General features: G+C 64.7%; 125 protein-coding genes, 3 tRNA genes and 2 pseudogenes (2 of these 130 only partly in view). 72 read left to right on the top strand and 58 right to left on the bottom strand.

Features of this window, described 5'->3' with window-relative positions:
* Positions 1-275 (top strand): annotated as a pseudogene (locus DM868_RS00930) (TIGR04024 family LLM class F420-dependent oxidoreductase) (it extends 727 nt beyond the left edge of the window).
* A 216-nt stretch (positions 276-491) separates the two neighbouring features.
* Here DM868_RS00930 and DM868_RS00925 read toward each other — a convergent pair.
* Positions 492-968 carry a redoxin domain-containing protein gene (locus DM868_RS00925; protein WP_137274986.1) on the bottom strand — a complete coding sequence of 159 codons (477 nt, stop codon included), beginning with the start codon at positions 966-968 and terminating at the stop codon, positions 492-494.
* A gap of 80 nt (positions 969-1048) precedes the next feature.
* Positions 1049-1327 (bottom strand): annotated as a pseudogene (locus DM868_RS00920) (hypothetical protein); the annotation flags it as partial.
* 101 nt (positions 1328-1428) lie between these two features.
* On the opposite strand from DM868_RS00920, the gene DM868_RS00915 reads away from it, so the two are divergent.
* Positions 1429-1704 carry a glutaredoxin family protein gene (locus DM868_RS00915; protein WP_137274984.1) on the top strand — a complete coding sequence of 92 codons (276 nt, stop codon included), beginning with the start codon at positions 1429-1431 and terminating at the stop codon, positions 1702-1704.
* 7 nt (positions 1705-1711) lie between these two features.
* On the opposite strand, the gene DM868_RS00910 is transcribed toward DM868_RS00915, so the two are convergent.
* Positions 1712-2113, bottom strand: a complete 402-nt coding sequence (locus DM868_RS00910) for a cupin domain-containing protein (protein ID WP_137274983.1) — start codon at positions 2111-2113, stop codon at positions 1712-1714.
* 129 nt (positions 2114-2242) lie between these two features.
* On the opposite strand from DM868_RS00910, the gene DM868_RS00905 reads away from it, so the two are divergent.
* The gene (locus DM868_RS00905; RefSeq protein ID WP_137274982.1) at positions 2243-2992 is read left to right on the top strand and encodes an SIR2 family NAD-dependent protein deacylase; all 750 of its coding nucleotides are present in this window, start codon (positions 2243-2245) and stop codon (positions 2990-2992) included.
* Positions 2993-3026: 34 nt separating this feature from the next.
* Here the strand turns inward: DM868_RS00905 and DM868_RS00900 are convergent, their stop codons facing one another.
* A complete protein-coding gene (locus DM868_RS00900; RefSeq protein WP_137274981.1) occupies positions 3027-4448 on the bottom strand; it encodes an FAD-binding oxidoreductase in 1422 nt (473 codons plus the stop codon).
* A gap of 155 nt (positions 4449-4603) precedes the next feature.
* Here DM868_RS00900 and DM868_RS00895 point away from each other — a divergent pair, with 155 nt between their 5' ends.
* The 3 genes from DM868_RS00895 (at position 4604) to DM868_RS00885 (ending at position 6733) form a co-directional block, all read left to right on the top strand.
* A complete protein-coding gene (locus tag DM868_RS00895) occupies positions 4604-5575 on the top strand; it encodes a quinone oxidoreductase family protein (protein ID WP_137274980.1) in 972 nt (323 codons plus the stop codon).
* Positions 5576-5632: 57 nt separating this feature from the next.
* A complete protein-coding gene (locus DM868_RS00890) occupies positions 5633-5962 on the top strand; it encodes a CHY zinc finger protein (protein ID WP_310675684.1) in 330 nt (109 codons plus the stop codon).
* A 207-nt stretch (positions 5963-6169) separates the two neighbouring features.
* The gene (locus tag DM868_RS00885; protein ID WP_137274979.1) at positions 6170-6733 is read left to right on the top strand and encodes an NUDIX hydrolase; all 564 of its coding nucleotides are present in this window, start codon (positions 6170-6172) and stop codon (positions 6731-6733) included.
* Here the strand turns inward: DM868_RS00885 and DM868_RS00880 are convergent.
* Positions 6727-7302 carry a peptidylprolyl isomerase gene (locus DM868_RS00880; RefSeq protein ID WP_137274978.1) on the bottom strand — a complete coding sequence of 192 codons (576 nt, stop codon included), beginning with the start codon at positions 7300-7302 and terminating at the stop codon, positions 6727-6729. The genes DM868_RS00885 and DM868_RS00880 overlap by 7 nt on opposite strands.
* Before the next feature lie 246 nt (positions 7303-7548).
* On the opposite strand from DM868_RS00880, the gene DM868_RS00875 reads away from it, so the two are divergent.
* Entirely contained in the window at positions 7549-7926 is a 378-nt protein-coding gene (locus tag DM868_RS00875; protein WP_137274977.1) for a winged helix-turn-helix domain-containing protein, read from the top strand.
* A gap of 2 nt (positions 7927-7928) precedes the next feature.
* Positions 7929-8222 carry a DUF7521 family protein gene (locus DM868_RS00870; protein ID WP_137274976.1) on the top strand — a complete coding sequence of 98 codons (294 nt, stop codon included), beginning with the start codon at positions 7929-7931 and terminating at the stop codon, positions 8220-8222.
* Between the two features lie 53 nt (positions 8223-8275).
* Here the strand turns inward: DM868_RS00870 and DM868_RS00865 are convergent, their stop codons facing one another.
* The gene (locus DM868_RS00865) at positions 8276-9340 is read right to left on the bottom strand and encodes an anthranilate phosphoribosyltransferase (protein WP_137274975.1); all 1065 of its coding nucleotides are present in this window, start codon (positions 9338-9340) and stop codon (positions 8276-8278) included.
* A 103-nt stretch (positions 9341-9443) separates the two neighbouring features.
* On the opposite strand from DM868_RS00865, the gene ahbB reads away from it, so the two are divergent.
* Positions 9444-10511, top strand: a complete 1068-nt coding sequence (ahbB, locus tag DM868_RS00860; RefSeq protein WP_137274974.1) for a siroheme decarboxylase subunit beta — start codon at positions 9444-9446, stop codon at positions 10509-10511.
* A gap of 94 nt (positions 10512-10605) precedes the next feature.
* Here ahbB and DM868_RS00855 read toward each other — a convergent pair whose 3' ends face one another.
* Both DM868_RS00855 and DM868_RS00850 read right to left on the bottom strand, forming a co-directional pair.
* Complete coding sequence (locus DM868_RS00855; protein ID WP_137274973.1) at positions 10606-10899, bottom strand: hypothetical protein; 294 nt, start codon at positions 10897-10899, stop codon at positions 10606-10608.
* Between the two features lie 52 nt (positions 10900-10951).
* On the bottom strand, positions 10952-11548 hold the full coding sequence (locus DM868_RS00850) for a GNAT family N-acetyltransferase (RefSeq protein WP_137274972.1): 597 nt from the start codon (positions 11546-11548) through the stop codon (positions 10952-10954).
* Positions 11549-11665: 117 nt separating this feature from the next.
* Between DM868_RS00850 and DM868_RS00845 the strand changes: the two genes are divergently transcribed.
* Complete coding sequence (locus DM868_RS00845; RefSeq protein WP_137274971.1) at positions 11666-13888, top strand: CDC48 family AAA ATPase; 2223 nt, start codon at positions 11666-11668, stop codon at positions 13886-13888.
* A gap of 48 nt (positions 13889-13936) precedes the next feature.
* Here DM868_RS00845 and DM868_RS00840 read toward each other — a convergent pair whose 3' ends face one another.
* A complete protein-coding gene (locus DM868_RS00840; RefSeq protein ID WP_137274970.1) occupies positions 13937-14842 on the bottom strand; it encodes a DMT family transporter in 906 nt (301 codons plus the stop codon).
* Between the two features lie 199 nt (positions 14843-15041).
* Here DM868_RS00840 and DM868_RS00835 point away from each other — a divergent pair, with 199 nt between their 5' ends.
* The gene (locus tag DM868_RS00835; protein ID WP_137274969.1) at positions 15042-15416 is read left to right on the top strand and encodes a VOC family protein; all 375 of its coding nucleotides are present in this window, start codon (positions 15042-15044) and stop codon (positions 15414-15416) included.
* An 8-nt stretch (positions 15417-15424) separates the two neighbouring features.
* Here DM868_RS00835 and DM868_RS00830 read toward each other — a convergent pair whose 3' ends face one another.
* Together DM868_RS00830 and DM868_RS00825 are read right to left on the bottom strand one after the other, a co-directional pair.
* Positions 15425-16378 (bottom strand): D-2-hydroxyacid dehydrogenase, encoded by a 954-nt coding sequence (locus DM868_RS00830; RefSeq protein ID WP_137274968.1) that lies wholly within the window; start codon positions 16376-16378, stop codon positions 15425-15427.
* A gap of 54 nt (positions 16379-16432) precedes the next feature.
* Entirely contained in the window at positions 16433-16807 is a 375-nt protein-coding gene (locus DM868_RS00825; RefSeq protein WP_137274967.1) for a universal stress protein, read from the bottom strand.
* A 110-nt stretch (positions 16808-16917) separates the two neighbouring features.
* Between DM868_RS00825 and DM868_RS00820 the strand changes: the two genes are divergently transcribed.
* On the top strand, positions 16918-18162 hold the full coding sequence (locus tag DM868_RS00820; RefSeq protein WP_137274966.1) for an MFS transporter: 1245 nt from the start codon (positions 16918-16920) through the stop codon (positions 18160-18162).
* A gap of 9 nt (positions 18163-18171) precedes the next feature.
* On the opposite strand, the gene DM868_RS00815 is transcribed toward DM868_RS00820, so the two are convergent.
* Together DM868_RS00815 and hisD are read right to left on the bottom strand one after the other, a co-directional pair.
* Positions 18172-18957 (bottom strand): enoyl-CoA hydratase/isomerase family protein, encoded by a 786-nt coding sequence (locus tag DM868_RS00815; protein ID WP_137274965.1) that lies wholly within the window; start codon positions 18955-18957, stop codon positions 18172-18174.
* A 48-nt stretch (positions 18958-19005) separates the two neighbouring features.
* Entirely contained in the window at positions 19006-20274 is a 1269-nt protein-coding gene (gene hisD, locus DM868_RS00810; RefSeq protein WP_137274964.1) for a histidinol dehydrogenase, read from the bottom strand.
* 106 nt (positions 20275-20380) lie between these two features.
* Between hisD and DM868_RS00805 the strand changes: the two genes are divergently transcribed.
* Positions 20381-21052 carry a metal-dependent transcriptional regulator gene (locus tag DM868_RS00805; RefSeq protein WP_137274963.1) on the top strand — a complete coding sequence of 224 codons (672 nt, stop codon included), beginning with the start codon at positions 20381-20383 and terminating at the stop codon, positions 21050-21052.
* Between the two features lie 4 nt (positions 21053-21056).
* Here DM868_RS00805 and DM868_RS00800 read toward each other — a convergent pair whose 3' ends face one another.
* Positions 21057-21266 carry a hypothetical protein gene (locus tag DM868_RS00800; protein ID WP_137274962.1) on the bottom strand — a complete coding sequence of 70 codons (210 nt, stop codon included), beginning with the start codon at positions 21264-21266 and terminating at the stop codon, positions 21057-21059.
* A gap of 67 nt (positions 21267-21333) precedes the next feature.
* Positions 21334-21588, bottom strand: a complete 255-nt coding sequence (locus DM868_RS00795) for an MTH865 family protein (RefSeq protein WP_137274961.1) — start codon at positions 21586-21588, stop codon at positions 21334-21336.
* Between the two features lie 128 nt (positions 21589-21716).
* On the opposite strand from DM868_RS00795, the gene DM868_RS00790 reads away from it, so the two are divergent.
* Together DM868_RS00790 and DM868_RS00785 are read left to right on the top strand one after the other, a co-directional pair.
* The gene (locus DM868_RS00790; RefSeq protein WP_170964401.1) at positions 21717-22400 is read left to right on the top strand and encodes a hypothetical protein; all 684 of its coding nucleotides are present in this window, start codon (positions 21717-21719) and stop codon (positions 22398-22400) included.
* On the top strand, positions 22397-23038 hold the full coding sequence (locus DM868_RS00785; RefSeq protein ID WP_170964427.1) for a hypothetical protein: 642 nt from the start codon (positions 22397-22399) through the stop codon (positions 23036-23038). The genes DM868_RS00790 and DM868_RS00785 overlap by 4 nt, the downstream gene beginning before the upstream one ends.
* Positions 23039-23075: 37 nt before the next feature.
* On the opposite strand, the gene DM868_RS00780 is transcribed toward DM868_RS00785, so the two are convergent.
* Entirely contained in the window at positions 23076-23720 is a 645-nt protein-coding gene (locus DM868_RS00780) for a DUF6517 family protein (RefSeq protein ID WP_137274960.1), read from the bottom strand.
* Between the two features lie 103 nt (positions 23721-23823).
* On the opposite strand from DM868_RS00780, the gene DM868_RS00775 reads away from it, so the two are divergent.
* The 7 genes from DM868_RS00775 to DM868_RS00745 all read left to right on the top strand — a co-directional run bounded on the left by DM868_RS00775 (position 23824) and on the right by DM868_RS00745 (position 31278).
* On the top strand, positions 23824-24510 hold the full coding sequence (locus DM868_RS00775; protein ID WP_137274959.1) for an MBL fold metallo-hydrolase: 687 nt from the start codon (positions 23824-23826) through the stop codon (positions 24508-24510).
* Positions 24511-24556: 46 nt separating this feature from the next.
* Entirely contained in the window at positions 24557-25033 is a 477-nt protein-coding gene (locus DM868_RS00770; protein WP_137274958.1) for a YbaK/EbsC family protein, read from the top strand.
* 138 nt (positions 25034-25171) lie between these two features.
* Entirely contained in the window at positions 25172-26284 is a 1113-nt protein-coding gene (locus DM868_RS00765; protein WP_137274957.1) for a metal ABC transporter substrate-binding protein, read from the top strand.
* The gene (locus DM868_RS00760) at positions 26284-27021 is read left to right on the top strand and encodes a metal ABC transporter ATP-binding protein (protein ID WP_137274956.1); all 738 of its coding nucleotides are present in this window, start codon (positions 26284-26286) and stop codon (positions 27019-27021) included. The genes DM868_RS00765 and DM868_RS00760 overlap by 1 nt, the downstream gene beginning before the upstream one ends.
* Positions 27021-28049 (top strand): metal ABC transporter permease, encoded by a 1029-nt coding sequence (locus tag DM868_RS00755; RefSeq protein ID WP_137274955.1) that lies wholly within the window; start codon positions 27021-27023, stop codon positions 28047-28049. The genes DM868_RS00760 and DM868_RS00755 overlap by 1 nt, the downstream gene beginning before the upstream one ends.
* Before the next feature lie 80 nt (positions 28050-28129).
* A complete protein-coding gene (locus DM868_RS00750) occupies positions 28130-30223 on the top strand; it encodes an acetate--CoA ligase family protein (protein ID WP_137274954.1) in 2094 nt (697 codons plus the stop codon).
* A complete protein-coding gene (locus DM868_RS00745) occupies positions 30220-31278 on the top strand; it encodes a phosphotransacetylase family protein (protein WP_137274953.1) in 1059 nt (352 codons plus the stop codon). Before DM868_RS00750 ends, DM868_RS00745 begins: the two co-directional genes overlap by 4 nt.
* 27 nt (positions 31279-31305) lie before the next feature.
* On the opposite strand, the gene trxA is transcribed toward DM868_RS00745, so the two are convergent.
* A complete protein-coding gene (gene trxA, locus DM868_RS00740; protein WP_137274952.1) occupies positions 31306-31695 on the bottom strand; it encodes a thioredoxin in 390 nt (129 codons plus the stop codon).
* Positions 31696-31799: 104 nt separating this feature from the next.
* On the opposite strand from trxA, the gene DM868_RS00735 reads away from it, so the two are divergent.
* Entirely contained in the window at positions 31800-32093 is a 294-nt protein-coding gene (locus tag DM868_RS00735) for a PRC-barrel domain-containing protein (RefSeq protein ID WP_137274951.1), read from the top strand.
* On the opposite strand, the gene DM868_RS00730 is transcribed toward DM868_RS00735, so the two are convergent.
* A complete protein-coding gene (locus DM868_RS00730; RefSeq protein ID WP_137274950.1) occupies positions 32090-33547 on the bottom strand; it encodes a DHH family phosphoesterase in 1458 nt (485 codons plus the stop codon). The genes DM868_RS00735 and DM868_RS00730 overlap by 4 nt on opposite strands.
* 123 nt (positions 33548-33670) lie before the next feature.
* Between DM868_RS00730 and DM868_RS00725 the strand changes: the two genes are divergently transcribed.
* Positions 33671-33744, top strand: a tRNA-Lys gene (locus DM868_RS00725).
* Between the two features lie 60 nt (positions 33745-33804).
* Here DM868_RS00725 and DM868_RS00720 read toward each other — a convergent pair.
* The 5 genes from DM868_RS00720 to DM868_RS00700 form a co-directional block, all read right to left on the bottom strand.
* Positions 33805-33996 (bottom strand): hypothetical protein, encoded by a 192-nt coding sequence (locus DM868_RS00720; protein ID WP_137274949.1) that lies wholly within the window; start codon positions 33994-33996, stop codon positions 33805-33807.
* 117 nt (positions 33997-34113) lie between these two features.
* Entirely contained in the window at positions 34114-34833 is a 720-nt protein-coding gene (locus DM868_RS00715; protein WP_170964400.1) for a DUF47 domain-containing protein, read from the bottom strand.
* 143 nt (positions 34834-34976) lie between these two features.
* Positions 34977-37409: a polyphosphate kinase 1 gene (ppk1, locus tag DM868_RS00710; protein WP_137274947.1), complete on the bottom strand. Its 2433-nt coding sequence runs from the start codon at positions 37407-37409 to the stop codon at positions 34977-34979.
* A 1-nt stretch (position 37410) separates the two neighbouring features.
* Entirely contained in the window at positions 37411-38106 is a 696-nt protein-coding gene (locus DM868_RS00705) for a metallophosphoesterase family protein (protein WP_137274946.1), read from the bottom strand.
* A gap of 108 nt (positions 38107-38214) precedes the next feature.
* Positions 38215-39006 carry a DUF7260 family protein gene (locus tag DM868_RS00700; protein ID WP_137274945.1) on the bottom strand — a complete coding sequence of 264 codons (792 nt, stop codon included), beginning with the start codon at positions 39004-39006 and terminating at the stop codon, positions 38215-38217.
* Positions 39007-39333: 327 nt separating this feature from the next.
* Here DM868_RS00700 and phoU point away from each other — a divergent pair, with 327 nt between their 5' ends.
* Both phoU and DM868_RS00690 read left to right on the top strand, forming a co-directional pair.
* Positions 39334-39999, top strand: a complete 666-nt coding sequence (gene phoU, locus DM868_RS00695; protein WP_137274944.1) for a phosphate signaling complex protein PhoU — start codon at positions 39334-39336, stop codon at positions 39997-39999.
* A 37-nt stretch (positions 40000-40036) separates the two neighbouring features.
* Entirely contained in the window at positions 40037-41041 is a 1005-nt protein-coding gene (locus tag DM868_RS00690) for a phosphate signaling complex PhoU family protein (RefSeq protein WP_137274943.1), read from the top strand.
* Between the two features lie 68 nt (positions 41042-41109).
* On the opposite strand, the gene DM868_RS00685 is transcribed toward DM868_RS00690, so the two are convergent.
* The 3 genes from DM868_RS00685 to DM868_RS00675 form a co-directional block, all read right to left on the bottom strand.
* Positions 41110-41358 carry an MTH865 family protein gene (locus DM868_RS00685; protein WP_137274942.1) on the bottom strand — a complete coding sequence of 83 codons (249 nt, stop codon included), beginning with the start codon at positions 41356-41358 and terminating at the stop codon, positions 41110-41112.
* Positions 41359-41454: 96 nt separating this feature from the next.
* A complete protein-coding gene (locus DM868_RS00680; RefSeq protein WP_137274941.1) occupies positions 41455-42588 on the bottom strand; it encodes a DUF63 family protein in 1134 nt (377 codons plus the stop codon).
* Between the two features lie 58 nt (positions 42589-42646).
* The gene (locus DM868_RS00675; protein WP_137274940.1) at positions 42647-43447 is read right to left on the bottom strand and encodes an inositol monophosphatase family protein; all 801 of its coding nucleotides are present in this window, start codon (positions 43445-43447) and stop codon (positions 42647-42649) included.
* Positions 43448-43512: 65 nt separating this feature from the next.
* Here DM868_RS00675 and DM868_RS00670 point away from each other — a divergent pair, with 65 nt between their 5' ends.
* Together DM868_RS00670 and DM868_RS00665 are read left to right on the top strand one after the other, a co-directional pair.
* Entirely contained in the window at positions 43513-43776 is a 264-nt protein-coding gene (locus tag DM868_RS00670; protein ID WP_137274939.1) for a hypothetical protein, read from the top strand.
* A 47-nt stretch (positions 43777-43823) separates the two neighbouring features.
* Complete coding sequence (locus DM868_RS00665; protein ID WP_246048992.1) at positions 43824-44141, top strand: DUF3006 domain-containing protein; 318 nt, start codon at positions 43824-43826, stop codon at positions 44139-44141.
* A 187-nt stretch (positions 44142-44328) separates the two neighbouring features.
* Here DM868_RS00665 and DM868_RS00660 read toward each other — a convergent pair.
* Together DM868_RS00660 and DM868_RS00655 are read right to left on the bottom strand one after the other, a co-directional pair.
* Positions 44329-44412: transfer RNA gene (locus tag DM868_RS00660), tRNA-Leu, on the bottom strand.
* Positions 44413-44699: 287 nt separating this feature from the next.
* Positions 44700-45194: a DUF309 domain-containing protein gene (locus DM868_RS00655; RefSeq protein ID WP_137274938.1), complete on the bottom strand. Its 495-nt coding sequence runs from the start codon at positions 45192-45194 to the stop codon at positions 44700-44702.
* A 126-nt stretch (positions 45195-45320) separates the two neighbouring features.
* On the opposite strand from DM868_RS00655, the gene DM868_RS00650 reads away from it, so the two are divergent.
* Positions 45321-45911, top strand: a complete 591-nt coding sequence (locus DM868_RS00650; RefSeq protein WP_137274937.1) for a winged helix-turn-helix transcriptional regulator — start codon at positions 45321-45323, stop codon at positions 45909-45911.
* Positions 45912-45920: 9 nt separating this feature from the next.
* On the opposite strand, the gene DM868_RS00645 is transcribed toward DM868_RS00650, so the two are convergent.
* A complete protein-coding gene (locus tag DM868_RS00645) occupies positions 45921-46118 on the bottom strand; it encodes a heavy-metal-associated domain-containing protein (protein ID WP_137274935.1) in 198 nt (65 codons plus the stop codon).
* 151 nt (positions 46119-46269) lie between these two features.
* Between DM868_RS00645 and DM868_RS00640 the strand changes: the two genes are divergently transcribed.
* Positions 46270-48834, top strand: a complete 2565-nt coding sequence (locus DM868_RS00640) for a heavy metal translocating P-type ATPase (protein ID WP_137274933.1) — start codon at positions 46270-46272, stop codon at positions 48832-48834.
* A gap of 71 nt (positions 48835-48905) precedes the next feature.
* Positions 48906-49226, top strand: a complete 321-nt coding sequence (locus tag DM868_RS00635; RefSeq protein ID WP_137274931.1) for a rhodanese-like domain-containing protein — start codon at positions 48906-48908, stop codon at positions 49224-49226.
* Here the strand turns inward: DM868_RS00635 and DM868_RS00630 are convergent.
* Positions 49172-50071: a FlaD/FlaE family flagellar protein gene (locus DM868_RS00630; RefSeq protein ID WP_170964399.1), complete on the bottom strand. Its 900-nt coding sequence runs from the start codon at positions 50069-50071 to the stop codon at positions 49172-49174. The genes DM868_RS00635 and DM868_RS00630 overlap by 55 nt on opposite strands.
* Positions 50072-50204: 133 nt before the next feature.
* Here DM868_RS00630 and DM868_RS00625 point away from each other — a divergent pair, with 133 nt between their 5' ends.
* Positions 50205-51239 (top strand): hypothetical protein, encoded by a 1035-nt coding sequence (locus DM868_RS00625; RefSeq protein WP_137274927.1) that lies wholly within the window; start codon positions 50205-50207, stop codon positions 51237-51239.
* Positions 51240-51242: 3 nt separating this feature from the next.
* Here the strand turns inward: DM868_RS00625 and cutA are convergent, their stop codons facing one another.
* The 4 genes from cutA to DM868_RS00605 form a co-directional block, all read right to left on the bottom strand.
* On the bottom strand, positions 51243-51554 hold the full coding sequence (gene cutA / locus DM868_RS00620; protein WP_246048991.1) for a divalent-cation tolerance protein CutA: 312 nt from the start codon (positions 51552-51554) through the stop codon (positions 51243-51245).
* 89 nt (positions 51555-51643) lie between these two features.
* On the bottom strand, positions 51644-51844 hold the full coding sequence (locus tag DM868_RS00615; protein ID WP_137274925.1) for an HEWD family protein: 201 nt from the start codon (positions 51842-51844) through the stop codon (positions 51644-51646).
* A 107-nt stretch (positions 51845-51951) separates the two neighbouring features.
* A complete protein-coding gene (locus DM868_RS00610; protein WP_137274923.1) occupies positions 51952-52404 on the bottom strand; it encodes a hypothetical protein in 453 nt (150 codons plus the stop codon).
* Between the two features lie 34 nt (positions 52405-52438).
* The gene (locus DM868_RS00605) at positions 52439-53275 is read right to left on the bottom strand and encodes a DUF7537 family lipoprotein (RefSeq protein ID WP_137274921.1); all 837 of its coding nucleotides are present in this window, start codon (positions 53273-53275) and stop codon (positions 52439-52441) included.
* 143 nt (positions 53276-53418) lie between these two features.
* Here DM868_RS00605 and DM868_RS00600 point away from each other — a divergent pair, with 143 nt between their 5' ends.
* Positions 53419-53844 (top strand): universal stress protein, encoded by a 426-nt coding sequence (locus tag DM868_RS00600; protein ID WP_137274919.1) that lies wholly within the window; start codon positions 53419-53421, stop codon positions 53842-53844.
* Between the two features lie 10 nt (positions 53845-53854).
* On the opposite strand, the gene DM868_RS00595 is transcribed toward DM868_RS00600, so the two are convergent.
* Positions 53855-54334, bottom strand: coding sequence for an acyl-CoA thioesterase (locus DM868_RS00595; protein WP_170964398.1), 480 nt, complete (start codon positions 54332-54334; stop codon positions 53855-53857).
* A gap of 97 nt (positions 54335-54431) precedes the next feature.
* Here DM868_RS00595 and DM868_RS00590 point away from each other — a divergent pair, with 97 nt between their 5' ends.
* From DM868_RS00590 to DM868_RS00575, 4 genes are all read left to right on the top strand, one after another.
* Positions 54432-55937, top strand: coding sequence for a TraB/GumN family protein (locus DM868_RS00590; protein ID WP_137274914.1), 1506 nt, complete (start codon positions 54432-54434; stop codon positions 55935-55937).
* The gene (locus tag DM868_RS00585; RefSeq protein ID WP_137274912.1) at positions 55934-56584 is read left to right on the top strand and encodes a metalloprotease; all 651 of its coding nucleotides are present in this window, start codon (positions 55934-55936) and stop codon (positions 56582-56584) included. Before DM868_RS00590 ends, DM868_RS00585 begins: the two co-directional genes overlap by 4 nt.
* Positions 56585-56637: 53 nt before the next feature.
* On the top strand, positions 56638-57618 hold the full coding sequence (gene purM / locus DM868_RS00580) for a phosphoribosylformylglycinamidine cyclo-ligase (RefSeq protein WP_137274910.1): 981 nt from the start codon (positions 56638-56640) through the stop codon (positions 57616-57618).
* Between the two features lie 163 nt (positions 57619-57781).
* Positions 57782-58324: a CBS domain-containing protein gene (locus tag DM868_RS00575; protein ID WP_137275681.1), complete on the top strand. Its 543-nt coding sequence runs from the start codon at positions 57782-57784 to the stop codon at positions 58322-58324.
* A gap of 17 nt (positions 58325-58341) precedes the next feature.
* On the opposite strand, the gene DM868_RS00570 is transcribed toward DM868_RS00575, so the two are convergent.
* Complete coding sequence (locus DM868_RS00570) at positions 58342-58710, bottom strand: DUF555 domain-containing protein (RefSeq protein ID WP_137274908.1); 369 nt, start codon at positions 58708-58710, stop codon at positions 58342-58344.
* A 305-nt stretch (positions 58711-59015) separates the two neighbouring features.
* Between DM868_RS00570 and DM868_RS14970 the strand changes: the two genes are divergently transcribed.
* The 4 genes from DM868_RS14970 to DM868_RS00555 are packed head-to-tail and all read left to right on the top strand — an operon-like array spanning position 59016 to position 62385.
* Complete coding sequence (locus tag DM868_RS14970; protein WP_170964397.1) at positions 59016-59189, top strand: hypothetical protein; 174 nt, start codon at positions 59016-59018, stop codon at positions 59187-59189.
* Positions 59190-59228: 39 nt separating this feature from the next.
* Entirely contained in the window at positions 59229-59948 is a 720-nt protein-coding gene (gene psmB, locus DM868_RS00565) for an archaeal proteasome endopeptidase complex subunit beta (RefSeq protein ID WP_137274907.1), read from the top strand.
* A 60-nt stretch (positions 59949-60008) separates the two neighbouring features.
* Positions 60009-61655 carry an ATP-dependent DNA ligase LigA gene (gene ligA / locus DM868_RS00560; RefSeq protein WP_137275680.1) on the top strand — a complete coding sequence of 549 codons (1647 nt, stop codon included), beginning with the start codon at positions 60009-60011 and terminating at the stop codon, positions 61653-61655.
* A 37-nt stretch (positions 61656-61692) separates the two neighbouring features.
* Positions 61693-62385, top strand: coding sequence for an MBL fold metallo-hydrolase (locus DM868_RS00555; protein WP_137274905.1), 693 nt, complete (start codon positions 61693-61695; stop codon positions 62383-62385).
* Between the two features lie 16 nt (positions 62386-62401).
* On the opposite strand, the gene rbcL is transcribed toward DM868_RS00555, so the two are convergent.
* The 3 genes from rbcL to DM868_RS00545 form a co-directional block, all read right to left on the bottom strand.
* Positions 62402-63655: a type III ribulose-bisphosphate carboxylase gene (gene rbcL / locus DM868_RS00550; protein ID WP_137274903.1), complete on the bottom strand. Its 1254-nt coding sequence runs from the start codon at positions 63653-63655 to the stop codon at positions 62402-62404.
* An 89-nt stretch (positions 63656-63744) separates the two neighbouring features.
* The gene (locus tag DM868_RS14965; RefSeq protein ID WP_170964396.1) at positions 63745-63900 is read right to left on the bottom strand and encodes a hypothetical protein; all 156 of its coding nucleotides are present in this window, start codon (positions 63898-63900) and stop codon (positions 63745-63747) included.
* 345 nt (positions 63901-64245) lie between these two features.
* Positions 64246-64794 (bottom strand): hypothetical protein, encoded by a 549-nt coding sequence (locus DM868_RS00545; RefSeq protein ID WP_137274901.1) that lies wholly within the window; start codon positions 64792-64794, stop codon positions 64246-64248.
* A 96-nt stretch (positions 64795-64890) separates the two neighbouring features.
* Here DM868_RS00545 and DM868_RS00540 point away from each other — a divergent pair, with 96 nt between their 5' ends.
* A complete protein-coding gene (locus DM868_RS00540) occupies positions 64891-67542 on the top strand; it encodes an AAA domain-containing protein (protein WP_137274899.1) in 2652 nt (883 codons plus the stop codon).
* Between the two features lie 24 nt (positions 67543-67566).
* Here DM868_RS00540 and DM868_RS00535 read toward each other — a convergent pair whose 3' ends face one another.
* Complete coding sequence (locus DM868_RS00535) at positions 67567-68382, bottom strand: enoyl-CoA hydratase/isomerase family protein (RefSeq protein ID WP_137274897.1); 816 nt, start codon at positions 68380-68382, stop codon at positions 67567-67569.
* A gap of 118 nt (positions 68383-68500) precedes the next feature.
* Here DM868_RS00535 and DM868_RS00530 point away from each other — a divergent pair, with 118 nt between their 5' ends.
* The 4 genes from DM868_RS00530 to DM868_RS00515 all read left to right on the top strand — a co-directional run bounded on the left by DM868_RS00530 (position 68501) and on the right by DM868_RS00515 (position 70735).
* Positions 68501-68908: a nuclear transport factor 2 family protein gene (locus DM868_RS00530; protein WP_137274896.1), complete on the top strand. Its 408-nt coding sequence runs from the start codon at positions 68501-68503 to the stop codon at positions 68906-68908.
* Positions 68908-69144, top strand: coding sequence for a hypothetical protein (locus DM868_RS00525; protein WP_137274894.1), 237 nt, complete (start codon positions 68908-68910; stop codon positions 69142-69144). The genes DM868_RS00530 and DM868_RS00525 overlap by 1 nt, the downstream gene beginning before the upstream one ends.
* 62 nt (positions 69145-69206) lie before the next feature.
* On the top strand, positions 69207-70373 hold the full coding sequence (locus DM868_RS00520) for a thiolase C-terminal domain-containing protein (protein WP_137274892.1): 1167 nt from the start codon (positions 69207-69209) through the stop codon (positions 70371-70373).
* Positions 70370-70735, top strand: a complete 366-nt coding sequence (locus tag DM868_RS00515; RefSeq protein ID WP_137274890.1) for a Zn-ribbon domain-containing OB-fold protein — start codon at positions 70370-70372, stop codon at positions 70733-70735. Before DM868_RS00520 ends, DM868_RS00515 begins: the two co-directional genes overlap by 4 nt.
* Before the next feature lie 131 nt (positions 70736-70866).
* Here DM868_RS00515 and DM868_RS00510 read toward each other — a convergent pair whose 3' ends face one another.
* Positions 70867-71817, bottom strand: a complete 951-nt coding sequence (locus tag DM868_RS00510; protein ID WP_137274888.1) for a zinc-dependent metalloprotease — start codon at positions 71815-71817, stop codon at positions 70867-70869.
* Between the two features lie 89 nt (positions 71818-71906).
* Positions 71907-72170, bottom strand: coding sequence for a hypothetical protein (locus DM868_RS00505; protein WP_137274886.1), 264 nt, complete (start codon positions 72168-72170; stop codon positions 71907-71909).
* A 104-nt stretch (positions 72171-72274) separates the two neighbouring features.
* On the opposite strand from DM868_RS00505, the gene DM868_RS00500 reads away from it, so the two are divergent.
* The 4 genes from DM868_RS00500 to purF all read left to right on the top strand — a co-directional run bounded on the left by DM868_RS00500 (position 72275) and on the right by purF (position 75384).
* On the top strand, positions 72275-73339 hold the full coding sequence (locus tag DM868_RS00500) for a M20/M25/M40 family metallo-hydrolase (protein WP_137274884.1): 1065 nt from the start codon (positions 72275-72277) through the stop codon (positions 73337-73339).
* 53 nt (positions 73340-73392) lie between these two features.
* The gene (locus DM868_RS00495; RefSeq protein ID WP_137274883.1) at positions 73393-73578 is read left to right on the top strand and encodes an LSM domain-containing protein; all 186 of its coding nucleotides are present in this window, start codon (positions 73393-73395) and stop codon (positions 73576-73578) included.
* Positions 73575-73748, top strand: a complete 174-nt coding sequence (locus DM868_RS00490) for a 50S ribosomal protein L37e (protein WP_137274881.1) — start codon at positions 73575-73577, stop codon at positions 73746-73748. Before DM868_RS00495 ends, DM868_RS00490 begins: the two co-directional genes overlap by 4 nt.
* A gap of 163 nt (positions 73749-73911) precedes the next feature.
* Positions 73912-75384, top strand: coding sequence for an amidophosphoribosyltransferase (gene purF / locus DM868_RS00485; protein ID WP_137274879.1), 1473 nt, complete (start codon positions 73912-73914; stop codon positions 75382-75384).
* A gap of 29 nt (positions 75385-75413) precedes the next feature.
* Here the strand turns inward: purF and DM868_RS00480 are convergent, their stop codons facing one another.
* Complete coding sequence (locus DM868_RS00480; RefSeq protein ID WP_137274877.1) at positions 75414-75860, bottom strand: MaoC/PaaZ C-terminal domain-containing protein; 447 nt, start codon at positions 75858-75860, stop codon at positions 75414-75416.
* Between the two features lie 114 nt (positions 75861-75974).
* Between DM868_RS00480 and DM868_RS00475 the strand changes: the two genes are divergently transcribed.
* The gene (locus DM868_RS00475; RefSeq protein WP_137274876.1) at positions 75975-76793 is read left to right on the top strand and encodes a lipopolysaccharide kinase InaA family protein; all 819 of its coding nucleotides are present in this window, start codon (positions 75975-75977) and stop codon (positions 76791-76793) included.
* 34 nt (positions 76794-76827) lie between these two features.
* On the opposite strand, the gene DM868_RS00470 is transcribed toward DM868_RS00475, so the two are convergent.
* The 3 genes from DM868_RS00470 to DM868_RS15395 form a co-directional block, all read right to left on the bottom strand.
* On the bottom strand, positions 76828-77544 hold the full coding sequence (locus tag DM868_RS00470) for a class I SAM-dependent methyltransferase (protein ID WP_137274874.1): 717 nt from the start codon (positions 77542-77544) through the stop codon (positions 76828-76830).
* A gap of 90 nt (positions 77545-77634) precedes the next feature.
* Positions 77635-78954 carry a glutamate dehydrogenase GdhB gene (gene gdhB, locus DM868_RS00465; RefSeq protein ID WP_137274873.1) on the bottom strand — a complete coding sequence of 440 codons (1320 nt, stop codon included), beginning with the start codon at positions 78952-78954 and terminating at the stop codon, positions 77635-77637.
* 2 nt (positions 78955-78956) lie between these two features.
* Positions 78957-79097 (bottom strand): rubrerythrin-like domain-containing protein, encoded by a 141-nt coding sequence (locus tag DM868_RS15395; protein ID WP_449289564.1) that lies wholly within the window; start codon positions 79095-79097, stop codon positions 78957-78959.
* A gap of 244 nt (positions 79098-79341) precedes the next feature.
* Here DM868_RS15395 and DM868_RS00455 point away from each other — a divergent pair, with 244 nt between their 5' ends.
* Positions 79342-79980, top strand: coding sequence for a hypothetical protein (locus DM868_RS00455; protein WP_137274871.1), 639 nt, complete (start codon positions 79342-79344; stop codon positions 79978-79980).
* Positions 79977-81479, top strand: a complete 1503-nt coding sequence (locus DM868_RS00450; RefSeq protein WP_137274870.1) for a hybrid sensor histidine kinase/response regulator — start codon at positions 79977-79979, stop codon at positions 81477-81479. Before DM868_RS00455 ends, DM868_RS00450 begins: the two co-directional genes overlap by 4 nt.
* 13 nt (positions 81480-81492) lie before the next feature.
* Here DM868_RS00450 and DM868_RS00445 read toward each other — a convergent pair whose 3' ends face one another.
* Positions 81493-82128 carry a protein sorting system archaetidylserine decarboxylase gene (locus tag DM868_RS00445; protein ID WP_137275678.1) on the bottom strand — a complete coding sequence of 212 codons (636 nt, stop codon included), beginning with the start codon at positions 82126-82128 and terminating at the stop codon, positions 81493-81495.
* A 140-nt stretch (positions 82129-82268) separates the two neighbouring features.
* On the opposite strand from DM868_RS00445, the gene DM868_RS00440 reads away from it, so the two are divergent.
* Complete coding sequence (locus DM868_RS00440; protein WP_246048989.1) at positions 82269-82655, top strand: Hsp20/alpha crystallin family protein; 387 nt, start codon at positions 82269-82271, stop codon at positions 82653-82655.
* 319 nt (positions 82656-82974) lie between these two features.
* On the opposite strand, the gene DM868_RS00435 is transcribed toward DM868_RS00440, so the two are convergent.
* On the bottom strand, positions 82975-83259 hold the full coding sequence (locus tag DM868_RS00435; protein ID WP_137274868.1) for an amphi-Trp domain-containing protein: 285 nt from the start codon (positions 83257-83259) through the stop codon (positions 82975-82977).
* A gap of 114 nt (positions 83260-83373) precedes the next feature.
* Here DM868_RS00435 and DM868_RS00430 point away from each other — a divergent pair, with 114 nt between their 5' ends.
* On the top strand, positions 83374-84198 hold the full coding sequence (locus DM868_RS00430; RefSeq protein ID WP_137274867.1) for a YqcI/YcgG family protein: 825 nt from the start codon (positions 83374-83376) through the stop codon (positions 84196-84198).
* On the top strand, positions 84191-84760 hold the full coding sequence (locus tag DM868_RS00425) for a cysteine hydrolase family protein (protein WP_137274866.1): 570 nt from the start codon (positions 84191-84193) through the stop codon (positions 84758-84760). Before DM868_RS00430 ends, DM868_RS00425 begins: the two co-directional genes overlap by 8 nt.
* Positions 84761-84780: 20 nt before the next feature.
* Here DM868_RS00425 and DM868_RS00420 read toward each other — a convergent pair whose 3' ends face one another.
* Positions 84781-85041, bottom strand: coding sequence for a hypothetical protein (locus tag DM868_RS00420; protein ID WP_137274865.1), 261 nt, complete (start codon positions 85039-85041; stop codon positions 84781-84783).
* Positions 85042-85096: 55 nt separating this feature from the next.
* Entirely contained in the window at positions 85097-87064 is a 1968-nt protein-coding gene (locus tag DM868_RS15600; RefSeq protein ID WP_137274863.1) for a 3-hydroxyacyl-CoA dehydrogenase/enoyl-CoA hydratase family protein, read from the bottom strand.
* A gap of 226 nt (positions 87065-87290) precedes the next feature.
* Between DM868_RS15600 and DM868_RS00410 the strand changes: the two genes are divergently transcribed.
* The 12 genes from DM868_RS00410 (at position 87291) to DM868_RS14960 (ending at position 96267) form a co-directional block, all read left to right on the top strand.
* On the top strand, positions 87291-88445 hold the full coding sequence (locus DM868_RS00410; protein WP_137274861.1) for an acyl-CoA dehydrogenase family protein: 1155 nt from the start codon (positions 87291-87293) through the stop codon (positions 88443-88445).
* A 9-nt stretch (positions 88446-88454) separates the two neighbouring features.
* The gene (locus DM868_RS00405) at positions 88455-88664 is read left to right on the top strand and encodes a hypothetical protein (RefSeq protein WP_137274860.1); all 210 of its coding nucleotides are present in this window, start codon (positions 88455-88457) and stop codon (positions 88662-88664) included.
* A 43-nt stretch (positions 88665-88707) separates the two neighbouring features.
* On the top strand, positions 88708-89244 hold the full coding sequence (locus tag DM868_RS00400; protein ID WP_137274858.1) for a cob(I)yrinic acid a,c-diamide adenosyltransferase: 537 nt from the start codon (positions 88708-88710) through the stop codon (positions 89242-89244).
* 62 nt (positions 89245-89306) lie between these two features.
* Positions 89307-90659 carry an NAD(P)/FAD-dependent oxidoreductase gene (locus DM868_RS00395; protein ID WP_137274856.1) on the top strand — a complete coding sequence of 451 codons (1353 nt, stop codon included), beginning with the start codon at positions 89307-89309 and terminating at the stop codon, positions 90657-90659.
* A gap of 350 nt (positions 90660-91009) precedes the next feature.
* Positions 91010-91255: a UPF0175 family protein gene (locus tag DM868_RS00390; protein WP_137274855.1), complete on the top strand. Its 246-nt coding sequence runs from the start codon at positions 91010-91012 to the stop codon at positions 91253-91255.
* Positions 91245-91733, top strand: coding sequence for a DUF3368 domain-containing protein (locus tag DM868_RS00385; RefSeq protein ID WP_137274854.1), 489 nt, complete (start codon positions 91245-91247; stop codon positions 91731-91733). The genes DM868_RS00390 and DM868_RS00385 overlap by 11 nt, the downstream gene beginning before the upstream one ends.
* A gap of 715 nt (positions 91734-92448) precedes the next feature.
* Entirely contained in the window at positions 92449-92742 is a 294-nt protein-coding gene (locus DM868_RS00380) for a DUF433 domain-containing protein (RefSeq protein WP_137274852.1), read from the top strand.
* The gene (locus tag DM868_RS00375) at positions 92732-93088 is read left to right on the top strand and encodes a DUF5615 family PIN-like protein (RefSeq protein WP_137274851.1); all 357 of its coding nucleotides are present in this window, start codon (positions 92732-92734) and stop codon (positions 93086-93088) included. Before DM868_RS00380 ends, DM868_RS00375 begins: the two co-directional genes overlap by 11 nt.
* A gap of 327 nt (positions 93089-93415) precedes the next feature.
* Entirely contained in the window at positions 93416-94480 is a 1065-nt protein-coding gene (locus tag DM868_RS00370) for a CNNM domain-containing protein (protein WP_137274850.1), read from the top strand.
* 133 nt (positions 94481-94613) lie between these two features.
* Positions 94614-95045 carry a hypothetical protein gene (locus DM868_RS00365; RefSeq protein WP_137274849.1) on the top strand — a complete coding sequence of 144 codons (432 nt, stop codon included), beginning with the start codon at positions 94614-94616 and terminating at the stop codon, positions 95043-95045.
* 20 nt (positions 95046-95065) lie between these two features.
* On the top strand, positions 95066-95932 hold the full coding sequence (locus tag DM868_RS00360; protein WP_137274848.1) for a CPBP family intramembrane glutamic endopeptidase: 867 nt from the start codon (positions 95066-95068) through the stop codon (positions 95930-95932).
* Between the two features lie 155 nt (positions 95933-96087).
* Positions 96088-96267, top strand: coding sequence for a hypothetical protein (locus tag DM868_RS14960; RefSeq protein WP_170964395.1), 180 nt, complete (start codon positions 96088-96090; stop codon positions 96265-96267).
* Between the two features lie 221 nt (positions 96268-96488).
* On the opposite strand, the gene DM868_RS00350 is transcribed toward DM868_RS14960, so the two are convergent.
* From DM868_RS00350 to DM868_RS00340, 3 genes are all read right to left on the bottom strand, one after another.
* Positions 96489-98465, bottom strand: a complete 1977-nt coding sequence (locus tag DM868_RS00350; protein WP_137274847.1) for a DUF460 domain-containing protein — start codon at positions 98463-98465, stop codon at positions 96489-96491.
* Positions 98466-98745: 280 nt separating this feature from the next.
* Positions 98746-98827, bottom strand: a tRNA-Ser gene (locus DM868_RS00345).
* A gap of 41 nt (positions 98828-98868) precedes the next feature.
* Positions 98869-99609, bottom strand: coding sequence for a hypothetical protein (locus tag DM868_RS00340; protein ID WP_137274846.1), 741 nt, complete (start codon positions 99607-99609; stop codon positions 98869-98871).
* Between the two features lie 121 nt (positions 99610-99730).
* On the opposite strand from DM868_RS00340, the gene DM868_RS00335 reads away from it, so the two are divergent.
* The 4 genes from DM868_RS00335 (at position 99731) to DM868_RS00320 (ending at position 102872) form a co-directional block, all read left to right on the top strand.
* Positions 99731-99949, top strand: coding sequence for a hypothetical protein (locus DM868_RS00335; RefSeq protein WP_137274845.1), 219 nt, complete (start codon positions 99731-99733; stop codon positions 99947-99949).
* Positions 99950-99953: 4 nt separating this feature from the next.
* A complete protein-coding gene (locus tag DM868_RS00330) occupies positions 99954-100673 on the top strand; it encodes an Nmad3 family putative nucleotide modification protein (protein WP_137274844.1) in 720 nt (239 codons plus the stop codon).
* Positions 100674-100749: 76 nt separating this feature from the next.
* Entirely contained in the window at positions 100750-101745 is a 996-nt protein-coding gene (locus DM868_RS00325; RefSeq protein WP_137274843.1) for an NAD-dependent epimerase/dehydratase family protein, read from the top strand.
* Between the two features lie 68 nt (positions 101746-101813).
* Positions 101814-102872 (top strand): NAD(P)-dependent glycerol-1-phosphate dehydrogenase, encoded by a 1059-nt coding sequence (locus DM868_RS00320; RefSeq protein ID WP_137274842.1) that lies wholly within the window; start codon positions 101814-101816, stop codon positions 102870-102872.
* An 18-nt stretch (positions 102873-102890) separates the two neighbouring features.
* Here DM868_RS00320 and DM868_RS00315 read toward each other — a convergent pair whose 3' ends face one another.
* From DM868_RS00315 to mch, 5 genes are all read right to left on the bottom strand, one after another.
* Entirely contained in the window at positions 102891-103661 is a 771-nt protein-coding gene (locus DM868_RS00315) for a Nif3-like dinuclear metal center hexameric protein (RefSeq protein ID WP_137274841.1), read from the bottom strand.
* Between the two features lie 48 nt (positions 103662-103709).
* On the bottom strand, positions 103710-104294 hold the full coding sequence (locus tag DM868_RS00310; RefSeq protein WP_170964394.1) for a hypothetical protein: 585 nt from the start codon (positions 104292-104294) through the stop codon (positions 103710-103712).
* A 65-nt stretch (positions 104295-104359) separates the two neighbouring features.
* Entirely contained in the window at positions 104360-105160 is an 801-nt protein-coding gene (locus DM868_RS00305) for an arginase family protein (protein WP_137274839.1), read from the bottom strand.
* An 11-nt stretch (positions 105161-105171) separates the two neighbouring features.
* Positions 105172-105546 (bottom strand): translation initiation factor IF-5A, encoded by a 375-nt coding sequence (locus tag DM868_RS00300; RefSeq protein WP_137274838.1) that lies wholly within the window; start codon positions 105544-105546, stop codon positions 105172-105174.
* An 81-nt stretch (positions 105547-105627) separates the two neighbouring features.
* Positions 105628-106555, bottom strand: partial view of a methenyltetrahydromethanopterin cyclohydrolase gene (mch, locus tag DM868_RS00295; RefSeq protein WP_137274837.1) — the 3' portion only. It continues 8 nt past the right edge of the window; only the last 928 of its 936 coding nucleotides appear in the window; the start codon falls outside the window, past its right edge; it ends in the stop codon at positions 105628-105630.

The following is a 106555-nucleotide window of genomic DNA, read 5'->3' as shown; positions in this document are numbered from 1 at the left end:
CCTTCTACCGCGACAACCTCGGGCGACAGGGCCACAAAGCCGTCGCCAACAAGATCTACCACAGTTGGCAAGACGGCAACAGGGAGGCGGCGATGGATGCGCTCGACGACGATCTCCTGGCGGAGATCGCCGTTTGGGGAACACCGGAGAAGGCACGCGAACACTTCGATCGCTTCTCCGACGTTGACGGCATCGATGCGGTTTCCGTGTCGTTCCCGCGTGCCGCGGATATCGAGCAGATCCGGACGACGGTACGTGCGCTCGCGCCGGAGTGAGCGCCGACCGGCGGGCGATTTATATACGAGGAGGGATCCACACCGACCCGTGCGCTGCTCCGTTGCCGGCGGCTCGCCAAGGCCGTAGTGTGATGCAATCGCGTCCGCGATCCACGTCCGCCGGTCGCATCTGGATCGCCTGCTCGCAACCGTCGGAGATCCATCACTCTGTCACCGGTGGTTGACCCACTGTTCTCGCCGTCGTGGCGTCCGGCGTTACAGCTCGTCGATCGCGGCTTCGATCTCGTCGATCGGGACCGGCCCAATCCACTTCTCAGTCGTCCACGCGTGCCGGACGACGCGGTCATCGTCGAGGACGAACACCGCGCGCCTCGGGGTTTTCGTCCCGGCCATCCCGTCGCGTTCGACGAGCAGTTCGTACGCGTCGGCGACGTCGCCGTTGAGGTCCGAAAAGAGGGCGAACGGGCTGTCGAGTTGCCGGATGAATTCGTTGATAGAGTAGGGACCGTCGCGAACGACTCCGTAGACCGGAACGCCGTCGAGCGCGTCCCACCCGCGGGTGGTGTATCGCGTCCACCAGTTCCGCGCGATGGCCGAAAAGACGAACCCGTCGAAGACAAGCACGCAGCCTACATTCCCGACGGACTCCGATAGCGCAGCCGGCCGAAACGTCTCGCCGTTGCACAGCAGTGCTTCGAAGTCCGGAGCAGTCTCCTCGACAGCTGGCGTCATACCAAACGGTCAAGCTGGGGCCACTTAATCACGGGGCTAGAGCGCAGTCGGACGCGACCGAGACGCCGCTACCGGCTGACGTCGATAGCCGAGCCGGCCTCCGTCGTCCCCCGTCTGACGAAGGAGAGAAAGAACGGCCGTCCGCAGCCCTCGGCGTCCGGGTCCCGCGCCGAGCCATCGCTCCCGCAGACGAATCGAACGCCCTCGGCCTCGTCGGATTCGTAGTCCTCATCGACCGAGACGTACGTCCACCCATCCAACGGATGCGGGGTGACCGATTTATCCGCGAGATATCCGTCGCGTGGCAGTTCGACGACCGTCTCACAGCGGGGACAGTAGTATGTGACCGGATACGTCATGATCGACGTACGTCCCGGTACCGTTTGGGCATGTCGCTCGGGGCAGTCTACCACCGCAGACGTTGGCGTGATTTTTTGCTTCTCGGCGCGTACCGAGGAGTATGACCGTCACGCTGTATCGGCTGGAGGGCTGTCCGTACTGCGAGTACGTCGTCGACGAACTCGACGAGTTGGGCGTCGAGTTCGATAGCATCTGGGTCGAGGGACTCCACTCGAAGCGCGACGAGGTGAAATCGGTCACGGGTCAACGACAGGTACCGGTGCTCGTCGACGACGAGTACGGCATCTCCATGAGCCAATCGGCCCGAATCATCGAATATCTACGGACGACGTACGGCGACGCGGCGTCGCGGGACGCCGTCGAGATCGAGGGCTGACGCCGATTCAGTCGTCGATATCGTGGGGGTCCAAGCCGGGATCGTCGACTGGGGGCGCACCGATCGAGAGGACAACGCCGCGCTCGTCGCTGACGTTTCGATGCCCGTGTCCGACCTTCGGTTCCGCGACCCAGAAGGTCCCGGGATCGGCGTCGACGTACTCGGTGTCGCCCGATCGTCCGAGCTTCAGCGAGAACTCACCCTCAAGGACGAAGTACAGCTCCTCCTGTTCGCTGTGGGCGTGATACTGGATCTCCTCACCGGGCTCGAAGTACCAGACGGTCGCCCGCATCTCCGACAGCCCGAGCTGTTCACCGATGGGACGAATGTCGAGATCCGGCGGCACCTCGTCGATTTCGGAGAGGTCCTTCAACGGAATGTCATCGAGATCGAGTACGTTGTAGTCCATGACACCTTCACGCACGAAAAGCGCGAACTAAAATGTACGTGTCACTGGACCTCGATGATGGCATCGGAGACAGATGGGTGGCACGAGGAGCGCCGCAGGCATTTTTATCTCGGGCGGCACAGTACGAACATGGATCGCGATGAACTCGCGCCCGTCGTCGAGGCGATCCGCACCGCGGACTCGGTCGTCGCGATGACCGGTGCGGGCGTCTCGACCGCATCGGGAATCCCCGATTTCAGATCCGAGGACGGGATCTGGAACGAGTACGATCCGAACGATTTCCACATCTCTCGGTTCCGAACTGACCCCGAAGGGTTTTGGCGCGAACGCGTAAGAATGATCGAGGAGGCGTTCGGCGGCGACGTCGAGCCAAACGCCGCTCACGAGGCGCTCGCGGGGCTCGAAGCCGACGGCCATCTGGGGACGCTCATCACTCAAAACGTCGACGGCCTGCATCAGGAAGCCGGGAGCGAGGATCCGATCGAGATCCACGGGAACGGCCAGCGGGTCGTCTGTACCGGCTGTGAACGCCGGTTTAGCGTCGATCCGATCATGGATCGAGTCCGTGACGGCGAGACGCCACCGACCTGTGAGCGCTGCGGTGACGTGCTCAAACCGGACGTGGTCCTCTTCGGCGAACGACTGCCGGAACACGAACTGTTTCGAGCCCAATCGGCCGCTCGGTCCGCCGATGTCTTTCTCGCCATCGGGTCGTCGCTCACGGTCGAGCCGGCCGCGTCGTTGCCGCGACGCGCCCACGAAAACGGTGGGACGCTCTGTATCGTCAACCTCGACCGAACGGAGCTGTCCGGACGGGCCGCATTCGATTCTCGCTCCGATGTAACTGAAACCCTTCCCCGTATCGAAGAATCGATTTGAACATCGATGAGCCACGATCCCTCGACGCGCACGATCAGTCGTCTGACAACCGAACCCTGACACCGTCCTCATCCGTCTCGGGAAACACCTTTCCGGGATTGAGAACATCGTTGGGATCGAACGCGGCCTTTATTTTCCGCATCATCTCGACGCCGATCTCGCCGTGTTCGGCCTCGAGGAATCGGCGTTTTCCCATCCCGATCCCGTGTTCGCCGGTCGCGGTCCCGCCGTATTCGAGGGCGCGTTCGACGACCGCGTCGTAGATCTCCTCTGCGGTGTGAATCATCTCCTCGTCGTCCGGGTCGACGAGCGCCGTGTAGTGGACGTTTCCATCGCCGGCGTGACCGAAACAGGGGAACAGGATCTCACGTTCGTCGGCGAGATCCTTCGCGAACCGGATGATCTCCGGATACTTGCTTATCGGAACGGTCACGTCGCCGGGATGACGGGGCGAGAGGTCCGGGTCGTACTGTTGGACCGCAAACGCGAGATCATCCCTGGCGCGCCACAGTTCGTCCATACGTTCGTCGCTCGAAGTCTCGAACTCCACGACGCCGTGGGACTCGATCACCGATCGGAAGAACTCGATCTCCTCGTCGATCCCGTGGTTCGCGTGAAACTCGAAGAAGATCATCGAGCCGTCCGGGAGTCCCGCGTCGAGGTAGTCGTTCGCCATCTCGGCGGCCAGTGAATCGATGAGTTCGATCTTCGCGGTGTCGACGCCGGATCGAACGGTGTCGAAGACTGCCGCGACGGCATCATCCATCGATTCGAAGACCGCACGACCGCCCTTGATCTGTTCGGGGAGCCCTTCGAGTTCGAGCGTCGAGCGCGTGACGACGCCCAGTGTGCCTTCGCTTCCGACGATGAGGTCTTTCAGATTGTAGCCGGAGGACGTCTTGACGGCGTTGCTCCCGAGTTCGACGACACTACCGTCGGCGAGCACGACTTCGAGTTCCAGTACCCAATCGGCGACTTCTCCGTACTTCACGGTCTTTTTTCCGGACGCATCGTTGACTATCATCCCGCCGATCGTCGAGAGGTCCGCCGACGAGGGCATCGGCGGGAAGAACATGCCGTGCTCCTCAACGGCCTCGTTTATCACGTTCCCCATCACCCCGGGTTCGACGTCGATCTGGAAGTCGTCGGGGCGGACCTCCAACACGGCGTTCATCTTCGTCATATCCATGCTGATCCCCTTGAACAGCGGTACCGGGTTCCCCTCGAGAGACGTGCCGGCGGCGTACGGCGTCACGGGAACGTCCCTCTCGTTCGCAGCGCTGAGAATCGTCGAGACGTCCGCCGTCGACTCGGGCCACACGACCGCGTCCGGCGTAACCCCCTCGCCGGTCGCTTCAGTCAGCCAATCGGTCGCGTGATTGTTCAGCGCCGACGGTTCGAACGAAACCGTCCCGTCGATCGAGAGGTCTTCGAGAAACGAGCAGTCGTAGGACATACACAAACCGGGTGACGCGTCCCGTATAAATGTATCCGCGAGCCACGGGCCATCGGAGCGTGACGGATAGCGCTCGGAGCCGCCGGACGGGGACAATCGGCAAGAACGAGCCACCCCCGAAATTAATGCCGTCCGTCAATTAAGGGTACGGAAGGATGAAAGCGCTCACAGTCACACAGTACGGCGACGCGGACGTGTTAACCATCAAGGAGAGAGGCCGCCCGGAGCCACGTGAGGGGCAGGTCCTCATCGAGGTCGAAGCGGCGGGCGTCAACTTCGCCGACATCATGCAGCGGCGAGGGCACTACCACGGCGGGCCCGAACCCCCATACACGCCGGGCATGGAGGTCGCAGGAACCATCGCCGAGGTGGGCGGCGGCGTCAACCGAGAGCCGGGAGAAAAGGTCGTTTCGCTCGTCAACGGCGGGGGGTACGCCGAATATGCGATCGCCGATGCGCGCGGTCTCCTCGAGATTCCGGACGGACTGAGTTTCGAGGAGGCGGCCGGATTCCCGGTCCAGTGGCTCACGGCACACAACTGCCTGCACGAGTGGGGCGAACTCGAGGGCGACGAGACCGTGTTGATCCACGCGGCCGCGGGCGGGGTCGGCAGTGCAGCCGTTCAACTCGCTGACGAGGCCGGAGCGACGGTGATCGGGACCGCCTCGACCGACGAGAAGTTGACGATGGCCGCTGACCTCGGGATGGACCACGGAATCAGATACATAGACGAGTCGTTCACCGAACGCGTCGACGAGCTCACGGACGGCGAGGGCGTCGATCTGGTGCTGGACGGGATCGGCGGTGAAACCAGCGACGAGAGCCTCGACGCGCTGAAATCGTTCGGGCGGATGGTCTCGTTCGGTGCGGCGTCGGGGACGCCCGGCCGCCCGAACACCACGGATTTGCTCTTCGGCAACAAGCGGGTCATCGGCTACCACCTCGGACGGGCGATAGAACAGCAGCCGATGAAGGTACTGGGAGCGGTACCGGAGCTCACGAACCTCCTCGCCGCCGGTATCCTCGAAGTGCGTGTCGGCCACGTGTTCGAGCTGACCGACGCGGCCGACGCCCACCGGCTTATCGAATCGAGAGAATCGAGCGGAAAGGTGGTGTTGGGTCCGTAGCGATGTGATCGGGGCGCGCCCCGGAATTATAAGCAACGAGAACGCCTACGTTCCATTGTGACTCACGGGGACGTGGACGTACTCGGCGTGGCTACTGACGCCGAAAGCAGGTGCGATCACTACGGGACCGAGCGTGACATCGTCGCGCTCAGGTTCGGTTGCTGTGAGAGATACTACGCCTGCCATAGGTGCCACGCGGAACTCGCCGATCACGAGGCCGAACCGTGGCCAGCAGATCGACGGGGCGAACCGGCAGCATACTGCGGCGTCTGTGGAGCGACGCTCACGGGAGCGGAGTATATGAGTGTCGAAGCGTGTCCAACGTGCGCTGCGGCGTTCAACCCAGGCTGTGCGAATCACTACGACCGCTATTTTGAGTGGGTTTAAAAGTAACACCAGGAAGAACGGTGGAGTCACCGACGCGACAGTTTATATACGGAGACGCGACCAGACCGCGCGTGGCGTGATGAACGCCCGGCGGCGATCGAGGTGAATGCGTGGAGCGTCGTCGTCGGATGGTCGAGCGGACGCCCCACCTGTTCGCCAACGAAGCGGGTAGACACCGTTTTGATCCTCCCGGCCGGATCGTCTCTCATGAACGAGACGGATCTCGCGTGGCGGACGCTGGACTCGGCGACCGACTACGAGTGTCCCGGGTTCGACGTCGTTCGTGACGACGTTCGCCTTCCCGACGGAACCGAGACTGACTTTCACTACGTGACGGAACCGCCGTCAGTCGTGATCTTACCGTTCACCGAGGACGGAGACGTCGTCGTCATCCACGAGTGGCGACACGCGGTCGGACGGATCAACTACGGGCTTCCGGCGGGCGGGCTCGAAGACGAGGATGATAACGTTCCAGCCGCGGCTCGTCGAGAACTGGCCGAGGAGACCGGCTACGAGGCGGATCGCGTCGAACGGCTGGCGACGTTCGAGCCCGCGAACGGCCTCTTCGACTCGACGTATCACTACGTCGTCGCCCACGGCTGCGTCCCCAACGGGGAACAGCAGCTGGATCACAACGAATCGATCGCCGTCGAGACCACGAGGTTCGAAGAACTAACAGCGCAAGCCGAAAGCGGAGAATTGCGCGATGGCCGATCGGCGCTGGCCGTGCTTCAGTACGCCCTCCGAGCCGGATCGTCCGGCGATTACTGATCGACGCTTACCGTTTCGATCTCGACGTCTTCTCGCGGCGCATCGTTGCGGCCGGTCGGGAGCGAGCCGATCTCTTCGACGACGTCCATCCCGTCGACGACCTGGCCGAAGACGGCGTGTCGGCCGTCGAGGTGCGGTTGGGCACCGAGCGTGATGAAGAACTGGCTGCCGTTCGTGTTCGGCCCGGAGTTCGCCATCGAGAGGATCCCCGCGCTGTCGTGGGTCAACTCGTCGTGGAACTCGTCGTCGAACTGGTAGCCCGGACCGCCGCGGCCCGTCCCCGTCGGATCCCCGCCTTGGATCATGAAGTCATCGATGATCCGGTGGAACGGAACGCCGTCGTAGAGCGGATCGATCCGCTTTTCGCCGGATTCCGGGTCTTCCCACGCGCCGGTTCCGGGTGCGATCTCGGTGCCGTCGTAGTCGTCGGCACCCGTCGCGAGGCCGATGAAGTTCTCGACCGTACGCGGCGCTCGTCCCTCGAACAGTTCGACGGTGATCTCGCCGTGGGTCGTTCGAATCGCTGCGGTCGGATTGTCGGGGTCGGAAACCGATCTCTGATCGCTCATATTAGAGACAGGTGTCGGGGTTGGAAAAGACTGCCGGCTTTCGGTTCCGTCACCGGTCATTCGGTCGTCATTTCGACCGAGACAGCCCGCGATAGCAATGCTCAGGGCGGCACCACCACCCCCCACGAGCGCTCGACGCGTACATCTCATAACCCCTGTACGCGGACGGCGGTCAAAAGTGCGGCCATCGTTTCGGCGCAAGAGCGAACCCACAGCCGTTTAACGCCACACGTGGAAGCCTTTGGTATGGTCCGGGATCCGTTGGCCAAAGACGACGGCCCAGACATCGACGTCGTGTTGGAGGCGTTGTACGACGAGGACTGTCGAACTATTCTCTCGGAACTGACGGACCCACGGACGGCGAGCACGCTCCTCGAACGGTGCGAAATCCCGCGATCGACGCTGTACCGAAAGCTCGATCTGCTTGTCGAAGCCACGCTCGTACAGGAGGGAACGGAGATCCGCGAGGAGGGTAGCCACGCCAACCGATACACCCCCGACTTTGAGGAGGTCATCGTGTCTCGAAACGAGGCGGGAGCGATCGAAATCGAAATCGAGCGACCGGCTCGGCGGGCCGACGAACGGCTCGCCGAGATGTGGTCCAAAGTGCGAAAGGAGTTATAGAGATGGCACACACGACAACAGGAATCGGAGTTCAGCTCGCGATTGCGGTGGTAAAGACGCTCATTCTCATCGTCGGGGGTCTTGTCACCTATCTCGCGTTCAGCGCGTATCGGCGCACGTACGATCGGTCGCTCGCGTTTCTCGCAGTCGGCTTCGCGTTGATCGTCGTTGGGGTCTTGCTCGCCGGCTTCACGTTCGAGTTGCTGAACATCGCACTCGGCGTCGGGGTTCTCGTGGAGAGTCTGTTCGTGCTCTTCGGATTGGGGATTATCGCCTACTCGCTCCGCGTTCGGTGAACGGTCCGGATCGAGTCCTCGCTTCGAAAGGCGTGACGTCGTCTCAACAGCGACTAGAACGCTCGAAGTTCGTCGAGGCGGTCGGCTGGTTCGCCCGACTCGATCGTCTCGTTTGCCACGTCGAGTCCCTCGGCGATGTCGACGACGTCCTCGGCGGCGTAGATCCGTAGCGCGGCGTTGACGGCGACGGCATCCGTGAACTGGTCTCCTCGATCGCCACGAAGGACCTCCTCGGTGATCGCGGCGGAGTCGACTGCGACGTCGTCGACGCCGAGGTCGTCGCTTTCGAAGTCCATGCCGTAGTCGGGAGTCTCGATGTCGAAGTCATCGATCTCCGAGCCGCAATCCCAAACGGCGACTTTGGTGGATCCGGGGCGGATGTCGTCGTATCCCTCCAGTCCTTGGAACATGACGATCCGTTCGATGTCGGCGGTCTCCGACGCGCCGAACGTGTCGATGATTCGCTTCGCGTACGGGAGATGATAAAATGAGCCGAGGTGGACGGACGCCGAAGCGGGGTTCGCGAGCGTTTCGATCGTGTTGACGAACGTCCGGACGCCCATCTGATCGCGCCGATCGAACAGCGCGTCGATCTCGGGGGCGAACTCCGGCTGGTAGTAGAAACCGAATCCGACCTCGTCGGTCATCTCGGCCGATTCGTCTGGCGACAGTTCGGTCCTGATGCCGAGTTCATCGAGGACGTGCTTGTAGGCGTCCTGCTTTTGCGTCGGTACTCGGTCACCGGAGTGAACGACAACTGGGGTCCCGGCCGCCGCGGCGACGAGCCCCGAGGCGACGCCGAGCAGCGCGGTTCGGCCCTTTCCGTCGTAGTTCGCCCCGCAGTCGACGGGATCACACGCCGGCTCGGCGATGTCGATCCCGTCGGCCATCACGTCGACGTACGCGCCAAGCTCCTCTGGCGTGTTCCGCTTCCAACGGTTCGCGAGCCAGAACGCGCCGAGCGTCGTCGGGTCCGGTTCCCCGTCGAGAATGCGGCGAAACGCCTCGGACGCCTGTTCGCGAGTCATGTCGTCGGCGGATTTGTGCCCCGAACCGACGACGTCGGTCATCAATCGTTTCAGCGGCCAGTCCCCGTATCGCTCGGTCGCGTGTGCCATAATCGAGATTCGGGTGTCGGAGGGAAAAATACATCCAATTCGGCGAGGGGTTCGCCGTTCCGGGACCGACGAAGCCTAAACCCCCGAGGCCGTATGGCGATCAATGACTACGCCGGCGATCGACGGTGACGACTGGCGGACGGACATCGACTCGGTCGACGCGGCGCTCATCGACGGCTACCAGTCGGGTTTTCCGACCGTGGAACGACCGTTCCGCGGCGTCGGGGAGTCGCTGGGAATCGACGAATCGGAGGCGCTCGAACGGGTGACTCGGCTCCGCGAGGCGGGGATATTCCGCCGTTTCGGGGCAGTTCTCAATCCGCCGGTCATCGGCGCGTCGACCCTCGCGGCGGTGCGAGCGCCGGAGGACCGTTTCGAGGACGTAGCGGCGACGATCAACGAGTACCGGCAAGTGAACCACAACTACCGACGCGATCACGAGTGGAACATGTGGTTCGTCGTGACGGCCGGATCGCTCGATACTCGCGATCGGATCATCGCCGAAATCGAGGATCGAACCGACTGTTCGGTGCTCGTGTTACCGATGCTGACCGACTTCTACATCGATCTGGAGTTTCCGGTCGTCAACGGCGATCGGTTCGCTCGGGAGTCGATCGATTCAACGGCCGTGACGGCGACGCGGATCTCCGAGACGGCGACGGCGGACCTCTCGGCGCTGGATCGGCGGCTGCTGCTCGAAATTCAGGACGGGTTCCCGCTCTCGGCGACGCCGTACCGGGATATCGCCGAAGAGATCGGTGCGCCCGTCGGCAACGTGTTGACCGCTATCGAGGGGCTCCTCGAGAACGGCTGTATCAAGCGCATCGGCTGTGTCGTCAATCACGTCGTGACTGGGTTCGACGCCAACTGCATGGTCGTCTGGGACGTGCCGGACGCCGAACTCGATCGATTGGGCGAGACGGTCGGCGAACTCCCGTACGTGACGCTGTGTTATCACCGGCCGCGGCGGCCAGCGCAGGGGTGGCGATACAATCTGTTTACGATGATCCACGGCCGCGAGTCCGAGGTCGTCGACGAGAAGATCGACGAGTTGGCGGCCGAGTACCTCCCGTTCGATCACGAGCGACTGTACTCGACGGAGACGTTGAAACAGACCGGCGCACGGTACGACGAGATCGTTAGCAGCGGTGAGTCATCACTCCACGACTGAAGACGCGGCTTTCCCTACATCCATGATCCGATAAAACCTCGTGGAACGCGCCCGCGGTTCGTGTGGGTACTCCGAACGGTCGGGTCGAACGCGACTACGTCGAGCCGTACCGCTTCAGGTCGTCGACTCGCTCGCAGAGGGCGTCCAGGCCGGCGTTGATCTCGTCGACACGTCCGGCGACGCCGTCGACCGGAACAGCTCCATTGGGAGTCGGATCCACGAGACCGTCGTCCTCCAGCATGCGGAGGGAGTATCTCGTCTTGTGTTCATCGATCCCTGTCACCTCAGCGATTCGGGAGATGCCGATCGGGTGGTGCGAGAGGACAGCCTCCAAGACGAGGAGGTCCCGCTCTTCTTTCCGGAGCTGTCTCGCCAGCCGATCAATCATTCGACCATCGGTACCGACCGGACGGTCAAAACGATATCGGAGTCGGGCGGCGTCAGGAGGCGGGGGTGCTCGCAGACGCGAGCAGTTCCTCGAGCCACGGCTCGTTCCGACACGCCTCGAACGGGATTGGCTCCGAAGGCGACGCCGACTGCGCACCGAGGGACCGCTCGTACCAAGCGACGTCGTGCCACGCGCCGAGTTTGTATCCCGCCTCGGGAAGGACCCCGACTCGTTCGAAGCCGAACGACTCGTGAAAGCCGACACTCTCGGGATTCGGCAGCGTCACGACGCCGTAGGCGCTCTTAAACCCCTGTCGATCGAGCGTTTCCAACAGCGCGGCGTACAGCGCCGAACCGAACCCTCGACCCCGACGCTCGCGGTCGAGATATATCGACAGTTCGACGGTCCACCGATACGCGTCTCGCTTTCGGAGCGGAGCCGCGTACGCGTATCCGAGCACGTCATCGTCGTGTTCGGCGACGAACCACGGATGCGTTTCGAGCCGCGTTCGGATATCCGACGCGACGGCCTCGGGAGCCGGAGGCGTCTCTTCGAACGTTGTGGCCGTCGTCTCGACGTACGGGCGATAGACCGACGCGATCGCCTTACCATCGGAGGGCTCCGCGATACAGAGCGTGAAAGCGTCCATGCCGTTCGTTCGGCGTTCGGCGCCAAATCGCTGATGGGATCTGCGACAGTGGCCGAATCAGACGATCACAGTGAGCAAAAAACATATCTCTCGGCAGAACGCAGTATCTGTATCAGGATGAACGAGGTTCAACTCGAGGTCGCAAAGGCGTACCCCAACGACTCCGGACGGGGGATCGCACGCCTCGATCCGGACACCCTGCTCCATCTCAAGCTGTCGCCGGGCGACATAATCGAGATCGAAGGGGCCGACACGACGGCGGCGAAGGTCTGGCGGGCCGACCGACAGGACTGGAACACTGACACGGTCCGGATCGACGGATTCACCAGACAGAACGCCGACATCGGGATCGGCGAACGGGTGACGATCCGGAAGGCAGAGGCGACGAAGGCCGAGCGGCTCGTGCTCGCGCCACCGGAGGAAGCGTCGGTCCAGTTCGGGTCGGACGCAGCAGGCATGGTCAAACGGCAGATACTCAAACGGCCGGTCGTCGAGCGCGACATCGTTCCCGTGATGAGCTCGACGAACCACCCGTTCATGCGTTCGCCGGGGCAGGCGATCCCGCTTATCGCCGTCGAAACCGATCCGGAGGGCGTCTGTCTCATCACGGAGGATACGGAAGTCGAACTCCGCGAGGAACCGATCGCCGGGTTCGAAAAGACCGGCGGCGGAATTACCTACGAGGACATCGGCGGCCTGCAAAGCGAGATCCAGCGGGTCCGCGAGATGGTCGAGCTGCCGATGAAACACCCGCAGATCTTCAAGAAACTCGGCATCGAGCCGCCGCAGGGCGTCCTGCTGCACGGCCCGCCAGGCACCGGGAAGACCCTGCTCGCGAAAGCGGTCGCCAACGAGACGTCGGCGAGTTTCTTCTCCATCGCGGGCCCCGAGATCATCTCGAAGTACTACGGCGAGTCCGAACAACAGCTCCGCGAGATCTTCGAGGACGCCACCGACGAGTCGCCCTCGATCGTCTTCATCGACGAACTCGACTCGATCGCGCCCAAGCGCGAGGACGTGACGGGCGAAGTCGAGCGGCGCGTCGTCGCCCAGCTGTTGACGATGATGGACGGGCTCGAATCACGCGGGCAGGTCATCGTCATCGCGGCGACGAACCGGGTCGATTCGGTTGATCCAGCGCTTCGCCGCCCCGGTCGGTTCGACCGGGAGATCGAGATCGGCGTCCCCGACGAGACGGGACGCAAGGAAATCCTCCAGATTCACACGCGGGGGATGCCGCTCTCGGACGACGTCTCGCTTGACCACATGGCCGACGAGACGCACGGGTTCGTCGGCGCGGACATCGAGAGCCTGACGAAGGAGGCGGCGATGAAGGCGCTTCGGCGGTACCTCCCCGAGATCGATCTCGACGAGGAGGACATCCCGCCGAGCCTCATCGATCGGATGATCATCAAGCGCCGCGACTTCCGCGGCGCGTTGAACGAGGTCGACCCCTCGGCGATGCGGGAGGTCCTCGTCGAGCTCCCGAAGATCTCGTGGGACGACGTCGGCGGACTTGAAGACGCGAAGGGGCAGGTCAAAGAGTCCGTCGAGTGGCCGATGAACGCCCCCGAGAAGTTCGAACGGATGGGGATCAGCCCGCCTGCTGGCGTCCTGCTGTACGGCCCGCCCGGAACCGGAAAGACGCTGATGGCGAAGGCCGTCGCCAACGAGACCAACGCCAACTTCATATCGGTCCGCGGTCCACAGCTGCTCTCGAAGTGGGTCGGCGAGAGCGAGAAGGCGATCAGACAGACGTTCCGAAAGGCCAGGCAGGTCTCTCCGACGGTGATCTTCTTCGACGAGCTCGACTCGTTGGCTCCCGGACGCGGAACCGACACCGGTTCGAACGTCTCCGAACGGGTCGTCAATCAGCTGTTGACCGAACTCGACGGCCTCGAAGAGATGGACGACGTGATGGTTATCGGCGCGACGAACCGCCCCGACATGATCGATCCGGCGCTCATCCGATCGGGCCGCTTCGATCGGCTGGTCATGATCGGCGAGCCCGACACCGAGGGGCGCGAGCAGATTCTCCGGATTCACACGGGTGACACGCCGTTAGCGCCCGACGTGAGTCTCCGCGAACTCGCCGAGATCACCGGCGGGTACGTCGGTTCGGACCTCGAATCGATCGCCAGAGAGGCCGCCATCGAGGCGCTCAGAGAGGACGACGACGCCGACGAGGTCGAGATGCGTCACTTCCGACAGGCGCTCGAGTCGGTCCGGCCCACGATCACGGACGATATCCGCGAGTACTACGAGCAGGTCGAAGACCAGTTCCGCGGCGGCAGCCCGGACGGTCGACAACAGCGCGGCGGGCGGATCGGCTTCCAGTAAGGCGGCCGCCCGGCTTTTTTCCGAGCGTCGTCGAGAGGAGACGGTCGGTCAGTCGAGGCCGATCCCCAACGCTGTGACGAGAACTCGTCCCTTCAGCACGACGAATCCACCGGCTATGAGGCCGAAACCGATGATCATCGCGGGCGTCAGCGCCTCATCGAGTAGCACGATACCCCCGAGAGTGGCGAAGATCGGCACAACGTAGGAGACCAGATTGATCTCGAGCGGGCCGAATTCTGCCAAGAGCGTAAAGTAGATCATGTAGCCCACAGCGCTGCCGAGTACGGCGAGGTACAGGACCGAGAGGGCTCCGAGAAGCGTCGGGGTGACGTCTGCGAACCGCTCGCCGATCCCGAAACTACCGACGTGAAGCACGACGCCGCCGACGAGCATCGCCCACGCGGTCATTGCCCCGATCCCGAGCGTCGGAGCGAGCCGTCGGAGCAACACGCTCCCGAGAGCCACGCTCACGCCGGCGGCGAGCACGAACCCCATGCCGACGAGCTCCGCGGAGAACAGGTTCCCCGGATCGGGCTGTGCGATGACGCCGACGCCGACGAGGCCCATCCCGACGCCGAGCAGTCGACGTGCGGTGATCGGTTCGGACGGGAGCAGGACCGCCGCGAAGCCTGCCGTCAAGAGCGGGATGAGCCCGTAGAGGATTGAGGCGATCCCGCCGGGAACGGTCTGTTGACCGATGAACAGCAGGCTGTTTCCGGCGATGAGAAACGCCCCAGCGGTCGCGATCGCCAGGCCGTCGCTTCGAGTGTGTGGTACCCACTCGACGCCCCGAATCACGAGAAACCCGAGCAGCGCGACCCCGGCGACGTCGTATCTGACGGCCGCGAACAGAAGCGGTGGGAACGAATCGAGACCGATCGTGATCGCGGGAAACGTGAGTCCCCAGAGCGCGGAGAGCGCGACGAACAGACCGAGGTTTCGCGCCCGACTCATCGGGATACTCGTTGGAGAGCGATCGAAGCCCGTGCTGATCGGGGACGTAGGACGGCAGATCGCCGCGTGGGGAGAGACATATCCGCGCTTCGGTGCACTCGCTGAAAAACGATCCGAGTTCGTTCCGAGTCGGATCGACGTGGCCGAAGCGCACGCCCAGAACCGCCGACATTATAATCGCCGCGGTTGGGGATGTGCCATGGTGATCCTACACACCTGTCTGAACGTGACCGACGTCGAACAGTCCGTCGAGTGGTACGTCGAAAACCTCGGATTCGAGGAGTCGTGGGGCTTCGAAACCGAAGACGGCGAGACCGTCAACCGGTACGTCGCCGACGAGAACGGGATGGAGATTCAGCTGTCGGAGACGGCGGGGGAGACCCCCGCCGAAGACGGCGATCTCTGGGACCACCTCGCGGTGAAGGTCGACGACGTCGATACCGCCTTCGCGGATATCGACAACCACGGCGTCCGACAGGAGCCGACGGATCAACCCATCGCAGATGCCCGAACGGCCTTCATCGAGGATCCCGACGGACACGTCGTCGAGCTGGTCGAATCGCTCGACGAGTAGCACTTCAGTTATTCGAGGTCGTCGCTTGTTTCGATCCGGACCTCGTTTCGCAGCGATGCTCCGGAGTCCAATCGGCCGACGTTCTCGGCGACGATGTCGGCGAGTCGCTCGTAGTACGCCGGCGTCGAACCGGCCGAGTGTGGTGTGATGAGCGCGTCATTGAGCCCCCACAGCGGGTGGTCGTCCGGCAACGGCTCGGGGTCAGTCACGTCGAGGGCCGCGCCGCCGATCCACCCTCGGCGGAGGTACTCGACCAGCGCATCCGTGTCGATTACCTCGCCGCGGGCGACGTTGACGAGTACAGCGTCCGGCGGGAGCGTTCCGAGCTCCTCGGGACCGACGAGCCCGCGCGTTTCGTCGGTGAGCGGGCAACACAGGACGACGAATTGACTGCGAGCGAGCGCGTCGTGGAGGCTATCCGGTCCGAGTACCTCGTCCGTCGGGCCGCCCGATTCCGGCGTTCGACGCACGCCGATCGTGTCCACGCCGAACGGTTCGAGACGTTTCGCGATTCCTCGGCCGATGGCGCCCAGGCCGACGATCGTCACGGTCGATCCCGAGAGTTCGGTCGGCGTGGCCGGCTGCCAGGTGTCCGCCCGCGCCGCCTCGTGCAGTCGGCGCGAAAACGCGAGCATGGACCCGATGGCCTGCTCGGACGCGTTCGGTGTGTGGACGCCCGCGGCGTTCGTCACGCGGACGCCGTGCTCGGCGAGCGCGTCGAGCGGGAGGTGACTGGTGCCGACGTACGCGCACGCGAAGACATCGAGCGCGTCGGCGCGCTCCAGCAGGGAGCGGTCGAGCCGGAGGCCGGTGACCACGTCGGCCGTCGGGATCGCCTCGCGCTCCTCGTCGGGCGTTCGCGCGTATCGGATCGCGTGTCCGTCGAGCCGCGACCGGAGCGCTTCGGCGTACGATTCCGTGGGAATTCCGTGAACCCCCTCACGGAGGACGAGTAGCTCCATGGAACGGGGTTACGCGGGATGATATTTCAATCCCGGCGGGTAGAGACGGACAAATCAGCCTGACAGCGGAACGACGACGGTGGGGATATCGACCGACTCGACCAGCTGTTGAGTCGTGCGTCCGAGCGATGGGCCAGCGCCGGGATCGCCGGCGTGTGGTCCGATGAGGACGATATCCGGCGTGTAGTCGTCGATCGCCGAGACGATCGCCGGTGTCGGATCGCCGCCGGCGTGGATTCGCTTCGTTTCGACGTTCGCGTACCCGAGCAGCCGAGCGTTCGCGACGTTCAGTGCGTCGGCGGCGTCGCGGGCGTCGGGGCCCGAAACCGAGACGAAGGTGACCGTATCCGACGAACCGAGTCGGGGCTCGAGATAGTCACAGGCGGCTGCGGTCGTGTGGACTGAATCGGTGGCGATCAGCGCGTGCATACCGACACGTCGCCGTCGCGCCGTTCGAACGTTTCGGTGGCCGTGGACGCGCTGCCGCGAGCAGCGATCCGAACCGCGCCGCTTAGGAGGCCGCCTGCCGAGCCACCGGTATGACGAGTCGTCGGCAGTGGATCACGCTCGGATTGGCGACGTTCACCCGGTTTTCGGGGGCGATCCTCATGGGAACGGTACTGGCGGTCATCGTCGAGGCACGAGCGTCCGCCTTCGCGGCCGGGCTCGTCGGGACGGCGTACTACGCCGGATTGATGCTCTTCTCGCCCTTTTGGGGCGCGTTCGCTGACATCACCGGTCGCAGACGACTCGTGTTGATCGTCACCGGAATCGGCGGGCTGTTGGCCGTCCTTCCGCTCCTCGTTGCCGATAGCGTCCCCGTCGCAATCGGCTCCCGGGGCGTGTACGCCGCCTTCCTCGCCGGGTTCGCACCCGTCGCACTCACCATCGCGAGCCACCACGGCGGGACCGCCGGTCGGGGGCGATCGATCGGACTGTTCAACAGCGCCAGATCGGGCGGTTTCGCGTTCGGGTACGTCGTTTCGGGGGCGCTCTTGGAGTACGTCACGCCGGTCGACATCTACTGGGCGATCGCGGCGATCACCGCGGTATCGACGGTCGCGCTGGTCGCCGTTTCGGATCCGACGCCGACGCCGGCCCGCGACGTTTCCGTCGGCGAACTGATCGCCGAGACGCGCCGCCGCCTGTTTCCAGCCCCGTCTGACCGGGGGCATCTGCACCGAAACGGGCTCGCATGGCTCTATGTTGCCGTCACGCTGCGGAACGTCGCCGTGCTCGGGATCATGGCGATCATCGCGCCGTATCTCATCAGCGTCGTCGGCGTCGCGGAGTTCACGATGGGCGTGTTGCTCGCGTTCAACCACGGCTCGCAGACCGGATTCATGTACGCGCTGGGAATCGTTTCCGACCGAACGGGACGGAAACCGCTCGTCGTCGTCGGGATGGCCGGGAGCGCCGTCTTCGCGCTGCTGGCGGCCGGGTTGACGCTCGTTCCCCCCGGTTCGCTCCGGCTCGTCTTCGGGGCGGGGACGTTCGTGGTACTGGGTGCGTCGTTCTCGGCGATGACCATCGGCGGACTGGCGTTCATAAGCGATGTCTCTCCGGAGGGCCGCGAGTCGGAACTCATGGGGATCCGCGAGACCGCGAGGGGGATCGGCGGTGTCGCCGGGCCCGCCGCGGTCGGCGCGGTCGCGACGCTCTCGAGCTACGAAGCCGCGTTCGCCGCGGCGAGTCTCCTCGCTGTCGTCGCCACCGTCGTCGTCGCACGGGGGCTGCGCGAGACGTACGACGGGGAAACTGGAAGGGTCGTCGTCGACCCCTGATCGACCCGACTACTCGCCAACGAACTCCGGGGGTTCGTCCCCGCCGAAGGCTGCGTGTCCGCGAGCGAAGTCGGTCGTGTCGGTGAGCTCCGCGATCGTTTCGCCCTCGTTGGCCAACTGCGTCTCGAGCGGATTGTCGAGGCTCTCCGCGAGCAGTCGTTTCGTCGCCGCGTATCCCTTCGTCGGCCCCGAAGCGAGCCGCGAAGCCTCCTCGGAGAGCCGCGCGTCGAGTTCGTCATCGGCGACGACCTCCGTGGCCAATCCGATCTCGACCGCTTCCTCGGCACCGATCGGCTCGTCGCGCAACGCGAGTTCCTGGGCGCGTCGAAGCCCGACGAGTCGCGGAAGGAGATACGTCGAGCCGCCGTCGCCGGAGAGGCCGATTCTCGGATAGGCGAACTCGAAGCGCGCGGACTCGGCGGCGAGGACGATGTCACCGCAGATCGACGGGCCGAGTCCGCCGCCCGCTGCGACGCCGTTGACACCCATGACGACGGGCTTCGGGGCGCGAACGAGCTGGCTCACGAACTCGTGGAGCCCGGCGGCGAGGCTCCGAACGTGGGCTTCGTCGGTGCCGTCGGCAGAGAGCTCCGTCAGATCGGCACCCGTGTTGTACGCCGGACCGTTCGCCGTCACGGCGATCGCCCTGATCTCGTCGTCGCTCACGAATTCGTGTGCGGCGTCGGGGAGTTCCTCGCCCATCCGCGCATTGATCGAATTGTGCGCGTCGGGGCGATCAAACGCGATCGTTCCGACGCCGTCCGCCTGGGTACACTCGAGAGTTTCGTACGCCATACTCCCCGATCGACGGCCGACCCCTTAACAACTGGCCGTCACGACGGCTCACTCGAAGCGCTTCTCGACGCTCTCGGCGTGGGCCTCGAGTCCTTCCGTCCGGGCGAGCGTGGTCACCGTCGCGCGGATCTCGGCGAGGGCATCGTGGTCGAGTTTCTGCACCGTCGTCGACCGCAGGAAGTGGTCGACCGAGAGGCCGCCGGCGACTTTCGCCAGCCCCCCGGTCGGGAGCACGTGGTTCGGACCGGAGGCGTAATCGCCAGCGGCGACCGGAGAGTTGTCGCCGAGAAACACGCTCCCCGCGGAGCCGATGCGATCCAAGAGCCCCTCCTCGTCGTCGGCGACGATCGAGAGGTGCTCGGCGGCGTACTCCTCGGCAAAGAGGACGGCTTCGGACATCGATCTGGCCGAAAGGACGCCCGACGCGTCGTTGTCGAGGGCCGCCTCGATAGTCTCGGATCGGTCGCGTTCCGACACCTGCGCCTCGCAGGCCACGACCACGCTCTCGGCGGTCTCGGGGTCGTCGGTCACGCAGACGACGGAGGCGTTCGGATCGTGCTCGGCCTGAGCGAGCATGTCGGCGGCGACGAGGTCCGGATCCGCAGTGTCGTCACAGACGACGAGCAGTTCGGAGGGGCCGGCCAGGAAGTCGATCTCGACATCCCCGCGGACCTCGGCCTTCGCCGCTGTCACCCACTTGTTCCCGGGACCGACGATCTTCTCGACGGAGGATATCGTCTCCGTCCCGTACGCGAGCGCCGCGACCGCCTGCGCGCCGCCGATCTGATAGACGGCGTCGGCACCGGCGACGTGGGCGGCCGCCATGGTGGCTGGATTGAGCTCTTCGGCGGGCGGCGTCGCGACGGCGACGTGATCGACGCCCGCCACTTTCGCTGGAATCACACCCATCAGGACGCTCGACGGGTAGGCTGCCGTGCCACCGGGTGCGTAGACTCCAACACGGTCGATCGGTCGATACCGGCGACCGAGTTCGCGACCGTCAAAGGAGTCGCGCCAGTCGTCGGGGACCTGCCGTTCGTGAAACGCGCGGACGTTTTCTGCCGCCGTCTCGATCGCGTCGCGGACGTCGGCGTCGACCCGATCGTGCGCGCGCTCGGCGTCGTCGGTGACGTCGAGATTGCCGATCGTCACGTCGTCGAACTCCTCGGCATAGGAGCGGAGGGCGACGTCACCCTCCTCGCGGACGCGGTCGATGATCTCGCGCACCGCCGACCGAGCGTCATCGACGCCGGCGTCGCGGTCGAAAAGCGCCGCCCGCTCCGTCGGGGAGAGGTCGGCGACAGCTCTCACGTTCATGGCCGATGTTGGACCGCGACGTGCAAAGCGGTTTCCTTCCCAGGCGTCCGACTCGCCCCACGGATGAGGAAAAACACTTTGCCTCCCCGTCGCCTATCGAAAGGCAATGTTGAGCGCCGTCATGGAGGACTACATCAAGGCGATATACGCCATCGGGAACGACACCGGTGAGCGCGTCGGGACCTCCGAACTCGCCGAGTATCTGGACGTCACCTCCCCGACGGTCTCCAGTATGTTGAAGAAACTCGAAGAGCGCGGGCTCGTCGACCGCGAGGAGTACCGCGGCGTGAGGCTCACCGAGGAAGGCGAGATCGTCGCCCTCGAGATTCTCCGTCACCACCGCCTGTTGGAGTCGTTTCTGACCGACCACCTCGACTACGACTGGGCCGACGTGCACGAGGAGGCCGACCGGCTCGAACACCACGTCTCCGAGGAGCTGACGGCGCGAATCGCCGACGCGCTCGACAACCCCGGCGTCGACCCCCACGGCGATCCGATTCCCGACGCGGACCTCAAACTCCCAGATGAAAGGGGGCGGTCGCGGCTCTCGGACGCATCGGAGGGTGACCGCGCCATCGTCAGACGCATTCGCCACCAAGGAGACGAGGAACTCCGGTACCTCTCGGACGCGGGGATCGAACCGGGAACCGAGGTCGAAGTCCTCGAAGTCGCCCCGTTCGGACTCGTCACCGTTCGGACGCTGAACGGCGATCAGAGCCTCCCGAAAGAGATCGCCCGATTGATCGAGACGACGCCGGCGACTGAAGCCGAAGCCTGACTCGTCACTCGAGCGGCCGGATCCCGGAGACCGCGAGCACCGACCTGAGCGTGAGAAACGCGATGAGCGCACCCCCAGCGAGCATCGTCGGCGCGGAGAACATCGCGGCGGTTTCCGGTGTGACGACGAGCCTCGAAAAGCCGCGGATCACGAAGCTCAACGCCACGAGGCCGAACGCGAGCGCGGAGAGTTTCACGAACGTGGCCTGCTGCATCGGCTGTCTGATCGCCGTCGGTTCCACGGAATAAAAATGCTATCGATGTTCGAACCGGGTCGCGATATCAGAGCAGGTCGGCGTCCTCGAGCCCGTTCATCAGGTCGTCGACGAGCTCCTCGACCGAGTCGTACGGGAAGTCCTGACTGTCACCGGCTTTGGCGTTGAGTTCCATCGCTGTCATGGAGAAGTCACCGGATTCGAACTTCGTCCCCGGCCCCTGCGGGAGCGCCGGGAGGAGGTCCATCGGACTGTTGACTGGGTACTCTGCGCCCTCGAACGCCTCGGTGAACTGCTCTCGGAGCTCGTCTTTGTCTACCATCGTAGCCACGTATTCAACATACACTTAGTTTAACGTTGTGATTCGGGGAGTGGCGACGGTGACGGTTCCCGTTGCCGGCCCTGTCCGAGTACCGAGGTTTAACATCCTCAGAGCGCTGGTACAGATACATGCAAGAGGACGCGGGGGCCAACCCAAACTCGCCGGGGGAGGCTCGAACGGAACCGCCCGACGGGCCCGAGGACCTGCTCGCGACGTTGTTTCGAAGCGGGCGGGCGAACGCGATGTTCGCGTGGCCTCTCGTCAGCGTTTTGGGCCTCGTTCTGGTCGAGAGCTTCCTCGATTTCGACCGCCTGTGGATCCTCTTCGTGACGACGATTGGCCTCATCGTGGTCATCCCGCCGATCGCCTACCGAGACTGGCGGGTGATGCTCCCCTGGGAGGTTCTCATGCTCGCGCTCGCGCCAGTGTTGGTCCGCGGGCTCTTCGGGGGGGAGCTTGGAACGTTCGCGTACTACCTCTCGGTCGCGGGATTGGCGCTCATCGTCACCGTCGAGTTGCACATGTTCACCCGAATGCGGATGACCCACTGGTTCGCCGTAGTGTTCGTCGTGATGACGACGCTCGCCTCGGCGGCTGCGTGGGCCGTCGTGCGGTGGAACGCAGACCGGCTGCTCGGCACCGAGTTTCTCTCGACGCCGAGCGTGACCGGCGAGGAGGCCAACGCGATGCTCATGACCGAGTTTGTCTGGGTGACGCTGGCCGGAATCGTTGCGGGAGTACTCTTCGACGCGTACTTCAAACGGCGCGGACGGCTGCTCGGCCATCGGCTCCGATGGGTGATACAGCGATGACGCTGTTGCCCCGACCATCGGTTCCGAACCAACGGCGCCTCACCCGAGGGATACAACTTCTGTTGATCCTGCTCGTCGTCTACGGAGTGGTCGTGGGGGAGCCGAAGGCGATCACCAACGGAACAATCTCGCTTTTGATCACGTTCGCGCCGGCAGTGATGGAGCGAAACTACCAGCTCCCGCTCGACCCGTGGCTGGGCCTGTGGATCACGCTCACCGTCTTTTTGCACACGGTGGGATCGGCCGTCCTCTACGCGCGCCTCGGTTGGTGGGACCACCTGACACACGCCATGTCGGCATCACTTATCGCGGGTGTGGGCTACACGTTCGCCCGCGCGATCGACATTCACAGCGATCGGATCTATCTCCCCCGTCAGTTCTACTTCGCCTACGTGCTCGTCATCGTCCTCTCCTTCGGCGTGATCTGGGAACTGTTCGAGTTCGGGCTGGATCTCGCTGCTGACGCGACGGGGATCACCATGCCGCTCGCACAGCACGGCCTCGACGACACGGTTCGAGATCTGATGTTCAATTCGCTCGGCGCGCTCGCAGTCGCGGCGTTCGGACAGGTTCACCTCTCCGGGATCGCGGAGCAACTGTTGGAGGAACTCGTCCCGGAGTACGCCGAAGATCGTTGACTGGAACCGACAACAGGTGAAGAGTCCGGCGGGGAGATCAATCGGTCCGTTCGACCACGCCACCCATCAGAGCGCGAACGTTCTCCTCCTCAGAGGACCCAACCTGGGTCGGATAGACGCCGACCGTGATGAGGTGATCGTTGGTCGTCTGCACGCTTTCGGTGATGTGGATGTTCACGTCCACGGTGGTCCCGTTGACCTGTGCTTTCCCCTCGAAGATCGATTCGACCGTCTCCTGGTCGAGGATCCTGACTTCGCCGTCGGAGACGTGCTCGACGTTGTTGATCCCCTCGAAGTCGGCTTCGAGCAGGTCGACCAACTCCCTCGTGGACATCTCGGCGATCGGATTGAACGCCTGCCCAGCGATCGAGATCTGTGGCGAGGTGAGGAGGACGAACGCCGCCACTCGAACGCTACCGAAGGGGCCAAGACTGATCGACTTCTCGTGCTCCGTGAGGTAGTTCGTGACGACGATCTCCTCGGAGACCCCTCCGAACCCGACGGTTTCCCGCACGACGAGATCCCGGACGTCGGTCTGTTCGTACCCCGTCTCCTCACGAACGGCGGGGTCGACCCCGGCCGGCGTCGCTTCGTACTCGTCCAATCCAGCGGTTCCGAGACAGCCAGAGAGCGCTGAGACGGTGAGTCCGCCCGCCCCGGCGAGGAGTGCTCTTCGTCTCATTCGGCGTACCTGGGCACGTGATACATATGGGTTTGTTGGCCGAAATGCTTCGCTCGGAGCAGCGACACGTCACCGTGAAGAGGGTGGCCAGACAATATGGAACATGGCTCGTCGGGTCACGGACGGCGTCACGCTCCTTGAGATCGCGTGGCCCGAGCCGATCGGCGCGAACGCGTACCTCGTCGACGATGGGGAGGTGACGCTCGTCGACGCCGGAGTGCCGCTCCCCCGCCGCTCGCTGACCGGCCAGATACGAGCGGCCGGATACGCCGTCTCTGAGATCGATCGCGTGCTCTTGACGCACTACGACATCGATCACGTCGGGGGGTTGGCCAGGATCGACCTCGACGCGCCGGTCTACGTTGGCGCGCTGGATTGCCGCCTCGTTCGTCGTGCGTGGTCGCCGTCGTGGCGGCATCACAAGGGGGCGTTTCACCGGATCGTGCGACGGCTGTACCCGCTTTCGGGGATCGAGCTTCGCCCCGTCGTCGACGGGGACCGGATCGGCGGATTCGACGCGTTTCACACGCCGGGACACAACCCTGGTCACACGGTGTATCTTCAAGAGGAGTTGGACGCCGCGATGCTCGGTGATCTCGTGTGGAACACCGCGACCGGGTTCGTCCCGCCGCCGTGGATCGATTCGTACGACACCGATCGGATCGAAGCGAGCATCGCCCGGATCGCCGGGAAACGCTTCGAAGCCGCATGCATGGGTCATGGAACTCCTCTTTCGAGCGGGGGTGACCGCGCGCTCGGAGCGCTTTCGGACGGGCTCTCGGCTCGGTGACTGCCGAACCGTGATCTTGAAACGCGGCCGCAACGCATCCGGGACCATGCATCCACGAGCCGAAGAGTTCACACGGACCGCGAGGGACGAGTACGGCATCGACGTCGACGTACGGGAGTTTCCCGAGGGGACGAAGACGGCGGCCGACGCCGCCGAGGCAGTCGGCTGTTCCGTCGCACAGATCGCGAGCGGGATCGTTCTCTCGGCCGGCGACGGACTCGTCGTTTCGGTCACGAGCGGTGCGAACCGCGTCGACATGGCGAAGATCGCCGCTACCGTGGGCGTGAAGCAGGACGACGTATCGATGGCCGACGCCGACGCGATAAAGGAGACGCTCGGCTGGTCGATCGGTGGCGTCCCGCCGTTCTGTCACGCCACCGAGGTTCCGGTGTTCATGGACGAGACGCTCGCGGAGTTCGAGACCGTGTGGGCCGCTGCCGGAACGCCGAAGGCGGTCTTCGAGATCGAGCCGGAGACGCTCGCAGAACTCGCTGACGCACCCCTCATCGACGTCAACCAGTAGTCCGGCCTCGGGGCGATGGAGAGGCCGCCGACCGTGGGCAGGGTATTATCAAAGCCACCATACATGACACATATTATTATTCGAAGGCGCGTAGAATAGTAATTTTATTATATCTTTGCCACAAATTGATAATCAGAGATGGATCTTACCAGACGACGACTGTTGGCCGCCGGAGCCGTAACCGCTTTCTCCGGCGGTGTCGCCGGCTGTCTCGACCGCTCAGGTGGACAGACGGGAGGGGAAACGACCGGAACGACGGCGCAGGCGTCGTTTTTCGTCTTCGGCGACGTCACCTCGCAGGTCGCGGGCGACGCCGCAAACGCCGACCTCCTCGTTCCGGTGGGCCAGCACGGCCACGGCTGGGAGCCCGGCCCGAGGGTGCGCGAGGAAATTCACGGGGCGGACCTCTTCGTCCATGGCATGGACGGCTTCCAGCCGTGGGTCGACGACATCAAGCGCGACCTCGATGCGGACGGCTCCGACGTCGTGCCGATCGATGCCAGCGCGGGGATTTCGCTGATCGAGGCCGGGCACTCCGACCACCAAGAGAATCACGAAGACGAGCACAACCACGAAGACGAGCACAACCACGAAGACGAGCACAACCACGAAGACGAACACAACCACGAAGACGAACACAACCACGAAGACGAACACAACCACGAAGACGAACACAACCACGAAGATGAAGAGGGACACGGGCACGACCACAGCGGAGGGATGGACCCTCACTTCTGGATGGATCCACTTCGCGTGAAAGAGGCGGTTGGGAACGTCCGTCGAGGACTCACGGAGGTAGACGCCGAAGATGCCGACGTGTACGCCGAGAACGCGGAGGCATTCAACGGCCGCCTCGACGATCTCCACGAACGAATCGAAACGATCGTCGCCGATGCGTCCAACGACGTCATCCTGATCGCGGGCCACGATTCGTTCGGATATTTCTCCGACCGCTACGGCGTGCGGATCGAAGCGCTCACGAGCGTCTCCCCGGACGACATTCCGACGCCCCGGGATATCGAGGCCGCCCAGGAGGTCATCTCGACACACGATCTTCGATACATCTGTGCGGACCCCCTTGAATCGCAGGCGGCGGCCGAACAGTTGGTCGCCGAGACCGACGCCGAGGAAGTGCTCCCACTGACCGCGATGCCGGGACTGACCGACGAGTGGGCGGGGGACGAGTGGGGCTACCTCGACGTTATGGAAAACGTTAACCTTCCAACGATAGAGCGGGTATTGAACGCATAATGACAGCGGTCGAGGTCGACGACGTCACGTTCGCCTACGGCGAGCAGCCGGTCGTCGAGCGGGTGACGCTCGATATCGACGAGGGGGAGTTCCTCGGCCTCGTGGGACCGAACGGTTCCGGGAAGACGACGCTGCTCAAGCTAATGATCGGCCTTCACCGACCCGATAACGGCACGGTGACCCTCTTCGACGAGCCCGCCCACGCCTTCGACGACGGGGAGCGTATCGGTTACGTGCCGCAGGACGTGACGACCGCCCAAAGCGAGATGCCGATCACCGTTCGGGAGGCCGTCCGGATGGGCCGCTATCCGTACCGATGGGTCGGCCGGTTCGACGATGGGGACCGTCGAGCGATCGACGGAGCGATGGAGCGCGTCGGAATCACGGACCTCGCCGATCGACGTGTCGGGCGTCTCTCGGGGGGACAGCGACAGCGCGTGTTCATCGCCCGGGCGATCGCCTCGGAGGCGGACCTGTTGGCGCTCGATGAGCCGACGGTCGGCGTGGACGCCGAATCCCGAGAGACGTTCTACGACCTGCTCCACGGACTGAACGACGAGGGACTCACGATCGTGCTTATCGAGCACGACATCGGCGTCGTGACCACTCACGCGTCCGAAATAGCCTGTCTCAACCGGGAGCTGTTCTTCCACGGCGACCCCGAGCGCTTCGTCGAAACCAATGCGCTGGCAGACGCGTACGGCGGCGCACAGGGCGTCGTCCACCACGACCACTGATGAATCCAAACGACACACCGAGAGGAGCGGTCGATCCCGCGTTGACAGTCGCCGGACCCATCGGGGAGCTACGGGACGTGATTCTCGATGGCGTCTGGGGCGGCGCGATGCGGTTCGTCGCGGAGGTGAGCGGTATCGACGCCCTCGGCTTCGCGTTCATGCAGCGAGCGTACTTGGCCGCGATCTGCATCGCACTCATCGGTCCGCTCGTCGGGACGTTCCTCGTTCATCGGGAGATGGCGATGATCGGCGATACGCTCGCCCACTCGGCGTTCGCCGGAGTCGCTGCCGGACTGTTCGCGAACGCGGTGTTCGCGGTGACCCTCCCGCCGTTGCTCGTGGCGCTCGTGGTCGCCTCGCTCGCCGCGTTGCTCGTTCAGATGCTCATCGATTACGCCGGCGCCTATCGGGATACGTCGCTGGCCATCGTCCTGACGGGATCGTTCGCGATCGGCAGCGTACTGATCACGGCGACCGACGGCGGGATCTCGGTCGGCATCAACGCGTATCTCTTCGGTTCGCTCGCGACGGTGTCGCGGACGAACGCCGCACTCCTGTTGGGAATGACGATCGTCGTTGGCGCTGCGATCGCCCTCGCATACCGCCCGCTGCTGTACGTGACCTTCGACGAGATCGGGGCCCGCGCGGCCGGCCTCGACGTGGCGCGATACAATCGGCTGCTCGCGGTGTTGACCGCCGTCGTCGTCGTCGGGGCGATGCAGATCATGGGCGTCATCCTCGTCGCCGCGATGCTCGTGATCCCCGTGGCGACGACGACGGCAGTGAGCGGGTTCAAGCGCTCCGCCGCGGCCGCGGTCGCGGTCGGGCAGTTCGCGACGATCACCGGCGTCACGCTCTCGTACGTCTACGACGTCGCCGCAGGCGGGACGATCGTGCTCGTGGCCATCTCGGCCTACCTCGCCGCGGCCGTCGCCAACCGCATCCGACGGCGACCGGTGGACGCCCGACGAACGCGCTCTGAGGGTGCTCGATCCGCCCCGATCTCGAACGGCGACGACGGCGAGTGAGCAGCGGTCGTTCGCGTTGGCTCTCGGACAGTGGGGACGACCGACGAGTATTTTTCCCCGTGGAGCACAGGTCATCGTGGATGGCCAGTGCATCTGGGATGTTCGACGCCGAGCGCGTTGCGGTTGTCGGGGCGACGGATCGGGAGGGGTCGATCGGGGCGGCGATACTGCGGAATTTGCTCGCCGATTTCGACGGCGACGTGCTCCCAGTGAACCCGAACGTCGAACGGGTGTTCGGACGGCCGTGCCACGACGGGATCGAGGAAACTGACGCCGACCTCGCGATTGTCGTCGTTCCGGCAGAGGTGGTCCTCGAGGTCGTCGAAGACGCGGGAAAGGCGGGACTCGAAAACCTCGTGATCATCACCGCGGGCTTCGGCGAATCCGGAGACGACGGCACGACGCGCGAAGCGGAGTTGAAGGCCCTCGCCGAGAAGTACGATCTCGACATCGTCGGGCCGAACAGCCTCGGCATCATCTCGACGTCGTCCGGTCTTAACGCAACGTTCGCGCCGAGAAACGCGATTTCGGGTCGGATGTCGTTCATGAGCCAATCCGGCGCGCTCGTCACCGCGATCCTCGAGTGGGCCGGCGATCGGAACCTCGGGTTCAAAGATGTTGTCTCACTCGGGAACAAAGCGGTCCTCGACGAGGTCGATTTCGTAGAAACCTGGGGCGACGACCCGGACACGGACGTCGTGTTGGGCTATCTCGAAGGCATCGAGAGCGGAACCGAGTTCGTCGAGACCGCACGGGCGGTCACCCGCCAAACGCCCGTGGTTGTGCTCAAATCCGGACGAACCGAGGCCGGGGCGCGCGCGGCGTCCTCGCACACGGGGGCGATCGCCGGGAGCGAAGCGGCCTACAAGGCCGGGCTCGAGAAGGCGGGCGTACTCCGAGCGCAGTCGACCGAGGAACTGTTCGATTTCGGCACGATGCTCGCCGGCGGCCCGCCGCCGGAGACCGACGGTGTCGCGGTCGTCACGAACGCGGGCGGGCCGGGTGTGCTCGCGACGGATTCGGTCGGAGACTCAGAGTTAACGTTGACCGCGTTCGACGACGAGACCAAACGGCGGCTCCGGGGAGTGCTCCCGTCCACGGCGAGCGTCCACAACCCCGTCGACGTCCTCGGCGACGCGTCCGCCGATCGGTTCGGCGACGCCCTCGAAGTCGTCCTCTCGGATCCCGAAGTTGGATCAGCTATCGTCATCGCGTGTCCGTCTGCCGTGCTCTCGTTCGACCGACTCGCCGGGGCGATCGTCGAGTGCCGGGCGGAGACGAACGTGCCGTTCGCGGTCTGTCTGATGGGCGGATCGTCGATAGACGCCGCCGCAGAAACGCTCTCCTCGGCCGGCATACCGACGTACTTCGATCCGGCACGGGCCGTCCGGAGCCTCGACGCCCTTCGGTCGTATCGCTCGATACGTGATCGCGTCGACCACCCTCCAGCAACCTTCGACGTCGATCGGGAGGCGGCGCGGGCGATCCTCGAGCGGGTCGAATCCAAGCGGGACAACCGACTGGGCGTCGAGGCAATGGGGCTGCTGGACGCCTATGGGATCCCGACACCGGTGGGCGAGATCGTCGATTCGCCGGCCGAGGCAACGGCGGCCGCCGAGCGGATCGGCGGTGACGTCGTGATGAAGATCGTCTCGCCAGACATCCTCCACAAGACCGACATCGGTGGCGTCGAAGTGGGCGTCTCGCTCGACGAAGTGGCCGACACCTACGAGACACTCGTCTCGCGAGCGTACAACTATCAGCCCGATGCCCGACTGTTCGGCGTCCAGGTCCAGGAACTGGTCGATCTCGCCGACGGCGTCGAGACGATCGTCGGGATGAACCGCGATCCGCAGTTCGGCCCGCTCTTGTTGTTCGGTCTCGGCGGCGTTTTCGTCGAAATTTTCGACGATACGACCGTCAGGCTCGCCCCCGTCACCGAACGCGAGGCGAGAGACATGCTCAACGACGTCGACTCGGCCCCGCTCCTGCGGGGAGCCCGCGGCAGCCCGCCGGTCGACGAAGCGGGGATCGTCGAGACGATCCAGCGGCTCTCACAGCTCGTCACCGACTTCCCCGCCATCGTCGAACTGGACATCAATCCGCTCGTGGCGACGCCCGACGGCGTCGTCGCGGTCGATATCCGACTCACCGTCGACCCAGAGATCCTATGACCGTACTCGTCACATCACTCGAAGAGAGCACAGGAAAGACCGCTGTTGCGCTGGCGCTGGGCGCGGTCGCCCGCGAGCGCGGCGAGCGGGTCGGTTACATGAAACCCAAGGGAACGCGCCTCCAGTCGGCCGTGGGGAAGACGCTGGACGACGATCCGATGCTCGCGAGGGAAGTTCTCGACCTCGACGCCGAGATCCACGAGATGGAGCCTGTCGTCTACTCCCCCACGTTCGTCCAGGAGGCGATCCGCGGACGCGAAGATCCCGAGGCGCTCAGAGCGCAGGTTCGAACCCAGTTCGAGGCGCTGTCGGCCGACGTTGACCGCCTGATCGTCGAGGGTGGAGGATCGCTCACGACCGGCGGGATCGTCGATCTGACCGACGCCGATCTGGCGGATCTGTTCGAGGCGACCGTCGTCCTCGTCGCGAGCTTCGAGAACGCCGGGGACGTGGACGATGTGCTCGCCGCCGCGGACCTGCTCGGCGACCGACTCGGCGGCGTTCTGTTCAACGATGTCCCGGACGCGGCGTTCGACTCGCTCGCGAGCGACGTCGTGCCCTTCCTCGAAGGCCGCGGGATCCGCGTCTACGGGACGATCCCGAGAGACGAGAAGTTGGCCGGCGTCACCGTTTCGGAGTTGGCCTCGGAGATGGGGTCGGAGGTGCTGACCGCCGACACGCCGACCGACAGCCGGGTCCGTCGTTTCCTCGTCGGCGCGATGTCGGCCGAGAAAGCGCTGGGACAGTTCCGGCGGGTCCGCGATGCGGCATTGATAACTGGCGGCGATCGAAGCGACATTCAGACCGTTGCCCTCGAAGCGTCCGGCGTCGAGTGTCTGCTCTTGACCGGTGGGTTCCATCCGCCCGACGCCGTGTTGCGACGGGCCGAGGCGGCTGGCGTTCCGGTCCTGTTGGTCCAGACCGATACGGTCACGACACTCGACAGGGCGGAGACGGTCGCGACCGAACGGCGAACGAGGGACGGTGAGACGGTCAAGCGGATGCGGCAGTTGCTCGACGACTACGCCGATATCGACGCGATGTTGGTCGAGTGACGGCGACCGTCGGTCGAACGACCCGTATCAGGCCACCGCTTCGATCTTCTGAACGAGCGTCGCCTTGTCCTGCACGCCGACCATCCGCTCTTTGACCTCGCCGTCGCCGAACAGATACAGCGTCGGGACGCCCTGAACCTGATACTCGGCGGCCAGATCCTGATTGGCGTCGATGTCGATCTTCAGCGCCGCGGCGTCGGTCTCGGCCGCGATCTCCTCAACCGTCGGCGCGAGCATCTTACAGGGGCCACACCAGTCCGCGTGGAAGTCCACGAGCGCGACTCGGTTCTCACTCAGCAGTTCGTCGAGGTGTGCCGCATCCTGTACGTCGATCGGGGCGTCCGGCGATTCCAGTTTCGACGTCAGTTCCTCGCGTTTTTGTGCTCTGATCTTATCGATGTCGTCTGCGTCGCTCATACCTGTCGTACGTCGGTGATCGGATTAATTCCTTCGGGGGTGTGCGGACCGCACGCCGAGCCCCACCGACAACAGTTAAGGGGGAATCCACACAATCCTTCGATATGGACACCGACTCCGCATCGCAGGAGATCACGTCGCTCGTGGGCCGGGAAGTGTATTCGAACAACGGCATCTTCGTCGGCGAGGTCGAGGACATCCGGCTGGATCTGGAGCGCGAAGCCGTCACGGGGCTCGCCTTGGGGGATATCAACCGAGAGCTGTTCGACAGTCGCGTCTCGGGGCGAGAGGGCGTTATCGTTCCGTACCGATGGGTCCGTGCGGTGGGGGATATCGTGCTCGTCAACGACATCGTCGAACGGCTTCGAGAGCCCGAGAGCGAAGAGGCGGCGGTCTAACTACCACTCGATCCGTCGCTACTGTTTCCTCCCTCGACGCCCATCGCCTCGAAGAGTTTCGAGCGAACCGCCTGTTCGGTGAGTTGCAACAGCGTCTCTCGGTTATTGCCGGTAATCTCCAGTCCGGTGAAGATCCCGAGCGGGATTTCGACCGAGGCGTCCGTCGAATGACCGCGGACGTCACCAATCTCGTCGAAGGCGTCCTGCAACACGTTGCCGATATTGATCCGGATGTCCTTCGACCGCGCCGCGAGATAGATCGTGTCGTCGGCGATGGCGAACACCGCCGAAGTCGTGATTCCCTCGAGGTTCAACAGGTGTTGTGCGGCCTGTGAGAGCGCGTCCCGATCGCGGATGAATCCGGCGTTCGAGACGAGGTGTGACCCCTTGACCTCGCGGCTCCGGATCGCCTCGGCGAGGACGTCGAGCGTCTCGGGGCTCATCGACGGCGACTCGACCTGTTCGAGCGTGTCGTGGTTCGCGAAGGGGTACAGATACGCAGCCGCGGTCAGGTCGGCTGGGGTCGTGTCGCGCTTGAAGTCGAGCGTCTCCGCGCGAATACCGTACAACAGCGCCGTCGCGACCTCTTCTGGAAGACTGAGATCGAACTCCTGGACGTACTTCGTCAGGATGGTCGACGTCGAGGAGACGTTCGAGCGAACGTCGACGAACGACGCGCCGTAATCGACCTCGGGCTCGAAGTGGTCGATCAAGATGTCGACATCGCCGTCGACCACCGGCTCGGTCGCCTTCGCACAGTCGACGAGCGCGAGCGTGTCGTACTCGTCGAGGTCGGTGTCGGCGAGCGAGACGAGTTCGATACCGAGGAGATTGACAAACGCGCGGTTCTCCTGATGGCCGATCTCGCCCTCGTAGAGGATGTCCGCATCCACCCCCCGCGAGTCGGCGATCGCTTGCAAAGCGACGGCCGAAGCGATCGAATCAGGGCCAGGCGATCTGTGGGCGAGGATCGCGAGTGATTCCCCTCCATCGATGAGCTCCGCGAGCTGTGTTGCCTTGTACTCGAGTTCACCCTGCTCGAGCGCCCGGAGCGCCGAGTCGGCGATGACTGCTGAGGGGTTGATCACGACGTCCGCGCCCGCCTCCCTGAGTTCGTCGGCCGTGACGGGATCGGACGCGCGAACGATGAGGAATCGATTACCGTTCCGGCGTCTGAGGTTCTCGACCGCCGCGACGTTGGCGTCGACGTCGGGCGAGAGGATCAACACGACGTCGCGGTCGGCGACGGCCTCAGCGGCCGCCTCGTTCTTGATGTCGGCGTCCCTGGCGTCGAGATCCTGATCTCTGAGCGCCTCGACGCGACCCTCGTCCTGGTCGAGGATGAGCACGTCCTTGCCCTCCTCGACGAGTTCTTCCGCGACGGCGTGACCGACGCTGCCGCATCCAAGAATCGCATACGTCGACATCGACGCCATCGAGATGGCGGTACTCATGATACCGACGACGACGGGGTGCGGACACTTAATTCGACCGTCCGGTCCTCGGTATGCCACGGCGTCTCCATGGATGCGTGGAACGCAACCTATTTCAGGCAACCGCGGATACGTTCGGTCGCGGGGCCGATAGCTCAGCCAGGGAGAGCATCTGGCTCTTAACCAGACGGTCGGGGGTTCAAATCCCCCTCGGCCCGCTTTTGTGAGGAACAATTCGCCGAGCACCGCGAGCGGGGCGTCGCGACTCGCTTCCCTGCTTAGCCTCGATCGGAGGACCACTCGGTAGCGTCGGCGACGCCCTCTCGCGACCGCGACAGCGCGTCGGCGACGATCACGAGGACGTACAGCAGACAGAATCCGAAGAGGAACAGCAGGACGACGAGGTGTGGATCCGGGTAGACGATCTCTGCCGATACGTCGGCCGTGACGATCGGAGCGAACAGGCCCATCGCGAGGGGCCGAACAGTTGGTGTGGGGGCTCTCTCGGACATCGCTTATCGCGATCGGCGATCGGTTCCGAACCCACATGATCGCTGCTAGGAGCGGATTATAGCCCTCCCGAGCGGTCAATAGTGATATTCGGGATAGATCTCGATATCGAGCCACGTGTCGGGGCCGGTCATTAGGTGCATCTGATCGGTCACATCCTCCATCGCGTCGAGGACGCCGTCGAGCAGGACCGCGAGCTGTCGATACGCGACGGCGGTCGCGTCGTGTTCTCGATCGAACGCCGTTTCGAGAACCCGGGTTCGAACAGCGTCCGAGTCGCCCTCGAACGCGCGGATCGCGCTCACCCCCTGCGTGATCGAGGCGCTGTACTCCGGGCGACACAGCGTCCTGACGAACTCCTGGACGACGACTTCCAGTTCGGCCATCGCCGCCACAGCGAGTTCGGCCATCCTCGCGATCCCGTCGAGACAATCGTCCACTCGTTTTGGGGCGATGGCGGCGAGCTCCTCGGCAAACTGCTCGGAGACGTTCGCGATGGTATCGAGGTGGCCGTACAGCTCCAACATCCGATCCGCGTGGAGATGGACCCACGTCAGTCTGAGGCCGACCTCCTTGGCGTCCGCCGTCGTGACGAGCTTGCCGAGCGCCAGTTTGAGTTCGTCACAGTCGCTCTCGAGGCTCTGTATCCGGTCCACGGTCGACCCGTACCCCGCATCTGTACTGTATTCCTCGACGAGCGTTGGCAGCGCCGTAACACAGTTATCCAACCGATCGAGGTACCGGTCGGTCGTGGCTTCCAGGCGCTCGCCGAACGGGCGGGAGGTATCTACGGCCATCATCTGCGTCTTCGGGAGCGAACCAAAGGCCGTTGCTATGAGTCCCCCGTGACCCTCGATAGCGGCTCCGACGGGGACGTTCGGCTATATATATATCCGGTGGCCGACATCGGCCAATCAGACCGACGATCGACACCGTTGGGCTACCCGTCGAACGGATCGGTCGTGTACACCTCGTCGAGGTCGATGCTGGGTTCGCGACCCGCGTCGTCGCCGGAGCGCGGTCGCTCGTCGGGAGCTGTCCGTCGGGCGCGCTTCATCAACACACTCTGTGTTCCCCGCGACGGCTCGTCCGGCCGAGGGCGCCGTTGAACGTAGCTCCCGTCCGGTCGCATCGTCCATCTCGTTCGATTGTCGGCCAGCAGTATCGAGAGGATGGAATCGAGTTCCGTTCGAAGCTCCGGATCCTCCACCGGTGCAACGGCTTCGACTCGACGGTCGAGATTTCGCGTCATCCAGTCGGCCGACCCGATGAAGTACGCCGGATCGTCCTCGCCGAAGCGAAAGATCCTCGAATGTTCGAGGAACCGACCGACGACGCTGTGGACGCGGATCGAATCGCTGACCCCCGGAATCCCCGGCCGAAGCCGACAGATACCGCGCACGATGAGATCTATTTCGACCCCGGCAGACCCCGCCCCGTAGAGTCTCTCGACCACGTCGGGATCCTCGAGCGCGTTCATTTTGGCCACGATTCGACCGCCGTCGCCCGCCTCGGCGCGCTCCGTTTCGCGGTCGATCAGTTCGTACAGTCGCGTTCGGAGCGTTTCGGGAGCGACCAGTAGTTTCCGGTACCGACCGTGACGCGAGTGGCCGGTGAAGGAGTTGAACAGCTGGACGAGGTCCTGACCGACGTCCGGATCGACGGTGAACAGCCCCAGATCCACGTACCCCTTCGCGGTGCCTGAGTGGTAGTTACCGCTGGAGACGTGCGAGTAGATCCGGACGCTTTCTGCTTCCTCTCGGACGGCGAGGGCGACCTTGCTGTGCGTTTTGAGTTCGATCGACCCGTAGGCGACGTGGATCCCCTCCTCTTCGAGCCGTTTGACCCAGCGGAGGTTGTTCTCCTCGTCGAACCGGGCCTTGAGTTCGACCATGACCGCGACCTGCTTGCCGTTTTTCGCCGCGTCGATGAGACTCCGGATGACTTTCGAATCGGGAGCCGTCCGGTAGACCGCGACCTTGATCGCGAGCGTGTCCGGATCGTGGGCTGCCGCCTCGAGAAACGTCTGAACGGTCTCGCTGAACGAGTGATACGGGTGATGAACCAGACAGTCACGCTCCCGAAGCGACTTGAACACCTCGTCGGGCGAGTCGGGCGACAGTCCGGCGAACCGCGGGTGCTGTCTCGGCCGCCACGGTTCGAGCGTCAGTTCCGGGTACTCCAGATCGCACAGTTCGGCGAAATCGCCCAGCGCGAGCGGACCGGAGCGTCGGAACACCTCCGAATCGTCCACGTCGAGGTGTTCGACGAGGAGATCGAGCACCGGGTCGGGAGCGTGTTCCGTGACTTCGAGGCGGACGACGGTGGCGAAGCGGCGCTGTCTGAGTACGTCTTCGATCCGGTCGATGAGGCCCTCGGCGACATCTTCGTTTCGTCTGACCTCAGCGTTCCGCGTGACTCGAAACGTCGAGGAGTGACGGATCTCGATGTTCGGGAAGAGCAAGTCGAGATTCCCCTCGATGACGTCTTCGATGGGGACGACGCGATGACCGGGCGGGATCGACTCCAGTGGCGTTCCGGGGTCGGAAACCGAGATGAGCCGCGGTCGGTTCGCGGGGATCTTGATCCGCGAAAAACGCTCGTTTCCGTCCTCGCCACGCGAGAGTACCGCGAGCGACAACGAGAGGTTCGAGATGAACGGGAAGGGCTGGGCCGGATCGAACGTCAAGGGCGTCAGCGTCGGCAACACGGACGACTCGAAGTACGACCGCAGTCGCTCGGCGTCGGCGTCCGAGAGGTCGGCGTAATCTGCGATCTCGATCCCGGCGTCGGACAGCAACGGACGGACGTCGTTGGCGAAGCATTCCGACTGCGTCTCGAAAATCTCCCCTGCGGTGTCGAGCGCCGATTGCCACTGTTGTTGCGGGGTCCGTCCGTCGACGGTCGGCTCGGTGACGTTGGCGGCGAGTTGCTGTTTGAGGCCCCCGATCCGCTTCATGAAGAACTCGTCCATATTGCGGGTCAGGATGCTGAGAAACCGGAGCCGTTCGAGCGGTGGGTTCCTGTCGTCGAGCGCCTCGTGGAGGACGCGCCACTGGAAGCTCAGCTCGGACAGCTCGCGATTGAGATACCACCCCGGGGACTCGAGCGGAGTGTCGGAATCGGGGGGCGATTCGTCGATCGGTGGAGTTCTAGCGGCGACGCCGTTTTCGAACTTACGCTGGGCAATTTCCGCCGTCTCCGAGGGCACCCGTTCGGCGTCGGTCCCGTTGTGTTCGTCCTCCGCAGTATCGGGTCGGTCGGCGTCGACGCACGCAGGCTCAGCATCGGTATCGGCGTCAACGTCGGTTTCGGTATCGGCGTCAACGTCGGTTTCGGTATCGGCGTCAACGTCGGATTCCGTTCGGTCCATCTCACTCAGCGATGGTACATCTGGTGACGATCTTCGACTCGCTGCGCGACCGTCCGGGACGTCGGGCGGGGACGTCGCGGAACCGATCACGCCGCAGATCGTACGCGGTGAGCGACCCACCGTACACACAGCCGGTGTCGAGCCCGATCGCCGACTCGGTCTCGACGGGGGCGTCCAATACCGTGTGGCCGAAAAAGACCTGCGGTGACCGATCGTATCGTTCGTACCAGAACGGGGCGTCGTAGCCACCATCCGGGGCGAGCGACCGGGTGTTCTGCAGGTCGTCGACCGTGTGTTCGCGGAGGGGCCGCCGCGGATCGACGCCGCCGTGGACGATCAGGCCGCCGTCCCAGCTGATCGCGACCGGCAGCGATCGGAGCCACGTGAGGTCGTCATCGTCCAAACCGGGAACTGTCTTTTCGCCCCGGAGGACCTTCTCCTCGTTATTGCCGCGGACGCTGCGCATGTTGTCTGCGGCGCGGACCCGACGAACGACCCCGGCGCTGTCGGGACCCTTTCGAATCAGATCGCCGACGAACAGTACGAGATCGTCGTCGGTGATGTCGAGGACAGAGAGGAGTCGATCGAGCGCATCCGCACAACCGTGAACATCGCCGACGACGTAGACGTCGGCCCACCCCGAGAGATCGACGCGGAGGTGATCGGCTTTCACGTCCGGGTGGAATGAGGGTATCATACGTTCGAGTGCGTTCCGCGAGAACGTTTAAAACGAACTAAGAGGACTATATATCGGTACGGACCGAAGGGATTGGGACTGCGTTTCACCCCCACTCGGAGGGGATGACTATCCGTGGCAAAACGCCATCTCGCGCTCGACGCGCGTTTGGAGGGCACCGATGCGATTCAGCAGTTCCGCGACGATCGACATAACCGGATACTCGACATCCATGTCCTGATAAAAATACGCGGTCACGTCCGGAACGTTCGAGGGGAGCCGCTGGATGCGGCGCTGATCGAAGATCGAGCGCTGCCGCCTGTCGGATATCTCCCCACACCGATTTCGCATGACCTCGAGACGCGCACGGTAGGCATCGAGCGCACCAAACGTTTCCTCGGTGAATGACATGGCTTCAAGATCGTCGAGTTCCTCGGCCAGCGACACGATGTCATCTTGGGCCGCCCGAATCGAGTCACGCTCGCGATCCGTCACACCGAGCAGCAGCTTTCGGGCAGATTGGGAGGTCGAAATCGCCGACAGAACGGCCCGTTTACATCGGCCGTTGAATTCGGTTCCGTCGGTCAGTGCCGAGGCGATATCCGGCGAGAACTCCTCTGCAAGGCTTTCTGGATAGGTATCGTCGTACTCCTCGAGGTAGTGCGGAACGCTCATCAGCGTCGACTCGTATGCCGCTTGTACCTGCTGGAGTCCGGTCGTCGTGCCGACGGTCGCGGTCGTGACGCCGATCGCCGGTCGGGACCGCGCGGTGTGCTCCTCGGAGGGGATGGCTCGCACCCGGTCCTCGAATCCTCGGAGTGCTTCGAGTTCGTCTGCCGTCCGCCGATGCTCCCGTCGGAGTTCGGCCACCGCTTCGGCCAATCGGTCGTCAGGGTTTGTCGGGCTTGCACACGTGGCCATGTCGATCGAGTGGTCCGACGACCAGGACATAAGCGATTGTAATAGGAATATCTACTCGACAACGACGATATATAGACGTATATACCGCTCGCGCAGCGTCGAAGACAATCGTATTACGCTCGTGGCGGGATGCGCCATCGGATCGCAATCTATGGAGTTGTATATAGAACGCTAGAGACAAACGTATCGGTACACCCGATTCTACAGTGCTCATAGCATCTAATTTATATCGGTCATCGATAGTACTTCGCGATGGTCTACGACCAATCGGGATCGACCTACCGGCGATCGGACCGATCGCGAACGGAAAGACGAGCACGCTAACCGATGACCCGAAGCGAGTATCAACAACAGCTCTCCGCGCTTCGGCGAAACGTCGTCTCGATGAGCGACCTCGTCATCGACCGATACGACACGGCGCTGCGAGCGCTGGAGACGAAGAACGAATCGCTCGCCGGGGAGGTCATCGACGGGGACGGGGACGTCAACCATCAGTATCTCGATATCGAGGGTGACTGCATCGATCTGTTCGCGCTCCAGCAACCGGTCGCGGGTGATCTTCGATTCATCGCCGCGTCGTTCAAGATCGTCACCGACCTCGAACGGATCGGCGATCTCGCGACCAATCTCGCGGGATACGCGCTCGACGCCGAGCGTGAGCGATATCCCGAAATCGACCTCGCACACATCGGCCACGAAACCGGACGGATGGTGGCGGAGGCGATGGCGGCGTACGAACGCGACGATTCGGCGCTAGCACTCGAGGTGGCCGACCGAGACGACGAGATCGACCGTCTCTGCACTGAGGCGAGCGAGCTGGTCGTCGAGGACCTGCTCCGGACCGAGTATGGCGGCGAGAAAGCGGACGTGATGGACGACGTGTCCCGGCTGCTGTTGACCGTTCGCGACCTCGAACGGGTCGGCGACCACGCGGTGAACATCTGCGCACGAACGGTGTACATGACGGACCACGACACGGGATTGATCTACTGACGATGACAGTTCACAACACGGAGTCGATCGACTGACGATGACGGGAACGATCACGAACGGAAACGGGCCGATCGAGCGGAAGGTGCAGGTGACCGGTGGGTCGACGTACACGGTGTCGATCCCGAAAGCGTGGGCCAACGACCGCGAGATCGGTTCCGGATCGCCGCTCCACCTGTACCCGTTCGACGATCGTCTGGTCGTTGCCCGGCCGGACGCCGACGTGCCGATTCGGCGCGCATCGATCAACGTCGATGCCGTCGGCGGTGAGGCGCTGTCGGGGTGGATCGAAGCCGCCTACGCAGCGGGGGCCGACGAGGTCGTCATCGACTCCGAGACGGGGTTCGACTCGACAGAGCGCAGAATCGCGAGCGAGTCGATCACGCGACTCGTCGGGATCGAAATCTCGACGGAGAGCGATCACGAGATCGTCGCCCGGAGCCTCCTCGATCCGGCAGAGATCTCCTTGGACGCCACGGTGGACCAGCTTCGGCGGATCGCGCTATCGATGCACGAGAACGCGATCCGTGCGGTTCTCGGGGGCAACGACGAGAGCGAGGAGCTAGCTCGACACGTCGTCTCTCGCGATAACGACGCGGACCGCCTCTTCGCGCTCGTCAGTCGGCAGTTCTATCGGGCGCTGACGGACGTGCGTGAGATCGATAAACTCCAAACGGGGCGAAAAGTCGCATTCACGCGGTTTCGAACCGCGAGACAGCTCGAACGGATCGGTGACCACGCCGAGCGAATCGCCGACATTGCGATCCGACAGGGCGAGCCGCCGAACGCCGATCTCGAAGCGCAGTTCGAGTCGATCGCCACGGACGCACGACACGTGGTTCGGACGGCGATCGACGGCGAGACGGAGACGGCGCTTCACCGACTCGACGGCGTCGTCGAGCGGGTCGAAACGCTCGATCGGGACCTCTACGAGGCCAAGGGAGACGACAACTATCTACACGGGCAAGTTCTCGAAAGTATCCGACGGACGGCGGAATACGGCGGCAACATCGCCGAAGTGGTCACGCTCGCGGAGATCGTCTAAGAATAGCGTTCGGCTTCGCCCGCCCAATACAGTCGGACGCCGCCGAAAGAGCGAGTGGCGGAAGCCGTCTACAGCAGATCCTGCGCTTCGAGTTGCTCCACGACGTCATCGACGAATGCGTCGACGGAGTCGTAGGGGAAGTCGCCGCCGAGTTTCGTGTTGAGTTCCATCGCGGTCATCGAGAAGTCGCCGGATTCGAACTTCGTCCCCGGCCCCTGCGGGAGCGCGGGAACGAGATCCATCGGACTATTGATCGGGTAGTCGGCACCCTCGAACGCCTCGATCATCTGCTGGCGAAGGTCGTCTTTGTCTACCATAAGTCGTCTCGAATGTGCGGCAGGTGGTAGTAAAAATCATTCGACGGCGACACCGAGACGTTCGGCGAATACGGGCTCAAATCGTGGTTCGGAGGGCTATATGGCCAACGTGGCCCGGATCATATCTCGCGTTCCGGGGCCGAGTCCGACCGCGAGAATGGCGATAAGGAGGAGATACGCGTATCGGGGGCTGTCATCGAAGATCTCGTCGTTGAACACCCAGACGACGAAGATGGCGGCGGCGACCTTGATCAAAAGGAACGGCCACGCGGTGCCGATCGCCTCCGAGAGCCACGCCGGTTGCAGGCCCTCCGTGATCCGGACCGTCGCCTCGTTGACGACGTGTTTCGAGCTGTATGTCACGCTGACCCCCAGCGCGTCGGTCCAATCGAGGCTCAACACGTTCGCGATCCCGTCGACGCTGTGTCCCCAGACGATCAGCGCGCCGATGTAGCCCGTTCCCTCGTTTATCACCGGCGCGTATCGCTCGCTCGCCCACCAGAAGACCGCAGCGATGAGCGTCGCGCCGCCGAGCGTGATGATCGTGACGGCCGGGACGAAGTCGACGATGTCTGACGTCGCCGAGATGTACAGAAGCCAGCCGATCGTCGCCGAAAGGGAGACGGCGCCGATGGCCGCGAGAGACGGTTCGTACTCGTCGAGGACGCCGCGCCGCGACAGGAGGAACACGAACACGAGCGCGGCGAGCGTGAACGCGAACATCACGAAGTAGATGAACGGGCTGATGATCAGCGCGACCGGCGGGTACGGGAGCAACATCCCAGCGTCGGCGCGGAGGAAGGCGACGTTCGTGTCCTCGACGACCCGAAGCGCACCGCCAAGGAGCATGTACGGCAGTAGCGCGACGTAGAACTGCGGCGTCAGTCGGACGTTCAACCGCCGGAGCAACAGCAACACACCGACGAGCATGAACACCAGAACGATGGCGTAGCTGGCGGTCGAGACGGTCGTGTAACCGGGGACGGCGGAGACCCCGTCAGCGGCCGAACAGGCCGTCTGCGAGTAGAGCCGTTCTGTCGCGCCGCCGGCTCTGACGGCGCACGTCGCGCCGTGTGCGTCGGCGTCGACGGGGCCCCAAAAATACCGCCACAGGAATCCGTCGTAGACGCGACGGGGGAAGGCGACCGCGGCGGTAGCGACGACGACGAGTCCGCCGAGAAACGCCGCGAGCCACGCGCGAGCCGGATCGATTCCATCGGGTAACTCCATACGGAAGTTCCCGGCCCAGCGCGGTTTCACGTTTCCGGTCGACGGCGCCCGGGATACACTATCGTGCGACCGTCTCGGCTTGGGAAACGGCGTCGAGGACGACGTCGTGTGCCGCCCCGTTCGAGGCGACGAGTCCTCGGCTGTCGTGTCGCCACGGCTCGCCGTGCACGTCGGTTACGGTACCACCCGCCGCCTCGATCAGACCGACCCCGGTGACCGTATCCCACGGATGCCCACGAACGTTCGTCACGACGGCGTCGACGGCACCGCTTGCACACAGCGCGAGTTCGGTCTGTGCGGAGCCGAACCGCCGCATGTCCCCGAAGCACTCGACGATCCCGCGGCAGGTGGCCGCGTACTCCTCGCGCCGGTCGAACTCCCACCAGAGCGTCGGGACGACGACGAACGCCTCCGGATCGGTTCGATCGCTGACCGAGATCCGTTCTCCGTTGCGGAACGCCGTTCCCGAATCGAGCACGAACGTGTCGCCAAGCGAGGGACAGACGGTCGCCCCGGCGACCGGTTCGCCGTCGACCGTGGCCGCGACGCTCGTCGTCCACACCTGGATCCCGCGGACGAAGTTCGTCGTCCCGTCGATTGGGTCGATGATCCACCCCGGCCCGTCGTCCGGGACCGTGTTCGGCGTCTCGTCCTCCTCGCCGACGATCGGCTCGCCGGGGAACGCCTCGCGAAGCGCCTCCGTAACGCGCGTCTGGGCGTCCCGATCGGCCTGCGTCACGACGTCCGTCTTCTGTGATTTCGTTTCGACGACGAGCTCTCCCCTGAACGATTCGGCCGCGAGTTCCGCCCCGGCCTCGGCCGCCCGGAGCGCGGTATCGGCGCGCGTACCCGTGTCCATACTCGATTGGGCGCCCCCGGTGTCAAAGCGCCACCGATTTGTCCGTTCCGCGTGTCCGAACGGACATGCACACGCTCGCAAAGCGTATCCACAACATCACGCCCCGAGACGTGCGGCTCACGTTCGACGATGGGTCCACGGTCGTCCTCGAGATGCGATCCGCGGAGTTCTTTCAGGAGGCCTTCCAAGCGGAGGGAACTGACGGCGATGGCACGACGTACCGCCTCGTGACCGACGGCGAGGACGACCCGCTCGTCGCGGGGAAAGAGACTGACGACGGGTGGCAAACCGCCGGCATAGTTGCTGACGTCGATCGAGCCGAGAACTGACGTCCGGGACGACCGTTTATATACCATGACGGGGCCATCCCGTCTCGATGCGATACATGCTCGTCGGCGTGCTCCTCGCCGTCCTCGTACTGCTCGTCGTGGTGACGGTCGCGGACTCGAATTCCGGTCGAACCGCCGTCGTGGACCGACTCGGTAGCGACTACGCCGTGTTACTCCTCGCGGAATCCGGGGAGACGACCGATCAACGCGTCGTCGATCCGAACGTACTCCCCGAAGCCGGTCGTCACGAAGGGGCCGTCCTGTACCTCGACGACGACGGCTATCGATACAGCGAGTCGGCGACGATACGGCGAGAGTGTAGACACTCACGTCGGTTCGACGCGCTCGCCGAGCGGTTGTCGTAGCCGCTAGCGGTGGAGCGGTTCCCAGCGCATAGCGGCGGCTCTCGAACGATGGAGAGTTGTTGCGAGGGAAAGCCGCTCCGAGAGCGGTCTTCCCGCATCACGGGGGTGGACCCCGACGATGCGCTTCACGGCTCACTCGAGTTCGCCGTTTCGCATCCGAGGCGCTCTCTTCGTTCGCGCCTCGCCATGCGAGGGGAGGGATTTGAACCCACGGACCTCTACAGGAGCGGATCTTGAGTCCGCCGCCGTTTCCGGGCTTGGCTACCCTCGCACGCAGTTCGGCATAACACCCTCATGGGATTTAAGCCACCGGTTTCGGTCCGGGGGAGGACGATTCGCAGGAGATGGGCGTCTCGTTCGGAGAACAGGGCGAATCGCCGGCTCTCACGCCGACACATCCAAACGGGGCCTACCTCTGCAAACGCACAATGGGTACCGAACAGCCGGCTGGCCGACGTGATGAGCGTCGACGGGATACGAACGCAACGCGAACGGATGAACGGGCTTCGGGGCATCGCCAAAGACCTGTAGCGGAACCGGTCGGTTCGGTCGCCCGGTCTATTCTAGCTCGGCGGCGTATTCGTAATCGATCTCGCGCGCCGTCGGTCGCGTCCCGTCGAGCGTGATCGCCCAGCCGTCGACGACCGTCGGATCGCGGAGCGCGTTCGTGAGCGTCGTTCGGACGTCCGGGAGATCGACACCGTAGAAATCACGCGGGACGCCGTGGAGGTACTGCAACGCGGTCTCGAACAGCGACCGCATCCCGTCGTCGTTCTCGAATTCCACGTGCTTGTACGCCCCGGCAGCGACCTGCACCATCCCGTGGAGGAAGGCGCTCTCAGTCGTCCCGCGGCCATAGTTGTACCACTCTGCCTCGAAGCAGTCGTGCGATTCGTGATATGCGCTCGAGTTGAACAGCCGGACGCCGTGGATCGTCGCCCGGCGGAGGGTGCCGTGCTCCCACCCGTTCGACGGGCCGCGGTCGGCGTCCCACCCGGCCGGGGTACCGGAGATCGGTGGCCCGACGGACTCGTCGCGGGTGTGATCGTCCATAGTTCCGATACTGCCCCCCCGAACCTAACGCCGTCGGCGCGCTTCGGTTCGGCGGCTAAAAAGCAGGGCAACGGCCGCGGGCAGCGGGTCGACAATCCTTTTGAACGCGACACGAAAGTGGATCGTATGCGGGAACTGGACGAAACCGACCGCGAACTGCTCCGACTTCTGCTCGACGACGGCCGCGCGTCCTACAAGCAGCTCGCGGAGACAGTCGATCTCTCGCCGCCGGCGGTGAGCGATCGCGTCGACAGGCTTCGAGAGTTGGGCGTCATCGAGCGGTTCACCGTGAACGTCGACCGATCGCGACTTCGTGAGGGCGTTCGCGTCGCGATAACGCTGGTCGTCACGCCGGGAGAGTCGACGGCCGTGAGGGAGGCGCTCACCGACGTTACTGGTGTCGAACACGTGTTCGTGACCGCCGAGGGGCGGCTGTTGGTGGTCGGTACGTTCCCGGACGCGGACATCGAATCCCCGCTGCAACCCGCGTTCGAGACGAAAGCTATCGAGTCCGTCGACGTCACGCCGCTCGTCGCGTCCGACTGGCATCCCGCCCTGGGGGAGGCGACGCTCGGGCTCGAGTGCGTCGAGTGCGGCAACAGCGTCACCGCCGAGGGCGTCAGCGCCGTCATCGACGGTGAGCGGTACGAGTTCTGCTGTGGGTCCTGTCGGGCGCGCTTCGAGGAGCGGTACGAAGAACTCAGCGAGGGTGCGTAAGGTCGGCCTCTAGGCGGTGGCTTCGTAGCCGGCCTCGTCGATGGCCGACACGAGTGTGTCGACGTCGGCGTCGCCCTCGACGGTGACGCGTCCCGCGTCGTGGTCCGCGTCGACCCGCTCGACTCCCGGAACCGATTCGACCGCCTCCTCGACGTTTCGTTCACAGCCGTCACAGGCCATCCCGCTCACCGTTAGTGTCGTGGACATGCGTTCTCGTACGCGGGGGACGGTTTTGTCGATTGTGCTTTCGGTGATCCGGTCGAAGTCGCCTTCGATATTTGAAACCAAAGTATCTGCGCGATCGTATCGAATATTCTAAACGACAAACCCAATCAATGTGGAAGCCGTACGTACGTCCATGATCAGACGTGAACGCATCGGCGTCGGCGGGATGCACTGTTCGACGTGTTCGGAGACCGTCGCCGACGCGGTCGAATCACTCGACGGGGTCGTCGACGCGTCGGTGAACTACGCGACCGACGAGGCGACCGTCGAGTACGATCCCACGGACGTGCCGCTCTCGGAGATCTACACAGCGATCGAGGAGTCGGGATACGATCCCCGACGCGAGACGCGAACGATCGCCGTCTCGGGTATGCACTGCTCGACGTGCTCGAAGACGGTGTCCGACGCTCTCGCGGAACTTCCGGGCGTGCTCCGGGCCGACGTGAACTACGCGACCGACGAGGCGACCGTCGAGTACAATCCGGAGTCGTTCTCGCTCGAGGACGCCTACGACGCGATCGAGGAGTCGGGGTACGAGCCGATGCACCGAGACGAAGACGACGGCAGCGACGCCGAGGGCGAGACCGCCGCGGAGCGCGAACTGCGAAAGCAGCGTCGACTCGTCGTCGGGGGCGGCGTGCTCGCGTTGCCGTTCGTCTACCTGATGGTGGCGATGTTCACTCCGCTTTCGCATCCGGAGTCGATCGGTTCGATCCCGTTTGGGTGGGTGCAGTTCGGATTCGCGACGGTGCTGATGGCGACGCTCGGCCGGGAGTTCCTGGTCGGCGCGTACAAAGCGGTGAAAAACCGGACCGCGAACATGGACACGCTCGTAGCGACCGGGTCGAGCGCCGGCTACCTGTTCAGCGCGGCGGTCGTCTTCGGGCTGATCACCGGCGATCTCTACTTCGAGGCCGTCGCGTTCATCCTCTGGTTCATCACGGTCGGCAACTGGCTCGAAGCGCGCTCGAAGGCCACGGCGTCCGACGCCCTGCGGGAGTTGCTCCGGATGGAGGCCGACGAGGCGGTCGTGATCCGAGAAGGCGAAGAGCGGACGGTACCGCTGTCGGACGTCGAGGTCGGCGACGTTATGAAGATCCGACCCGGGGAGCGGATCCCAACCGACGGGATCGTCGCCGAGGGGGAGTCGGCCGTCGACGAGTCGATGCTGACCGGCGAGTCCGTCCCCGTCGAGAAGTCGCCGAGAGACGAGGTCGTCGGCTCGACGGTGAACGAGAACGGCGTCCTGCTCGTCGAGGCGACGAAGGTCGGCGAGGATACCGCGATCCAACAGATCGTCCGCCGGGTCAAGGAGGCCCAATCCAGGCAGCCGGACATCCAGCGGCAGGTCGACCGCGTCAGCGGCTACTTCGTTCCGGCGGTGATCGTCAACGCCGTCGTCTGGGCCGCGCTCTGGTACGCGTTCCCGAGCCAACTGTACTCGATCGTCGGTCAGTTGCCGATCGGACAGGTCGGTGGCGGCCCGATCGTGGGCGGCGTTCCGATCTTCGAGTTCTCGATGATCGTGTTCGCGTCGGCCGTCCTGATCGCCTGTCCCTGCGCGCTCGGGCTCGCGACGCCCGCGGCGACGATGGTCGGCTCGACGATCTCGGCGAAGAACGGCGTCCTGTTCAAGGGCGGCGACGTGCTCGAGCGCGTCCGCGAGACGGACGCCGTCGTCTTCGACAAGACGGGGACGCTCACCGAGGGCGAGATGCAGTTGACCGACGTCGAACCCGTCGAGCGCAACGTGCGAGCCGACGGCGGTGCGGTCGCCGCACAGGCGGTCGACGAGTCGTTCGTGCTGGCCGTCGCGGCGAGCGCCGAATCCGGCTCCGAACACCCGCTCGGGGAAGCCATCGTCCGCGGGGCCGACGAGCACGGTATCGACCTCGCGACGGTCGAGACGTTCGAGAACGTCCCCGGCAAGGGGGTCGAAGCGACCACCGAGCACGGCGACGTGCTCGTCGGGAATCGCGCGTTGCTCGACGACCGCAGAATCGACTCGACGCCCGCGACGGAGACCATGGAGCGGCTCGAAGGGGAGGGGAAGACGGCGATGCTCGTCGCGCTCGACGGGGACGTGATCGGCGTCGTCGCGACGGCGGACACGGTCCGCGAGAGCGCGAAGGCGACCGTTTCGGCGCTCCACGACCGAGGTTACGAGGTGTACATGCTGACTGGGGACAACGATCGAACCGCGTCGGCGGTCGCCGCGGAGGTCGGCATTCCGACCGAGCGCGTCCGCTCCGAGGTGCTCCCGGACGAGAAGGCCGACGTGATCGAGTCGATACAGGCCGACGGAACCCGGGCGATGATGGTCGGCGACGGGGTCAACGACGCGCCCGCGCTCACGACGGCGCATATCGGCGTCGCCATCGGCTCGGGAACCGACGTCGCGATGGAGGCCGCCGACGTGACGCTGATGCGCTCGGATCCCGCGGACGTGCTCAAGGCCATTCGGATCTCGGAGGCGACGCTGTCGAAGATCCGACAGAATCTCTTCTGGGCGCTGGGGTACAACGCGGTGCTCATCCCCGTCGCCTCGCTCGGACTGCTCAATCCCGCACTCGCCGGCGCGGCGATGGCCGCATCGAGCGTTTCGGTCATGTCGAACAGCCTCGCGTTCGCCGCGTACGAGCCGAGTCGGGAGTACGTCCCGCTCTTGCTTCGCCCCTTCGCCGCACTGGGGAGCTGAACCGCATCGGGACGAAACGCTCGGCCCGGTGTCGCCACAGCGATTGATATCGCGCCCCCGAAAGCGTCCGTATGGGAGATTCGACAGCGTCCCTGCCGACGGATATCTCAGCCGAACAGCTCAAACGGCTCATCGACGGTGAGGAGACGTTCGAACTCGTCGACACGCGTGACGACGAGAACTTCGAGGGGTGGCGACTGGCCGATGCGATCCAGTTCGTGTACAAGCCGGACCACGAGTTCGATCTCGATACGTTCACCGCCGCCACGGGCCTCGAACGCAACGACTCAATCGTGCGAGCTGGAGCTCGGTCCAAATCGGTGTGCGGCCGAGTGACTTACTGGCGGAGTCTGCCCGCGAGTCGGGCGACGTGTACGAGACTCTCGCGGTGATCGTCGATACTGAGCGTTTGCCCCGTCGCCTGCGGCGCTGACAGCCCGGCGACGACGTCCTCCAACGCCTCCCGACTCCGCTCGGAGAGCCATCCGATCGATTCGTAGTACGCGAGAGCGGTCAGCGTCCCGTCGTGACCGGTGGCAGCGAGCATCCACTCGAGCCACTCGAAGATCTCGAGTTGTGCGGTGTACGCGTCCGGGAGTCGATCGAGATACGGCTTTGAAACCGCCGGCCCGGATAGCTCAGCCAACAGCGCTGTCGCGTTCGGTGTCCGGTTGAACTCGGCCGACGCGGACTCGGCCCGCTGCTCCCGGTCGCCGTTTCGGGCATCTCCGCGGGACGGTCGACGATCCGAGTCCCGCTGCACCTCCTGGGCGGTACGTCCGTCGGCTCGGCGTTGATGACGCGAGCGAAGGTACGCCTCGACGTCGGCGGCGTCCGCGGGCGGCGTTCGGTTCGCGGTCCGTGCTGTGCTGTCTCCGGACGGCTCCCTCGAGTGAGAATCGGACATCGGACCGGTTCCGCGAACGGCCGATCTATCGCTGGCACCGCCGGACGCCGGCCGCGACCGGTTTTCTATCGACGCTTCCGAGTCGTCCGATGACCGTGGCCGAGACGCGTCGGTCGCGGCTTCGGGAGGTCGCGTCTCGGTGATCGGCTCGACCGGGACCGTTCGGCCGGCGTCTTCGGAGGCGTGAGACGATCGGTCGCGAGGCGACCGAGCAGCACCGCGGTCGGTGTTCGCGGCGGAGTCGCCGACTGTGCGCTCGCGGGGCGGCTTCCGAACCGCATCTCGAAGCTCGCCCAGATCGTATCGGCGGGGGTTCAGTCGGCCGGTCATGACACGATGGTTCGACGACGGTGCGTATAAACGCCGGCTCGATTTCGAGCGGTGTGTTCGGGTGGTTTCAGTGTTCGAAACAGAACCGCACATCGTGGACACCGTTTTTATACGTGGTGTCGAACGCCCCGACATGGCAACGCAGGACGCCCGATCGACGACGCTCCGGGATTTCGATGTCGACCCGACACTCGTCGCTCGCGGCCACACGCCCTCCCTGTATTCACGCGAGCGTTTCGTTCGGTGTGAGTCCTGCGGGGTAACCGTTCCGTACTCGGTCACGGCCGAAGGCCCGATCCGGCGGGCGTTGAAGGAACTCGCCGCGATCCCTTGCGGACAGTACGAGCTACCGGACGTCCCCGTCGGCGATCACGTTCCGACCGTCACCCCCGAACATCCGACGACCGGTCGGAGCGTCGTTTGTGAGTCGTGCGGCCGAAGCGCCCGACTCGGTGACAACCGACGGCGGGTGCTGAAGGAGCTCGCCGCGATCCCCTGTACGCCGCGACTGACCGGCGTCGAACTGGTGGACCTCGTCTTCTCGCCGACCTCGTTTACGCCGCCGCTCGCCGAGCTCGGGGTCGAGCGGTGGTACGGACGACTCGGCGGCAGTCACGGCGACGACGTCGTCCGGCAGTTCCGTCACGAACGGTTCCAGTACACCGCGTACGTCCGCACGAAGCCCGACGGGACGCACGCCGTGGCCGTTTCGACCTCGCCGAACGCCGCCGTCGAACCGCTCGACGAACGCCGATTCCCGAGCACGGACCCGAACGATCCGGCGGCGAAACGGGCTGCAGCCACGTTCGTCACGTTCCTCTCGGCGACCGATCCACTCACCGCCGGCGAGTTCGAAACGCTTCACTCGGCGTACGAAGACGCGTATCAAAACCACCGGGAGCGCTGGTTGGCTGACGCCTACGCGGACGCGAGGGACGCGTTCGGGGATCGCTTCGGTGATACGCCGGAAGCGTTCATCGACGCCTTCGCCGATAGTTCGGCCGAGATCGAGGAAGTGCTGCGTCGAATGGTCGGTTCCGGCGGCTTCTCGGACCAACCGGAGTCCGCATTCGCCGCCGAGATACTGGGCCACGAACACGAGTTCCCCGGATTCATCGATTTCGTCGCGGAGCGACACGGCTGGTCGCCGCCGATTTCCGGCGTCTAGACGCTATTCGACGCTGTCTTCGACCCAGTCTGCGAACGGGGCGAACGCGTCACGCGCGTCGAATCGCTCGATGCAGGGAACCTCGTGCGGGTGGATCGTCTCGACGCGGGACTCGACGGCTCCGTACCGATCGGCGGTCGTTTTGATCAAAAGCACGACCTCGTCGTCGTGGACGACCTCCCCGTCCCACCGGTACGTCGATCGGCACTCGAAGTGGTTGACACAGGCGGCCAACCGCTCGTCGACCAGCGCTTCGGCGAGTTCCGAAGCGAACTCAGACGGGGCGGTCACGTACGCGGTGACGATCGAACTCATCGTTGGGGGCGCACCGTCGGGCGAGATCGATGACGCGTCCCCATCGACCGCCGGAAAGCGGCGAAACGCACGGTCGGCGGCCGCATTTCTCAGTCCTCGCCGTTCGATTGGCCGGTGACGGGATTGTACCGGCCGTTGATGTCCCACTCGTGGATACAGTGGATGTTTCCGACCAGACGCTCCCCGTCTTCCTCGGCGATAACCCAGTTATCGGCCGTCTCATTCCACTCGTCCGTCCGTCCACAGCGTTCGCAGCGTCGCCGCATCGGTGGGGCGATTTCTACGCTCATACCCATCGATCGTTCCCGACCGTATTCAACCATGCGCCGTCGATCCGCGTCGCGACGATGTCGTCATCACGCAGTCGAAACTGCTGCCGTACGGGCGAGCTGAGCGATCAGAAGTCGGGGAGATCGTCCGGGGCCTCGTACTCCGCTTCCCAGTCGACGTATTCCGTTTTTAGCGTGCGGCTCACCGTGTCGCCGAACTCGGCCATCGCCGCGTTGATTCCGGAGACTGTGTTCCACGACGTGAGTTCGGGGTGGAGATTTCGCTCCTTCCAATCCTCGGGGATGCCGGGAGCGTGATAGCCGACGCGATCGGCGAAGTCGTCCCAGAAGAAATCGAACGCGTCGAACATACCGAGGTCCTCGGCGATCGCGAACTCGTCGGCGTCGAGATCGGTCGTCTCCGCCCACGCTTCGAAGGCTTCCACCCAGGCGCCGTTCTCGAGAAACGCTTCAAGTTCCGCACGGCGGTAGTCGCTTCCCAGCACTTCCACGTCGTCGTACTCGTCAGCGTCGTGACGGGGGAGTTTCGGAGGTGCCGGCGGATCGACGTTCAGTCCCATACCGTCCCGTAGTCCCCCGGAAAATAAAAGCCTCTCACGTCGAGTCCGCCGCTTCGTCGAACCACTCGGGGCGGTCCGCGTCGGTGCTCCCGACGTTCGTATACGAGATCCTCCGGGTCACGACCACCGGCTCCTCGTCGATCCGTCCGCGATAGTCGAGTCGGAGCTGTCTGACCAACCCGGTCCCGTCGACTTCGGCCGTGAGCGAGACGTTTCGTGCCGGGACGGCATCCGGAAACGGGAGACTGGCCGTCGTCGGCTCGGGGCTCGTCAGTCGATATCGCGGGACCCCTGCCTCAATCCGACGCGTCTCGATTCGGGTGGGAACCTCGCTGAAGCTCGATTGGATCATGACGCCCGGAGTCATCCGGAACGTGAACGATCCGGTCATCGCCCAAAAGTACCATGTCCCCACGCCCGAGGCGGTGGGAGAGAACTCGTTGTACCGCGGATCGGGCTCGCCGAACGCCCGAACGTACGTCTCGCGATCGGACCAGAACTCCGCGTACGCGGGCGGTTCGCCCAGCACCTTCGGACCGTCGACGCCGCCCGTGCGGACTGCGGCGTGATACGTTCGGTCCTCCGTGAGGCGGAGGTGCACCGTGTATTGAGAGCGGACGGTACCGTTCTCGTACCGAACGGTCTGGTTCGAGGTGAGCGTGTACGATCGGTTCGCGAGCCACTGGCCGTGTGCGGTGGCGAGTGCCGCCGGATCCGAGACGCCGTCGTCGTCGATTCCGGAGGTCCGAAGCGTTGCAGGGTCAGCCGCCGGGACCGGGACCGGCGTCACCGGCTCGACCGATCTGTCCGTCGGGCTGTCCGAATCGAAACCGACCCCGGAACATCCGGTGAGAACGACGAGGAGGATCACACACGCCCTGTACACGGGACCTAGTATGATCGCTGTTCGGATAAAACAGCTGATTGTCACTCAGCAGACATAATCGCGGTACACGGGTTTCACCGTGTGGGATTGTCTGCAACACTTAAAGCGGTGGCCGAACATTGTCGCGTATGCGAATACTGGTTCCCTACGATGGCTCCGAACAGGCCGACGCGGCGTTGGAGTACGCGGTGACGCAACACCCCGGCGACGACCTCGTTCTGTTGCACGTGCTGGACTTCGTCGAGGCGGGGTACAGCGCGGCACCGGAGGCGGCGCTCGCCGGATACTGGGAGGAGTGGTACGAGCAGGCGGAGTCGTCGGCGGAAGAGTTACTGGAGAATGCGGCCGCCGCGATCGAGACCGAGGCCGACGTCGAGACGGAGGTCGTCGTCGGCCCGCCCGCGAACGCGATCGTCGAATACATCGAGACGGAGGACATCGACGCCGTCGTCATCGGTAGTCACGGGCGCGACGGCTTCTCGCGAATCCTGCTCGGCAGCGTCGCCGAGACGGTCGTCCGTCGATCGCCGGTTCCGGTGACGGTGGTCCGCTAGCCGTGGACGGTCACCCTGAGTCGCCGATTCGCTCCGTGACCTGACGGAGTTGTTTGTGACGAGCCTCGACGGCTTCCTCCCGGAGGGCTGCTTCGGCCTCCGTCGGGCATTCGAGCTCCGGCACGGGCGTCGGACGCCCCTCGTCGTCGAGCGCGACGAACGTGAAAAACGAGGTCGTGGCGAGGCGTCGGTTCCCGGCCGTCGGATCCTCGGCATGGACATCGACGCGAACGTCGATGCTCGTCCGATTGGCCCCGAACACGTACCCCTCGATGACGGCGACTTCACCCAGATCGATCGGAGTGACGAAATCGACGTGATCCATCGAGGCCGTCACGCACTGGTGACCCGCAAAGCGCATGCTAGCAACGGCCGCGCAGATGTCCATCCAGTGAAGTACCGTGCCACCGAGCGCGCGTCCGAGCGTGTTCGTCTCGTTCGGCAGTAGTATTTCGGTCATTTCGGTCATCGAATCCGACAGTGTTGCCATGGGGACCACGACGGCGGCCGATACCAAGGTTCTTCGGCCGCCGGACGGCGCAGTCCGTCCCGATACACGTAAACCGCTCGCCCGACTCGTGTCGACAATGAGTAGGGACGCCGAATCGGGGTCGGTTCGGGTCGTCGGGACAGCCCACGTTTCGGAGGCCAGCGTCGAGGAGGTCGAGTCGGTCATCGACGAGGAGCGTCCGGACATCGTCGCCGTCGAGCTCGACGAGGGGCGATATCGCCAAATCCGCGGCGAGACGCCGGAGGATCTGGACGCGGGCGATCTGCTGAAGGGGAACACTGTCTATCAGTTCCTCGCGTACTGGATGCTCTCGTACGTCCAGGCGCGTTTGGGCGACCGGTTCGATATCGAACCGGGAGCGGACATGAAAGCCGCGATCGACACGGCAGAAGCGCTCGACCTCAACGTCGCGTTGGTCGATCGGGACATTCAGGTCACGATTCAGCGGTTCTGGGCGCGGCTCTCGTTCGTCGAAAAGCTCAAACTCGCCGGGAGCCTCGCCGTCGGGCTGGGCGACCCGCGCGAGCTCGGGCTGGGCGTCGGCCTCGGCATCGCGCTCGTCCTCTCGATACTCGCCGGGGCGGTCGGGGGCCCATTCATCGTCCCCGAGGCGCTCGGCTCCGGATTCTTGGTCGGCATCGTCGATACGCTCCTCGTCGCGCTCACGCTCGGACTGCTGCTCGGCGGGGGGATCGTCCTCGCGCTGGAGTGGCTCGCACCTGCGGAGGACGACCTCCAGGAGATCGATATCGACCGGATGACCGACACCGACGTCGTGGGCGCAATGATGGAAGAGTTCCGCCGGTTCTCCCCTGGAGGTGCGGAAGCGCTCATCGACGAGCGGGACGCCTACATCGCCCACCAGCTCGTCGCCCTGCGCGACCAAGGACACGACATCGTCGCCATCGTCGGGGCGGGACACAAAGACGGCATCGAACGGTATCTGGACTCGCCGTCGCTGCTGCCGACGATGGACTCGATCACGGGACGATCGTCCGGGAGCCGAATCTCGCTGTACAAGACGTTCGGCTACCTGTTTACCCTCGGCTTTCTCGTGTTCTTCGTGCTGTTGGCGATCGCGACGTACACCGGCGTCGAAGGCGCGTCGAGCGAACTGCTCTTTCGGCTGTTCGCCGCGTGGTTCCTCATCAACGGTGTCCTCGCGTTCGGCCTGGCCAAACTCGCCGGCGCGCACTGGCAGTCGGCGGGCGTCGGCGGGGGCATCGCGTGGCTGACGAGCGTCAATCCGCTGTTGGCTCCCGGCTGGTTCGCTGGCTACGTCGAGTTGCGTTACCTCGACGTCAACGTCGGGGATATCGCGACACTCAACGAGATCATGTCCGACGAGGAGGCGCCGCTCAGACAGCTTTGGGACGACCTCACCGCAGTCCCGCTGTTCAAGCTCATTATCATCGTTGCGTTGACCAACGTGGGGAGCTTCATCGGCAGCGTTCTGTTCGCGACGGTGTTGTTGCCGTACCTCTTTGCCGGCTCGGGAATCGAGGGGGCCGGCGGCGTCGCACGCCTCATGCTCGAAGCGGCCCGCAACAGCCTCGAGATACTCACCGAGGTGCTTCGATGAGCGCGATTCGTATCGATGGGATCCGGTTTTATCCGGACGAGATCCGAGATCTCGCGGTCGCGTGGATCGCTCTCGGAATCGCGTTCGGCGTGTTCATTCTCGTCTCGACCGGGCGGAGCGTGTTTCCGGATATCACCGGCGCGATACTCACTCCGCTTTTCGCCCGCGTCTTCCTCGTCAGTATGTTAACCGTCGGCGTCGGATTCTTGCTCCACGAGCTCGCTCACAAGGTCGTCGCGGTCCGATTCGGCCAGGTCGCATCGTTCAAAGCCGACTATCAGATGCTCGCGCTGTGTATCGGTGCGGCGTTCGCCGGGTTCCTGTTCGCCGCGCCGGGGGCGGTGTACCACCGCGGGCGGATCACGCAGCGACAGAGCGGGCTGGTATCGGTCGCCGGCCCGCTGACGAACGTTGCGCTCGTCGCGGTGTTTCTCCCGCTACTCGTGTTCGACGGCTTCGTCGGGCAGGTCGGGCAACTCGGCGTGCTAATCAACGCCTTTCTCGCGACGTTCAACATGCTCCCGTTCGGGCCGCTGGACGGGAAATCGGTCATGTCGTGGAGCAAGCCGGTGTTCGGCGCTACGTTTGTTGGCTCGGCGCTCGTGGCGATCGGAGCGATCCTTGTCGTCGGCTTTCCGAGCTTTTGACCGCGACGGTACCAACCGACGCGTTTTTGCTCCGGTCGGCCACCGGATGAAGTATGAGCGACGAAAACCCCGATGAGGGGCTGACCTACGCCGCGACCGGCGTCGACATCGACGAGAGCGAGGCCGCCACCGCGGCGCTGATTGGCGCGGTCGGCGAATTTGAAGGGGATTACGCCGGCCTCATCGATATTGGCGGCCGATATCTGGCGCTCGCGACCGACGGCGTCGGGACGAAACTGCTCGTCGCCGAGGCCATCGGAGACTACTCCACGATCGGCATCGACTGTATCGCGATGAACGCGAACGATCTCGTCGCGGCCGGGGTCACGCCGGTCGCGTTCGTCGATTACCTCGCGGTCGAGACGCCGGACGACGTGATCGCAGAGCGAGTCGGCGAGGGCCTCGCCGCCGGTGCCGAACGCGCCGAGGTCGCGCTCGTCGGCGGCGAGACCGCCGTCATGCCCGAAGTGATCCGCGGGTTAGATCTCGCAGGAGCCTGTGCCGGACTGGCCACCGAAGCCGAGCTATTCGACGGTGAAGCCCGAGACGGCGACCGGCTGGTCGGGGTTCCATCGTCGGGGATCCACTCGAACGGGTTGACGCTTGCACGAGAGGCCGCGACGCAGAACCACGAGTACACGGACCCGTTCCCGTACGACGAGGATCGGACGGTCGGTGAGGTGTTGCTCGAACCGACGCGGATCTACCGGGACGTGCTCGGTCCGCTCCAGGCGGTCGAGACGCACGCGGCCGCACATATCACCGGCGGCGGCTGGACGAATCTGGAGCGGATGGGTGAGAACCGCTACGTCGTCGATGATCCCTTCGAGCCGCAGCCGGTGTTCGAGTTCATCCAGGAGGAAGGCGGTGTCATGGACGAGGAGATGCACCGCACGTTCAACATGGGCACCGGGTTCGTCGCCGCGCTCCCCGAAGCGGACGCCGAGTCGGTCTCCGACGAGCTCGACGACGCACGGATCATCGGACGCGTCGAGTCCGGCAGCGGCGTTTCGATCCGCGGACTGAAGCTGTAAGCGAACAGACGGGGCGCCGGATTGGTCGACCCTGCCCCGCGCTCCCGCCTCGGGGGCCGACCACGATTCGTCACGTCACGGGGGATCTGGCCGCCGATTCGTATATAAAGGTGCGGCCGGGGGAAGGCTTTTGTATAACTCGAGGTAATTACCGAATATGGGAATGGATCTGCCGACACCCGCCGATCTCAAGGAGCGTCGGACGGCGTTGGAACTGACACAGAGCGAGCTAGCCGAGCGCGCGGACGTCTCGCAGCCGCTTATCGCCCGAATCGAGGGCGGTGACGTCGACCCGCGGCTTTCGACGCTCCGGCGGATCGTCACTGCCCTCGACGAGGCCGAGAGCGCGGTGATACACGCCGGCGACATCATGCATGAGGGCGTGATTCACGTGGCGCCGGACGACAGCGTCCGGGAGGCGATCGACGTGATGGTAAAGGAGGGGTACTCGCAGCTGCCGGTCGTTCGAGATGGCCGGCCGCAGGGGATCATCTCCAACTCGGATATCCGACAACTGGATCGGGATAACGCCGGAGAGTTGCCGGTTGCTGACGCCATGCGCGAGGCGATCACGACCGTCGAGCCGGGCGCCACGCTGGACGAAGTGAATGCCCATCTCAACCACCAGGACGCGGTGATGGTCGTCGTCGACGGTCAGTTACGCGGAATCATCACTGAGGCGGACGTCGCCGCCCACGTCTCCTAAAGTGCTCTCCGCAGTCGTTAGGCGTCTTCGTCCTCGTCCGCATCGCCGGTGTCGAACGTCTGGACTATCTTCAGCGGAATGTCTCGCAGCGCGCCGCCGATCTCGCTCTTTGCGATACGCGAGGCGTGTTGTTCGCTGTCGGCGTTGAACACTTTCATCTCGAGCCCCAATCCAACGAGCGCCGTATCGGCGGCGATAAACGCCGAATCGAATGGTTCACCACAGGCCGGACACGGCGTCGAACCGACCTCGACTTCGACGTAGTCCATATCGGCCTGATTGAGCCGTTTACCGGCCTCGCTCACCGCCACGCCGATGGCGTCGTCGATCGCCTCGACATCGCGGACCAACCACGCGGCTTCCATCGCAACGAGATAGTTACTCATGTTCCAACGAAACGAAGCCCGACGGATATCCCTATTGTTTCGGTGCCGCTGTGTGGGGGCGTCGCAGATCTCGTGATCCAGAGCCGCGCACGTGACGTCCATTATCGTCATAAGTTATGCGTATCGACGCCCGGACGTACCCGCGTAATCCGGGAGCGAACCGTCGGATGTACGATCCAATTGCGTGAACTACAACTAAATATGAAATCGGTGCTAAAGGCCCGCTACCCGCATAAAATTCGACATTCGAAAATCGACGGTGAACGGAAAGTATATATCTTTCCACTTGTTCCCAACGCGGTACGATGGCAACACACCTGTACCGGGCATCGGTGTTCGCGCTGTACCAGTTCAGCATCGTCCTCGGCATCGTCCTCCTGCCGGTCGCGCTCGTGGCGAACCGCGCCGGCATCTCGCTCCCGATCGGGAGGCTCGTCGAGCGGTTCGAAACCGCGCACCGACGAGCTTCGGAGCGGTAACCGGAAGGTTTTATCAGCGTCGGTCTGTACAATATGATAATGCGACAACCGGATTCCTCCCTGCCGCGTACCGGACAGGATCACACACGCTCGCCGTACGAGCCCGAACTCGGAGAGGTTCCCTCGAACGACCTCTCGGTCGACGACCTCGACACCGTCAACAAGACGGGGACGACGACGATCGGGATCTCTACGACCGAAGGCGTCGTCATTGCGACGGACATGCGCGCGTCCCTGGGCGGTCGCTTCGTCTCGAACAAGGACGTTCAGAAGGTCGAGCAGATCCACCCGACCGGTGCGTTGACACTCGTCGGCAGCGTCGGCGGTGCCCAGTCGTTCATCCGATCGCTGCGAGCAGAGGTCAACCTCTATGAGGCTCGCCGCGGCGAGGACATCCCGATCAGCGCGCTCGCGACGCTCGCGGGGAACTTCGCCCGCGGCGGTCCGTTCTTCGCGATCAACCCGATCCTCGGCGGCGTCGACGACGAGGGACACCACGTCTACTCGATCGATCCCGCGGGCGGCGTGATGAAAGACGATTACACGATCACCGGCTCCGGACTCACGGTCGCGTACGGCACGCTCGAACGGGAGTACGAGGACGACATGACCAACGAGGAGGCGAAGCGAGTCGCCGCGTCGGGCATCAAGGCGGCCGTCGAACGCGACACTGGCTCCGGTAACGGCGTGTTCCTCGCGACGATCACGGACGAAGGCGTCGATATCAAGGGTCACAAAGACTTCGACGACGTGCTGTAACGCCGGCCGGTCGATTCGCATCATTTAATCACGGGCTCTCGGTATCCGACAGACATGTCCATGGAGTTCGCGACGTTCGCCGACCGGGCCGCGGCGATCGAATCGGAGTCGGCGGATTTGGAGACCGTCGAACTCGTGGCGGCCCTCCTCGATGACGCGGAGGGCTCACTCGATGTCGTCGCGCGATTCGTACAGGGCCGGGTGTTCCCCGCCAACGACGGGACGAAACTCGACATCGGCCCGGCGCTGTGCTACGAGGCACTCGCGAAGGCGGCCGGACCGAACGTGACGTCCGGGGACATCGAGTCACGACTTGCGACCGTCGGCGAGATCGGCGGCGTCGCGGAGGCGTTGGATCTCGGGGGGCAACGGGGATTGGCCGCGTTCGGGGGCGGGAACGACGACGACACGCTCACGGTCGAACGCGTCGACGCGGAACTGCGAAGCCTCGCGGCGGCAGCGGGGAGCGGCAGCACCGACACCAAACTCGACACCTTATTCGGCCTGTTCAACCGCTGTGAACCGACCGAGGCTCGCTTTCTCGCCCGTCTCGTGCTGGGAGACATGCGGATCGGCGTCGGCGAGGGGGCAGTTCGTGACGGGATCGCCGCGGCCTTCGACGTGTCCACCGAGGCCGTCGAGCGCGCACTCCAGGTTTCGAACGACTGCGGTCTCGTGGCTGAAACCGCACGCGATGGGGGCGAGAGCGGGTTGAACGATATCCGATTGGCGGTCGGCCGGCCGGTCAAGGCGATGTTGGCACAGGCGGGGACCGCCCTCGACGCCCTCGACGCGTGGGAGCGCGCGGCGGTCGAGACGAAGTTCGACGGGGCGCGAGTGCAGGTCCACTACGACGGCGAGACGGTTCGGCTGTTCTCGCGGAATCTGGAGGACGTGACGGACCCGTTGCCCGAGATCGTTCGGACCGTCGAACGCGCACTCGACGTCCCCGCGATCCTCGATGGTGAGGTCGTCGCGATCGACGGGGACGGGAGCCCGCGACCGTTTCAGGACGTGCTTCGTCGGTTTCGCCGGAAACACGATATCCAGGCGACCCGCGAGGACGTGACGGTCGAACTCCGCGCATTCGATTGCCTCCACGCGGACGGTGCGGACCTACTCGACGCGCCGTTCGTCGACCGGCACGACCGATTGCGGACGGTCTTCGACGGCGAAATCTCGACGATTCGGCTGACCGACGCTCCCGAGGAAATTGCCGATCTCGAAGCGTCGGCGTTGGCGGCCGGCCACGAGGGGATCATGCTGAAAGACCCGGCGTCCGCGTACACGCCCGGGAACCGTGGAAAGAACTGGCTGAAGCGAAAACCCGACGTGGAGACGCTCGACGTGATCGTCACGGGCGCGGAGTGGGGGGAGGGACGTCGAGCGAACCTGCTCGGGACGTTTCTGCTCTCGGTTCGCGACGGTGAGGAGTACCGAACGATCGGCAAGGTCGCCACGGGAATCACGGACGAGAAGCTCGAGGAGCTTCACGAACGGCTCGATCCGTACGTTCGCTCGGAGTCGGGAACCGAGGTCGAGATCGAACCGGCGATCGTCTTCGAGGTCGGCTACGAGGAAATCCAGCGCTCGCCGACGTACTCGTCCGGGTACGCGCTCCGATTCCCGCGGTTCGTGAGCGTTCGCGAGGACAAAGATCCGGATGACGCCGAAGACCTCGAACGAGTCGAGCGACTCGTCGAGTGATCGTCGGGTTTGTATCGACGGATACCCTACGCCGACCATGATCGAATACGATGGCGTGAGCGTCTCGTGGCTTGGCTACGCGACGCTTCGAGTCGCGGGTGACGGGCCTGTCGTCTACGTCGACCCGGGGCGCTACGGCGTCTTGGACGGCTACGACGGGGGCGACGGGGACGTCGTCTGCGTGACGCACGAGCACCACTACGACACGAACGGCATTCGGGCGGTTGCCGACGATGACGCCACGATCGTCGCCTTCGAGGGGATCAATCCCCACCGGATCGACCGCGACGTCGAACGCTTGGCCGACCTGCCGTTCGATGTTCGGCGCGTCGACGCCGAAGCCGACATCGCGGTCGGCGATGCGATCGTCAGGACCACCGCGGCGTACAACGAGCCGGACGGCCCACACGTCCGCGAAAACGGCGAGCCGTATCATCCGAAGGGGCTCGGCTGTGGCTTCCACGTCACGGTCGACGGCGTGTCGGTGTATTGCCCCGGTGACACCGACGTGTTGGACGGCCACGCGCGCCTCGACATCGACGTCTTCTGCCCGCCGATCGGCGGCACGTTTACCATGAACCGACACGAGGCGGCCGATCTCGCGGCGGCGCTCGAGCCTGATCTCGTCGTCCCGATCCACTACGACACGTTCGAGCCGATCGAAACCGACGTCGAGGCGTTCGCCGCGGAGCTCGAGCGACGCGGTGTCGAGGTCCACCTCGACGGCTGAGGCGACGGAAGGTCCGTCAGCGCGGTCCCTCGGTGCCCCACGCGTCGAGTGCGGTTTCGAGTTCGGGGACCGATTTCGCCCGCGACTGTAGGGACTCCCCGTCGCGGTACGCCTCGACGCTCGCCCGGAGCGCGCGTGCGCCGGCTTCAGTTCCGTCTGGGTGGCCGTGGATACCGCCGCCCGCCTGAACCATGATATCTGGACCGAGCGCGTCGAGTAACTGATCGACGATCCCCGGATGCAGCCCGCCGGAGGCGACCGGGAGGACGTCGTTGAGCCCGTACAGGTCCGATCGAAGCCAGGCGTTGATCCCCGCCGTGTCCTCGTTTTCGAGCTTTCCGAGTCCGGCCGTACCGGTGTGAATGTGGTCGACGCCCGCCAGCCGGGCGAACTGGGCGAGACAGCGCATCGAGACGCCGTGCTGTGGGAGGCGATCGAAGGCGGCGTGCATCGCGCGGTGGGCGTGGATCGCCACGCCGAGGTCCTCGGTCCGCCGACGAACCGTCTGCAGGGCGCTCCAGCCGGCCGTGACGATGTCGACCATCACGAAGGAGCCGCCGTGGTCGGCGACGAACTCGGCGCGTCGAACCATTTCGTCCGTCTCGGCGGTGATGTTTATCAGGTACTCCTTTCGCTCGCCGGTTTCATCCTCTGCGCGGTCCCTCGCCTCGAGCGATTCGACGACCCGCTGTTCGAAGGGATTGAACGACTGGTCCGTGAGGTTCTCGTCGTCTTTTAGGAGGTCGACGCCGCCGACCCACGCCTCGTAACCGACCTGTGCGTGCTCGGCGGTCGACAGCCCGACCTTCGGCTTCGGGACGGTGGCGAGCGGCGGTCGATCCGCGGCGTCGAGCAGTTCGCTCCGGACGCCGGAGCCGAACTGCGGACCGGGGAACGACTGGACGAGCGCTTCGGGCCACGCACAGTCGAGCAACCGGATCGTCTCGACCGCCTTCATGCCCAAGATGTTCCCGGCGATACAGGAGAGGATCTGCGGGAGACTCCCCTCTTCGAACAGTTCGAGCGGGTACGCGACGCGGACGTCGAACCCGTGTTCGCCGACGCCGGAGATGTCGAACGCAGTCGCGGAGTATCGCCGGACGTCCGAATCGGGCGACAGCGCCGCCCACGTCCCGTTCGAGCTCTCGGAGGCGACCCGCGCCGCCGCGTCGGCCGCGGACAATCCCGCACCCGGAACCAGACGGAACGCGCACACGAGGTTGTCCTCGGTCGGTTCGTACGACTCGTCGAGGAAGTCGTCGTACTCCATAAGCTAGGTGTTCGTCGCGCGGCGTCTTAAATTCGCCCCGGCCGTCGTCGGCGACCGGAACCGGGCCAACTGACGTCGGCCCGAGCGGGCTACTCCGTCTCGATCTTCGCGTAGCTCCTGTAGCTCATCGTCGATCCGTCGACGATGACCATGTCGGCACCGTGTTGCTGTTCGTGGGGCGGGTTCTCCCCGACGGCTTCCAGTTCGACGTCTCCGTACTCGTAGGGTGTGGTTTGTTCTACCATGTATACCCGTCCGCCCCCGTCGTATATAAATCCTTGCTAGACATTACCAATCTATACCGGTGAAAGAAACGGGGTCCTCTTGCGGACAACCGCGCGGCGTATGATAACTGCCCATCCCTGCCATGCAACATATGCCACGAACTATTATTACATTAATGTTGTTGGCCGATGGCGATCGAAGAGTCGATGAAACGACGGTCGGTTCTCGGCTGCGATCCAGCGACGACGCCCTCGATCGACGCCCCGAGGGCACTCACAAAACTGCGCATCGATCGCGTCCAGAAGCTCGTGTTTGGCGTGGGGTTTATCCGGACGGCTGTGCGTGTATATCACCGCTCAACGCCGCTAGTGGAACCCGCGCCCCACGTCCTCCTCGATGAGATCGTCGAGTTCGCTCGAGAGGAGCGCTTCGGCTTCCTCGAAGGTGTCCGAGAGCTGGTCGAGTCGGGCCGGGCGATCGTACATGTCGTACTCCATCGGCCCGAACGCCGGGCTATCGAGGGCGTCCATCACGTCCTCGAAGAGCGCGTCTCCCGTGGTCGGCGCGTCGGCGTGCGTTTCGAGGACGGTTTCGAGTCGCTTGGCGCGCGCTTTCGCCTCGTCGGAGTCTCCGACGCCACGGTTGACGCCGAAGCGGCCGGCGCTGTCGGCTTCGGGGAACAGCGGCTCGAGGTCGTCGTCGATTTTTCGAGCGACGCGCGAGCCGACGCCCTGAACCTCGTAGGGGTTCTTCGCGAAGGTCTTGAGCTGGAAGACGCCGACCGAGGGGTGGCCGATGAACAGATCTTCGCCGACGCCACCGCGTCGGTCCCCGGACACGGCTCGCCAGTCGCTTGATTCGGCGCCCGATTCTACGACGTCTTCGAGTATGTCCTGCCAGTCGCGGACGCGCATACCCCTTATTTCGGCGAGAGGAAAAAGAAGGTATCGGGTTTTGAGAGGGGATGACCGACAGCGTTTTTCTCCCGAGGACGCTCGGGTAGGATAGACGTGAATCTGCGTGGACCGGTCCTCGAAGTGGGGGAGTCCCGAACGGTCGAGACGAGTCGCGGAACGAGCGATCTCGCCGAGGTCACGCTTCGTCCCGAACGCGGCGCGGGCGATCCGATTCGGCTGACGCTGTGGGGCAAGTGGACCGAAACCGCGACAGTCCTCGAACCGGGGATGGAACTGCTCGCCACGGACCTCCAAGAGCGGGAGTTCAACGGCGAAACGCAGTACTCGACGACCGGCGCGTCCGCGGTCGTCGTCGAACCGGACTTCCTCGTCGACGTGACCGACGTTCGCGGCTGGGTCCAGTGTCCGCGGATCTACTATCTGAACAAGATCACGGGGCTCCCGCTCAAGTACCCCGTGGTCAAGGGGACCGTCGTCCACGACGTGTTCGGCGACCTGCTCCGCGGCCGGGATATCGACGACAGCATCGACGAGCGGGTGTCGGAGGCGGCGCTCGATCTCGGGTTGCTCGGCGAGACGGCCGACGGCGTCGCCGACGACGTCAGACAGAACGCCGCAGCGATCGAGGGGTGGCTCCAGCAGGGCCGCTTCGGCGAGGACTCGTGGCGCTCCGAGCAGACGCTCATCTCCGAGCGGTTCGGGATCAAGGGCCGGGCCGATGCCGTTCGTCGGGGGATGCCGGTCGAACTGAAGACGGGCAAGAACCTCAAGCGCGACCCGCGATTCCACGACAAGGTGCAGGCGACCTGCTACGCCCTGCTGTTGGCTGACGACATAGAGAGCGCGCCCGGTACGGGGACGCTGTTGTACACGAAGAATACGGCGCTGGATAGAAGCGACGCTTCCGGCGACCTCTCACCGGCCAAGGAGTTCTCGATCGGTCCCGGCTTCTTGAAGTACGTCCTCCGGGTGCGAAACGAGATCGCCGCCGCCGAGTACGACCTGTCGGTGCCGACGGGGTTCGAGGCCGGGGCGAACTGCGAGTACTGCTTCGAGCGCGACACGTGCATGGTCGTCGCCGGACGACTCGGGCAGGAGTCGAAGGCCGGACAGATGGGCCGGCCGCTACCCGAGGAGGAACGGGCGTACTTCGAGCGGTTCTACCGGGCGATCGAGGAGGAACGGCGCGAGGTCCACGCACAGTATCGGAAGCTCTGGGAGCAATCGCCCAGGGAACGGGCCGACGACGACCGGGCGCTGGTCGACCTCGAACCGGTCGACAGAACGCCGATCTCGGGCGGGCGCTGGGAGCTTCGCGCGCGCCGAACCACGGACGCGGTCTCGAAGCTTCGGGAGGGCGACCGCGCCCTCGCGAGCGACGGCCACCCGACGCGGGGGATGGCCGAGCTCGCGACGATCACGGAACTCGGCGAGGAGATCGTCGTCGTCGCCGACGAGCCGATCGAACTGCGTCGGCTGGATCAGTATCCATCGGAGATCGGCGTCGATCGCCAGCTGACCGCGTTGCACGACGCGATACTCACCGGGGACGCCGATCGAAAGGATGTGCTCTTCGACCGACGCGAGCCGTCGTTTTCCGGCGACCGCCGTGAGTACATCGACAACAACGAGGCCCAGAACGCCGCGGTCAACGCCGCGGTCACCGCGGACGACTTCGCGCTGATCCACGGCCCGCCGGGGACCGGGAAGACGTACACGCTCGCGCGAACCGTACGAGCGCTCGTCGAGCGCGGCGACCGGGTGTTGCTCTCGGCGTTCACCAACCGCGCCGTCGACAACGCCGTCGAGGCGCTCGAATCGCAGGGGTTCTCCGACGTGGTCCGGTGGGGCTCGGAGACGGGCGTCCGCGAGGACATGCAAAAGTACCGGCTCGAACGAACCGGTGACCCCGAGGAGCGCGCCGCGGCGCTATCGAACGCGGACGTAATCGCTGCGACGACCGCCGCGTGCGGCTCGCGGGTGCTCAAGTCCCAGTCGTTCGACGTCGCGGTCGTCGACGAAGCGGGCCAGCTTACCGAACCCGGAACCTTCCTCCCGACGACGCTCTCCGAGCGGTTCGTCCTGGTCGGCGACCACCAACAGCTCCCACCGGTCGTCAGGGCCGAGAACGACCTCCGACGATCGCTGTTCGAACGTCTGATCGAACAGGCCCCCGAGGCGGCGGTGATGCTCGACCGGCAGTACCGGATGAGCCAGCGCGTGCAATACTTTTCGAGTCAGGAGTTCTACGACGGGGAGTTGCGCCCCGCGAACGCCGAGGTCGCGGCCCAGCGGCTCGCCGACCTCGACGGCGTCGACCCGGACGCGCTTCCGCCCGAGCTATCTGGCGGCGTCGCCTTCGTCGATCCCGACGGAACCGCGACGGGCAATACCAACGCGATCGAGGCCGACCGCGTCGCCTCGATTGTCGAATCGTTCGTCGCTTCGGGCGTCGATCCCGACGACATCGGCGTCATCGCCCCGTTCCGAGCGCAGGTCGCCGAGATTACCCGCCGCCTCTCCGACGCCACCGTCGATACGGTCGATCGGTTTCAGGGCTCCGCGAAGGAGGTCATCGTCATCTCGTTCGTGGCGACCGGGGAGCTAACGAGTCCAATCTTCGATGATTACCGCCGGGTCAACGTCGCGCTCACGAGAGCGAAGAAGGCGCTCGTCCTCGTGGGCGATCGGCGCGCGCTCGAAAGCGTGCCGTTCTACGACCGGATGCTCGAGTGGGCCGATTGAGCGCGCCCGGCGAGGCGAGGCGCGTCACTCTTCGGGACGACCCTTCCAGTCCGGTTCCGTGTCGTCGAGAAACGCCTCGATCCCGGCTTCGGCCTCGTCGCTCATCGAGATGAGCGTGACGGCGTCGTGCATGTAGTCGAGCGCCTCCCGAAAGCCCATCTCCCGCTGGTTGTAGAACGCCTCCTTCCCGAGCGCGATGAGCGCGGGTGAGGGAGAAGTGAGGTCGTCGACGATCGAATCGAGGTTCTCGTCGAACCGATCCGCGGCGACTAGATCCGTGACGAAGCCGATCTCGTGAGCGGTCGCCGCGTCGATGTGCTCGCCCGTGAAAAGCAGTTTGAGCGCCCGCTTTTCGGTGACGGTCCGCATGATCGGAACGAGCGCCTGCGCCGGGAACAGCCCGATCTTCGCCTCGGGCGTGCCGAACGTCGCGTCCTCGCTCGCGACGATCACATCACAGGCGGCGGCGAGCCCCATCCCGCCGGCGAGACAGTACCCCTCGACAGCGGCGACGGTGAGGGCGGCGGTGTCGACCGCGCCCTCGATCAACCGTTTCATCCCCTCGAACTCCCGACGGTGGGTCGTCGCGTCCTCGCCGATGGCCCCCGCCATGGATTCGATGTCGCCGCCGGCGCAAAAGACGCCGTCCGTCCCCCGAACGACGACGACTCGGACGGGGGCCCCGTCGGCGAACTCGAAGACCGAGAGCAGCCCGTCGATCACCAGCTCGCTCAGCGCGTTTCGCCGCTCGGGGCGGTCGATCCGCGCCTGAACGACGAGTTCGTCGGCCGAGAGCCGGACGTCGAGGTGGTCGTTCGAGAGCTCCGTGTGTCGTTCCATGGCGTCACTGGAGAGAGCGGGCGTATCACCGTTACGGAGTGACCAGTCGCCGCCCGGAGACGAACGGCGAAGCCGTGTCATCCAGTAGCGGTAAGTTCGAGCGCTCCGAAGCCGGGCCATGGACGCCGAATCGACCGTCCGAGCGTACTACGACGCACTCCGAACTGGCGACCCGCTGTCGCCGTTTTTCGCCCGCGAGGAGTCGGTCGTGAAGTTCGGGATCGGCGAGCGGCTGACCGGCTATAACGAGGTTCGTGAGGGGCTCACGGCGCAGAGCGAGACGACGACGGACTGGCGAGTCGAGAGTTCGCGGCTCGTCGTGACCGAGCGTGACGAGCACGCGTGGTTCTCCGACGACGTGCTCATGGCGTGGACCGACCTCGAGGACGGGACCGAGTACGAGTTCGACAGCCGGTGGAGCGGGACGATCGAGCGTCGCGCCGAAGCCCAAACGGGCGACGACGGAATCGGTACTCCGTGGCGCTTCGTCGGCATGCACGTCTCCGCGCCCGGAGGGACCCGGTAGTGGTCGACCCGATCACGGACGACGATCGAAGGCAGACGCTCAGATGGGCGAAGGTCGGCGTGGTCCTACTCGTCGGTCTGTCGGCGGGAATGATCTCGATTCAGGGGGGAGCCCCGCTCGAACTCGTCGGCGTGACAGTGCTCGTGGGGCTGCTCGTCGGTGGTGCGCTGGTGTGGTACCTGTTTCCGAGCGCCGAAGATATCGCGCCGGCCGGGGGACATCGCTACCGGCGCTGATCGCCCGAGCGAGAGCGGCGCGAATCCGTATCGATTATAACCGGAGATGTCCACGTGTACGCATGCCACGAGCAGCCGTGGTCGGCGCCGGCATGACGAAGTTCAGCGTTCACGACACACCGATGCAAGAGCTCTTCGACGAGGCCGCCTTCGCGGCGCTCGACGACGCGGGGGTTTCGCCCGGGGATATCGACGCCCTCTACTTCGGGAACGCGATGGGCGGGTCGACGGAGAACGAGACGCACCTCGGCCCGAAGATCGCCGCTCACGTCGGCATGTCCGGGATCCCGGTCCAGCGCTTCGAGGACGCGTGTGCGACCTCCTCGAACGCCTTCAAGAACGCCGTCGAGGCCGTCGAGGCCGGCGTTCACGACGTCGTTCTCGTCGGCGGAACCGAGCGATGTACCCCCAAGACAGGCAAGGACACGCCCGAGATGACGCGGATCTTCGGCTCCGCCTCCCACCGCCAGTACGAACAGCCGACCGGGCTGACGTTCCCCGCCGTCTTCGCGCTGTTGACGAAACGGCACATGCACGTCCACGGGACGACGGAGGAGCAACTCGCTCACGTCGCGGTGAAGAACCACGGAAACGGCGCGTTGAACCCCAACGCTCACTTCGGCAAGGAAGTGACGGTCGAAGAGGCCCTCAACAGCCCCGTGATCGCCGACCCGTTCCGGCTCATGGACTGCTGTCCGTTCTCCGACGGCGCAAGCGCGGTCGTCGTCGTCTCCGAGGACGCCGCCGCGTCCTACGACGCGCCGGTCGACGTCTCTGGCGTCGGCCACGCGACCGACGTGATCCCGATCGGCGACAAGGCGGAGATCGGTGTCACGCAGGCGGCCCGCGACGCGGCCGCACAGGCGTACGAGCAGGCCGACACCACCGCCGACGCGATGGAGTTCGCCGAGGTCCACGACTGCTTCACGGGCGCGGAGATCCTCGCGATCGAAGCGCTCGGCCTCGTCGAGGACGGCCAGGGCGGCGTCGCCGCCGAGGAGGGCCGAACCGCCCGCGACGGCGACATCCCGATCAACCCCTCCGGCGGCCTGAAGGCGAAGGGCCACCCGATCGGCGCGACCGGGACCGCCCAGATCGTCGAGCTCACCGAACAGATCCGTGGCGACGCGGGCGAGCGCCAGCTCGGGGGCGTCGAGCGAGGCGTCGCGCACAACCTCGGCGGCGATTCGGCGACGACCGTCGTCAGCGTCATGGAGGCACGACAATGAGCGATCTGACACACAGAGCGTGGAGCGAGGCCCTCGAAGACGGCGAACTGCTCGGACAAGCGTGCGGCGGCTGCGACGCCACGCTCGGCGCACCGAAGGCGGCGTGCCCGCACTGCGGATCGAGAGAGCTCGAAACAATCGAGCTGCCGACGAGCGGCACCGTCTACACCGAGACGACGATCAACGTCCCGCCGATCGGGATCGACCAGCGCGGCTACCAGGTCGCCGTCGTCCAGCTCGGCGACGCCCGGGTGTTGGGTCGGCTCGTCGATCAGGACGTCGGGATCGGCTCGCGCGTCGGACTCGCCGGCTTCGACGAGGACGACGACGGGTACGTTACGCCGCACTTCAAAGCCGAGTAACGGTCGTAGGGGGTGAGGGGAGGTACAGTTATAATTTTTAATCGCCACCTAAATAGATGAGAGCGAGACGCGGGCTGTATCGCTCACCCTTCGAAACACCTCAAAAATTGATAACTAAATCGAGCCGGTGTTCACGAAACTCGTCGAAGCCACGCGTCTGGGTCGTCCAACTCCGCGTCGGTCGGCAGGTTCTCTTGGCGTTCCCAGACGACGGCGGCCCCGGCGACGCCGCGCTCGTCGGCGACCGCGTCGAAGAAGCCCTTGCCGCGCTCGTACTGGCGGCGTTTCCGCCCGATCCCGAGCAGCCGTCGGATGATCCTCGAGACGGGGCCGACGTTCCCCCGTCGCTCGTCGAGCTTTTCGCGCAGATCGGCGTACTCCTCGTCGAACGCGCGGTCCATGACGAGTTCAGCGTACCCCTCGACGGCGGTCATCGTCACGTTGAGGTCGTCGAGCGCCCGGCGATCGAACCGACCGGCGGCGAGCTCGGAGACGGCGTGTTCCATGCTCGACTCCAGATGCGGTGCGAGCCACGGCGCGCTGTCGAACTCCGCAGCGTGGGCGACCTCGTGAAAGGCGATCCACCGCCGGAATCGATCGTGATCGACGTCGAGAGCGTCGGCGACCGCAACGATGTTGGGGTGGACGAAGTAGAGGCCGTGGTCGTCATCCCCGTCGCCGAGCAACAGCGGGTCGTACTGCCCGAGGACGTTGTTGGCCAGAAAGCCGAGCGTCACGGCCATCGAGCCGGTGTTCGCGGTCCGAGCGAGGGCGGGGGCGAGCGTCACCTGCCCCTCGAGCGGCGCGAGCAGCCGACGGAACGTCTCGATGTTCGCGTCGATCCAGTGGTGTCGGTTCTGGACCTCGATCGTCTCGGGGAGGTCGAAGTCGACGCCCGCCGCGGCCCGGATACTGGCCCTCGCGTCCGCGACGTCGTCGGCGTATCCGTCGCGTTCGGCTGGCGAGAGCGAGAGGTCGCCGGGATCGGTCGCGGCGTGGGCTGCGGCCCCGACGGCGGTCCAGTCGACCGGGCCGTCGCCGTCCGATCCGGCGACGGCGCGGGCGGCGCGAAACAGGTTCACAGGGGAAGTAGCTGACCGCGCGACAAAGCTCTTCCGGCACTCGAACTTGGTGCGGAATCGGCTCGCAGCGGCGGCTGAGCGGGCGGCGTCTAGACGGGAATCGCGTCTTCTTCGTCAACCACGTCGTCCTCCCCGCCCGCGAACACGCGCTTTCGGACGAGGTAGGCGACGGCGACGCTGAAACACAGGCCGATCAAGAGCGCGAGGACCGGCCTCTTCTTCGAACCCGAGGCGGACTCCTCGGCCGGCGGTTCGTCGCTCGCGTCCACGTTCTTTTCGCCGTGGCTGTACGGGGCGTTCGCGGTCAGATCCGAGTTCTCGAAGTGCAGTTCGAGGAAGGTGAACTCGACCATAGCACACGTTCTCTCCGGAGCGTGTTATATCGATCGACGGTTCTCGACAGGTGGGGAGTGATCGCCGCCGAGACGTTCATGTATTCGGGGGCCGACCCCACTGTATGGACGAAACGCAGCGGTCGTTTTTGAGGGATCTTCTCTCGGTATCGACGCCCTCCGGATTCGAGACAGTCGGCCAGCGTCGCTGGCTGTCGTACGTCTCCGAGTACGCCGACGAGACGCGGACGGACGCCTACGGGAACGCCGTCGCCGTCCACGAGGGAGCCCCTGACGGGCCAAGCATCGCCATCACGGGTCACGGCGACGAGATCGGTATGATGGTCAGAGCGATCACCGACGAGGGGTTCTTGCAGCTCTCGCGGATCGGCGGCTCGGACCGGACCGTCACCCGCGGGCAACACGTCACCGTGCACACCGACGACGGGCCGGTCGACGGCGTCATCGGGCAGGTCGCGATCCACCTCCGAAAGTCGGACGACGAGACGTACGACGAGATCGCCGAACAGCACGTCGACATCGGCGTCGAGGAGGGCGACGACGCCCGAGCGCTGGTCGACGTCGGTGACCCGGTGACGCTCAACACCGAGATCACGGAGCTCACCGACGGCCGGCTCGCGGCGCGGGGGATGGACAACCGAGTCGGTACCTGGACGGCCGCGGAGGCGTTTCGACGGGCGGTCGAGACAGATCCTGATGCGACGGTGTACGCGATCTCGACCGTGCAGGAGGAACTCGGCCTGCGGGGCGCGCAGATGGTCGGCTTCGAACTGGAGCCGGACGCCGTCGTCGCGGTCGACGTCACCCACGCGACCGACCACCCGGACTCGCCGAGCGTCCGGGGGAGCGACGTCGAGTTGGGGGGCGGGCCGGTCGTCGCTCGCGGGAGCGCGAACCACCCGGCGATCGTCGACGCCGTCCGGGCGGTGGCGGCCGACTCGGAGATCGACCTCCAGTTGGCGGCCGCGGGGACCCGCACCGGCACCGACGCCGACGCCTTTTACACGTCGCGCGGTGGGATCCCCTCGCTCAACCTGGGGATCCCGAACCGGTACATGCACACGCCCGTCGAGGTCGTCGATCGGGACGATCTCGACTCGGCGGCGGCGCTGCTCGCGGCGACGGCGGTTCGACTCGACGAGTTCGCGCCGTTCGGCGTCGACCTGTAGGGGGAGCGCGACGGGTCGGTGCGTTTATACGGTTCGCGCGTGCCGGTATTTATATGACAAGCCGTCCGCTCGACGTTCTCGAGGAGACGCTCGGAGACGACGTACGCGTCACGCTGAAGGGCGACACCGTGTACGAAGGCGTGCTCTCGGGCTACGACCAGCACATGAACCTCGTGTTGGAGGAGAACGACAACGTAACCATTATCCGCGGCGATAACGTCGTCTCGATACAACCATGACCGGCGCTGGGACCCCAAGCCAAGGGAAGAAGAACAAGACGACGCACGTCAAGTGTCGACGCTGCGGCGAGAAGTCCTACCACTCGAGAAAGAAGGTCTGTGCGTCCTGCGGGTTCGGCAAGACCGCCAAGCGCCGTGGGTACGCCTGGCAGTCCAAGCAGGGCGAATAACGCTTCGATCGTCGATGTTCTCGTTCGACACTCGAACGGAGAGCGGTGCCGCCATCGCTCGCCCCCGATATATGTGCACGAACGTGCATTAATTGACGCTTGTTGATCGTGCCATCACGCACGATGGAGTGGGTTTTTGTCGTTGGACCTCCCACCGCTAGGTATGCCAGACGGGCGGCACTCGGATGGGCCGACGGAGAAATGCGGCGTGGTCGGCGTCTCGTTGGACGGGCGAGACGCGGCACAGCCGCTGTACTACGCGCTGTATGCGCTGCAACACCGGGGACAAGAGTCCGCGGGGATCGTCACCCACGACGGGTTCCAACAGCACAGCCACGTCGAGATGGGGCTGGTCGGCGACGCCTTCGACGAGGAGGATCTGGAGTCGCTGAAGGGGTCGACCGGCGTCGGACACGTCCGCTATCCGACGGCAGGCAGCGTCAACGCCAGTTGCGCGCAGCCGTTCTCGGTGTCGTTCAAATCCGGCTCGCTCGGCTTGAGCCACAACGGCAACCTCGTCAATACCGACGAGCTGCGCGACGAACTCGCCGCGAACGGCCACGCGTTCACGAGCGACGGCGACACCGAGGTGATCGCCCACGATCTCGCGCGAAACCTGCTCGAGGCCGATCTCATTCGGGCGGTCAAGCGAACGATGGACCGGATTCACGGCTCGTACGCGCTCACGATCGCCCACGACGACACGGTCCTCGGCGTCCGCGACCCGCAGGGTAACCGACCGCTCTGTATCGGCGAACTCGACGACGGGTACATCCTCACCTCCGAATCCGCCGCGATCGACGTGCTCGACGGTGAACTCGTCCGCGACGTTCGCCCCGGCGAACTCGTCGTCCTCGACGAAGACGGAGCCGGCTTCGATTCCTACCAGCTCGTCGAACGGGAGCGGACGGCCCACTGCTTCTTCGAGCACGTCTACTTCGCTCGGCCGGACTCGCGCATCGACGGGAGTCTCGTCTACGACGTTCGGCGCGAACTCGGCCGCAAGCTCTGGGAGGAGTCCGGCGTCGAGAGCGATGTCGTGTTGCCGGTTCCGGACTCGGGGCGAGCGTTCGCGTCGGGGTACGCCGAGGCCGCCCAGGCCGACGGCTCGGACGTGGAGTTCGCCGAGGGGCTGATGAAGAACCGCTACGTCGGCCGGACGTTCATCATGCCGACGCAGGACGCCCGCGAGCGCGCCGTCCGGCTCAAGCTCAATCCGATCAAGGACGTCGTCGAGGGGCGAACCGTCACCGTCATCGACGACTCGATCGTCCGCGGAACGACTTCGACGCAGCTCGTCGACCTGCTCAACGACGTGGGGGCCGAGTCGGTCCACATGCGGATCGGCGCGCCCGCGATCGTCGCCCCCTGCTACATGGGGATCGACATGGCGTCGAGGGAGGAACTGATCGCCGCCGGGCGGGACACTGAGGCGATATGTGAGACCGTCGGGGCCGACTCACTCGCGTACCTCTCGATCGACGCCGTCGCCGAGGCGCTCGAAAGGTCGCGAGCCGATCTCTGTCTCGGCTGCGTCACGGGCGAATACCCGTACGACATCGAGGACGAATCGACTGATCGCGAGGTCACCCGGCCCGACATCGGCGACGTGCGCGCGAGCGTCGCGGACGACTGATCGCGGGGGGACAACGTTTGTCCGTGCGCTCACTCCTCGGGGACCGACCAGACGGAGTCGTTTTGCATCTCGAAGACCCTTTCTCCGTCGACCGTCGCGGTTCGACGGGTCGTGACGACGCCTCGGCCGTCGGAAGCGACGGAGGTCCGTTTGTCCACGACGTCGAGCGAAACGGCGAGCGTGTCGCCGGGGCGAACGGGGGCCGGCAGCCGGAGCTCCTTGATGTGTCCGGCCGCGACCAGATCGGAGTTCGCGTAGAAGTGTTCGACCACGGGCGGTTGCGTCAGCGCGAACGTGTGGATTCCGCTCGCGATCACGTCGCCGAACGGCGTCTCGGTGGCGGCGGTCGGGTCGGTGTGAATGTCCAACGGGTCGTATCGCGCGCCGAACTCGAGTATCTCCTCGCGGGTGACGGAGGCCGTCCCGCAATCGATGGTGTCGCCGACCGTCACGTCGGCGAACGTCCGATAGCTCATGGAACTCGGCAGGTCGGCCGACCCGATAGGGGTTGTGGTCGGCCGGTGGGCCACACCGTTGTCGCCGGACGATTGGCCACAGCTTATTACGCGCGAACGGCTACACGGTGTCGTATGGCCATCCGCCGACTCCTCCAGGCGAGCGTTCCGAAGTCGCGGGTCTCGGCGGTCGCGGCCGAAGTCTGTCGTCGCTTCGGTGACCCCTCGGAGGCAGTCGAGGTGGAGCGACTCGACGCCGACAACTGGCTTTCGGTCCCCTGCGTCGTGAACGAGCGGTGGTTCGTGAAGATCATCGCCGAACAGCACACCTTCGTCCACGCGCTGTTGACGACCGGGCGGAACATCGGCGCGTTCTCCTCGGGGACGGAAGGGTTTTTCGAACGGTTCTCCACCCCGATCGAGATGGCCGAGCACGAACTCGACGCGACGGCGCACATCCGCGAGCTCGGGATCGCCGCGCCCGAGCCGATCGAAGCGTTCGAGTTCGAGGGGGTCGGCGTGTTGGTGTTGGAGTATCTGGCCGCGTTCCGGACGCTCGACGAACTGTCGGCCGATGCGGTTCGGTCGTTCGCACCGACGCTGTTTTCCAACCTCGCGTCGATGCACGAGGCCGGACTCGCACACGGCGACCTCCGAGCGGAGAACGTCTTGGTGGCACCGGACGCCGACGGCGTCGAGACGCTGTATTTCATCGATGCGACCCGCGTCAGCGACGAGGCCATCGGCGACGCCAAAGCGTACGACATCGCCTGTGCGCTCGCTTCTCTGGAGCCACACATCGGGGTGAGTTCCGCCGTCGAGGCAGCCCTTGAATCGTACTCGGCCGACGTGCTCCTCGAGGCGCGCGACTTCCTCGACTTCGTCGGGCTTCGGCCGGATCACGGCTTCGACACCGCGGCTCTCAAGGGTGAGATCGAGAAGGTGGCGTCCTGAGGGTGGCGAGGCTGGCCGGGAGGCGTGACGAGCGTTACACGCCCACGAACCACCGCCAGTGCTGTTCGAGCGGTCCGTCGACATCGGCGAGAAGCGTCTGCGCCCGCTCGATCCGCTCTTTCGGGGAGAGTCGGGGATAGAGGCGAGCGGCCATCGCGGGGATCGCGTGGAGCGCCCGCAGATTCTCCGCCGTCGTCTCGAACGTCCACCGACCGTGTTCGACCGAAAACGACAGTCGGAGCGCGTCGCCGACCGCCTCCGCACCGGTCGGCGACCGCGACTGGCGATCGAGCGGTTCGAACACGTCCGACCCGTCCGTCGCCGTCCAGCCGATGGGAGCGACGGCGCCGACGACCCCGCCGGAACGCAGTACCCGGCGGGCCTCGCGCGCGGCCCGGTCCGGCTCCGGCGTCAAGAACAGGGAGGCGGTGAAGGCGACGGCGTCGAACGTATCGGCCGCGAACGGGAGGGTATCGAAATCCGCCTGCACGCGGTGGTCGGCCGGGTTCTCCAGGAGCATCGACCGACTGAGATCTAACGCGACGGGGGAGCAGCCGGACGCGAGGAGCCGCCGCGTGCTGATGCCGGAGCCGGCACCCGCGTCGAGGTAGCTCCGGATCGGCGTTGAGGACCGCGCGCGCATCGCCTCGTACAGTCGGTCGGCGAGCGTCCCGAACCGACCGGTCATCCGTTCGTACTCGCCGTAGGCGTCGGGACTCAGATCGAAGTTGTGTCGGATAGCGTCTTTCATGCTCGTCGGGTGATCCGTACTCGCACACACATCACCGAATGAAAAAGGTGTATCCCCACCGCTGTCGGCGCAGTCGTCTCTCCGGTCAGCTCACGGCCACAGACCGCGAGCTTCGTGTGCGGCGGCGACCCGCGAAAGCGCCACGATGTAGGCGGCCTCTCGCCAGGTGAGATCGCGCTCGTCGAAGGTGTGGCGGACGGCGCGCCACGCCTCGAGCATCTCGGTTTCGAGCTCCTCGTTGACGCGGTCGAGCGACCACGAGCGGCGGTTGATGTCTTGGAGCCACTCGAAGTAGCTGACCGTGACGCCGCCGGCGTTCGCCAGGATATCCGGGATCACGGCCACGTCCCGTTCGGCGAGCATCTCGTCAGCACCCGAGGTCACCGGGCCGTTCGCACCCTCGACGATGATGGGTGCCCGTACCTCGTCGGCGTTTTCGGTGGTAATCACGTTGCCGATTGCGGCGGGGATCAACACGTCGACGTCGAGTTCGAGCAGGTCGTCGTTCGAGATGACGGTGTCCGCGTAGCGCGTGACGGCTTCCGGTTCCTCGTCGTGTGAGGGCACCGACGCGACGTCGATCCCGTCAGGATCGTACATCGCACCGTTCACGTCGCTGATCGCCACGACTGAGGCGCCCCACTCGTCCAGTTGTCGAGCGGCGTTCGCGCCGACGCTGCCGTACCCCTGGACGGCGACGGTCGTCTCGGTCAGCGATCGATCGTCGTACGCACAGGCCTCGCGGGCGACGATCGCGACGCTTCGACCGGGGGCCTCCTCGCGCCCCTCGCTACCGCCGATTATCGGCGGTTTGCCGGTGACGACGCCGGGTATCGTCTCCGCCTCCTGCATCGAATAGGCGTCCATCAACCACGCCATGGTCTGTGCGTCGGTTCCCATGTCGGGGGCGGGAATGTCACGCGTCGGACCGATGATCCCTCGTATCTCCTGGGTGAACCGTCTCGTCAGACGCTCTTTCTCGTCGCCGGACAGTTGCTTCGGGTCGACCGCGATACCCCCTTTAGCTCCACCGAACGGGAGGCCCATCACGGCGCACTTCCACGTCATCCACATCGCGAGCCCGACGCATTCGTCCCGAGTGACGTCGGGGTGATACCGGAGCCCGCCCTTGTAGGGACCGTTGACGCTGTCGTGTTGTGCGCGATAGCCGGTGAACACCTCGACGGTCCCGTCGTCGCGCTCGACTGGGATCGTCACCTCTTCCACCTTGGTCGGGTGGTGGAGCCGCTCGACGACATTCGGATCCAATTCGAGATAGCCTGCCGCTCTGTCGAGTTGTCGTCTCGCGGTTTCGAGCGCCGATTCCGATGCGGACGTGGACTCGGACGTCGATCCCGCCGCCGCGTCACCATCGCTCGACGACCGCTCACCGCCAGCGTGTGCATCCATCGCTATTCAACCGGGATGAGCCGGTTTCGCATCTCCCCACCGCAGTTCGGGCATGAGTCCGGATTGTTTCGAGCCTCGATGGCCGTTCCACACATGAAGCATTCGTACGGATTCTCCGCGTTCGGGTCGTATTCAGGGTCCATCATGGTTGGTTCGAGCGCCCCGCATTGCAGCACCCACCATACAATTATAGGAATATAAGGAAATGTCTTGTGGTTAAACATACATTCCCGTACCGAGCGGCCCACCCTCGCGTTCATCCGAGCGCTGGACGGCTGACCCGGGCGCTGTCGCCGGGTTTTCGTCGACGGGTCGCGTCGTTTTCGGTAGGTACGTGCGGTCGCAGGCGCAAAGCTTTATAAACCATGTGTCATTATAACAAACAGAATGGATAGCCAACAAATCGACGAAGGCGACGGTGGTCGGGGGGACGCGGACCGACGATCGACCGCTAGGGAGATGGCGATTGGGTTGGCTCACGTATTCCGGGCGCACGACGAGGGCGAACGCCAGCGGGCGATCGAGGCGTGTCGACGGGTAGACGAACTCCAGTTCCCCCATCTCGACGACGAGGATATTGAGCTCGCGTCGACGGCGCTCATCGACGCGCTCTGGGCGAAGGACGACGTCGAATTTCGGTGTCTGACCGGCGGCGAGATCAGCGAGGAGCGAATACTCGATGCCGACTACAGTCGGGTTTCATCGTGCCTCCGACAGCGGGCACACGTCGTCGGTGCAGAGCAACACTACGCCACCAACAAGGTCGAGGCGTGGCGTCAGCACAAGGCCGGCGGCGACTACTGGTCGCCCTACCAGCGAGCGCAGATGTACGAGATCCGCGCGGCGATAGGGGATCCCGAATACCCACAGAAACGACGGGGGGGACGATCTGGACCGGGGCCGGAGCCGATGCGGTACGTGCTCGCCTCGGAGTTACACGACATGAACACCAAACGACACTGGGAGCAGGGCATCGAGGTGCTGGTGCCGTACTACGAATTCATTCTGGAGCGTACGGGGAGATGAAGGGTATCTACGAAACCGCGATCTCGGATGGGAATGGGGCAGACGACGATCTCGCACCGATCTTCGTTGGCATCGGGGCCCAAGCGGAGATAACGGTTCTCGTCGTCGACGACGATCCGGACCTGCTGGATCTGACGGCGTCGTTTCTCAAACGGGAGCGAGACGAGTTCGTCGTCGAGGCCGAGCCGAATGCAGAGGACGCTCTCGACCGACTCCGGACGGAGACCATCGACGTGATCGTCAGCGATTACGACATGCCACAGATGAACGGCCTCGAATTCCTCGAGGCCGTTCGAGAGGAGCACTACGAGATCCCGTTCATCCTCTTCACCGGGAAAGGCTCCGAGGAGATCGCGAGCAAAGCCATCTCGAACGGCGTGAACGATTATCTCCAGAAGGGGACCGATTCCAGCCAGTACTCGCTTTTGGCGAATCGAATCGCCAACGCGTTCAAGCAGTACGAGGCGCGCGAACAGCTCAAACTGTCCCAGCAGAAGTTCAGCAAACTGGTGACGAACTCGACGGACATGCTCGCCATCGTCAACTCGCAATGCCGATTCGGGTACATCTCGCCGGTCTGTGAGGAGATTCTCGGCTACGAACAGCGAGAACTCATCGGCGAATGCGCCTTCGATTACATGCCCGTCGACGACAGAAAACACGCGATGGAGGAGTTTTTCGACGCCATCGAGAACCCCGAGAAGGAACCGGTCATCGAGAGCCGGTTCAAAACGGCGGATGACGATTACGTCCTCTTGGAAGTGCGCGGAAAGAACATGTTCGAAGACGACCTCATCGACGGGTTCGTCGCCAACGCTCGGGACATTTCGGCGCTGAAACAGCGCGAGCGCGAGCTCGAACAGCAGAACGAACGGCTCAAGGACATGCGGAAGGTCATCGCACACGACATCAGAAACCCCCTCAGCGTCGCGTCCAACTCGATGATGCTGTACGAGGAGACCGACGACGACGAACACCTCGAACGGATCAAGCGGGCGATCGAACGCATCGACTCGCTGGTCGATCGCGTGCTGATGATGGCGGAACACGAGCGCACGGTCGACGGAACGGAGCAGGTACCGCTCAAAGACGTGGCCGAGCGCGCCTGGGGGATGGTCGGCACAGAGACCGAGCGGGCGGAGTTACACATCGTCGATTCGCGCGAACTCGACGCCGACCCGAGCGCGCTCCAGCAGGCGTTCGAGAACCTCTTTGCGAACGCGATCGAGCACACGAACGGCGATCTGACGGTCCGCGTCGGCACGATGGAGGGCGGCATTTACGTCGAGGACACGGGGCAGGGGATCCCCGAGGACACGCGCGAGAAGGTGTTCGAATCGGGATACACCACGAACGCGAACAACACCGGGTTCGGCTTGAACATCGTCAAACAGATCTTCGTGGGTCACGGGTGGACGATCGACCTCACGGAATCCGAGGAGGGCGGAACCCGCTTCGAGATCACGGGTATCACGTTCCGACCGACAGTGTACGAGTGAGCCGCGGTGTCGCTCACGCCGACGCGACCACCGTCTCACCCGCGTGAACGCGCTGGCCCTCCCGAACCCGGACGTCGTCGAGGTCGTACGACGAGGGGAGAAGCACGTCGGCTCGCGAGCCGAACGAGATGTGGCCGATCCGATCGCCGCGATCGAGTTCGTCGCCGGACTCGACGTACGGATGGATGCGGCGGGCGACGGCCCCGGCAATGAGCGTCACCTCGTACGCGCCGCAGTCGATCTGGACGCGCTCGTTGCGCTCTGACTCCTTACTGAATGCGGGCAGGTGTTTTCCCGGCGTGTGTTCGACCGCCTCGACAGTGCCGGCGTCGGGAGCGCGGTTCACGTGCACGTCGGTGACGTTCATGAACACCGCGATGCGGACGCGGTCGCCCTCTCGGCGAACGGCGGAGACGCGTCCGTCGGCCGGGGCGACGACGCCCGACGGCGGCGGCGAGCGCCGGGGATCGCGGTGAAACCACAGCGTGATCGCCGCCGCGAGAAGACAGCCGATCGCGAGCGGCGGGCTCACGACGAGCAGCGGGACGGCGAGAATCAGCGGGACGCGGGCGAGCCGCCACGTTCCGGGCGCGACGGCCGGTATCGGAGCGAGGGAGGTGAGCGAGGGGGTCACAGTAGAGAGATCCATGCGGAACGACAAGGTCATTATGGTACCGCGAGGGGCCGAAACGGGAGGGTGACGGACAGCCGGCGGCGATTTGCTATCACGCGTCCAGCGATATTTAACCTCCGAGCGCCCCTTTATACGGATCGATAGTCATGAAACGAATGACCGTACTCGACGAGATGAACCGCCTGTTCGAAGAGATGCGACACGCCATGTCCGAGAGTCACTTCGACGTCGGCTACGGGCGGTCCATCCCCGTTCGCACCGAGATCGACGGGGATGGCTACGTCGTCCACGCGGATCTTCCAGGGTTCGAGACGTCCGAGATTGACCTCCGATTCGACGACGGCGTTCTGACGATCGAGGCGCTCCACGAGGGATCCGACGACGGCGAAGCGTGGAGCAGAAGCGTCCACGAACAGCTCAGACTCCCCGGAGACGTGGACGAAGCGGACATCGAGGCTACCTACCGCAACGGGGTGCTCGAAATCCGTCTCCCCGCCGAGGATGCGGCCGAGAAGATCAGCCATCGAATCGAGATCGAGTGAGAGGGCCATCGTACCAAGATCGAGCGGGGTCGACGGGCGGGTCGGTCACGCTGACAGTTTTTTTATATATGTGGCGGATGGGTTTATACACGCGACTGGTGGATCGGTAAACCAGACGGGTATTCATTTATATACTATTTAAATCAGATTCGGGCACTATTTAAATACAATCGACTGCGGCGGCGACGCACGCTCCTCACAATAGTTTTTAAATCTCGATCGGAACCAGCTCAGGGATCTCGCGTCCACTTATACGCGGTCGCCAACGAGCGCGATACGACCGCTCACGAACGCAATATTCGAGCCGGAGATACGGGGTCTATTCGATCGACAGTTCGCCACCGGTCGCGCCGTCCCCGCCGTCCTCGTCCCACTCCAGCTCGAATTCGACGCTCAGTTCACCCGCGCCGTCGGTCGGACCCTCGCGCTCGGCTTTGACCTCGAACGTCGGCCGGGCGGGTGGCTCCATGGTCACCGACTGATCGCCCGCCGTCAGGGTGATCGACTTGCCGGCGTCGAGCGAATCCGCGACGGTTCGCAGATACGAGGCGATCTCCGAACGGGACATTGAGCCTTCCGATTTAAATAGGACTTCTTCTGGCATACGCTCAGTTACGAGACGCACGAAGATAAACGCTCGTCGCCGCGCCCGATCGAACAGTCCGACGATGCTGCCGAAACCGTTGGATAAATGCGAACAGCGGACGTCTAGGCGACAATGACCGATCCCGTCGTCGGCGAGCTGCGGACGCAGGCGGAACTCGAGGCCCGAGTCGAGTCCGGGAGCGCTCCACCGTGGGTCCGAGCGCACTGGTCGTCCTTTCGCGAGGGGCTGTTGGGCACGCGAAACGGCTCGCCGTTTCCGTGCTTTTTCGGCGTGGAGTCGGTGGCCAACGGCGACCCGCTGTACACCGCCGTTCCGTCGATGACGGACAAAGACGCCCTCCTCGACCTCGGAGAGACGCTCCTCGAGTACCTCGACAGCTGGCGACAGCACAGCGATCGGGCGTCGCTCGTCACCTTCTTCAAACCGCCCGAACGCGAGCTGTCCGAGGCCGACTATCACGACGCGCTGTGGCACATCCTGCAGTTCCTCCACGTTCACGATCCAAAGCCGTGGCCGGACGCCATCCCGACCGACCCCGACGACTCGCGATGGGAGTTTTCGTTCGGCGGCGAGCCGATGTTCCCGACCTGCCGAGCGCCCTTTTACGGGGCTCGAAAGAGTCGCTACTGCCCGATCGGCCTCGAGATCACATTCCAGCCCCGAGCGCTGTTCGAGAGCCTGAACGTGACCGCCGATACGGTCGCCGGCCAACACGCCAGAGAGGTCATCCAGGACCGACTCGGCGAGTACGATGGCGTCTGCCCCCACGCCGACCTCGGCGATTGGGGCGTCGAGGGCGATCGCGAGTGGCCGCAGTATATGTTGTCGGCGGACGAGCGCCAGGCACCCGACGTATGTCCAATCAACGTCACCCGCGAGCATCCGAAGTCTACGCTGTTGATCGACGAGCGGGAGGCCGTTGAGCCGCATGCCTGAGCCGACGCTCGCGGCCGGGTCGCCGGTTCTGACGCTCGTCGATTTCCAACGGGGCTTCGACGACCCTGGCTGGGGAGAGCGGAACAACCTCGACGCCGAGTCGACCGCGAGACGGCTCCTGTCTGCGTGGCGCGAACGCGGGCTCCCGGTGGCTCACGTGAGACACGATTCGACCGAGCCCGACTCGCCGCTCCGGGGCGAGGAGCCGGGGTTCGGATTCAAACGGGGGCTCCACCCACAGGGGGACGAACCCGAGTTCGTCAAGCGAGTCAACGGGGCGTTCGTCGACACGGAGCTCGAACCGTGGCTGCGCGAGCGGGGATACGACACGCTCGTCGTCTGCGGGTTGACGACCGACCATTGCGTTTCAACGACGGTGCGGATGGCAGAAAATCGCGGCTTCGACGTCTTCGTCGTCTCGGACGCGACCGCGACGTTCCCGCGCTCGCTCGGCGAGGAGCGGTTCGACGCCGCGACGATCCACCGGACGGCGCTGGCACAGTTGCGCGGGGAGTTCGCGACGGTGTTGAGTGCCGATGGCGCGATCGACGCGCTCCAGTAGCCGGGACAGAGACGACCGACTCAGTTGTCAGTCCGCTCGTACAACCGGCTCCCGTCCCGGGGACAGTACTCGAACTCGGGGTTTCGCGTGGTGAATTCACATCGTGAGCACTCGCGAATGGGCGGTCGATTGGTCCCCTCGTCGCGACGCGCGAACAGGAACGGGATGAACGGGACGAACAGAAAAAACAGAAGTGAGTCGGTGTAGGCGTACAGGAGCACGCTCAACGCGAGACTCCCGACGATCCCGACGAGGGCGGTCAGTGTGCGGGAGCCGACCATTGGTCGCCGGTACGCGTCGACCTCTGTTGACCGTTTCGGCCGAGTGCGAGAGTGGCTATTTGCCCTCGAACTCCGGCTCGTCGTCGCCCATGAACGCCGTGATCCCCTCCGTGAGATCGTCGGTGTGCATCAGGTGGCCGAACGCCTGCGCTTCAAGTTCGAGGCCGGCGTCGATGTCCTCCCAGCCGTAGATCATCGCGCGTTTCGTGAGCTTCTGGGAGATCGGCGGGCCGCCGGCGAGATCCGCGGCGAACTCGTGAACGCGCTCGTCGAAGGCGTCGTTGTCGACGACCTCGGTGACGACGTCGTAGTCGTACATCGTCTCGGCGTCGTATCGCTCGGCGGTGAAGATGATCTCCTTCGCGCGGCCGAAGCCGGCGATGCGCCCGAGCCGTTGGGTGCCGCCCCAGCCGGGGAGCAAGCCGAGGTTGTGCTCGGGGGTGCCGAGCTCGGAGCGTGCGGAGGCGAGACGGAAGTCGCACGCGAGCGCGAGTTCGAAGCCGCCGCCCAGCGCGAAGCCGTCGATGCCGGCGACGACCGGCACGTCGCACTCCTCCAGTTTGCCGAACGTCCGTTGGCCCTTCCGCGAGAGTTCGATCGCGTCGATCGGCTCGGCGTTGCCGGCCATCGACGTGACGTCGGCCCCGGCAGAGAACGCGCGGTCGCCCTTCCCCGTGATGAGGATGGCCCGCACCTCGTCGTCCGCTTCGAGCGTGTCGACGGCGGCTTCGAACTCCTCGAGCAGCTCGGGGTTGATCGTGTTCATCCGAGCCTCGCGGTCGAGGACGATCTGACCGACCATGTCCCCTGGATACCGAACCTCGATGTTGGTGAACTCGAGGTCGTCGCCGGACTCGCCACCGAAGAAGCCGCCCCGTTCGGCGGCCTCCCGAAGTCCGTCGGAGACCTCGAATCGCGGGTGGCCAGTTTCGTCGTGGAGCGATTCGAGCGTCTCGACGAGCGTCTCGAGTCCCGCGTCGTCGGCGATCTTCGCCGGGCCGTCCGGGAAGCCAGCACCTAGCATGACTGCCTCGTCGATCGCGGCGGGGTGTGAGACGTCGTCGCCGACGAGGTTGCCGACCTCGTTGGCCATCAGCGCGATGAGTCGGGTGGCGATATCCTCGCGTCCCGCGTCCGCCGGGATATCGACACCGTCACCATCCTCGTAGTCGTACACGCCGCGGCCGGATTTCTTCCCGTAGCGCTCTTCCTCGATGAGCTCTTCGAGGAACGGTGCCGGTTCGTAGACATCGCCGAGTACCTCGTGCATGTACTCCAGCACGTGGTAGGTGATGTCGTGACCGGTCATGTCGCTAAGTTCGAAGACGCCCATCGGGAGGCCCATGTCAAACTTTGTCGTCGAGTCGATCTCGGCGACAGTCGCATCGTCCTCGGAGACCATCCAACAGACCTCGTTCATCAGCGGAACGAGGATTCGGTTGACGATGAACCCGGGGGAGTCCTTGCGAACGCGGACGGGCGTCTTATCCAAGTCCTCTGCCAGCGCCTCGGTCACGTCGAGCGTCTCGTCGGCCGTGTGACCGCCCGAGATGACTTCGACTAACTGCATCTGTACCGGCGGGTTGAAAAAGTGCATCCCGCAGAACTTCTCGGGTCGGTTCGTCTGCTCTGAGAGATCGGTGATAGAAAGCGACGACGTGTTCGACGCGATGATCGCGTGGTCGGGAAGATGCTTCTCGACGTCGTCGTAGACGTCTTTTTTGATCTCCATCTTCTCGGGGACGGCTTCGATGACGAAGTCGGCGTCACCGACGGCCGCCTCGATGCCGACGTACGGCGAGACGTTCTCTAGCGCGCTCTCGGCCTTCTTGTCGGAGATGATGTCCTTCTCGGCCAGCTTTTCGAGGGACCACTCGATCTGTTCGTAGCCGTTCTGGACGAACTCCTCTTTGATGTCCCGCAGATTGACGCTGTACCCCGCGAGGGCGGCGACCTCCGCGATGCCGTGGCCCATGTTGCCGGCCCCGAGTACCGCGATTGTCTCGATGTCGTCGATTTCCATTGTTAGCGTTTTATCCCTCACTCGGAACCTGTTTCAACGTTTCCCTCTTCGTGTGTAACAGCCCACACGACCGTCAAAATGACTGATAGCAGCCGAATAAAGCTAACCGCGGACTCATCTCGATGGCCTGATTGGGTGGTACAACAAACCAACTGTTTGAACGATGTTTTAGTTTATGTTATTTTTGATGCGAAGTGTTATGTGATGCCGCTCCGGTGTTGAACGCATGGAGTTCGGCCTTACGGACGAGCAACAGCAGTTGAAAGAGGAAGTTCGGCGCTTTGCCGACAACGAGGTTCGCCCGAACGCCCGCGAGTACGACGTCGAGGAGAAGTTCCCACGCGAGATCGTGGACGCGGCCGCGGAGATGGGGCTGTGTGGCGTGACGATCCCGATGGAGTACGGCGGGGCCGGCTACGACTCGGTCGATTCGGTGCTCATCGCCGAGGAGCTATTCGCGGCCGATCCGGGGATCGCGCTGTCGATCATGGCAGCGAGTTTCGGCACGGAGGCGATCGTCGAGTACGGCACCGACGAGCAAAAGGAGCGGTTCTTGGAGCCGGTGGCGATGGGCGAGGCCATCTCGGGGGCGGCGATCTCGGAGCCGGACACCGGTTCCGACGTGTCGAGCGTGAGCACGCACGCCGAGAAGGACGGCGACGAATGGGTGATCAATGGCAACAAAATGTGGATCACCAACGGGACGGTCGGTGATTTCTTCGTGGTGTTCTGCAAGACGAATCCCGAGGCGGAGGGTCGGTACAACGGCTTCTCGCAGATCGTCGTCGAAGCCGACCGGGACGGCTTCGAAGCCGAGAAGATCACCGGAAAGATGGGGATTCGCGCCTCCGACACCGCTGAACTCATCCTCGACGGCGTCCGGGTCCCCGAGGAGAACCTGATCGGGACGGCCGACGCCGGCTTCCTCCAGCAGATGAACTTCTTCGACGCGACTCGAACCGGCGTCGCGGCGCAGGGCGTCGGGATCGCGAAGGGAGCCGCCGAGCGCGCGCTGGAGTACGCCCAAGAGCGCGAGCAGTTCGGCCGGCCGATCGGCGACCTCCAAGCGATCCAACACAAACTCGCGGAGATGCACACCAACACCGAAGCGGCGCGCAACCTGACGCTGAAATCCGCCTGGGAGGTCGACGAGGGCGGTGCGCCGAACACGACGCTGGCCTCCATGGCGAAGGAGTTCGCCTCCAGGGTCGCGGTCGAGGTCGCCAACGAGGCGCTGCAGATCCACGGTGGCGCGGGCTACGTCAACGACTTCGACGTTGAACGGCTCTACCGGGACGCAAAGATCACGCAGATCTACGAGGGGACGACGGAGATACAGAAGATGATCATCGCTCGCGAGCTGCAGGGCAAAGGCTTCTAACGTCGTTCGATGGCCGACGGACTCGTCTCCGAGGGCCCGATCCGCGCGGCGACGTTCTTCACGCTCGCGTTCGCCCTCATGCTGATCGGCGGCATACTGATCGGCGATATCGAGACGGGCGTTCGGTGGGGACTCGCGCTCGGTGCCGCGTTCGGCGTCTTCGCGTATCTCTTCATCCGACCGACAGACGAGGGCGAGGATGATCCGAGCGGTGAGTAGCCGCACGGTTTTACATCACTGCGGCCCGAACCCCCGAGCAGTCATGAAAATATACACCGGCCGCGGCGACGAGGGGATGACCGACCTCCGAGACATGTCGCGGATCTCCAAGACGAGCCCCCGAATCGAGGCGTACGGAACCGTCGACGAGGTGAACAGTCTCATCGGGCTGACGCGCCCGTCGGGCTACGACGACGTGGACGAACGACTCGGCGCGATCCAAAACCACCTCCACATCATTCAGGCGGACTTCTCGAACCCCGACGCCGAGGACGAGGAGTCCCCACACATCGAGGCACGCCACGTCGAATCGCTCGAAGAATGGATGGACGGGTTCGACGAAGAACTCGAACCGCTCCAGAACTTCATCCTCCCCAGCGGAAGCGACGTGGGCGCGAGACTCCACCACGCGCGGGCAGTCTGTCGACGCGCCGAGCGCCGGGCGGTCGCGTTGGCCGCCGACGAACCCGTCAACGACGCCGCCGTCACCTACCTCAACCGCCTCTCGGACGCGCTCTTCGTGTTCGCGCGCGTGCTGAACAAGCGCGAGGGCGTCCGCGAGGAGTCGCCGTCGTACTGACCGACGGACGCGACCGAGTTTCGTTCAATCGTTTTAAGCCCCAGCGGGTCGCGGAAATGGATATGAACCACGTAGACGTCGCCATCGTCGGCGGGGGACCGGCCGGTTCGTCGGCCGGCTACGCGGCCGCCAGCGAGGGTGCCGACACCGTCGTCATCGAAAAGGGTGTCCCGCGGGCCGACAGAGAGGGCCTCGGCCCAGACTCGACGGACGCGGCCGGGATCCTCGACTACTGGGTCGACATCATGGACCTCGGCGAGCCCATCCCCGAGCACGTCAAACACCGAGAACTCCACGCGGCGGAGTTCATCGGTCCCTCGGAGACGCTGGAGTTGACCGAGACGGGGATCGACGCCACGTACCCGAACTTCGGGTTCACGATGCACCGCGCGCGGTTCGACGATTGGCTCCGCGAGCGCGCCGAGAGTGCGGGCGCGGAGTACCGGGTCGGAACCTCGGTCGCGGACGTCGAGTCAGAGCTGACCGGCGCGCCCTCCCACACGCTGACCCTCCGCGACGGAACGGAGATCGAGGCCGACCACCTCATCCTCGCCGACGGCCCACAGCGGACGATCACGGGGCGCGTCATCGAGCGCTGGCTCCCCGACGACCGGATGGAACGGCTCGAAACCCGCCGAACGAATCACATCGCCTACCAGGAGTACCGGGAGATGCCCGAGGAGCTGTTCGAGAACGACCGGATCAAGTTCTGGTGGGGGTACATGCCCGGTCACACGGCGTACCCGTGGGTGTTCCCGAACGACGGTTCGGTCGCCAGGATCGGCCTGACGATGCCGATCGATCTCGACATCGACTCGGTCGAGCACCGCGACAGCTACCGACTGCTCCGGCCCGAGGACGAGCGAATCCCACAGGGTCGCGTCTATCTCGAACGGCTGATCGAGACGGTGTACCCCGAGTACGAGCTCGACGACTTCCCGATCCTCGAGGACCGCGGCAAAGCCCGCGGGACCGAGACGTACCCGATCTCCTCGACTCGGCCGATCGAATCGCCGACGCGGGCGAACGTGGCGATCGTCGGCGGGGCGATGGGTGCTACCTCCGCGTTCCACGAGGGAGGTGACCACGTCGCGATCCGAACCGGGGCGATCGCCGGGCGACTCGCCGCGCTCGGTGCGATGCGTGCGTACAACGCGGAGTGGCACCGGGCGATCGGGTCCGAAATACGGCGGAACTGCATCTTCGCCGACATGGTCGATGGGTACGAACCGGATGACTGGGACCGGCTGTTCGGACTCGCCGGGAACATCGTCAGCGCTGACGGGATCCGTCCACGCGAGGCGCTCCAAAGCGGTTGGGCCGGCACGAAGCTCTTTGCGGCGTACACGTGGCGAAAGTTCGGCCACCGAAACGGCCGGTACGCACAGGTGTTCGAGGACGCGTACTCGGTCTAACCCCGACGGAGTCGCCCCATGCCGAAAGAGGATTAGGCCTCGAGGAGGTACGTTCGGGTACACACCATCAGTCCCCGATCGAGCAGCCCCTTCGGGCGGCGATGAAACCTCGGAGAACCCAGGTGTGTGATACGCCCGCCGCAGCGGTTCACGCCGCTTCGGCAATCGGAGACGCGTCGCGTCTCCCGCCCGGCACGAGGGTTAGCCGACCGACCGTGGCACGCCGCCTGGAGTGAGGTCGGACGTTAGTGTTCCGGGCGTACATCGACCTTTTGCAGCGCCCGCTTTACACGTCGCCCGCTTGGAAGCCCTAGCCAAACACTCAAGAATCGCGTACGCCTACATCGAGTATGGCGACAATCGAGATTGACGACGACGTCTACGAGGCGTTACAGCTCCCGGAAGGAGAGCGCTCGCTCGCCATGAAGCGGGAGCTGGCCGTCTCGCTGTACGCCCGTGATATCCTCTCGTTCGGGAAAGCCCGTACGTTGGCGGAGATGTCGAAACGGGAGTTTCAGGAACTCCTCGGCGAGCGTGAAATCGCCCGACACTACGGCGAACAGGAACTCGAAGAAGACCTCGACTATGCCCGATAGCGGGCTGGTCGTTTCTGACACGTCGCCACTCCTGAATCTCGCACTCATCGAGCGGCTTGAGCTCCTCGAATCGCAGTTCTCCGAGGTTACGGTTCCACAGCAGGTTTGGAACGAACTTACCGATGGGGAAGATGGACTGGAGGCGCTCCGTGAGTTGCGCGACGACGGACTTCTACATCTCGTGGAGGTGGAACGCTCGGACTTGTTCGTGGAACTCTTCCACGAACTCGACCTCGGTGAGACAGCGGCGATTTGCTGTGCTGTCGAGCAGAATGCCGACCTCGTGCTCCTCGACGAGCGCGACGGACGGCGCGTCGCCCGCAGACACGACCTGAACGTCACGGGCGTGATCGGCATTCTGCTTCGCGGAGCAAAGACCGGCGTAGTGAACCTGGAGCACGAACTGGAGGCCCTCCGTGAAGTTGGATTCTGGATTTCTGATGACTTGTACGAAAAGATTCTCTCTGAAGCCGATTAGTAGTCTTTCCGACGGATAGAAGGCCTCTAACACCCAATTTCACTTCCGTCGAGCCTACTAGTAGATTCGCGCCCGGTAGTGTTCCGGGCGTACATTTTCAGTATGTTATGAGAAATATTTTTGAATAATATCAAAATTATTTCTGCTGAGGTAGGGGTTAATCAAGATACCTACCGAGAGCTGTTCTACCATCGTATTATCGACGAATAGCTGACAATGGATGATTGGGATGATGTCTCCCGGCGGAACATATGCACTCGCATATTCTATACTAGCCCTATGATTTAATGCTCGTCTTAGGTGGGTTATATGATCCGCCAGCTAGATCAATCGGTATAGGGGATACACCGAGTAGTCTCACGGTGCGTTTTTGATAAAGCGGCCTAGGCATCAGTTATGATGTCAGTACAAACTCGGAAATTCCTTGCAATTGGAATGATTGTATTAGGTCTAATTCAAGCGGCTACTGCTTTCACACAGGATAGTCTAACTTGGTCTCTGTTCTATGTCATTTTTGGAGGGGGTGTTGCTCTCAGTGGGGTTGGTTTTCTTTGGGATGCGATGAAATCTGCTGAGCAATAAGCAGACTTCACCGAACGGCTGACTCAGCGTATTCGAGTTGAAATCAACTCATTAAGAATGATTTGTGTATTCTTCATATCTCAACATCCCAGTCAGCAGTATGCTTTTGCGGGAGTAGCAGCAACGTGTAGGTATGTCCGAGGGAGATTCCCGACGGATCGCACGCGATCTCATAAGCGAACCGCACGTGCGTGGCCGCCGGATCAGCGTCCGTCAGGTGTACGCCCTCGTCGAAGAACGCGGGGAAGACCCCGAGGCTGTTGCCGATCGGTACGATCTCGACGTGGCCGACGTGTATCACGCGCTGGCGTACTACCACGACCACCCACGAGAGATGCGTGAGGTAACAGAGGAGCGCGACGACGCCATGGAACATTTCCGCGAATCGATCGATCGTCCCGAAGGCGTCGATCCCGATGCCGCCTGAAATGAGCGGGTGGCGCTTTCTACTGGATGAGAACATCGATCCGAAGACGGCGACGTATTTGGAGAAGGAAGGGATCTACGCCGAGCACGTCCGTGACGCGCTCTGGCAAGGGGCTGACGATGAAGCCGATGTCCTTCCGTATGCCCGAGACCACGAACTGATTATCGTGACGAGTGACGTGAAAGATTTCGGCGGATTATCACCAGAGGCTCACGCTGGTCTCGTTCTCCTCTACGACGATACGATGCCTGCGTACCAGGTTGCAGCCGGTCTTATTACAATGACCGACGCGTACCAGAGTCGAAATTCGTTCGGTGGACGTGAGGAACTCGATCCATGGGTTTGAGCAGAGACGTTGATTTCACAAGTTTAAGCACCTCAAATCATCTAATACACTTCCACAGAGCCTACTAGTAGATTTTCACCCGGTAGTGTTCCGGGCGTATATCTCGCATTACTGGAAACACATCGCTATTGCACCGACAACGGTATCGGCGAATTCGTCAGTAACTCGTCCCTGTCACGCAACCAAATCCTCGGCTCGTGGAGCGTGGATGGCCCACAGCGAGACTTTCGCGAGGCGATCGATCGTCCCGAAAGCCCCGGCCCAGATGTCACCCAAAATCAGCGGACTTCCGTGCGTATTTACTTCGAGAGTAAGTAGCGAGGCACCATGACCCCGATCGAACTCGGCCTTCGCTTGATCGCTGGTCTCGCTCTCATCTTGACGAACGGCTTCTTCGTCGCTATCGAGTTCGCGCTGACTCGTGCCCGTCAGTTCAGCAAACAGGAGTTCATTGACGGAAACGCGGCCCTAGAGCGGGCATGGGAGATGACGCAGAATCTGGAGATCTACCTGACGACGTGTCAGGTCGGCATCACGGCGTCGAGCATCGCGGTCGGGATCGTGGCCGAACCGGCGCTGGCTGCCCTGTTCGAGCCGTACTTTACCGACACGCCGCTCGCCTCGATCGGGGCCGGCGCACTCATCGCGTTCGCGATCATCAACCTCTTGCATCTCACCCATGGCGAGCAGACGCCGACCTACCTGGGCGTCGAGCGTTCTCGGCTGGTCTGTCGCTACGGTGCGGCTCCGTTGTACTGGTTCAACCGGCTCATCTCGCCGCTCATCACGCTCGGCGATTGGATCGCCAAGGCCACGCTCAAGCTGTTCGGCATCGAGATGACCGGCGCGTGGCTCGAAACCGAGGAGGACGTCCTCGAATCGCGCGCGCAGTTGCGAACCCGTCTCAACTCGCTCTTAGAGGAGGGCGAACTCCCCGAGGAGCGGCGCGAAGAGGTGCTCAGCGCGCTCGACGTGGGCGAACTCCCGATCGACGAGATCATCGTTCCGGCCGACGACATCGTCGCCCTCTCGACGACGAGCGCTCCCGAGGAAAACTTCGAACGGATTCGAAACACGCCGCACACCCGGTTTCCGCTCGTCGGTGAGACGCTGACCGACTTCGAGGGGACCGTGTACGCCCCGTCGATCATCGACCACTTCGAGGACCTGCGTTCGGGTGAGCTGTCGTTCGCGGCGATCGCCACGCCGCCGATGACGATGGCGGCGGAGACGAACGCAAGCGATGCGTTCGATCAGTTTCAGGCCGAAGAGCAGGAACTTGCGCTCGTCCTCGAAGGCGGCGAGGCGGTCGGACTGCTCACTGCGACCGACGTGCTCGAATCGGTGATGGGGGAACTCGAAGATCCCATCGACCATCGGACTGCGGCCTGAGCCGGTTCGCCAGCGTCCGCCCCACGACCGGGGCGCTAACCGCCCGCCGAACCCCGCGAACTCGCGGTGGCGTTCCTGGGGACTGCAAACGACCCACACCGTTTTTTCGTACCGCCGCGAGGGAAGGGTGAGTATGGCTCCGCTGAGCTGGCTACAGGTGGGGGTTCGGGCACACACGTTCGGCTATCCGCTCGCCGTCTGGGTCGTCATGGCCGTCGTCGCGGTTCTCAACGGCGGGGTTCGAGAGCTACTACTGATCCCCCGTATGGACGAGTACGCCGCGCACGTCCTGAGCACGGGGCTGTTGGTCGTGGCGATCGGGGGTATTTCGGCGCTCTACTTTCGGTGGACTCCGATCGAGTACGCGTATGGGGAGCTCGTGTTCGTCGGGATGCTGTGGACCGTGCTCACGGTCGGTTTCGAGTTCGTCGTCGGATACGTCGAGGGGACGCCGGTTTCGGCGACGATCGGGCAGTACGACGTTCTGGCCGGACGGGTCTGGATCGCCGTTCCGCTCACCCTGCTTTGCTCGCCACTTTTATTCGGCTGGTACCTGTCGCAGTAACCGCACACCGGAGCGCCCACATGACGCGTCCAAATCCGAATCCGAACCGCCTGACTCTCTTCGTTGGTGTGCTCGCCGCCGCCGCAGTCGGGCTCACGCTCGTCTCGCGAGCCATCGAGATCAGCCCGATCGCGCTCGCACCGATCTACATGTTCTCGCCGATGGTCGCGGGGCTCGTCGTCTGTCTCACTCGGGGGATTCCGCTGTCGGACGTCGGCCTCAGAATCGGTCGGGCTCGATGCCTCGCGGCCTCAGCCGTGGTCGCTCTCCCGCTGGTGGGGGTGACGCTGCCCCTTGCAGTCGCCGTACCCGGCGTGGGATTCGATCCGACGGTCGATCCGTTGCCGGGCGTCGCGTTGCCGGCGGGACTGCCCGGCGTGGCCGTGACGTTCGGACTCGTCCTCGCGCTCGGAACAACGGTGAACGCGCTCTTCGCGTTCGGCGAGGAGTTCGGCTGGCGCGGCTACCTGCTGTGGGAGTTGGCTCCGTTGGGATTTTGGAAGGCTTCCGTCGGGATCGGGGCACTCTGGGGAATCTGGCACGCGCCGGTGATCGTCGCGGGGTACAACTATCCGTCGTTTCCGACGGTCGGCGTGGTCGCCATGACGGTCGCCTGCGTCTCGTTTTCGCCGGTGTACACGTACGTCGTCGTCCGCGCCGAGTCGGCGATCGCGGCGGCGCTCGTTCACGGTGTGTTCAATGGCGCTGCGGGATTCGTCGTCGCGTACGCTGCGACTGACGACGCGGTGCTCGGCGAACTCGTCGCGAGCCCGGTCGGCCTCGCGGGCGTCGTCGCGTTCGGTCTCGCTGCGGTCGCGATCGCGCTCTCCGGAACGCCAACGCTGTCCAGGTCGTTCTCGAGCGGTGAGCCGGTGGGACGGGGCTGATCGATACCGGATCGAACGCCGTAGCGCTGTTCGACACATTCGCCGGCGGCGTCGATACTGTCGGGCGTGACGACGACGGTACCCTCGAAGCAGGCACACGTCCCGGTGTCCCACGCGAGTTGTCCGCGCCAGTCGTCGTGGGAGACGGTCACCTCGTGGCGACCAGTCGATCCGACCTCGACCTCGAAAGAGCGTGCGACGCCACGCGCGATCGAGTCGGCCTCCTCGTCGTACACCGTTCCGTCGTCGCCGGTAACGACCACCCGTACCGAGACCGGTTCGGGCCGCTCGTTGCGCACGGCCAGTCGGAGCTGCCCGGGCGCGTCGTCGTCTAGCGGCCTGGCACACCCGGCGATGGACGTGGTCCCGACGAGCGCGACGAAACCGCGTCGGTTCGTACACCGGAGACGGGCGTCAGACAGTTGAATAGCTCTACGTGTGGTTATCGCGTTTCGATAGGGGCGGCTTCGTTCACGAGCACCAGCAGATAGCCGAGGAGAACAACACGAGAACCACCGGACGCCGTACGTCCCAGGGTTGCGCACACGGGGATCGATCAGCTCTCCTCGGGGTTTCGGGCCCGGTGTTCGCTGATCAGTTGGTCGATCTCGGCCGCTTTCCGGTCGCGTCGGCGCTCCTCGGCGCGGTCGCGCCACGCCTCGATGACCGCCTCGACCTCGCGCTCGCGAGCCACCGCGAGTTCGTCGATCTCCTGGATGGACACGTCCGAGGCGGGGCCGACCGGAATCCCGTGTTCGAAGAGGATCTCGTCGGCCTGCTCGGAGAGGCCACCGTCGCGGAGCACGACGCGCGGTTCGTACGCCGCCAGTTGCTCGGCCGTCTCTCGACCCGCACCACTCGCGTCGCGAAGATAGATCACGTCGTCAGGGGCGATCCCGTAGGCGTCGTCGGCGCGCTCGATGGCGTCCTTGGTGAACTGCTCGATCGGCTTGACCGAAACGAGCCCGCGCTTTTTTTCCGCCACGTCCGCGAAGTTCGAGTGATCGAGCTTCCACAGCTCCTTGAGCCGCTCCAGTTTGTCGTCGAGGCGTTCGTTTTTCCCCTCCTCCTCGGCGAGCTCGCGTTTGAGACGCTCGGTCTCGCGCTCCAGTCGCGTCACCTCGCGGCGCTCTCTGGCCTCGCGGCGCTCCTCGCGACGGGCGTCCGACAGTTCTGACTCCAGCTCGGCGATCCGGTCGTCCTTCCGCGAGACGGTGTCGTTCAACCGATCGACGTGCCCTTCGAGCCGTTCGACCCTCGTCTTGAGCCGCTTGATCGTTCGCTCCTCGTCGGTCAGCTCGCGAGGATCGTGCGCCGTCGATTCCTCCTCGGAGTCGTCATCGTCGCGCATCGCATTCAAGACGGCCTCGACGCTCTCCTCGCCGGCAACGACACGGGCGATGACCTCCCCGCGATCGAACTGCGGTGGGACCTTCGCAGCGATCCGTTCGAACTGATCCTCGTGGTCGTCGAAGGCGAACAGCGCGGCGGCCATCGCGTCCCGCTCGTGATCGTTGTCGTAGGCCTCCTCGCGCGTCCGATGGAGCTTCTTGTCCACCGAGAGATCGCGCTGGGGGATCCACCCCGCCGCGTCGAAGCTCCGACGGATCTTCTCGACGGTCTCGGGCATCGGTTCGACGTCGGCCGCGACGACGATCGGTCGACCGTGTTCGATGATCCACTCGATCACGGTCGCGGTGTCGGCGGTTCGGCTCGACCACACGTCGAGCACCGTCCCGTCGAGATCGGTCAGCGCGACCGCCGTGGTCGTGCCGGGATCGATGCCGACCACGACGTGATCGCGCCGCTTCGCGAGCGGGCGGTACTCGATCCCGTCGCGGCGCTCGCGCTCGATCTCGATGCGGGTGTCGCCGGACCGGCGCGCCGAGACAGGGATCTCGTCGGGCGTCGCCTCGACCTCGAAGACGGCCCGCGAGTAGCCGCCGTACTTCTCGGTCACCTCGCGCTCGTACTCCAGTGCGGCCTCGTCGAGTTTCGATTCGACATCTCGGGCAGTCGTCTTGACCGAGCCGTGGATGCGGCGCGTAAATCGGTCCTCGCTCCACCCGCCGCTCCCCGTCGAGCGCCCTCGGGAGACCTTGACGGTCGTCGTGTTCGTGAACGCCGAGACCTCGTAGCCGACGTTTCGCGCCGCGAGTCTGGCGGCCGCCTCGGCCTCCTTCATCGGCGCCTTGCCGTAGGGAACGCCGTGTCGGGCGGCGACCCGAGAGAGCGGCTCCGGCCGTTCGTCGCCGGTCACCTGCACGAGTTTCGTTCCGGAAGGAAGTCCCCGCAGGAAGTGGACGAGTGCGGCTTTGTCTTCGGCCAGCTCGAAGGTGTTGTCCGTCGCGACGATCGCCGGCTGCTCGCCGTCGATGCGGCGGTGCAGTTTCCGCAACGAAACGACGTCCCGGTCGATCGACTCCCCGTCGTAGGCGACGACGGCGTATGCGGGTGCGTCACCGCGGATATCGCCGCTTTGGATGTCGACGCCGAAGATGAGGTCATCGAGGGCGCTCGTTCGCGTACTCACGGCCGATAGTACGGATTCAGCGGTGATAAAGTCCGTGCCGGGGGCCGATTTGTGGCCGTGGTACGTCAGCCGTACGTCGAGAGACGGTGGGACTGGGATTCGAACCGGAGAGAGACGATCCCCCTCGCTTCGCTCGGGGGCTGCGACTCTCAGGGCTCGAATCCACAGCTAACGAGACAGCGACGGTGGGACTGGGATTCGAACCGGAGAGAGACGATCCCCTCGCTTCGCTCGGGGCTGCGACTCTCAGGGCTCGAATCCACAACTAACGAGACAGCAACGGTGGGACTGGGATTCGAACCCAGGAGGCTTGCGCCATCTGCTTTCAAGGCAGACGCAATAGTCCACTCTGCCATCCCACCACGTCACGAGATTGTCGCCGACACCGTATAAGATCTGTCGGTTATCGACGGAGCGTCAGGGACCCGTCGGCGTGGGCCGTCACCGCAAGGTCCGAGTCGGCGACCCACGACGCGAGGTGTGGCGGGACGATCGCCTCCGCTTTCGACCGAGTTCGGACCCGAACGAGGATTTCCGCGAGATCCGTCGCGGTCCGAAGAAACGGCTTGGTATCGAGGAAATCGACGTCGAAGCCGCGGTCGAGCGCGCGATCCGTGAGCGTTTCGAGCGCCGGCGGCGCGTAGCAATCGGCGTAGTCGATCGGCTCCGCGAACGCCGCGTAGGTGACTCGCCCGCCCGGGGCGGGACCGAGCACGACTGGCGAACTCCGAAGTTTCATCGCCGCCCCATCGATGTCAGTGCGCGCGAGGAGCGCGGCCTCGGGGCGGACAACCCCCACCGAGCCGACGCCTTCGGTTTCGAGGAGGTGCGTCGCCGTGTTCCCGGCCCGTCCGGCGAACGTCTCGCCGACCTGCACTTCGAATCGCGGCGAGTCGGCGTCGACGACGCCGTCAAGCGCCGATCGGATCTGTGCCTCCGAGTCGACGTCGAGGCCGAGCGCGTCGGCCGGTCGGTAGTTCACGAGGAGTTCGCCGCCGCTTCGATCGACCGCGAGCACCGTGTCCCGGAGGAGGGCGGTGTAGAGATCGGCCGCCTCAGAGCCGGACAGCGGCGACGATGCGACGAGATCGGGCAGGGCTACGTCGGGATGCGGCGGGTCAGCGAGCACGGCGACAGTGGTCATGCACGGGTGTTCGTCGGCCCGTTATATCGGCCCTGCGAAAGCAGGTGCGGCGAGACAGCCATCGGCACGTGGCACGCTGCAAGGTAGTGGTTTTTATATGGAGCCGTGTGCAGCATCCGGTATGGACCGGATCAGACCGCTGTCGGCCGCGCTGGTGGTGCTCGTCGTTCTCTGGAGCGCGGGCGCGACTGTCGAGTTGTTCGTGACGACCTTCTCGGTCGGCGCGAACGTGACGCCCGCCATGGTGACGGTTGCCCTGCTTGTGGTCGTGCTCCTCGCTGCGATCGCCGTCGGCGCGCGGAACCGACGCTGGCTCGCGAACCCCCGCTCGTACTGGTAACTGCGTGCGAAGCGTGGCGATCAACGTCGGGGCGAACACGAATCAACCCGGCTTTCGAGGCCCGATCTTCGACGACGGGAGCTTCGAATACATCCCGATCCCCGAATCGGAGCCGACCCGCTCGAACGCCGACGTACCGACGTACGCGGACCTCGAGCTCGAAACCGACGTGGGCACCGTCGCCGAGACGCCCGTGCACCTCGATCCGACGTTCGCGGGCGTGCACGATCGTTCGTCGTACACCTACGGGGACCCACACGGGGTGAAGGCACGCCCGCTCCTCGAGTTGGATGAGGGCGACGTCGTCTTCTTCTACGCGACGCTGTCGACGGTCGACGACGATTCGGCCGAGTGGATCGCGCCGGAGTGGGGCGCGTACGTCATCGGCCACTTCCGACTCGCGCGTGAGCCGCTGGATGCGGACGCGTTTTCCGAACTCTCCGCCGACGAGCGATCGTCCTTCGCGGAGAACGCACACCTCAAGCGCGACCCGTTCGACGCCGAGGTGCTCCTCCGCGGCGACCCCGACGGATCGACCATCTACGAGACGGCGATCCCGCTTTCGAGCCCCGACGGCGGCGTCGACGCCAATCCGTTGGTGACGGAGCTATCGGGTGATTCGGGGAAGGGACCGTGGTGGCGACGGCCGATGAAGTTCGATCGGGCCGGAACCGAAACGTTGCTCGAGATCCATCGGGGCGAGCGTCCCCGGATCTGCGAGTGAATCGATTCGGCGATCGAACCGCGGGGCGTCGCCCGATCTCCACACTACTTTTCGCCGTGGCTTTCGAAGTCGTCGTATGCCAACTCACGCGCTCGTCATCGGCGGGACTCGCTTCATCGGTCGTCACGCCGTCAGCGAGTTCCTCGACGCCGGCTACGACGTCACGATACTCAACCGCGGAGACCACGACAACCCGTTTGCCGACGACGACCGCGTCGCACACATCGAGGGCGACAGGACCAGCGAGTCGGACCTCCGTCGGGCGGGGCTGCGGGTCGACCCCGACGTCGTCATCGACTGCGTCGCGTACAAACCGCGAGACGTGCACGCCGCCACGGAGATCTTCGCCGACGCAGACGCGTACGTGTACGTCTCCTCCGGGGCCGCCTACGGCGAGGAGCGAATCCCGAAACGCGAGGGCGAAACGCCGCTCGAATCGTGCTCCGTCGAGCAGGCGACGGACGACTCCGAGGGGAGTTACGGCGCGCGCAAAGCGGAGGGCGACCGCGCCGTCTTCGCCGCCGCCGACCGCGGCGTTAACGCGATGGCCGTCCGGCCGCCCGTCGTGTACGGCCCCCACGATTACACGGAGCGGTTCGCCTACTGGGTCGACCGCGTCGAGAGCCACGACCGGATCGTCGTTCCCGGCGACGGCTCGGATCTGTGGCACCTCGCGTACGTCGACGACGTCGCCAGCGCGCTCCGCATCGTCGCCGAGCGCGGGACGGCCGGCGAGGCGTACAACGTCGGCGACGGCCACGCCCCCGTTCTCCGTGAGTGGGTCGATCTCGTCGCCGCGGCGTGCGAGACGGCGGTCGAGACGGTGTTCGCGAGCGAACGTGAACTGGGGACGGTGGGACTCTCGACGGACGAGTTTCCGCTCTACCGCGGCTATCCGCACCTCCTCGATACCACGAAGCTCCGAGGGCTCGGATGGGAGCCGACGCCGCACGCGGAGACGATTCCCCCAACCGTCGCCGAGCACCGGAACGCGGATCGAACCGGGCGGGAACTCGGACCGGAGCGGGAGGCCGAGACGCGGCTGATAGAGATCCTCGAAACCGTGGCGTAGTCGCCATCACCGCGCCAGGGAACGAGACAGGGGAGAACGGTTTTACCTCCGCCTCACGCAGAGGCGGTATGTTCGACAAATCGACGTGGATCCGGCTTCCCCGGAGCGTCGTCGTCGGCCACGGGGTGCTCGATCGGGTCTTCGACGTCGTCGAGGAGCTGTACCTCGACGGGCGACCCCTCATCGTCACGAGCCCGACGCCCAGCCACCTCGCCGCGGATCGGCTTCGCGCGGGGTTCGAGGCTATCGGAGCCGACCCCGCGGTGACGATCGTCGAGGAGGCTACCTTTTCGGCCGTCGAGGACGTGCTGGCGGCCGCCGACGCCGCCGACGCGGGCTACCTCATCGGACTCGGGGGCGGCAAGCCGATCGACATCGCGAAGATGGCGGCGGACGAGCGGGGCTGCGGACTCATATCCGTCCCGACGGCCGCCAGTCACGACGGGATCGTCTCGGGGCGCGGATCGGTCCCCGACGGAGACACGCGGCACTCCGTCGCTGCCCACCCACCGCTGGCAGTCGTCGCCGACACCGAACTCATCGCCGAATCGCCGTGGCGGCTGACGACGGCGGGCTGTGCGGACATCATCTCGAACTACACCGCGGTCAAGGACTGGCAACTCGCCCACCGGCTGAAGAACGTCGAGTACAGCGAGTACGCGGGGGCGCTCTCACAGATGACCGCGGAGATGCTGGTCGAGCGGTCGGATTCGATCAAGCGCGGGCTGGAGGAGTCGGCGTGGGTCGTGATGAAGGCACTCGTCTCCTCCGGGGTCGCGATGTCGATCGCGGGGTCGTCGCGGCCCGCATCCGGGGCCGAACACCTCATCTCACACCAACTCGACCGGCTCGCGCCCGGCACTGCGCTCCACGGCCACCAGGTCGGCGTCGCGTCGATCGTCACCGAGTACCTCCACAGCGGCGAGGGCGGCGAGTGGAAGCGAGTCAGGAACGCGCTGGCCGGGATCGAAGCGCCGACGACCGCCGCCGGGCTGGGGATTGACGACGAGCAGTTCGTCTGCGCGATGACGAGTGCCCACGAAATCCGCGACCGATACACGATCCTCGGCGACGGCATCGAGGAGTCCGCGGCGATCGAGGCGGCGACGATGACTGGCGTCCTCTAATCGGACGGCCGGTGACGCTTACAGCCCTGTCGGACGGTCGAGGAACGTCGTTTCGATCCCCCACTCGTCGGCGAGATCGCAGAGCGCTCGGACCCCGAACGTCTCCGTCGCGTAATGCCCGGCCATGAAAACGGTGAGTCCCGCCTCGCGAGCCTCGTGGTAGGCCTGCTGTTTTCCCTCGCCGGTCACGAGCGCGTCGACGCCCGCGTCGGCGGCCTCGCGGATCCAATCGGTGCCGGAACCGGTGACGATGGCGAACTCCTCGATCGAATCGGGGCCGAAATCGAGCGTCCGTACGGAACGATCACCGGTGTCCAGTTTCGAGAGGCGCGCCTCGATCTCCTCGGCCGACCGGGGAGACGGCAGGCGCGCGCGCTGTCCGATGGTGACGCCGCCGTGATCGCCGAAGGAACCGCGACGTTCGGCGTCGAGAAACGACGCCAGTCTCGCAGCGTTGCCCAGCGTCTCGTGCCCGTCGAGCGGGAGGTGCGACACGTACAGTGCCACGTCGTTCTCGATGCAGGCCGCGACGCGGTCGTACTCGATCCCGGTGACGCGATCCAGCCCTCCCCAGACGAAGCCGTGGTGGACGACGAGCACGTCGGCGTCGAACGCCGCGGCTTCGCGAACGGTCGCCTCAACGCCGTCGACCGCGAACGCGGCGCGGTCGATCGGGCGCTCGGTCCCGCCTGCCCCGACCTGTAACCCGTTCGAACTGGCGTCGACTGTCGCGTACGCGTCGTGGTCGAGACGATCATTCAGTCGATCGACGAAGTCGGCTAGCTGCATGCTCTGACCGACTCACGGCATCGACTTGTATGCGACGACCGGGACACCTCACTCGGCGTGGGTGTTCGCCCGTCCGCTCGTGGTCGCTCGACCCTCGGGGTTGTGGACGGTGACGCCAAACCGGGCCGTCTCCACGGTCGTCACCGTCTCGTCTTGGGTCCCGACGACGTCGATCCGCATCGTCAACTCGACCTCAGTCGTCGCGGACTCGCCGGGGGCGAGGTCGCCGCCGAAATCGTCGAGCGTCACGTGCGTTCCGATCGCGGTCACGTCGAGGCGATCGAAGGTGAGCGACGCGGTCCCAGCGGTCGCGTCGAATCCGTCCGTCTCGACGGCGATCGAATCGTCGGCGACCGAAGCGTCGAACAACACGTCGAAGCCAGGCGTTCCGACGAGTGCGGCGGAGATCGTCACGTCGATCGAGGCGACGCCGCCGCCGAAATCCACCCATCGAAGGTCGACCGTCGGTTCGACGGTGACCGCCCGAAGCTCGCCGTCGTTGCGCTCGACGCGTACGTCGTCGGCGAGAAACCGGCCGTCGGTTTCGATCGCTGCCGCGGGACGAGATCCCGCGTATCCGAGCCCCAACGCGGCCGTGAGGCTGGCCGCAAAAGCGGTTCCGCGCGTGAGCATTGTCCGTCGATTGAGGGTGCGTCCGGGCATGACACACCGAGGTGGCCCCGCCTCCGTATATAAACTCAGGCGTCGGCGTGCGAGAAGACGAACTCCTGGAGCAGTTTGGCCCCGAGCGCAGCCGCCTGTCCGTCGTCGCGGTCGTTCACCTCGACGACGTCGAACCCGACCGACTTCGGCGCGACCGCCCGAACGACGTTCCGAAGCGCTCTCGGGGACAGTCCGAACGGCGCGGGCGTTCCGGTCCCCGGCGCGAAGCCCGGATCAGCGGCGTCGATGTCGACGCTCAGATACGCGTCGCCGTCGAACGTCGGCTCCCACGAACCGACGTCATCCGCCTCGACGACGGTCACGTCAGCCGCTGCCGCCCGATTCCACTCGTCTTCGCTGCCCGTCCGAACGCCGAGCAGTATCGCCTCGTCGACGGTTTCGAGCGCGCGTCTCGTGACTGTCGCGTGTGAGAGCTCGTTGCCGGCGTAGGCGTCGTACAGATCGAGGTGGGCGTCGAGACAGACATACACGTCCGGGGCTGCGGCTCGAACGCCGGCGACGGTGACGGTGTGTTCGCCCCCGACGAGCAATGGGATTCGGCCGGCTGTGTGGTGCTCGGCGAGGTCGCCCTCGAGAAACGAGAGATACTCGGCGGCGTCGTCCCAGGCGGGGAGGTCGCCGTCGTCGGCGACGAGTGCACCGAAGTGCGTTCCCGTCCGGCGATCGTACTCGTCGAAAGGTTGGCCGAACGTCCGAATCCGGTCGGGCCCGAACCTCGCGCCGGGACGAAACGTCGTCGAAACGTCCAGCGGCGCGCCCACGATCGCGTACGCGGCGGTGTCCAACGCCGCATTCGCGCCAGGAAAATCGGTCATCGGCCGCTCGATCAGACGACCTTACGCTGGCCTTCGAACTCGAGGTACTCGATCTCGTCGTCGGGGCTGGGCTCGAGATCCTCCGGGATGCGCATCGTGATCGTCTCGTAGGTTTCGAGGTCCATGACCTGCATATCGCTTCCGGAAACCGAAACGACCTGTCCTTGTTTGCGGTTGATGATCGGCACCCAGATCTTTGCGTCGACCGGCTGGGTGAAGTTTCGCTTCTGGCCGTCGAAGACGCCAGTCCCCTCGACGCGGGCCTTCGCGCTACCGTGTTTTCCGGGCTTCGAGGTGCTGTAGGACGTGATCTTCGAGGGGACGTCGTTGATCATCACGTAGTTTCCTTCCTGAAGATCTCGGACTTCACTCTGCTGTTTCGGCATACCCACCGGTTCCCGTCGGCGCAGTATAAACGGTTTGGATATCCGCGAGCGGGCCGCTGTTTCAGTCGCGAGCGCGAAAACCTATCGCAGTCCGAAACTCCCAGCGAGCATCGAGTCGTCGGTTCGACCGGCGACCTCGACGCCGCCACCGACGACGTCGAACGTGACGTGGGCCGGCGCGAACACGTCGACCGGAAGCTCGTAGAAGTCCCAGTCGTGTTCCTCGAAGATCGCTTCGAACGGCGTGCCGAACGTCTCGCCGGCCGTCGAGGCGACCTCGTCGAACCGTTCGAACGGTTCGTCCACGGTCATGTGCACGCGAGCGCCATACGCGAGCGCGTCGTTCGTCCGCGCCATCGCCACGTCGTCCGTGTCTGGAACCGGGGCGACCGGGGCGGAGCCGGTGGCGGTCAACATATCGAGCGGGTCGTAGCCGAGTTCGGAGAGCCGGAAGGCGGCGAGTTCGCCGCCCCGCGCCGCGAGCGCGACGCTGCCGGTGATGCTCGCCGTCGAGAACGTCGGCAAGAAGACGCCCGAGGCCGGCACGCCCGCCCGATCCGCGACGTGCTCTGCGACCGCCTCGGTGGGGAGTTCGTCGCTCTCGATGGCCAACACGGCGAAGTCAGATGCGTCGCGGTAACCCATCCGCTGGTACTCTTCCTCTTCGGCGACGAGCGCGCGGGCCGGGCCGCTACCGAGTCCCTCGAAGCCGTCGACGGAGAGCTCCCAGCCGGCCTTCTGTGCGGCCAGAAACGCCATCGCGGGGTGATCGGTCGAGACCTCGACGTGGGTTCGAGGCGTCCCGTCGAGCTCCCCGACGCCCGTCTGGACGGTCGCCAAACCGCCGGTCTGGATCTCGGTCAGCAGCAATCCGGCTTCGACCCCGCCGACGGCGTCGACGCCGAAATCGCAGACGACGGCCCCGTTGTCGAGCTCGTGGACCTCGATCGCGAGTTCGTCGGCGAAATCGATCGCCTCGTCGACCAACTCGACGGCCATCCGATTGAGA

This window comes from Natronomonas salsuginis (assembly GCF_005239135.1).
GTDB lineage: Archaea > Halobacteriota > Halobacteria > Halobacteriales > Haloarculaceae > Natronomonas > Natronomonas salsuginis.
This window is presented reverse-complemented; position numbering and strand designations above follow the sequence as displayed.

What these genes read in the sequence shown, in the direction of transcription:
- DM868_RS00925 (WP_137274986.1), bottom strand. Translation starts at nt 968, where the DNA reads ATGACGCCAGCTGTCGAGGAGACTGCTCCGGACTTCGAAGCACTGCTG.
- DM868_RS00915 (WP_137274984.1), top strand. Translation starts at nt 1,429, where the DNA reads ATGACCGTCACGCTGTATCGGCTGGAGGGCTGTCCGTACTGCGAGTAC.
- DM868_RS00910 (WP_137274983.1), bottom strand. Translation starts at nt 2,113, where the DNA reads ATGGACTACAACGTACTCGATCTCGATGACATTCCGTTGAAGGACCTC.
- DM868_RS00905 (WP_137274982.1), top strand. Translation starts at nt 2,243, where the DNA reads ATGGATCGCGATGAACTCGCGCCCGTCGTCGAGGCGATCCGCACCGCG.
- DM868_RS00900 (WP_137274981.1), bottom strand. Translation starts at nt 4,448, where the DNA reads ATGTCCTACGACTGCTCGTTTCTCGAAGACCTCTCGATCGACGGGACG.
- DM868_RS00895 (WP_137274980.1), top strand. Translation starts at nt 4,604, where the DNA reads ATGAAAGCGCTCACAGTCACACAGTACGGCGACGCGGACGTGTTAACC.
- DM868_RS00885 (WP_137274979.1), top strand. Translation starts at nt 6,170, where the DNA reads ATGAACGAGACGGATCTCGCGTGGCGGACGCTGGACTCGGCGACCGAC.
- DM868_RS00880 (WP_137274978.1), bottom strand. Translation starts at nt 7,302, where the DNA reads ATGAGCGATCAGAGATCGGTTTCCGACCCCGACAATCCGACCGCAGCG.
- DM868_RS00875 (WP_137274977.1), top strand. Translation starts at nt 7,549, where the DNA reads ATGGTCCGGGATCCGTTGGCCAAAGACGACGGCCCAGACATCGACGTC.
- DM868_RS00870 (WP_137274976.1), top strand. Translation starts at nt 7,929, where the DNA reads ATGGCACACACGACAACAGGAATCGGAGTTCAGCTCGCGATTGCGGTG.
- DM868_RS00865 (WP_137274975.1), bottom strand. Translation starts at nt 9,340, where the DNA reads ATGGCACACGCGACCGAGCGATACGGGGACTGGCCGCTGAAACGATTG.
- ahbB (WP_137274974.1), top strand. Translation starts at nt 9,444, where the DNA reads ATGACTACGCCGGCGATCGACGGTGACGACTGGCGGACGGACATCGAC.
- DM868_RS00855 (WP_137274973.1), bottom strand. Translation starts at nt 10,899, where the DNA reads ATGATTGATCGGCTGGCGAGACAGCTCCGGAAAGAAGAGCGGGACCTC.
- DM868_RS00850 (WP_137274972.1), bottom strand. Translation starts at nt 11,548, where the DNA reads ATGGACGCTTTCACGCTCTGTATCGCGGAGCCCTCCGATGGTAAGGCG.
- DM868_RS00845 (WP_137274971.1), top strand. Translation starts at nt 11,666, where the DNA reads ATGAACGAGGTTCAACTCGAGGTCGCAAAGGCGTACCCCAACGACTCC.
- DM868_RS00840 (WP_137274970.1), bottom strand. Translation starts at nt 14,842, where the DNA reads ATGAGTCGGGCGCGAAACCTCGGTCTGTTCGTCGCGCTCTCCGCGCTC.
- DM868_RS00835 (WP_137274969.1), top strand. Translation starts at nt 15,042, where the DNA reads ATGGTGATCCTACACACCTGTCTGAACGTGACCGACGTCGAACAGTCC.
- DM868_RS00830 (WP_137274968.1), bottom strand. Translation starts at nt 16,378, where the DNA reads ATGGAGCTACTCGTCCTCCGTGAGGGGGTTCACGGAATTCCCACGGAA.
- DM868_RS00825 (WP_137274967.1), bottom strand. Translation starts at nt 16,807, where the DNA reads ATGCACGCGCTGATCGCCACCGATTCAGTCCACACGACCGCAGCCGCC.
- DM868_RS00820 (WP_137274966.1), top strand. Translation starts at nt 16,918, where the DNA reads ATGACGAGTCGTCGGCAGTGGATCACGCTCGGATTGGCGACGTTCACC.
- DM868_RS00815 (WP_137274965.1), bottom strand. Translation starts at nt 18,957, where the DNA reads ATGGCGTACGAAACTCTCGAGTGTACCCAGGCGGACGGCGTCGGAACG.
- hisD (WP_137274964.1), bottom strand. Translation starts at nt 20,274, where the DNA reads ATGAACGTGAGAGCTGTCGCCGACCTCTCCCCGACGGAGCGGGCGGCG.
- DM868_RS00805 (WP_137274963.1), top strand. Translation starts at nt 20,381, where the DNA reads ATGTTGAGCGCCGTCATGGAGGACTACATCAAGGCGATATACGCCATC.
- DM868_RS00800 (WP_137274962.1), bottom strand. Translation starts at nt 21,266, where the DNA reads ATGCAGCAGGCCACGTTCGTGAAACTCTCCGCGCTCGCGTTCGGCCTC.
- DM868_RS00795 (WP_137274961.1), bottom strand. Translation starts at nt 21,588, where the DNA reads ATGGTAGACAAAGACGAGCTCCGAGAGCAGTTCACCGAGGCGTTCGAG.
- DM868_RS00790 (WP_170964401.1), top strand. Translation starts at nt 21,717, where the DNA reads ATGCAAGAGGACGCGGGGGCCAACCCAAACTCGCCGGGGGAGGCTCGA.
- DM868_RS00785 (WP_170964427.1), top strand. Translation starts at nt 22,397, where the DNA reads ATGACGCTGTTGCCCCGACCATCGGTTCCGAACCAACGGCGCCTCACC.
- DM868_RS00780 (WP_137274960.1), bottom strand. Translation starts at nt 23,720, where the DNA reads ATGAGACGAAGAGCACTCCTCGCCGGGGCGGGCGGACTCACCGTCTCA.
- DM868_RS00775 (WP_137274959.1), top strand. Translation starts at nt 23,824, where the DNA reads ATGGCTCGTCGGGTCACGGACGGCGTCACGCTCCTTGAGATCGCGTGG.
- DM868_RS00770 (WP_137274958.1), top strand. Translation starts at nt 24,557, where the DNA reads ATGCATCCACGAGCCGAAGAGTTCACACGGACCGCGAGGGACGAGTAC.
- DM868_RS00765 (WP_137274957.1), top strand. Translation starts at nt 25,172, where the DNA reads ATGGATCTTACCAGACGACGACTGTTGGCCGCCGGAGCCGTAACCGCT.
- DM868_RS00760 (WP_137274956.1), top strand. Translation starts at nt 26,284, where the DNA reads ATGACAGCGGTCGAGGTCGACGACGTCACGTTCGCCTACGGCGAGCAG.
- DM868_RS00755 (WP_137274955.1), top strand. Translation starts at nt 27,021, where the DNA reads ATGAATCCAAACGACACACCGAGAGGAGCGGTCGATCCCGCGTTGACA.
- DM868_RS00750 (WP_137274954.1), top strand. Translation starts at nt 28,130, where the DNA reads ATGGCCAGTGCATCTGGGATGTTCGACGCCGAGCGCGTTGCGGTTGTC.
- DM868_RS00745 (WP_137274953.1), top strand. Translation starts at nt 30,220, where the DNA reads ATGACCGTACTCGTCACATCACTCGAAGAGAGCACAGGAAAGACCGCT.
- trxA (WP_137274952.1), bottom strand. Translation starts at nt 31,695, where the DNA reads ATGAGCGACGCAGACGACATCGATAAGATCAGAGCACAAAAACGCGAG.
- DM868_RS00735 (WP_137274951.1), top strand. Translation starts at nt 31,800, where the DNA reads ATGGACACCGACTCCGCATCGCAGGAGATCACGTCGCTCGTGGGCCGG.
- DM868_RS00730 (WP_137274950.1), bottom strand. Translation starts at nt 33,547, where the DNA reads ATGAGTACCGCCATCTCGATGGCGTCGATGTCGACGTATGCGATTCTT.
- DM868_RS00720 (WP_137274949.1), bottom strand. Translation starts at nt 33,996, where the DNA reads ATGGGCCTGTTCGCTCCGATCGTCACGGCCGACGTATCGGCAGAGATC.
- DM868_RS00715 (WP_170964400.1), bottom strand. Translation starts at nt 34,833, where the DNA reads ATGGCCGTAGATACCTCCCGCCCGTTCGGCGAGCGCCTGGAAGCCACG.
- ppk1 (WP_137274947.1), bottom strand. Translation starts at nt 37,409, where the DNA reads ATGGACCGAACGGAATCCGACGTTGACGCCGATACCGAAACCGACGTT.
- DM868_RS00705 (WP_137274946.1), bottom strand. Translation starts at nt 38,106, where the DNA reads ATGATACCCTCATTCCACCCGGACGTGAAAGCCGATCACCTCCGCGTC.
- DM868_RS00700 (WP_137274945.1), bottom strand. Translation starts at nt 39,006, where the DNA reads ATGGCCACGTGTGCAAGCCCGACAAACCCTGACGACCGATTGGCCGAA.
- phoU (WP_137274944.1), top strand. Translation starts at nt 39,334, where the DNA reads ATGACCCGAAGCGAGTATCAACAACAGCTCTCCGCGCTTCGGCGAAAC.
- DM868_RS00690 (WP_137274943.1), top strand. Translation starts at nt 40,037, where the DNA reads ATGACGGGAACGATCACGAACGGAAACGGGCCGATCGAGCGGAAGGTG.
- DM868_RS00685 (WP_137274942.1), bottom strand. Translation starts at nt 41,358, where the DNA reads ATGGTAGACAAAGACGACCTTCGCCAGCAGATGATCGAGGCGTTCGAG.
- DM868_RS00680 (WP_137274941.1), bottom strand. Translation starts at nt 42,588, where the DNA reads ATGGAGTTACCCGATGGAATCGATCCGGCTCGCGCGTGGCTCGCGGCG.
- DM868_RS00675 (WP_137274940.1), bottom strand. Translation starts at nt 43,447, where the DNA reads ATGGACACGGGTACGCGCGCCGATACCGCGCTCCGGGCGGCCGAGGCC.
- DM868_RS00670 (WP_137274939.1), top strand. Translation starts at nt 43,513, where the DNA reads ATGCACACGCTCGCAAAGCGTATCCACAACATCACGCCCCGAGACGTG.
- DM868_RS00665 (WP_246048992.1), top strand. Translation starts at nt 43,824, where the DNA reads ATGCGATACATGCTCGTCGGCGTGCTCCTCGCCGTCCTCGTACTGCTC.
- DM868_RS00655 (WP_137274938.1), bottom strand. Translation starts at nt 45,194, where the DNA reads ATGGACGATCACACCCGCGACGAGTCCGTCGGGCCACCGATCTCCGGT.
- DM868_RS00650 (WP_137274937.1), top strand. Translation starts at nt 45,321, where the DNA reads ATGCGGGAACTGGACGAAACCGACCGCGAACTGCTCCGACTTCTGCTC.
- DM868_RS00645 (WP_137274935.1), bottom strand. Translation starts at nt 46,118, where the DNA reads ATGTCCACGACACTAACGGTGAGCGGGATGGCCTGTGACGGCTGTGAA.
- DM868_RS00640 (WP_137274933.1), top strand. Translation starts at nt 46,270, where the DNA reads ATGATCAGACGTGAACGCATCGGCGTCGGCGGGATGCACTGTTCGACG.
- DM868_RS00635 (WP_137274931.1), top strand. Translation starts at nt 48,906, where the DNA reads ATGGGAGATTCGACAGCGTCCCTGCCGACGGATATCTCAGCCGAACAG.
- DM868_RS00630 (WP_170964399.1), bottom strand. Translation starts at nt 50,071, where the DNA reads ATGACCGGCCGACTGAACCCCCGCCGATACGATCTGGGCGAGCTTCGA.
- DM868_RS00625 (WP_137274927.1), top strand. Translation starts at nt 50,205, where the DNA reads ATGGCAACGCAGGACGCCCGATCGACGACGCTCCGGGATTTCGATGTC.
- cutA (WP_246048991.1), bottom strand. Translation starts at nt 51,554, where the DNA reads ATGAGTTCGATCGTCACCGCGTACGTGACCGCCCCGTCTGAGTTCGCT.
- DM868_RS00615 (WP_137274925.1), bottom strand. Translation starts at nt 51,844, where the DNA reads ATGAGCGTAGAAATCGCCCCACCGATGCGGCGACGCTGCGAACGCTGT.
- DM868_RS00610 (WP_137274923.1), bottom strand. Translation starts at nt 52,404, where the DNA reads ATGGGACTGAACGTCGATCCGCCGGCACCTCCGAAACTCCCCCGTCAC.
- DM868_RS00600 (WP_137274919.1), top strand. Translation starts at nt 53,419, where the DNA reads ATGCGAATACTGGTTCCCTACGATGGCTCCGAACAGGCCGACGCGGCG.
- DM868_RS00595 (WP_170964398.1), bottom strand. Translation starts at nt 54,334, where the DNA reads ATGGCAACACTGTCGGATTCGATGACCGAAATGACCGAAATACTACTG.
- DM868_RS00590 (WP_137274914.1), top strand. Translation starts at nt 54,432, where the DNA reads ATGAGTAGGGACGCCGAATCGGGGTCGGTTCGGGTCGTCGGGACAGCC.
- DM868_RS00585 (WP_137274912.1), top strand. Translation starts at nt 55,934, where the DNA reads ATGAGCGCGATTCGTATCGATGGGATCCGGTTTTATCCGGACGAGATC.
- purM (WP_137274910.1), top strand. Translation starts at nt 56,638, where the DNA reads ATGAGCGACGAAAACCCCGATGAGGGGCTGACCTACGCCGCGACCGGC.
- DM868_RS00575 (WP_137275681.1), top strand. Translation starts at nt 57,782, where the DNA reads ATGGATCTGCCGACACCCGCCGATCTCAAGGAGCGTCGGACGGCGTTG.
- DM868_RS00570 (WP_137274908.1), bottom strand. Translation starts at nt 58,710, where the DNA reads ATGAGTAACTATCTCGTTGCGATGGAAGCCGCGTGGTTGGTCCGCGAT.
- DM868_RS14970 (WP_170964397.1), top strand. Translation starts at nt 59,016, where the DNA reads ATGGCAACACACCTGTACCGGGCATCGGTGTTCGCGCTGTACCAGTTC.
- psmB (WP_137274907.1), top strand. Translation starts at nt 59,229, where the DNA reads ATGCGACAACCGGATTCCTCCCTGCCGCGTACCGGACAGGATCACACA.
- ligA (WP_137275680.1), top strand. Translation starts at nt 60,009, where the DNA reads ATGGAGTTCGCGACGTTCGCCGACCGGGCCGCGGCGATCGAATCGGAG.
- DM868_RS00555 (WP_137274905.1), top strand. Translation starts at nt 61,693, where the DNA reads ATGATCGAATACGATGGCGTGAGCGTCTCGTGGCTTGGCTACGCGACG.
- rbcL (WP_137274903.1), bottom strand. Translation starts at nt 63,655, where the DNA reads ATGGAGTACGACGACTTCCTCGACGAGTCGTACGAACCGACCGAGGAC.
- DM868_RS14965 (WP_170964396.1), bottom strand. Translation starts at nt 63,900, where the DNA reads ATGGTAGAACAAACCACACCCTACGAGTACGGAGACGTCGAACTGGAA.
- DM868_RS00545 (WP_137274901.1), bottom strand. Translation starts at nt 64,794, where the DNA reads ATGCGCGTCCGCGACTGGCAGGACATACTCGAAGACGTCGTAGAATCG.
- DM868_RS00535 (WP_137274897.1), bottom strand. Translation starts at nt 68,382, where the DNA reads ATGGAACGACACACGGAGCTCTCGAACGACCACCTCGACGTCCGGCTC.
- DM868_RS00530 (WP_137274896.1), top strand. Translation starts at nt 68,501, where the DNA reads ATGGACGCCGAATCGACCGTCCGAGCGTACTACGACGCACTCCGAACT.
- DM868_RS00520 (WP_137274892.1), top strand. Translation starts at nt 69,207, where the DNA reads ATGCCACGAGCAGCCGTGGTCGGCGCCGGCATGACGAAGTTCAGCGTT.
- DM868_RS00515 (WP_137274890.1), top strand. Translation starts at nt 70,370, where the DNA reads ATGAGCGATCTGACACACAGAGCGTGGAGCGAGGCCCTCGAAGACGGC.
- DM868_RS00505 (WP_137274886.1), bottom strand. Translation starts at nt 72,170, where the DNA reads ATGGTCGAGTTCACCTTCCTCGAACTGCACTTCGAGAACTCGGATCTG.
- DM868_RS00500 (WP_137274884.1), top strand. Translation starts at nt 72,275, where the DNA reads ATGGACGAAACGCAGCGGTCGTTTTTGAGGGATCTTCTCTCGGTATCG.
- DM868_RS00495 (WP_137274883.1), top strand. Translation starts at nt 73,393, where the DNA reads ATGACAAGCCGTCCGCTCGACGTTCTCGAGGAGACGCTCGGAGACGAC.
- DM868_RS00490 (WP_137274881.1), top strand. Translation starts at nt 73,575, where the DNA reads ATGACCGGCGCTGGGACCCCAAGCCAAGGGAAGAAGAACAAGACGACG.
- purF (WP_137274879.1), top strand. Translation starts at nt 73,912, where the DNA reads ATGCCAGACGGGCGGCACTCGGATGGGCCGACGGAGAAATGCGGCGTG.
- DM868_RS00480 (WP_137274877.1), bottom strand. Translation starts at nt 75,860, where the DNA reads ATGAGCTATCGGACGTTCGCCGACGTGACGGTCGGCGACACCATCGAT.
- DM868_RS00475 (WP_137274876.1), top strand. Translation starts at nt 75,975, where the DNA reads ATGGCCATCCGCCGACTCCTCCAGGCGAGCGTTCCGAAGTCGCGGGTC.
- DM868_RS00470 (WP_137274874.1), bottom strand. Translation starts at nt 77,544, where the DNA reads ATGAAAGACGCTATCCGACACAACTTCGATCTGAGTCCCGACGCCTAC.
- gdhB (WP_137274873.1), bottom strand. Translation starts at nt 78,954, where the DNA reads ATGGATGCACACGCTGGCGGTGAGCGGTCGTCGAGCGATGGTGACGCG.
- DM868_RS15395 (WP_449289564.1), bottom strand. Translation starts at nt 79,097, where the DNA reads ATGGACCCTGAATACGACCCGAACGCGGAGAATCCGTACGAATGCTTC.
- DM868_RS00455 (WP_137274871.1), top strand. Translation starts at nt 79,342, where the DNA reads ATGGATAGCCAACAAATCGACGAAGGCGACGGTGGTCGGGGGGACGCG.
- DM868_RS00450 (WP_137274870.1), top strand. Translation starts at nt 79,977, where the DNA reads ATGAAGGGTATCTACGAAACCGCGATCTCGGATGGGAATGGGGCAGAC.
- DM868_RS00445 (WP_137275678.1), bottom strand. Translation starts at nt 82,128, where the DNA reads ATGGATCTCTCTACTGTGACCCCCTCGCTCACCTCCCTCGCTCCGATA.
- DM868_RS00440 (WP_246048989.1), top strand. Translation starts at nt 82,269, where the DNA reads ATGACCGTACTCGACGAGATGAACCGCCTGTTCGAAGAGATGCGACAC.
- DM868_RS00435 (WP_137274868.1), bottom strand. Translation starts at nt 83,259, where the DNA reads ATGCCAGAAGAAGTCCTATTTAAATCGGAAGGCTCAATGTCCCGTTCG.
- DM868_RS00430 (WP_137274867.1), top strand. Translation starts at nt 83,374, where the DNA reads ATGACCGATCCCGTCGTCGGCGAGCTGCGGACGCAGGCGGAACTCGAG.
- DM868_RS00425 (WP_137274866.1), top strand. Translation starts at nt 84,191, where the DNA reads ATGCCTGAGCCGACGCTCGCGGCCGGGTCGCCGGTTCTGACGCTCGTC.
- DM868_RS00420 (WP_137274865.1), bottom strand. Translation starts at nt 85,041, where the DNA reads ATGGTCGGCTCCCGCACACTGACCGCCCTCGTCGGGATCGTCGGGAGT.
- DM868_RS15600 (WP_137274863.1), bottom strand. Translation starts at nt 87,064, where the DNA reads ATGGAAATCGACGACATCGAGACAATCGCGGTACTCGGGGCCGGCAAC.
- DM868_RS00410 (WP_137274861.1), top strand. Translation starts at nt 87,291, where the DNA reads ATGGAGTTCGGCCTTACGGACGAGCAACAGCAGTTGAAAGAGGAAGTT.
- DM868_RS00405 (WP_137274860.1), top strand. Translation starts at nt 88,455, where the DNA reads ATGGCCGACGGACTCGTCTCCGAGGGCCCGATCCGCGCGGCGACGTTC.
- DM868_RS00400 (WP_137274858.1), top strand. Translation starts at nt 88,708, where the DNA reads ATGAAAATATACACCGGCCGCGGCGACGAGGGGATGACCGACCTCCGA.
- DM868_RS00395 (WP_137274856.1), top strand. Translation starts at nt 89,307, where the DNA reads ATGAACCACGTAGACGTCGCCATCGTCGGCGGGGGACCGGCCGGTTCG.
- DM868_RS00390 (WP_137274855.1), top strand. Translation starts at nt 91,010, where the DNA reads ATGGCGACAATCGAGATTGACGACGACGTCTACGAGGCGTTACAGCTC.
- DM868_RS00385 (WP_137274854.1), top strand. Translation starts at nt 91,245, where the DNA reads ATGCCCGATAGCGGGCTGGTCGTTTCTGACACGTCGCCACTCCTGAAT.
- DM868_RS00380 (WP_137274852.1), top strand. Translation starts at nt 92,449, where the DNA reads ATGTCCGAGGGAGATTCCCGACGGATCGCACGCGATCTCATAAGCGAA.
- DM868_RS00375 (WP_137274851.1), top strand. Translation starts at nt 92,732, where the DNA reads ATGCCGCCTGAAATGAGCGGGTGGCGCTTTCTACTGGATGAGAACATC.
- DM868_RS00370 (WP_137274850.1), top strand. Translation starts at nt 93,416, where the DNA reads ATGACCCCGATCGAACTCGGCCTTCGCTTGATCGCTGGTCTCGCTCTC.
- DM868_RS00365 (WP_137274849.1), top strand. Translation starts at nt 94,614, where the DNA reads ATGGCTCCGCTGAGCTGGCTACAGGTGGGGGTTCGGGCACACACGTTC.
- DM868_RS00360 (WP_137274848.1), top strand. Translation starts at nt 95,066, where the DNA reads ATGACGCGTCCAAATCCGAATCCGAACCGCCTGACTCTCTTCGTTGGT.
- DM868_RS00340 (WP_137274846.1), bottom strand. Translation starts at nt 99,609, where the DNA reads ATGACCACTGTCGCCGTGCTCGCTGACCCGCCGCATCCCGACGTAGCC.
- DM868_RS00335 (WP_137274845.1), top strand. Translation starts at nt 99,731, where the DNA reads ATGGACCGGATCAGACCGCTGTCGGCCGCGCTGGTGGTGCTCGTCGTT.
- DM868_RS00325 (WP_137274843.1), top strand. Translation starts at nt 100,750, where the DNA reads ATGCCAACTCACGCGCTCGTCATCGGCGGGACTCGCTTCATCGGTCGT.
- DM868_RS00320 (WP_137274842.1), top strand. Translation starts at nt 101,814, where the DNA reads ATGTTCGACAAATCGACGTGGATCCGGCTTCCCCGGAGCGTCGTCGTC.
- DM868_RS00315 (WP_137274841.1), bottom strand. Translation starts at nt 103,661, where the DNA reads ATGCAGCTAGCCGACTTCGTCGATCGACTGAATGATCGTCTCGACCAC.
- DM868_RS00310 (WP_170964394.1), bottom strand. Translation starts at nt 104,294, where the DNA reads ATGCTCACGCGCGGAACCGCTTTTGCGGCCAGCCTCACGGCCGCGTTG.
- DM868_RS00305 (WP_137274839.1), bottom strand. Translation starts at nt 105,160, where the DNA reads ATGACCGATTTTCCTGGCGCGAATGCGGCGTTGGACACCGCCGCGTAC.
- DM868_RS00300 (WP_137274838.1), bottom strand. Translation starts at nt 105,546, where the DNA reads ATGCCGAAACAGCAGAGTGAAGTCCGAGATCTTCAGGAAGGAAACTAC.